98 protein-coding genes, 1 tRNA gene and 1 pseudogene (2 of these 100 running past the window's edge) are annotated in these 113,666 nt (G+C 69.1%); 35 read left to right on the top strand and 65 right to left on the bottom strand.

The genetic code is table 11. The features are described 5' to 3' along the window. The 3 genes from lepB to GV007_RS10850 form a co-directional block, all read right to left on the bottom strand. On the bottom strand, positions 1-79 hold the start of the coding sequence (gene lepB / locus GV007_RS10840) for a signal peptidase I (RefSeq protein ID WP_236558467.1). 800 nt of this gene lie to the left of the window's left edge; only the first 79 of its 879 coding nucleotides appear in the window; it begins with the start codon at positions 77-79; its stop codon lies off the left edge, out of view. Between the two features lie 101 nt (positions 80-180). Continuing rightward, positions 181-531 carry a 50S ribosomal protein L19 gene (rplS, locus tag GV007_RS10845; protein ID WP_068484112.1) on the bottom strand — a complete coding sequence of 117 codons (351 nt, stop codon included), beginning with the start codon at positions 529-531 and terminating at the stop codon, positions 181-183. A gap of 169 nt (positions 532-700) precedes the next feature. Then, complete coding sequence (locus tag GV007_RS10850) at positions 701-1,264, bottom strand: hypothetical protein (protein WP_160072503.1); 564 nt, start codon at positions 1,262-1,264, stop codon at positions 701-703. Positions 1,265-1,339: 75 nt separating this feature from the next. Between GV007_RS10850 and map the strand changes: the two genes are divergently transcribed. Then, on the top strand, positions 1,340-2,107 hold the full coding sequence (map, locus tag GV007_RS10855) for a type I methionyl aminopeptidase (RefSeq protein ID WP_104330925.1): 768 nt from the start codon (positions 1,340-1,342) through the stop codon (positions 2,105-2,107). A 19-nt stretch (positions 2,108-2,126) separates the two neighbouring features. Here map and trmD read toward each other — a convergent pair whose 3' ends face one another. The 5 genes from trmD to GV007_RS10880 all read right to left on the bottom strand — a co-directional run bounded on the left by trmD (position 2,127) and on the right by GV007_RS10880 (position 4,557). Further along, positions 2,127-2,882 carry a tRNA (guanosine(37)-N1)-methyltransferase TrmD gene (gene trmD / locus GV007_RS10860; protein ID WP_160072505.1) on the bottom strand — a complete coding sequence of 252 codons (756 nt, stop codon included), beginning with the start codon at positions 2,880-2,882 and terminating at the stop codon, positions 2,127-2,129. 73 nt (positions 2,883-2,955) lie between these two features. After that, the gene (gene rimM, locus GV007_RS10865; protein WP_416362335.1) at positions 2,956-3,555 is read right to left on the bottom strand and encodes a ribosome maturation factor RimM; all 600 of its coding nucleotides are present in this window, start codon (positions 3,553-3,555) and stop codon (positions 2,956-2,958) included. Position 3,556: 1 nt separating this feature from the next. Next, positions 3,557-3,787 (bottom strand): RNA-binding protein, encoded by a 231-nt coding sequence (locus tag GV007_RS10870; RefSeq protein ID WP_068484100.1) that lies wholly within the window; start codon positions 3,785-3,787, stop codon positions 3,557-3,559. Between the two features lie 2 nt (positions 3,788-3,789). Next, complete coding sequence (gene rpsP, locus GV007_RS10875; protein WP_160072507.1) at positions 3,790-4,203, bottom strand: 30S ribosomal protein S16; 414 nt, start codon at positions 4,201-4,203, stop codon at positions 3,790-3,792. Positions 4,204-4,347: 144 nt separating this feature from the next. After that, positions 4,348-4,557 (bottom strand): LPXTG cell wall anchor domain-containing protein, encoded by a 210-nt coding sequence (locus tag GV007_RS10880; protein ID WP_160072509.1) that lies wholly within the window; start codon positions 4,555-4,557, stop codon positions 4,348-4,350. Between the two features lie 120 nt (positions 4,558-4,677). Here GV007_RS10880 and GV007_RS10885 point away from each other — a divergent pair, with 120 nt between their 5' ends. The 4 genes and pseudogenes from GV007_RS10885 to GV007_RS19215 form a co-directional block, all read left to right on the top strand. Continuing rightward, on the top strand, positions 4,678-5,781 hold the full coding sequence (locus GV007_RS10885) for a glutamate--cysteine ligase (RefSeq protein WP_201297659.1): 1,104 nt from the start codon (positions 4,678-4,680) through the stop codon (positions 5,779-5,781). Between the two features lie 119 nt (positions 5,782-5,900). Continuing rightward, positions 5,901-6,869, top strand: coding sequence for a 5-dehydro-2-deoxygluconokinase (gene iolC, locus GV007_RS10890; RefSeq protein WP_104330922.1), 969 nt, complete (start codon positions 5,901-5,903; stop codon positions 6,867-6,869). Further along, the gene (locus GV007_RS10895; protein WP_160072513.1) at positions 6,862-7,770 is read left to right on the top strand and encodes a Cgl0159 family (beta/alpha)8-fold protein; all 909 of its coding nucleotides are present in this window, start codon (positions 6,862-6,864) and stop codon (positions 7,768-7,770) included. Before iolC ends, GV007_RS10895 begins: the two co-directional genes overlap by 8 nt. A gap of 88 nt (positions 7,771-7,858) precedes the next feature. Next, positions 7,859-8,287: pseudogene (locus GV007_RS19215) on the top strand (aldehyde dehydrogenase family protein); the annotation flags it as partial. A gap of 55 nt (positions 8,288-8,342) precedes the next feature. On the opposite strand, the gene GV007_RS10905 reads toward GV007_RS19215, so the two are convergent. After that, positions 8,343-12,218, bottom strand: a complete 3,876-nt coding sequence (locus GV007_RS10905) for an AAA family ATPase (RefSeq protein WP_160072517.1) — start codon at positions 12,216-12,218, stop codon at positions 8,343-8,345. A 203-nt stretch (positions 12,219-12,421) separates the two neighbouring features. Between GV007_RS10905 and GV007_RS10910 the strand changes: the two genes are divergently transcribed. The 3 genes from GV007_RS10910 to rnhA all read left to right on the top strand — a co-directional run bounded on the left by GV007_RS10910 (position 12,422) and on the right by rnhA (position 14,836). Next, a complete protein-coding gene (locus GV007_RS10910) occupies positions 12,422-13,525 on the top strand; it encodes a GNAT family N-acetyltransferase (protein ID WP_160072519.1) in 1,104 nt (367 codons plus the stop codon). Between the two features lie 115 nt (positions 13,526-13,640). Next, positions 13,641-14,333 (top strand): class I SAM-dependent methyltransferase, encoded by a 693-nt coding sequence (locus tag GV007_RS10915; protein ID WP_160072521.1) that lies wholly within the window; start codon positions 13,641-13,643, stop codon positions 14,331-14,333. A gap of 53 nt (positions 14,334-14,386) precedes the next feature. Then, on the top strand, positions 14,387-14,836 hold the full coding sequence (rnhA, locus tag GV007_RS10920) for a ribonuclease HI (RefSeq protein ID WP_160072523.1): 450 nt from the start codon (positions 14,387-14,389) through the stop codon (positions 14,834-14,836). Between the two features lie 22 nt (positions 14,837-14,858). Here rnhA and GV007_RS19050 read toward each other — a convergent pair whose 3' ends face one another. Beyond that, positions 14,859-16,814, bottom strand: coding sequence for an ankyrin repeat domain-containing protein (locus tag GV007_RS19050; RefSeq protein ID WP_201297661.1), 1,956 nt, complete (start codon positions 16,812-16,814; stop codon positions 14,859-14,861). A gap of 10 nt (positions 16,815-16,824) precedes the next feature. Next, positions 16,825-17,367: a TetR/AcrR family transcriptional regulator gene (locus GV007_RS10930; protein WP_160072525.1), complete on the bottom strand. Its 543-nt coding sequence runs from the start codon at positions 17,365-17,367 to the stop codon at positions 16,825-16,827. Between the two features lie 53 nt (positions 17,368-17,420). On the opposite strand from GV007_RS10930, the gene GV007_RS10935 reads away from it, so the two are divergent. The 3 genes from GV007_RS10935 to GV007_RS10945 are packed head-to-tail and all read left to right on the top strand — an operon-like array spanning position 17,421 to position 19,651. Next, on the top strand, positions 17,421-18,140 hold the full coding sequence (locus GV007_RS10935) for an MBL fold metallo-hydrolase (RefSeq protein ID WP_160072527.1): 720 nt from the start codon (positions 17,421-17,423) through the stop codon (positions 18,138-18,140). Beyond that, positions 18,137-18,958: a helix-turn-helix transcriptional regulator gene (locus tag GV007_RS10940; RefSeq protein WP_160072529.1), complete on the top strand. Its 822-nt coding sequence runs from the start codon at positions 18,137-18,139 to the stop codon at positions 18,956-18,958. The genes GV007_RS10935 and GV007_RS10940 overlap by 4 nt, the downstream gene beginning before the upstream one ends. A gap of 42 nt (positions 18,959-19,000) precedes the next feature. Next, a complete protein-coding gene (locus tag GV007_RS10945) occupies positions 19,001-19,651 on the top strand; it encodes a LysE family translocator (protein WP_160072531.1) in 651 nt (216 codons plus the stop codon). A gap of 4 nt (positions 19,652-19,655) precedes the next feature. Here GV007_RS10945 and mutM read toward each other — a convergent pair whose 3' ends face one another. From mutM to GV007_RS10995, 10 genes are all read right to left on the bottom strand, one after another. Further along, positions 19,656-20,525: a bifunctional DNA-formamidopyrimidine glycosylase/DNA-(apurinic or apyrimidinic site) lyase gene (gene mutM / locus GV007_RS10950; protein WP_160072533.1), complete on the bottom strand. Its 870-nt coding sequence runs from the start codon at positions 20,523-20,525 to the stop codon at positions 19,656-19,658. 2 nt (positions 20,526-20,527) lie between these two features. Next, positions 20,528-21,274: a ribonuclease III gene (gene rnc / locus GV007_RS10955; protein WP_160072535.1), complete on the bottom strand. Its 747-nt coding sequence runs from the start codon at positions 21,272-21,274 to the stop codon at positions 20,528-20,530. 10 nt (positions 21,275-21,284) lie between these two features. Then, complete coding sequence (rpmF, locus tag GV007_RS10960; protein WP_068484295.1) at positions 21,285-21,488, bottom strand: 50S ribosomal protein L32; 204 nt, start codon at positions 21,486-21,488, stop codon at positions 21,285-21,287. Positions 21,489-21,529: 41 nt separating this feature from the next. Beyond that, positions 21,530-22,150 carry a YceD family protein gene (locus GV007_RS10965; protein ID WP_236558468.1) on the bottom strand — a complete coding sequence of 207 codons (621 nt, stop codon included), beginning with the start codon at positions 22,148-22,150 and terminating at the stop codon, positions 21,530-21,532. Between the two features lie 43 nt (positions 22,151-22,193). Continuing rightward, positions 22,194-22,694 (bottom strand): pantetheine-phosphate adenylyltransferase, encoded by a 501-nt coding sequence (gene coaD / locus GV007_RS10970; RefSeq protein ID WP_104240619.1) that lies wholly within the window; start codon positions 22,692-22,694, stop codon positions 22,194-22,196. A gap of 99 nt (positions 22,695-22,793) precedes the next feature. After that, positions 22,794-23,525 carry a copper resistance CopC family protein gene (locus GV007_RS10975; protein ID WP_160072539.1) on the bottom strand — a complete coding sequence of 244 codons (732 nt, stop codon included), beginning with the start codon at positions 23,523-23,525 and terminating at the stop codon, positions 22,794-22,796. A gap of 49 nt (positions 23,526-23,574) precedes the next feature. Next, positions 23,575-25,725 (bottom strand): ATP-dependent DNA helicase RecG, encoded by a 2,151-nt coding sequence (locus GV007_RS10980; protein ID WP_160072541.1) that lies wholly within the window; start codon positions 25,723-25,725, stop codon positions 23,575-23,577. Then, entirely contained in the window at positions 25,725-28,175 is a 2,451-nt protein-coding gene (locus GV007_RS10985; protein WP_160072543.1) for a transglutaminase family protein, read from the bottom strand. The genes GV007_RS10980 and GV007_RS10985 overlap by 1 nt, the downstream gene beginning before the upstream one ends. Continuing rightward, positions 28,172-29,494 carry a DUF58 domain-containing protein gene (locus GV007_RS10990; protein ID WP_160072545.1) on the bottom strand — a complete coding sequence of 441 codons (1,323 nt, stop codon included), beginning with the start codon at positions 29,492-29,494 and terminating at the stop codon, positions 28,172-28,174. Before GV007_RS10990 ends, GV007_RS10985 begins: the two co-directional genes overlap by 4 nt. Before the next feature lie 3 nt (positions 29,495-29,497). After that, positions 29,498-30,541: an AAA family ATPase gene (locus GV007_RS10995; protein ID WP_104240614.1), complete on the bottom strand. Its 1,044-nt coding sequence runs from the start codon at positions 30,539-30,541 to the stop codon at positions 29,498-29,500. Between the two features lie 106 nt (positions 30,542-30,647). Here GV007_RS10995 and rsmD point away from each other — a divergent pair, with 106 nt between their 5' ends. Next, the gene (gene rsmD, locus GV007_RS11000) at positions 30,648-31,259 is read left to right on the top strand and encodes a 16S rRNA (guanine(966)-N(2))-methyltransferase RsmD (protein WP_160072547.1); all 612 of its coding nucleotides are present in this window, start codon (positions 30,648-30,650) and stop codon (positions 31,257-31,259) included. On the opposite strand, the gene thiL is transcribed toward rsmD, so the two are convergent. Then, positions 31,208-32,341 (bottom strand): thiamine-phosphate kinase, encoded by a 1,134-nt coding sequence (gene thiL / locus GV007_RS11005; RefSeq protein WP_236558469.1) that lies wholly within the window; start codon positions 32,339-32,341, stop codon positions 31,208-31,210. The two genes, rsmD and thiL, sit on opposite strands and share 52 nt — an antisense overlap. 24 nt (positions 32,342-32,365) lie before the next feature. On the opposite strand from thiL, the gene GV007_RS11010 reads away from it, so the two are divergent. Continuing rightward, on the top strand, positions 32,366-32,857 hold the full coding sequence (locus GV007_RS11010) for a DUF3515 domain-containing protein (protein WP_160072549.1): 492 nt from the start codon (positions 32,366-32,368) through the stop codon (positions 32,855-32,857). Between the two features lie 48 nt (positions 32,858-32,905). Here the strand turns inward: GV007_RS11010 and GV007_RS11015 are convergent, their stop codons facing one another. The 17 genes from GV007_RS11015 to GV007_RS11095 all read right to left on the bottom strand — a co-directional run bounded on the left by GV007_RS11015 (position 32,906) and on the right by GV007_RS11095 (position 58,081). Continuing rightward, positions 32,906-34,108 carry a D-alanine--D-alanine ligase family protein gene (locus tag GV007_RS11015; protein ID WP_160074224.1) on the bottom strand — a complete coding sequence of 401 codons (1,203 nt, stop codon included), beginning with the start codon at positions 34,106-34,108 and terminating at the stop codon, positions 32,906-32,908. Between the two features lie 71 nt (positions 34,109-34,179). After that, a complete protein-coding gene (locus GV007_RS11020) occupies positions 34,180-35,187 on the bottom strand; it encodes an NAD(P)H-dependent glycerol-3-phosphate dehydrogenase (protein ID WP_160072551.1) in 1,008 nt (335 codons plus the stop codon). Beyond that, positions 35,184-35,972 (bottom strand): lysophospholipid acyltransferase family protein, encoded by a 789-nt coding sequence (locus tag GV007_RS11025; RefSeq protein ID WP_236558471.1) that lies wholly within the window; start codon positions 35,970-35,972, stop codon positions 35,184-35,186. Before GV007_RS11025 ends, GV007_RS11020 begins: the two co-directional genes overlap by 4 nt. A 2-nt stretch (positions 35,973-35,974) precedes the next feature. Then, the gene (gene murA / locus GV007_RS11030; RefSeq protein WP_104240609.1) at positions 35,975-37,345 is read right to left on the bottom strand and encodes a UDP-N-acetylglucosamine 1-carboxyvinyltransferase; all 1,371 of its coding nucleotides are present in this window, start codon (positions 37,343-37,345) and stop codon (positions 35,975-35,977) included. After that, positions 37,342-37,971: a 3-isopropylmalate dehydratase small subunit gene (leuD, locus tag GV007_RS11035; protein WP_160072553.1), complete on the bottom strand. Its 630-nt coding sequence runs from the start codon at positions 37,969-37,971 to the stop codon at positions 37,342-37,344. Before leuD ends, murA begins: the two co-directional genes overlap by 4 nt. Continuing rightward, a complete protein-coding gene (gene leuC, locus GV007_RS11040) occupies positions 37,971-39,467 on the bottom strand; it encodes a 3-isopropylmalate dehydratase large subunit (protein WP_160072555.1) in 1,497 nt (498 codons plus the stop codon). Before leuC ends, leuD begins: the two co-directional genes overlap by 1 nt. A 208-nt stretch (positions 39,468-39,675) precedes the next feature. Next, positions 39,676-40,464 carry an FHA domain-containing protein gene (locus tag GV007_RS11045; RefSeq protein ID WP_160072557.1) on the bottom strand — a complete coding sequence of 263 codons (789 nt, stop codon included), beginning with the start codon at positions 40,462-40,464 and terminating at the stop codon, positions 39,676-39,678. Continuing rightward, a complete protein-coding gene (locus tag GV007_RS11050) occupies positions 40,400-42,697 on the bottom strand; it encodes a transglutaminase domain-containing protein (protein WP_160072559.1) in 2,298 nt (765 codons plus the stop codon). Before GV007_RS11050 ends, GV007_RS11045 begins: the two co-directional genes overlap by 65 nt. A 179-nt stretch (positions 42,698-42,876) precedes the next feature. Further along, positions 42,877-44,106, bottom strand: coding sequence for a DUF58 domain-containing protein (locus GV007_RS11055; protein WP_160072561.1), 1,230 nt, complete (start codon positions 44,104-44,106; stop codon positions 42,877-42,879). Continuing rightward, the gene (locus GV007_RS11060; protein ID WP_201297663.1) at positions 44,106-45,074 is read right to left on the bottom strand and encodes an AAA family ATPase; all 969 of its coding nucleotides are present in this window, start codon (positions 45,072-45,074) and stop codon (positions 44,106-44,108) included. The genes GV007_RS11055 and GV007_RS11060 overlap by 1 nt, the downstream gene beginning before the upstream one ends. 70 nt (positions 45,075-45,144) lie before the next feature. After that, on the bottom strand, positions 45,145-50,490 hold the full coding sequence (locus tag GV007_RS11065; RefSeq protein WP_160072563.1) for an Ig-like domain-containing protein: 5,346 nt from the start codon (positions 50,488-50,490) through the stop codon (positions 45,145-45,147). A 147-nt stretch (positions 50,491-50,637) separates the two neighbouring features. Continuing rightward, positions 50,638-51,429: a hypothetical protein gene (locus tag GV007_RS11070; protein ID WP_228502829.1), complete on the bottom strand. Its 792-nt coding sequence runs from the start codon at positions 51,427-51,429 to the stop codon at positions 50,638-50,640. Positions 51,430-51,455: 26 nt separating this feature from the next. Further along, the gene (locus tag GV007_RS11075) at positions 51,456-53,207 is read right to left on the bottom strand and encodes a serine/threonine-protein kinase (RefSeq protein WP_160072565.1); all 1,752 of its coding nucleotides are present in this window, start codon (positions 53,205-53,207) and stop codon (positions 51,456-51,458) included. Positions 53,208-53,209: 2 nt separating this feature from the next. Further along, positions 53,210-54,925 (bottom strand): FHA domain-containing protein, encoded by a 1,716-nt coding sequence (locus GV007_RS19220; RefSeq protein ID WP_236558473.1) that lies wholly within the window; start codon positions 54,923-54,925, stop codon positions 53,210-53,212. 2 nt (positions 54,926-54,927) lie between these two features. Further along, positions 54,928-55,818, bottom strand: a complete 891-nt coding sequence (locus GV007_RS11085; protein WP_236558475.1) for a PP2C family protein-serine/threonine phosphatase — start codon at positions 55,816-55,818, stop codon at positions 54,928-54,930. 132 nt (positions 55,819-55,950) lie between these two features. Then, positions 55,951-57,711, bottom strand: coding sequence for an ABC-F family ATP-binding cassette domain-containing protein (locus GV007_RS11090; protein ID WP_160072569.1), 1,761 nt, complete (start codon positions 57,709-57,711; stop codon positions 55,951-55,953). 294 nt (positions 57,712-58,005) lie between these two features. Beyond that, positions 58,006-58,081, bottom strand: a tRNA-Glu gene (locus GV007_RS11095). A gap of 265 nt (positions 58,082-58,346) precedes the next feature. Between GV007_RS11095 and GV007_RS11100 the strand changes: the two genes are divergently transcribed. Further along, positions 58,347-59,009, top strand: coding sequence for an MBL fold metallo-hydrolase (locus GV007_RS11100; RefSeq protein ID WP_160072571.1), 663 nt, complete (start codon positions 58,347-58,349; stop codon positions 59,007-59,009). Positions 59,010-59,170: 161 nt separating this feature from the next. Here GV007_RS11100 and GV007_RS11105 read toward each other — a convergent pair whose 3' ends face one another. The 4 genes from GV007_RS11105 to GV007_RS11120 all read right to left on the bottom strand — a co-directional run bounded on the left by GV007_RS11105 (position 59,171) and on the right by GV007_RS11120 (position 62,228). Then, the gene (locus tag GV007_RS11105) at positions 59,171-59,452 is read right to left on the bottom strand and encodes a DUF7218 family protein (protein WP_160072573.1); all 282 of its coding nucleotides are present in this window, start codon (positions 59,450-59,452) and stop codon (positions 59,171-59,173) included. A gap of 68 nt (positions 59,453-59,520) precedes the next feature. Next, entirely contained in the window at positions 59,521-60,402 is an 882-nt protein-coding gene (locus GV007_RS11110) for an SDR family oxidoreductase (protein ID WP_160072575.1), read from the bottom strand. Between the two features lie 174 nt (positions 60,403-60,576). Beyond that, positions 60,577-61,797: an MFS transporter gene (locus tag GV007_RS11115; RefSeq protein ID WP_160072577.1), complete on the bottom strand. Its 1,221-nt coding sequence runs from the start codon at positions 61,795-61,797 to the stop codon at positions 60,577-60,579. Then, positions 61,794-62,228, bottom strand: coding sequence for an Lrp/AsnC family transcriptional regulator (locus GV007_RS11120; protein WP_104330679.1), 435 nt, complete (start codon positions 62,226-62,228; stop codon positions 61,794-61,796). Before GV007_RS11120 ends, GV007_RS11115 begins: the two co-directional genes overlap by 4 nt. Before the next feature lie 79 nt (positions 62,229-62,307). On the opposite strand from GV007_RS11120, the gene GV007_RS11125 reads away from it, so the two are divergent. Beyond that, positions 62,308-63,123, top strand: coding sequence for an AzlC family ABC transporter permease (locus tag GV007_RS11125; RefSeq protein ID WP_160072579.1), 816 nt, complete (start codon positions 62,308-62,310; stop codon positions 63,121-63,123). Further along, complete coding sequence (locus tag GV007_RS11130; protein WP_160072581.1) at positions 63,116-63,439, top strand: branched-chain amino acid transporter permease; 324 nt, start codon at positions 63,116-63,118, stop codon at positions 63,437-63,439. The genes GV007_RS11125 and GV007_RS11130 overlap by 8 nt, the downstream gene beginning before the upstream one ends. A 186-nt stretch (positions 63,440-63,625) precedes the next feature. Here GV007_RS11130 and GV007_RS11135 read toward each other — a convergent pair whose 3' ends face one another. Further along, on the bottom strand, positions 63,626-63,772 hold the full coding sequence (locus GV007_RS11135) for a hypothetical protein (protein WP_160072583.1): 147 nt from the start codon (positions 63,770-63,772) through the stop codon (positions 63,626-63,628). 98 nt (positions 63,773-63,870) lie between these two features. Here GV007_RS11135 and yczR point away from each other — a divergent pair, with 98 nt between their 5' ends. The 3 genes from yczR to GV007_RS11150 all read left to right on the top strand — a co-directional run bounded on the left by yczR (position 63,871) and on the right by GV007_RS11150 (position 66,395). Then, complete coding sequence (yczR, locus tag GV007_RS11140; RefSeq protein WP_160072585.1) at positions 63,871-65,337, top strand: MocR-like transcription factor YczR; 1,467 nt, start codon at positions 63,871-63,873, stop codon at positions 65,335-65,337. A gap of 3 nt (positions 65,338-65,340) precedes the next feature. Further along, on the top strand, positions 65,341-66,150 hold the full coding sequence (locus GV007_RS11145; protein WP_160072587.1) for a Cof-type HAD-IIB family hydrolase: 810 nt from the start codon (positions 65,341-65,343) through the stop codon (positions 66,148-66,150). Between the two features lie 107 nt (positions 66,151-66,257). Next, positions 66,258-66,395, top strand: a complete 138-nt coding sequence (locus GV007_RS11150; protein WP_160072589.1) for a hypothetical protein — start codon at positions 66,258-66,260, stop codon at positions 66,393-66,395. A 228-nt stretch (positions 66,396-66,623) separates the two neighbouring features. Here GV007_RS11150 and GV007_RS11155 read toward each other — a convergent pair whose 3' ends face one another. Continuing rightward, positions 66,624-68,414, bottom strand: a complete 1,791-nt coding sequence (locus tag GV007_RS11155) for an HNH endonuclease signature motif containing protein (RefSeq protein ID WP_160072591.1) — start codon at positions 68,412-68,414, stop codon at positions 66,624-66,626. A 208-nt stretch (positions 68,415-68,622) separates the two neighbouring features. Between GV007_RS11155 and GV007_RS11160 the strand changes: the two genes are divergently transcribed. Continuing rightward, entirely contained in the window at positions 68,623-69,210 is a 588-nt protein-coding gene (locus GV007_RS11160; RefSeq protein WP_160072593.1) for a GNAT family N-acetyltransferase, read from the top strand. Positions 69,211-69,254: 44 nt separating this feature from the next. Here GV007_RS11160 and GV007_RS11165 read toward each other — a convergent pair whose 3' ends face one another. Further along, on the bottom strand, positions 69,255-69,419 hold the full coding sequence (locus tag GV007_RS11165) for a hypothetical protein (RefSeq protein ID WP_160072595.1): 165 nt from the start codon (positions 69,417-69,419) through the stop codon (positions 69,255-69,257). An 899-nt stretch (positions 69,420-70,318) separates the two neighbouring features. Next, a complete protein-coding gene (locus GV007_RS11170) occupies positions 70,319-71,314 on the bottom strand; it encodes a stage II sporulation protein M (RefSeq protein WP_160072597.1) in 996 nt (331 codons plus the stop codon). 16 nt (positions 71,315-71,330) lie between these two features. Here GV007_RS11170 and GV007_RS11175 point away from each other — a divergent pair, with 16 nt between their 5' ends. Beyond that, positions 71,331-72,197 (top strand): RDD family protein, encoded by an 867-nt coding sequence (locus GV007_RS11175; protein WP_160072599.1) that lies wholly within the window; start codon positions 71,331-71,333, stop codon positions 72,195-72,197. Between the two features lie 166 nt (positions 72,198-72,363). Here GV007_RS11175 and ahcY read toward each other — a convergent pair whose 3' ends face one another. The 3 genes from ahcY to GV007_RS11190 are packed head-to-tail and all read right to left on the bottom strand — an operon-like array spanning position 72,364 to position 75,527. After that, positions 72,364-73,836: an adenosylhomocysteinase gene (ahcY, locus tag GV007_RS11180; RefSeq protein ID WP_160072601.1), complete on the bottom strand. Its 1,473-nt coding sequence runs from the start codon at positions 73,834-73,836 to the stop codon at positions 72,364-72,366. A 45-nt stretch (positions 73,837-73,881) separates the two neighbouring features. After that, positions 73,882-75,324, bottom strand: coding sequence for a phosphomannomutase/phosphoglucomutase (locus GV007_RS11185; protein ID WP_160072603.1), 1,443 nt, complete (start codon positions 75,322-75,324; stop codon positions 73,882-73,884). Beyond that, positions 75,321-75,527, bottom strand: a complete 207-nt coding sequence (locus GV007_RS11190) for a DUF3499 family protein (RefSeq protein ID WP_082774968.1) — start codon at positions 75,525-75,527, stop codon at positions 75,321-75,323. Before GV007_RS11190 ends, GV007_RS11185 begins: the two co-directional genes overlap by 4 nt. A 35-nt stretch (positions 75,528-75,562) precedes the next feature. Between GV007_RS11190 and GV007_RS11195 the strand changes: the two genes are divergently transcribed. Next, complete coding sequence (locus GV007_RS11195) at positions 75,563-76,024, top strand: hypothetical protein (protein ID WP_181057986.1); 462 nt, start codon at positions 75,563-75,565, stop codon at positions 76,022-76,024. 22 nt (positions 76,025-76,046) lie between these two features. Here GV007_RS11195 and GV007_RS11200 read toward each other — a convergent pair whose 3' ends face one another. From GV007_RS11200 to manA, 4 genes are all read right to left on the bottom strand, one after another. Next, positions 76,047-77,531, bottom strand: coding sequence for a DUF5719 family protein (locus tag GV007_RS11200; RefSeq protein WP_160072605.1), 1,485 nt, complete (start codon positions 77,529-77,531; stop codon positions 76,047-76,049). Then, entirely contained in the window at positions 77,518-80,496 is a 2,979-nt protein-coding gene (locus GV007_RS11205; RefSeq protein ID WP_160072607.1) for a glycosyltransferase, read from the bottom strand. The genes GV007_RS11200 and GV007_RS11205 overlap by 14 nt, the downstream gene beginning before the upstream one ends. 171 nt (positions 80,497-80,667) lie before the next feature. Continuing rightward, positions 80,668-80,985, bottom strand: a complete 318-nt coding sequence (locus tag GV007_RS11210; RefSeq protein WP_104242955.1) for a WhiB family transcriptional regulator — start codon at positions 80,983-80,985, stop codon at positions 80,668-80,670. Between the two features lie 227 nt (positions 80,986-81,212). Beyond that, a complete protein-coding gene (manA, locus tag GV007_RS11215; protein WP_160072609.1) occupies positions 81,213-82,544 on the bottom strand; it encodes a mannose-6-phosphate isomerase, class I in 1,332 nt (443 codons plus the stop codon). Positions 82,545-82,780: 236 nt separating this feature from the next. Here manA and GV007_RS11220 point away from each other — a divergent pair, with 236 nt between their 5' ends. Next, positions 82,781-83,968, top strand: a complete 1,188-nt coding sequence (locus GV007_RS11220; protein ID WP_160072611.1) for an acyl-CoA dehydrogenase family protein — start codon at positions 82,781-82,783, stop codon at positions 83,966-83,968. Positions 83,969-84,046: 78 nt separating this feature from the next. After that, entirely contained in the window at positions 84,047-85,519 is a 1,473-nt protein-coding gene (locus GV007_RS11225) for an O-antigen ligase family protein (RefSeq protein ID WP_160072613.1), read from the top strand. Positions 85,520-85,524: 5 nt separating this feature from the next. Here GV007_RS11225 and GV007_RS11230 read toward each other — a convergent pair whose 3' ends face one another. Continuing rightward, entirely contained in the window at positions 85,525-86,892 is a 1,368-nt protein-coding gene (locus tag GV007_RS11230) for a hypothetical protein (protein ID WP_160072615.1), read from the bottom strand. A gap of 80 nt (positions 86,893-86,972) precedes the next feature. Here GV007_RS11230 and GV007_RS11235 point away from each other — a divergent pair, with 80 nt between their 5' ends. Next, positions 86,973-87,275 (top strand): iron-sulfur cluster co-chaperone HscB C-terminal domain-containing protein, encoded by a 303-nt coding sequence (locus tag GV007_RS11235; protein ID WP_160072617.1) that lies wholly within the window; start codon positions 86,973-86,975, stop codon positions 87,273-87,275. Then, complete coding sequence (locus GV007_RS11240) at positions 87,272-88,978, top strand: rhamnan synthesis F family protein (protein WP_160072619.1); 1,707 nt, start codon at positions 87,272-87,274, stop codon at positions 88,976-88,978. Before GV007_RS11235 ends, GV007_RS11240 begins: the two co-directional genes overlap by 4 nt. Before the next feature lie 45 nt (positions 88,979-89,023). Here GV007_RS11240 and GV007_RS11245 read toward each other — a convergent pair whose 3' ends face one another. Further along, positions 89,024-90,406, bottom strand: a complete 1,383-nt coding sequence (locus GV007_RS11245) for a hypothetical protein (protein ID WP_160072621.1) — start codon at positions 90,404-90,406, stop codon at positions 89,024-89,026. Between the two features lie 149 nt (positions 90,407-90,555). Here GV007_RS11245 and GV007_RS11250 point away from each other — a divergent pair, with 149 nt between their 5' ends. After that, positions 90,556-91,413: an NAD-dependent epimerase/dehydratase family protein gene (locus tag GV007_RS11250; protein ID WP_160072623.1), complete on the top strand. Its 858-nt coding sequence runs from the start codon at positions 90,556-90,558 to the stop codon at positions 91,411-91,413. A gap of 86 nt (positions 91,414-91,499) precedes the next feature. Here the strand turns inward: GV007_RS11250 and GV007_RS11255 are convergent, their stop codons facing one another. Further along, the gene (locus tag GV007_RS11255) at positions 91,500-92,792 is read right to left on the bottom strand and encodes a glycosyltransferase family 2 protein (RefSeq protein WP_201297668.1); all 1,293 of its coding nucleotides are present in this window, start codon (positions 92,790-92,792) and stop codon (positions 91,500-91,502) included. A 120-nt stretch (positions 92,793-92,912) separates the two neighbouring features. Here GV007_RS11255 and GV007_RS11260 point away from each other — a divergent pair, with 120 nt between their 5' ends. From GV007_RS11260 to GV007_RS11270, 3 genes are all read left to right on the top strand, one after another. Next, positions 92,913-94,754: a rhamnan synthesis F family protein gene (locus GV007_RS11260; protein WP_201297670.1), complete on the top strand. Its 1,842-nt coding sequence runs from the start codon at positions 92,913-92,915 to the stop codon at positions 94,752-94,754. Positions 94,755-94,937: 183 nt separating this feature from the next. After that, positions 94,938-95,747, top strand: coding sequence for an ABC transporter permease (locus GV007_RS11265; RefSeq protein ID WP_181062634.1), 810 nt, complete (start codon positions 94,938-94,940; stop codon positions 95,745-95,747). Beyond that, positions 95,747-96,949, top strand: coding sequence for an ABC transporter ATP-binding protein (locus GV007_RS11270; RefSeq protein ID WP_201297672.1), 1,203 nt, complete (start codon positions 95,747-95,749; stop codon positions 96,947-96,949). The genes GV007_RS11265 and GV007_RS11270 overlap by 1 nt, the downstream gene beginning before the upstream one ends. 152 nt (positions 96,950-97,101) lie before the next feature. Here the strand turns inward: GV007_RS11270 and GV007_RS11275 are convergent, their stop codons facing one another. The 6 genes from GV007_RS11275 to GV007_RS11300 all read right to left on the bottom strand — a co-directional run bounded on the left by GV007_RS11275 (position 97,102) and on the right by GV007_RS11300 (position 106,828). Then, entirely contained in the window at positions 97,102-100,452 is a 3,351-nt protein-coding gene (locus tag GV007_RS11275; protein WP_160072627.1) for a hypothetical protein, read from the bottom strand. Between the two features lie 270 nt (positions 100,453-100,722). Further along, positions 100,723-101,784: an NAD-dependent epimerase/dehydratase family protein gene (locus GV007_RS11280; RefSeq protein ID WP_160072629.1), complete on the bottom strand. Its 1,062-nt coding sequence runs from the start codon at positions 101,782-101,784 to the stop codon at positions 100,723-100,725. A gap of 62 nt (positions 101,785-101,846) precedes the next feature. Continuing rightward, positions 101,847-103,091 carry an alginate O-acetyltransferase AlgX-related protein gene (locus tag GV007_RS11285; RefSeq protein WP_160072631.1) on the bottom strand — a complete coding sequence of 415 codons (1,245 nt, stop codon included), beginning with the start codon at positions 103,089-103,091 and terminating at the stop codon, positions 101,847-101,849. Further along, entirely contained in the window at positions 103,088-104,305 is a 1,218-nt protein-coding gene (locus tag GV007_RS11290; protein ID WP_160072633.1) for an acyltransferase family protein, read from the bottom strand. The genes GV007_RS11285 and GV007_RS11290 overlap by 4 nt, the downstream gene beginning before the upstream one ends. A 107-nt stretch (positions 104,306-104,412) precedes the next feature. After that, positions 104,413-105,045 (bottom strand): hypothetical protein, encoded by a 633-nt coding sequence (locus tag GV007_RS11295; protein ID WP_160072635.1) that lies wholly within the window; start codon positions 105,043-105,045, stop codon positions 104,413-104,415. A gap of 73 nt (positions 105,046-105,118) precedes the next feature. Further along, positions 105,119-106,828: a rhamnan synthesis F family protein gene (locus GV007_RS11300; protein WP_160072637.1), complete on the bottom strand. Its 1,710-nt coding sequence runs from the start codon at positions 106,826-106,828 to the stop codon at positions 105,119-105,121. A 94-nt stretch (positions 106,829-106,922) separates the two neighbouring features. On the opposite strand from GV007_RS11300, the gene GV007_RS11305 reads away from it, so the two are divergent. After that, on the top strand, positions 106,923-107,966 hold the full coding sequence (locus tag GV007_RS11305) for a glycosyltransferase (protein WP_160072639.1): 1,044 nt from the start codon (positions 106,923-106,925) through the stop codon (positions 107,964-107,966). A gap of 89 nt (positions 107,967-108,055) precedes the next feature. Here the strand turns inward: GV007_RS11305 and rfbA are convergent, their stop codons facing one another. Next, a complete protein-coding gene (rfbA, locus tag GV007_RS11310) occupies positions 108,056-108,916 on the bottom strand; it encodes a glucose-1-phosphate thymidylyltransferase RfbA (protein WP_160072641.1) in 861 nt (286 codons plus the stop codon). 2 nt (positions 108,917-108,918) lie between these two features. Continuing rightward, entirely contained in the window at positions 108,919-109,533 is a 615-nt protein-coding gene (locus tag GV007_RS11315) for a dTDP-4-dehydrorhamnose 3,5-epimerase family protein (protein ID WP_068479667.1), read from the bottom strand. Positions 109,534-109,644: 111 nt separating this feature from the next. On the opposite strand from GV007_RS11315, the gene GV007_RS11320 reads away from it, so the two are divergent. The 4 genes from GV007_RS11320 to GV007_RS11335 form a co-directional block, all read left to right on the top strand. Beyond that, positions 109,645-110,586: a glycosyltransferase gene (locus GV007_RS11320; RefSeq protein WP_160072643.1), complete on the top strand. Its 942-nt coding sequence runs from the start codon at positions 109,645-109,647 to the stop codon at positions 110,584-110,586. Positions 110,587-110,709: 123 nt separating this feature from the next. After that, positions 110,710-111,693 (top strand): dTDP-glucose 4,6-dehydratase, encoded by a 984-nt coding sequence (rfbB, locus tag GV007_RS11325; protein WP_068484209.1) that lies wholly within the window; start codon positions 110,710-110,712, stop codon positions 111,691-111,693. Continuing rightward, positions 111,690-112,589 carry a dTDP-4-dehydrorhamnose reductase gene (rfbD, locus tag GV007_RS11330; RefSeq protein WP_268893489.1) on the top strand — a complete coding sequence of 300 codons (900 nt, stop codon included), beginning with the start codon at positions 111,690-111,692 and terminating at the stop codon, positions 112,587-112,589. The genes rfbB and rfbD overlap by 4 nt, the downstream gene beginning before the upstream one ends. Further along, positions 112,589-113,666, top strand: the 5' portion of a protein-coding gene (locus tag GV007_RS11335) for a glycosyltransferase family 4 protein (protein ID WP_160072645.1). 80 nt of this gene lie beyond the right edge of the window; only the first 1,078 of its 1,158 coding nucleotides appear in the window; its start codon is at positions 112,589-112,591; its stop codon lies beyond the right edge, outside the window. Before rfbD ends, GV007_RS11335 begins: the two co-directional genes overlap by 1 nt.

Below are 113,666 nucleotides of genomic sequence, written 5' to 3' on the forward strand. Positions count from 1 at the left end.
GGCCGAGGCGGTGCCTGCCCTCGTGCGGCGCTCGTCCGTGAGACGGAGCGCGGCGATCGCGCGCACTCGCGTCGACCATGGCGCCCCCTCAAGCTCGGTCCGCCGCGGCGGTTGTGATGTTTCGTCCGGATCGACACGAATGGCTCCCGCTATGGGGAGCCATTCGCCTACTGCTGAAGCTTAGTTGTCGCGCTTCTCGCGGATCTTCGCAGCCTTGCCACGACGACCACGGAGGTAGTACAGCTTCGCGCGACGCACGGCGCCGCGGGAGACGATCTCGATCTTCTCGATGACCGGGGTGTGCACGGGGAACGTGCGCTCCACACCCACCTGGAAGCTGACCTTGCGGACCGTGAAGGTCTCGCGGACGCCAGCGCCCTGACGAGCGATGACAACACCCTGGAAGACCTGGACGCGCGAGCGCGTGCCTTCGACGATGTTCACGTGCACCTTGACGGTGTCGCCGGGGCGGAAGTCTGGGACATCGCTGCGCAGCGATGCTGCGTCGATGACGTCGATAACGTTGGTCATGATTTCGCTCTCTGCAGTCGCCACAGGTCGGCTGCGAAGGTCAGTGAAGAGGTTGGCGTGCATCGCGAAGTGCTCTCTTCCCCTGTGGCAGAGTCGAGCCGCGGCACAAGGATCTAGTAAACCACGCCCGACAGACGCCCGCAATGCGAGCGCCGAGCGGAATGCACGCTCAGCTGCGCTCTTCCGGGTCGGGGTCGAGGGTGATGACCTTTCCGGCATCGGGTCCGGATGCTCCCCCACCTCCTGCGGGCGGCCCTCCCCGCCCCGACGTCCCTGGCATTCCCGGGGTCGGCATGCCAGGCATGGCGCCGAACAGGCCGAACGGATTCGCCTGCGGACCGGCGGTCTGCGCGGCCGCCAGTCGCTCCTGGACGACAGCCGTCAGCCGTCTGCGCGCGATGGAGCCCGCGACGACCATGGACAGGAACGCGGCGGCGAGCACCCACAGCCCGGGAGCGTCGGGAACCACGGCCCCGACCGCCCAGAGCAGCCAGGGCACGACGATGAGGGGGACATCGCGCAGCTGCAGGGCCTTGGACTCGCGGATGTCGGGCCTGAGCCAGAAGTTCGCGGAGAGGATGAGGAGCCCGGCGACGGCCGCGAGACCCGCGAATCCGAAGACGAACAATCGCCCGACCGGGGCGCCGAGGATGAGCCACCCCACGAACTGCCAGGCGGCGAGGAAGAGCGCCGCGGGGAGGAGTGCGCGGTAGATGAGTCGGCCGATGCCCATGTGCCAACGCTACGGGAGGTTCCCGAGCGAAGGCAGATCGTTCGCTCACGGCACGAGCGCCGGTACGATTGTCGGATGATCGAGCTGCGCACCCAGAAGGAAATCGAAGAGATGCGACCCGCGGGGCGCTTCGTCGCCGAGGTGCTCAGCGAGCTCTCGCAGAGCGCCGCAGTGGGCACGAACCTCCTGGAGCTCGATGCTCGAGCGCACGAGCTGATCACCAAGCGCGGCGCGAAGAGCTGCTACATCGACTACCACCCCTCCTTCGGCAACTCACCGTTCGGCAAGGTCATCTGCACGTCGGTCAACGATGCCGTCCTGCACGGCCTTCCCCACGACTACTCCCTCAAGGACGGCGACCTGCTGACGCTCGACTTCGCGGTCGCCGTCGACGGCTGGGTCAGCGATTCGGCCATCACCGTCGCGGTCGGCACGCCCCGTGAGGCGGACCTGCGCCTCGTGGCGACGACGGAGGTGGCACTGGATGCGGCCATCGAGGCCGCGCGCCCGGGCAACAAGCTCGGTGACATCTCCCATGCCATCGGCCAGGTCGCGAAGAACGCCGGCTACCCCGTCAACGTCGAGTTCGGCGGCCACGGAGTCGGCCGCACCATGCACCAGGAGCCGAGCGTCCCGAACCGCGGGCGCGCCAACCGGGGCATGCCGCTCAAGCCGGGTCTCGTGCTGGCCATCGAGCCGTGGTTCCTCGAGACGACGGACAAGCTGGTCCAGGACGCGGACGGCTGGACGCTGCGCAGCGCAGACGGCTCGCGAGGCGCGCACAGCGAGCACACCGTCGTGATCACCGACGGCGACCCGATCATCCTGACGGCGCGCAGCTAGCGCGCCGAGCGCCGAGCGGCTAGCGGGCCTCGGGCGGCAGCAGCTCGGGGCGGACGCGTCGCGTGCGTTCGATCTGCTGCTCATGGCGCCAGCTGGCGATCTTCGCGTGGTGCCCGCTCAGGAGCACGTCTGGCACCTCGCGGCCGCGCCACACGGCGGGCTTCGTGTAGCTCGGGTACTCGAGCAGGCCATCCTCGTGCGACTCCTCGACCAGCGACTCGGGGTTGCCGACGACCCCGGGAACCAGGCGACCGAAGGCTTCGATCATGGCCGTGACGGCCACCTCTCCCCCGTTGAGCACGTAGTCGCCGAGACTCACGAGCTCGACTCTGGCGCGCTGCGCGGTGTCGTCGAAGACACGCTGGTCGATGCCCTCGTACCGCCCGCAGCCGAACACGATGTGCTTCTCGAGCGCGTAGCGCCGAGCGGTCGCCTGCGTGAAGACCGTTCCGGCGGGTGATGGGAAGACGACGAGGGGTCTGGTGTCGCCATCGCCCACCTCCTGGGCTGCCGCGTCGGTGCCAGCAGCCGTCTCGGCGTCGACGGCCTCGTCGAGGATCCTGTCGATCGTCTGCCCCCACGGCTCTGGCTTCATGACCATGCCGGCGCCACCGCCGTAGGGAGTGTCGTCCACCGTGCGGTGCCGGTCGGTCGTCGCGTCGCGCAGGTCGTGCACCCGAACGTCGATGATGCCGTCCTGCCGCGCCCTGCCGAGCAGGGAGACATCGAGCACCTGGAAGAACTCGGGAAAGATGGTGACGATGTCGACGCGCATGGGCTCCAGCTTAAGCGAATGCGCGCCCGCGGTTGATCGCGGGCGCGCAGACGTGAGGATGGTGGAGGCTCGGTTACTCGGCCTCGGTCTTGGCAGCGACGGGCTCGGCCGATGCTGCGGCGGGTGACTCCTCGATCTCCTCGAAGAGGCCACCAGGGGGCGTGACGCTGACGATGCCGGCCTCGAGGTCGACGTCGGCGACGATGGCCTTGACGAGCGGGACGAGCACTTCCGCGTCTGCGGTCTTCACGACGAGCAGGTCCTGTGCGGGGAAGTGCTCGACACGGACGACCTGGCCGACGGAGACGCCCTCGCGCTGGACGTCGAGTCCGACGAGCTGGTGGTCGTACCAGGCGTCGTCTTCGAGCTCCTCAGCGTCGTTGGAGTCGACCCAGAGGATCGCCTTGGCGAGGCTCTCGGCCGCTGTGCGGTCGGAGACCCCGACGAAGAAGCCGACCGGGTGGCCGTTGTACCAGCGGAGCTCCTGGAGCTCCAGGCTCTTGCCGTGCCACTCGCTCTCGGCGGGCACCTGCAGGCTGAAGCTGGCGCCCGGCACGAAGCGCCGGGCTGGCTCGTCGGTGAAGAGCTCGAGCTTGACGGCACCCTTGAGCCCGTGGGCCTTGGTGAGCCGCCCCACTCGGAGCTCGGTGATGCCCTTCTTCTTGCCTGCCACCTCAGTCGTCAACTACGTCGACGCGGACTCGGCGGCCATCGGCAAGGGCGGTCACGACGGTACGCAGCGCCTTGGCAGTGCGGCCGGAGCGACCGATGACGCGGCCGAGGTCCTCGGAGTGCACACGCACTTCGAGGACCTCGCCGCGTGCAGCCGTGCTGCGGTCCACGCGGACATCGTCGGGGTGATCGACGATTCCCTTGACGAGATGTTCCAGCGCGGAAGCGAGCATGACTAGGCCTCGACCTCTTCGGTCGCTGCTTCTTCGGTGACCTCGGCGGCCGGAGCTGCCTTCGGCTCAGCCTTCGGGCGGAGGACCGGCTTCTTGCCGGCGTCTGCCACGAACGGAGCCTTGGCCTCGGGTGCCTTGACCTGGTTCTCGGTCGAGCCTTCGCCCGTGAACTTGCCCCAGTCGCCCGTGAGCTTGAGCAGGACGACGACGGCCTCGGAGGCCTGTGCGCCGACGCTCAGCCAGTACTGTGCACGCTCCGAGTTGACCTCGATGAACGAGGGGTTCTCGGTGGGGTGGTACTTGCCGATCTCCTCGATGACGCGACCGTCGCGCTTGGTGCGCGAGTCGGCGACGACGATGCGGTAGTAGGGTGCCCGGATCTTTCCAAGGCGCTTCAGACGAATTTTGACAGCCACGTGTCTCCTGATGGTGTGTGTATCGGCGAACGACAGCCGGAGGGCGTGGGGCACACTCGGCAGAGCTCAATGGTGAACCGTGGGCCGGATTAGAGGGTCGAGCCCACGAGGCTCAACTGCCTAGTTTGGCAGATTCTCGGCCAGTTAGCCAACCGCAGAATCGTCACCGGACCCCGAACGACCCTGTGGGTCGATCGCAGCCTCATTCGCGCGCTCCGCTCGGCGCTGTCTGCGCTGCACGAAGAAGAGGATGATTCCACCCACGAGGACGAGGAGAACGGCGCCGATGACGTATGGCACGAAGTCCTGGGCCCCGGTCGTGGCGAGTTCTGCGAGGGCATCCGAGTAGCGCATGAGGCCTCCGATCTCGGGCGGCGCGTGCCGTCGCCCGACTCCTCCTCCTATATTGCGGCGGATGCGGATCGGGCCGCAATGCAGACACGCCGCGGGCCCTGGTGCGTCTACGCTTCAACCATGCGTTTCGCCTCATCAGAGCGTTCGACACTCGGTGTCGAATGGGAGCTCGGTATCGTCGACGCTGAGTCGCGCGAACTGACCGGCATCGGCCATGAACTGATCTCTCGTCTCGACGATGAGCGGTTCACGAAGGAGTTCCTCACGAACACCGTCGAACTCGTGACGGGCGTGCACCGCTCGGCGGGGTCGGCGGTCGGCGAGCTCCGGGGACTCAGGGACGAGCTGCTGACCGCCGCGGATGCCGCCGGCGCCAGCGTGATCGGCTCTGGCACGCATCCGTTCTCCAAGTGGCGCGAGCAGCAGCGCTCGCCCGGTGAGCGCTACCGCATGGTCGCGGAGCGATCCGGTCGCTGGGGAGGCCAGCTCGCGATCTGGGGCGTGCACACGCACGTCGGGGTCGAGGACTGCCGGAAGGTCCCGGCGATCATGCGAGCCGGATTGGCGAACTACCCGCTCATGCTCGCACTCTCGACATCGAGCCCGTATTGGCAGGGCGAGGACACGACGTTCAGCTCGCACCGCACGATGATCTTCCAGCAGCTCCCGACCGGCGGCCTCCCGCCGGAGATGGAGACGTGGGAGGACTACGAGCGCGTCGCTCACGATGTGCTGCACACGGGGATCGTCGACGAGGTGCAGGAGCTGCGCTGGGATGTGCGCCCGTCAGCACAGTGGGGCACGGTGGAGATCCGCATCTCGGATGGGGCGACCAACCTCCGCGAGCTCGGGGCCATGGTCGCGCTCAACCACGTGATCGTGGAGCACGCGTCTCGCGAGCTCGACGCGGGGCGCGACACGGATCGGCTTCCCTCGTGGTTCGTCCGTGAGAACAAGTGGCGCGCCGCGCGCTACGGGCTCGACGCCACCATCATCGAGGATTCGGAGGGCAACGAGCGTCCCGTGACCGAGGTGCTCGCCGAGCGCATCCAGGGCGACTACCTGCGAGTCGCCGAGGACCTGGGCTGCGCTGACGAGCTCGCAGCGATCGCGGACATCATCGAGAGCGGGTCGTCGAGCGACCGCCAGCGCCGCGTGGCCGAGGAGCACGACGGCGCGCTTGTGCCCGTCGTCGACTCCCTCATCGCCGAGCTCAAGGCCTGACGCGGCCCTTCGCAAGGCCTCGAAGTCGGACCGCCAGACTTTGTTACTTTGTCAGGACATTAGGTGTATGCTGACTCTCGTCCTCGTTCACCATCGGACTGAAAGTTGTACAGAGCCGTATGACCACTACAACAGCTACGTCGCCCCTCGACCTCATCACGCTCGGTCGTGTCGGCGTCGACATCTACCCCCTCCAGACCGGAGTCGGGCTCGAGGACGTCTCGACCTTCGGGAAGTTCCTCGGCGGCAGTGCGACCAACGTCGCCGTCGCCGGAGCCAAGCACGGACTGAGCTCGGCGGTCATCACCCGCACGGGAGACGACCCCTTCGGACGGTACATCGTCCGCGAGCTCGAGCGCCTCGGCGTCAAGAGCGACTTCGTCACCCGCGATGACTCGCTTGCGACCCCGGTCACGTTCTGCGAGATCTTCCCTCCGGACGACTTCCCCCTCTACTTCTACCGCCAGCCGAAGGCTCCGGACCTCAACATCGAGACAGAGACGCTCGACCTCGACGCGATCCGTGACGCCAAGATCTTCTGGGCGACGGTGACCGGCCTCTCCGAGGAGCCGAGCCGCGCGGCCCACCACGCGGCGTTCGCAGCTCGCGCTCGCCGCGACCACACCATCCTCGACCTCGACTACCGTGCCATGTTCTGGCCGGACGCGGCCACCGCGACGGCCGCCATCGAGCCCATCCTCGCGCAGTCGACCATCGCCATCGGCAACAAGGAGGAGTGCGAGGTCGCAGTCGGCGAGACCGAGCCGCAGCGCGCAGCTGATGCGCTCCTCGAGCGAGGCGTCGACATCGCGGTCGTCAAGCAGGGCCCCCGCGGCGTGCTCGCGAAGACCCGAGAGGGCTCCATCGAGGTGCCAACGCACTTCGTCGACGTCGTCAACGGCCTCGGAGCTGGCGACAGCTTCGGAGGGGCCTTCTGCAAGGGACTCATCGCCGGGTGGGACCTCGAGCACATCCTGCGCTTCGCGAACGTCGCGGGAGCCATCGTGGCGTCGCGACTCGAGTGCTCGACCGCGATGCCCTCGACGGCGGAGGTCGACGAGATCCTGAAGGAGAACTCCCTTGCCTGAGCACTACCGGATCCTCGACGACGCGGCCTTCGAGCGGCTGCGTGACGCTCGAGCCGACGGCCCCTCCGCGTTGCGGGCGGCCCTCGCCAATCGTGTTCGACGCTCGTCGCTGCTCCCCGAGGATCGCCGACTGTTCTTCGTCGCCGCCGACCACCCGGCACGTGGCGCCCTCGGCGTCCGCGACGACGCCATGGCGATGGCCGACCGCTACGACCTGCTCGACCGGCTCGCGCTCGCCCTGTCCCGCCCCGGCGTGGACGGCGTGCTCGGCACACCCGACATCATCGACGACCTGGCCCTGCTCGGCGTGCTCGACGACAAGCTCATCGTCGGCTCCATGAACCGCGGCGGGCTCCGCGGCGCGAGCTTCGAGATGGACGACCGCTTCACGGGCTACGACGTCGAGTCGATGGTTCGCGACGGCATCGACTTCGCGAAGACGCTCGTCCGCGTGAATCTCGCGGATGCGGGCACCGTCTCGACGCTGGAGGCCAACGCCCGCGCCGTCGACGACGCAGCGGCGGCGTCCCTCCCGATCATGCTCGAGCCGTTCATGAGCGAGTGGAAGGACGGCCGGATCGTCAACGACCTCTCCCCCGACGCCGTCATCAACTCGATCGCCATCACCTCCGGGCTCGGCAACAGCTCGGGCTCGACCTGGATGAAGCTGCCCGTCGTCCCCGAGATGGAACGCGTCATGGCGGCGACGACACTCCCGACGCTGCTGCTCGGCGGAGAGCCGAACGGCGACCAGGAGGCGGTGTACGCCAAGTGGGCCGACGCCCTCGCCCTCCCCGGTGTTCGCGGGCTCGTCGTCGGCCGCACGCTTCTCTACCCCGCCGATGGCGACGTCGCTGCCGCCGTCGACACGGCCGCGAGCCTCGTGCACACCCCGAGCTGAGCTCGGACCCCCAACACCCTCTCGTCGCGGCAGCTGCCGCATCCACCAGCGCCGCTCCTGGCCGGCGCACCACAGCGAAGGAAGATCAATGACTGACACTGCTCTGCCCACGATCCAGCACTGGATCGACGGCGCCCCCTCGACCTCGACGCCCGCGCGCACCTCGCCCGTCTTCAACCCCGCCCTCGGCACCGCGACGAGCAACGTCGCTCTCGCCGACGACGCAGAGATCAACGCCGCGATCGCCGCCGCGAAGGCCGCGTTCCCCGGCTGGTCGAACACCTCGATCGCGAAGCGCCAGAACATCATCTTCAAGTTCCGTGAGCTGTTGAACGAGCGGAAGCTCGAGCTCGCGCGCATCATCACCTCCGAGCACGGCAAGGTCGTCTCCGACGCCGCTGGCGAGATCCAGCGGGGCCTCGAGGTCGTGGAGCTCGCGACCGGGTTCCCCCACATCATGAAGGGCGACTTCACCGAGAACGCCTCCACCGGCGTCGACGTGTTCTCCATCAAGCAGGCCCGGGCGGCGGGGCGGCAAGGGCGAGGCAAGCAGGCGGGGCCACGGGCGGCGCTCAGGCGGCGGGCTGGTCCTCGGTGCGGTGGATGCGCTGCCCCACGACGGCGGACACGCCGTCCTGCCGCATCGAGACGCCGTAGAGGGCGTCGGCGATCTCCATCGTGCGCTTCTGGTGGGTGATGACGATGAGTTGGCTGGACGCGCGGAGCTCCTCGAAGACCGCGAGGAGCCGACCGAGGTTCGCGTCGTCGAGGGCGGCCTCGACCTCATCCATGATGTAGAACGGGCTGGGTCTGGCCTTGAAGATGGACACGAGGATCGCGACCGCCGCGAGCGAGCGCTCGCCGCCGGAGAGCAGCGAGAGGCGCTCGATCTTCTTGCCGGCCGGCCGCACCGAGACCTCGATGCCGGTCGTGAGCATGTCGTCGGGCGCGGTGAGCGTGATGTCGCCGGAGCCGCCAGGGAAGAGGATCGGGAAGACCGTGTGGAACGCGGCCCGGGTGTCCTCGAAGGCGGCCTCGAAGACGGTGCGCATGCGCTCGTCGATGTCGCCCACGATGCGCAGCAGGTCGGCCTTCGTCGCGGCGAGGTCGTCGAGCTGGTCGGCGAGGAACGCGTGCCGCTGCTCGAGCGCCGCGAACTCCTCGAGTGCCAGCGGGTTGATGCGGCCGAGCGTGGACATCTTGCGCTCTGCCGCGGCGAGGCGCGCCTGCTGCTCCGCGCGAACGAACGGCACGCCCACGAACTCCTCCTCGGCGTCGCCCTCGAGGGTTGCGGCGAGGTCGTCGTCGAGGTGCTCCGCGAGCGCGGGGATGGCCCCGGCCGAGATCGCTGCCGCGGCCTGGGCAGCGGTACTGCTCTCGGCGCTGCCGTCGGTCTGCTCGGCGGTGGTGCCGGAGCGCTCAGCGCTGTCGGTGTCGGCTGCGGTGTCTGAGGTGCTGGCGGCACTGGATGCACTCGCCTGGCCGGCTGCGTCGGTCGCCTCGCCCTCGCCCTCGCCCGCGACCTCGTGCCTGGCCCGCTGCTCGGCAAGTGCGGAGGCGATGCGCTCGGCCTTGGCGCGGAGCGCGTCGTCGTCCGCTGGCACGAGCTGGTCGGGACCGTACTCGGCGACGAGGACCGCCTCGGCGAGGCGCAGCTCGCTCGCTGCCCGCTCGAGGGTGGAGCGCAGGGAGCTCTTCTTCTCGTAGATCTGCAGCTCGATCGAGTGCACGTCCTCGGTGATCTCGCTGAGGCGCGCTCGCAGCTGCTGCTCCGTCTGGCGGAGCTGGCCGAGTTCCTCGTGCTGGGCGGCGCGTTCGCGCTCGGCTTCGGCGAGCTGCTGCTGGGCTTCGGCGAGCGACGCCTGGACGGCGGCGGTGAGGCTCGGTATGGCGGCGAGCACGCGTTCGGTCTGGGCGAGTTCGGCACGGCGCACGACCGTCTCCCTGGCGGCCTTGTCGGCAGCCTGACGGTCGGCTTCGAGCTGACGGACGAGGGATTCGGCGCGGAGCCGCTCGCTTCGAGACCGCTCGCGCAGCGTCTCGAGCTGGAGTCGGGCCTCGACCTCGGCTTCGCGGGCACGCTCGACGGCGGCATTGGCGTCGACGCGCGCTGAGGAGTCGAGCTCGGGGCGCGGCAGGGCCTCGTGCTCGCCGAGCGCCGCCTTCGCCGCGAGCGCCGCCTGCTCTGCGGCTTCGACGCCACTCGAGGCGAGGTCGAAGGCCTTCGCAGCGCGCGCGAGCTCGGCGCTGCCCGCATCCACTCGCGCGCTTGCCCGGTTGAGCTGCTCTCGCTCGGCGGCGAGGGCGCCGTCGAAGGCGCGGAGGGCGTCGAGCGTGCGCTTCGCCTCGGCCTTCGCCGCCTGCGACGCGGCCCGGTGCTCGGCGAGCGCAAGCGCGGCCTGGTCGAGTTCGTCGGTGACGACGGTGAGGCGAGCGGATGCTCGGTCGCGGGCGGCGAGCAGCTCGAGTCGGCTGGTGCCCTCCTCCGCGAACCCGCCGCGGAGCGAGGTGCTCGTGACGACCTCGCCTGCTCTGGTGACGACGGTGAGCGCTGCGCCTGCGGGGGCCGAGGCGTCCGAGGACGACAGCGCGGCCATCGCCGCGCGTGCCTCGTCGAGCGTCTCGCTGACGTGTACGTGGGCGAGCAGGGCGGTGATGGCGGGTGGCCCCTGCACCAGCTCTGCCGCGGGGCGGAGCCCCTCTGGCAGCGTCGGGTTCGCGGAGCCCGACTGGAGGGGCCCGCCCTCGCCGAGCTCGGCGACGATCTCGACGAGCCCGAGCTTCTCCCCCGTGGCGTGCGCGAGCACGCGGAACGCGGCATCGGCGTCGCTCGCGAGCACCGCGTCAGCCGTCGAGCCGAGGGCGGCGGCGATGGCGGCCTCGTAGCCCTCGTCGATGCGGAGGTGCTCGGCGACGGGGCCTTCGACCCCCTCGAGGCGTGCGGCGAGCAGCGCGGCGGTGCCGTCTTTCGCGGCTGTCGCGAGGGTGAGCGCCTGCACGCGCGCCTGGAGGGCGTCGCGCTCTCGCTCGAGCTCGTGGGCGCGGGTGCGTCCGGCGTCGAGTGCCTGCTCCGCTTCACGCTGTGCCGCCTCGGCGCGCTTGTAGGCGGCGTCGAGCTCGCTCGAGTCGGAGGCGCTCTGGACTGCGGTCGCGTCGAGCTGCTCCTTCGCCTTCGTCGCTTGCGCGAGGCGGTCGCTTGCCGCGTCGCGTGCGTTGCGTTGCCTGAGCACCTCACCCCGCACGGATGCCAGCTTCGACGCGGCCGTGTCGGCGGCGCCGCGCAGCTCGCTGCGGCTGAGGTCGTAGGCGGAGATCCGTGTCGCCTGGGCCTGGATCTCCACGTCGATGCGGTCGAGGGCGGCACGCGCATCCTGCGTGGCGAGCTTCGTCGCCTCCCAGAGAGCTTCGGCCTCGGCGGCGCGCCCCGCGAGCGCCTCCGTCTCGCGACGGGCTGCGTCCACCGCCTCGAGGGTCACGCTCGGCACGAACGCGGGCGATTCGAGGCGCGAGACGAGGAGCCCCTTGCGCTGCGAGGCGAGCGCGTTGAGGTTCTGGATGCGTTCGCGCACGCTCTCGAGGTCGAACACGACCCGGCGCGCGCCGTCGGCAGCGTCTCCGCGGTTCTCGGCGGCGAGCAGCTCGGCTCGGTTGAGGGCGGCCGTGAGCTTCTCCTGCAGCACGACCCGCTCCTCGGAGCGCTCCTGCTCGATGCCGGTCGCGAGCCGCAGGGCTGCGCGCAGCTGCACGACGTCGTCGGCGAGCAGGCGTGCCTTCGCGTCGCGGGCGATGGCCTGGATTCCCTGCGCTCGCCTCGCGATGTCGGCCTGCCGGGAGAGGGGCTTCAGCTGTCGGCGCACCTCGTTCGTGAGGTCGCGCAGGCGCGTGAGGTTGGCCTCCATGGCCTCGAGCTTGCGCACCGTCTTCTCCTTGCGGCGGCGATGCTTGAGAATCCCTGCTGCCTCCTCGATGAAGCCTCGGCGCTCCTCCGGCGTCGCGCGGAGCACGGCGTCGAGGCGCCCCTGCCCCACGATGACGTGCATCTCCTTGCCGAGACCGGTGTCGCTCAGCAGCTCCTGCACGTCGAGGAGCCGTACGCCGTCGCCGTTGATGGCGTACTCGGAGCCGCCGTTGCGGAACAGGGTGCGACGGATCGTCACCTCGCTGTACTCGATGGGCAGCATCCCGTCGGCGTTGTCGATCGTGAGCGTCACCTCGGCGCGGCCCAGCGGCCCACGCGTCGCGGTTCCGGCGAAGATGACGTCCTCCATCTTGCCGCCGCGGAGGCTCTTCGCGCCCTGCTCGCCCATCACCCAGGCGAGCGCATCCACGACGTTCGACTTGCCTGAGCCGTTCGGCCCGACGACGCACGTGACCCCGGGTTCGAGCGCAAGCGTCGTCGGCTGCGCGAACGACTTGAAGCCCTTCATCGTGAGGCTCTTCAGGTGCATGCGCGCTCGCTGGCCTCTCGCTGGTGGTCGGACTTCGCTCGTGGGTCGGTCTGGGTTGGTGGTCGGTCTGGGTTGGTGGTCGGGCTCGGTCGGTCGAGCTGGTCGGGCGGGATGGGCTGGTCGCTCACTCCCGCACGGGTGCGCCCTGGATCGGCGCGCTGGCAGGCCTGTCGAGGCCGTGACCTGACAGCTACGGTACCGGAGTGGACTACTTCATTCGGGAGCTCACGCCTCCAGATCCAACGTCGGACCGAGACGCTGAGGCCTGGGGCCTGCTCGAGCGCTTCGCCGGCATCGTCAACCGCGGCTCCGCGGACACCTACGGCGAGGGGCGGCTGCTCGAGACGAGCCAGCGAGTTCTCGCCGACTGGACCATGCCAGGGCAGGTCACCACTCGCCTCTTCCTCGCGTTCCCGCACGGCGCGCGGGACCTCGAGGCTGAGCGTCCCGTCGCCGCCGCGAAGCTCATGGTCTCGCCCCGCGATTCCCCGTCGCTGGCCTACCCTCACGTCGTCGTGGATGCGCCCCACCGGCGGCGCGGCATCGGCACCTTCGTCGCGGCCCACCTCGAGGACCTCGCTCGGGCCGATGGGCGCACGTCCCTGCAGGCCTGGGTGGAGCATCCGACGGGTGGCGGAGAACGGGTGCTCGCGCCGACGGGTCATGGCAGCGTCTCGGCGGCGGACCCGGCGGCGCGCTTCCTCTGGAAGCACGGGTGGGAGCTGGGGCAGGTCGAGCGCATCAGCGAGCTGCGCCTGCCCGTGCCGGCAGGAAGTCTGCGTGCGCACGTCGAAGCTGCGGAGGCACGGGCTGGTGCGGCCTACCGTGTGCTGACCTGGGAGGGCGAGAGCGACCCCGAGTACCTCGACGACCTGGCGCGGCTCAACGGCGACATGTCGATCGACGCGCCGGCGGGCGACCTCGAGGTCGATGAGGAGCAGTGGGACGCCGAACGCGTCTCGCAGATGGAGCGCCGAGCACTCGCCGCCGGCTCCACGTTCCTCAACGCAGCCGTGCTGCATGTCCCGAGCCGCACCCTCGTGGCCCAGTCCATGCTGCAGCTCGACCTCGACGACACCACGCGGCCGGCGCAGCAGGACAACACGCTGGTCACGTCGACGCACCGTGGCAGGCGACTCGGGATGCTCGTGAAGGCCGCGAACCTCGTGCAGCTCGCCGAGCGCTACCCGGAGTGCACCGGAGTGTTCACCTGGAACGCGGAAGAGAACGCCCACATGCTGCGAGTCAACGAGGCGCTCGGCTTCGTTCCCCTCGCGCCGGAAGGCGGCTGGCAGAAGCGGCTGTGAGGCCGCGTGGCTGCGTGGCTGCGTGGAGAAACGAGCCCAAGGAGTCGAACGCCCCGCGTTTGCGGTTCTCGCAAACACGGTTGCGGATCTTTGGTCCGGTGCGCAGGCTGAGCGCATGACCTCGCGCCACCACCACGCCACCGAGAGCTCGACACCCGACGACACGGGCGCCGGAGCGACCGCCCAGGCACCGCTCGACTTCTGGGACGAGCTCTACGCGGCGAAGCCCGCCGTCTGGTCCGGTCGCGTGAACGCGAACCTCGCAAGTGTCGCCGGCGCGCTCACACCAGGCCGCGCACTCGACCTCGGATGCGGCGAGGGCGGCGACGCGATCTGGCTCGCTCAGCAGGGCTGGCGGGTCACCGGCATCGACATCTCGACGGTCGCCATCGAGCGCGCACGCGCCGCAGCCGTCGATGCTGGCGTCGACGCCGCGCTGCTCGACTTCGCGACGGGCGACCTCGAGACCTGGTCCCCGGACGGTGAGCTCGACCTCATCACGGCGAGCTTCTTCCAGTCGCCGGTCCACCTGTCTCGTGCGGAGATCCTCAGGAAGGCCGCTCTCATGCTCGCACCCGGCGGACACCTCCTGACCGTCGCGCACGCCGGAGCGCCGTCGTGGGTGCAGGACTCGGAGCATCCCGCGCACCTCTTCGTGCAGCCGGACCGGGAGATCGCCGAGCTGGCGCGGCCCGCCGGAGCGTGGGAGACGGTGATCGCCGAGTCGCGGACCCGCGACGTCACCTCCCCAGATGGCGCTCCCGGCACGCTCGAGGACAGCGTGGTGCTCCTGCGCCGAATGGGCTGAGTCTCGGCACCCGACTACTCTTGCGTGGTCGGCGACGGAGATGAGGGACGCACGTGAGTGATGTTGTGATGTACACGGATGGCGCCTGCAAGGGCAACCCTGGCCCCGGTGGCTGGGGAGTCTGGCTGCGGTCGGGCGACCACGAGCGGGAGCTGTTCGGCGGCGAGCTGAACACCACCAACAACCGCATGGAGCTCAAGGCCGTCATCGAGGGGCTCAGCGCGCTCAAGAAGCCCTGCAGCGTCGCCCTCTACCTGGACAGCCAGTACGTTCGCAAGGGCATCACGGAGTGGATCACGGGGTGGAAGGCGAAGGGGTGGAAGACCGCCTCGAAGCAGCCCGTCAAGAACGCGGAGCTCTGGAAGGAGCTCGACGCGCTCGTCGAGGACAGCGGACACACCATCGAGTGGCGGTGGGTGAAGGGCCACTCGGGTGATGTCGGCAACGAGCGCGCCGACATGCTCGCGAACAAGGGCGTCGACCAGGCGCTGGGTCGCGGCTAGCAGTACAGCTAGCGACGCTCGGTCAGAGGCGGTAGGCGACGTCGCCGAGCGGGATGAGCTGCGGGTTCTGCGCCACCCAGGTGACGGCCACGGACCGCATCAGCTCGTCCCACGAGGCGTCCTCGAATCCGCGACGTGTGGCGAGATGCTCCTGGATCTCGAGCACGCAGTCCCACCCCGAGCCGCTGATGCCGTTGTCGAGTCCGGTCTCGAGGTAGCCGTGCCAGGCGCGTGCGAGATCGACGTGCGCCTCGGCGAAGTCGAGGCCGTCGTTGCCGCGGATCTCGGTGAGGATGACGTCGACGATGCGGACGACCTCCCCCTGCACGGTCGTTGCTCGACCGACCTCGGGAACCAGCTGGCCACGCAGGTTCGCGAACCGCTCCGCGTCCGTGTCCCCGACCGCGCGGGCCAGGGAGGCGCTCGGCGCGGTGATCCGCTCGGCTGGCTGAGCGCCCGTGAGCTCGGAGAGGCGCGCGAGCGCGGCATCCTGAGTCGCGGCGTCCTGCTCCGAGAGCAGGATGCGCCTCGCCTCGCTCGAACGCGCCACGAGCGTGATGTCGGCGCGCACCTGGTCGGTGACGGGAGAGCCTGCCGCGACGAGGAGCTCGACGAGCTGCGTGAGGGTGAGGAGATCGTCGAGGCCATCGCCGACGACGCCTCGGCTCGCGGCCAGCTCGAGCGCCAGCAGCGGCGTCGGCCCCTGGCTCGTGCCGGTGCCCGCCGAACCGGTGCGGGCACCGGGTAGCACACGTTGCGCGCTGACCTCGGCACCGGCCCGCAGGAGGAGGCGGACGTTCTCGACGTGGAGCCCGTTGGCTGCGTGGTGGAGCGGCCGGTAGCCCTTGCTGTCGGTGCGCTCAGTGTCGGCGCCGAGGCCCAGGATGGCGGCGATCGGGTGACCGACGCGGGCGTGGTTGCCGAGCACCGTGAAGCGGCTGGCCGTCTCGGTCTCCTCGAGGTCGAGGCCCGCCGCGACCAGCTGCAGGATCTCCTGCTGCGTGGTCCTGAGCTTGTCGGCGACCGTTCCCTCTGCGGCGCGCGGCAGCACCACCGGCCTCGCCGAGAGGTGAGGCTGCTCGGCGTAGGTCTCGACCAGGCCTCGCAGCCAGGCGGCGTCGAGACCCGCGTCGTCGAGCCCGCGGTCGAGCACCACCCGACGCACTCCCCCGTGATCGATCTCGTCGGCCACCTGCTGAAGCGTCGCGGTGACGAAGCGCGGCGCTGGTCCGGGCGTGCCGAGCGCGGCTCGCCTGGACGTCGTGAAGGCGAACAGGGTCAGCACTCCGTTGTCCTCGGAGATCGCGAGCCGGGACGTGCTGGGGTCGAGCGGCACCACCCAGGTGCCGCGCGCCATGGCTCGCGCCCAGTAGCCGTGGAAGGCCGCGGAGTCCGCCGGATGCTCGCGGTACTGCTGCGCGAGCAGCGACAGGGCCGCGAGTTCCCGCGGGCTCGGCTGCTCGGCACGCTGCCGGCTGCGCTCGCGCGCGGCGAGTGTCTCCGACATCGGGCGCGACAGGACGAGGTCGCGGAACCGGACGAAGTCCGAGAAGCTGCCGGAGAGGGCCCGCTGGAGCTCGGCGGCGTCGCCGACCCAGGCCGTGTCCTCGAGGTCATCGAGCGCCTCTCGCGGGTGGTTCTCGGCGGGGACGATGTACGTCGGGCTCCCCTGCGGGTTGACGATGAGGAAGCCCGCCGCGACACAGAGCTCGAAGATGAAGCCAAGCTCAGCCGCTGAGAGCGTGGCGTGGAAGATGCCGCCCGCGAGCGGTGCCTCCTGCTCGAGCGGGTCGAGGTAGAGATCGGACCAGTTCCCGTCGAAGGCGAGCCGCTGCCCTCCGGCGTCGAGGAGCGCCCCCGTGCTCTCGTCGGGGACGACGCGCAGTCCCCGGGTGGCCAGGAACGCCGCGAGTTCGCGCCGGTCCGCATCGAGGTGCTCGCCACCCTCGATGCGCATGAAGTTCAGCGAGTAGCCCATGACAACGACCCTAGCCGCGTGCGCCGATGGCGCGAACGATGCCCGCGAGTCCGTAACGCCAGGCCTCGTCGATGTCTCCGCCGAGGTTGAAGCCTCGGTTCAGCTCCATGCTGACGAAGCCGGCTGCCCACGCAGTCAGGGTGCGGGCCGCCTCGAGCGCTCGCTCCTCACCAGCGAGCTCGCCCGCGAGGCGCAGGATGCTCGCGCTCGCGTCTGCACCGAATTCCGGCCGTGCTGCGGGAGTTCCGGCCCCCGGTGTCATCACGAGCTGGAACGCGGCCGGGCGCTCGTGCCCGAACGCCCGGAACGCATCCGCGAGGTGCTCGAGATCGCTCGCGGCGTCCAGCCGCTCTCCGAGCTCGACGAGGGTCGCCTCGGCCACGAGCTGGATGAGCTCCTCACGATTCGCCACCCGCTTGTAAAGCGACGGTGCACGGACTCCCACCCGGACGGCGACCGCCTGCATGCTCAGCCCCGGAAGCCCCTCGCTCTCCAGGAGGTCGCGGGCGGCGAGCACGATCGCGTCGAGGGAGGTCCTGTCCGGAGTAGGCATGCCCCCACTATAGCTATTGACAGTAGCCATGATGGCTACGTACCATAGCCTTCATGAGACTCGACGCTTCCCTCCACCGCATCGGCAACGACATCGTCGCGGCATACCTCGTCACCACCCCGGAGGGCGTGACCGTCATCGATGCCGGCCTCGCGGGCCACTGGCGCGAGCTCATCGCCGAGCTCGCATCCATCGGACGCTCGGTCGACGACATCAAGGGCGTGATCCTCACCCACGGCGACTCCGATCACGTCGGCTTCGCCGAGCGGCTGCGACGCGACCACGGCGTTCCCGTCTACGTGCATGCGGATGACGCCGCCCGCGCGAAGGGCGGGCCGAAGCCCTCGAACGCCAAGCAATCGATGAAGATCGGCCCCCTGCTCGCCTTCGCCGCCTACACGCTGCGCAAGGGCGGAGCGCGAACCACGTGGCTCTCCGAGGTCGTCGAGGTGCAGCACGGAGCGACGCTCGACCTCCCGGGCTCGCCACAGATCATCGGCATGCCCGGCCACTCGCCGGGCAGCATCGCGGTCTTCGTCCCCGCTGTCGACGCCGTCTTCGTCGGGGATGCGCTCACGACCCGCCACGTGCTCACCGGGCAGGTGGGCCCACAAGCGGCCCCGTTCACCGACGAGCCAGCACAGGCCATGACGTCGCTCCGCGCCATCGTCGACACGAAGGCGAAGTGGGTGCTGCCAGGACACGGAGCGCCCTGGAGCTCAGGGGTGGAGGCGGCGGTCGCGGCAGTCACGGACTCCATGCACCGGCGATGACCGAGTTCGGGCACAGCACCTCGATCCCGCACCTCGAGGCACGACGCTCCGCGCAGGAGAACTCCTGCTATCGAGCGCACACCCACGATTCGTTCTCCATCGGACTCATCGACTCCGGGGCGTCGAGATTCGCGGGCCTCCTCTCGGGGCCGGTCCGGCTCGACGCGGGCGACGTCATCCTCATCCCCGCCGGTCGCGTCCACTCCTGCAACCCGCTCGACGGGCGCTGGCAATACCAGATGATCCACGCAGACCAAGCCTGGCTGACCTCGCTCGCGCCGCCCGAGACTGCGGCGTCCCTCTCGGACTCGATCACCATCATCCGCGATCCCCTGCTGCGAGCGGCAGTCGCCGAGGCCTTCAGGGCGATCTTCGCCGACCATCCCGCCCCACGGCTCCGCGCCACCTTCTCCACCCTGCTGCGCCAGCTGGATGGGACCCATGCGGAGCTGGCGATCGCTGGCACCATGGAGCCGCAACTGCTCACCGCCCTGGCCCCTGCCATGGAGCGCCTCCAGGGCGACGCCTCGAACCCGCGACTGGATGAGCTCGCCGAGCTCGTCGGCATGGATCGCTTCCAGTTCATCCGCGAGATGAAGCGGGCAACCGGGCTCTCGCCGCTCGCCTGGCGCCAGAACGCGCGCGTCCTCCAAGCACGGCGGATGCTGCGCGCCGGGGAGAGCATCGCCGACACCGCGCACTCGCTCGGCTTCGTCGACCAGAGCCACTTCCATCGTGTCTTCCGGGCCCACGTCGCCGCCTCGCCCGGCACCTATCGCCATCGGCGCAATTTCATACAAGACCCGCCAACCCCCTGATCCGCACACTGGGCGAGTACTGCTCACTCCCCCAGGAAGCCCATGGATCAATTTCTCGCCGTCGCCGTCGCCCACTTCCTCGCGCTCCTGATCCCGGGGGTCGACTTCTTCCTCATCGTGCGCAGCACCCTCGCCAACGGATGGAAGGTGGCCAGCGGCGTCTGCGTCGGAATCGCTGCCGCCAACAGCACCCTCATCGGGGCGGCCTTCTCGGGCGTTGCGCTCATCTCCCAGCCGGAAGTCCTCTGGACACTGCAGGGGGTCGGCGGCGCGTTCCTCACCTATGTCGGGGGGGTCTTCCTTCGAAGCACGCCCGTCGCGGAGCTCGGTGCGGGCACGCCTCGGAGCCCGAGCGCGAGCCCCGCTAACGCCTCGTGGACACGCAACCTCTGGCTGGGGGCCGCGTCCGGGCTCCTGAACCCGAAGAACGTGCTCTTCTACGTCAGCCTTGCCGCCGCGCTCGCATCCGCACCCCCTGCGACCCTCGTGCTCTACGGGGCGTGGATGGTCCTGGTCGTGCTCGCGTGGGACCTCTTCGTCGCGATCGTGCTCGGCTCCGGACGTGGGCTGGCGAAGCTCTCGAGGTTCATCCCGCTGCTCTCGAAGGCGGCCGGTGTGTTCCTCGCCGTGTTCGGCCTGTCGATGCTCGTGACCTTGGGACTGGAGCTCTCCGGACGGGCCGTCACCGGCTGAGGCGTCACCGCTCGCGCTGGCACTTCTCGCAGAAGTGCGAGCCCCGGTTCTGGAACTTCTCGCGAACGATCGGCCGCCCGCATCTCGGGCACGGCTTCCCCTGGCGCCCGTACACGTTGAGCGAATGCGCGAAGTACCCGGCCTGCCCGTTGACGTTCACGTACTGCGCGTCGAAGGAGGTGCCACCCTCGGCGAGCGCCTTCGCGAACACCTCGCGCACGTGCAGCAGCAGCTCCCTCGCCTTCGACGGCGACAGCCCTGAGGTGACGCGCCCGTAGTGCAGCCTCGCCCGCCACAGCGCTTCGTCGGCGTAGATGTTGCCGATGCCCGAGATGAGCGTCTGGTCGAGGAGCGCCGACTTCACGCCCGTCTTGCGGCGCAGCAGCGCCGCCACCCACGCATCGTCGTCGAAGTTCGGGTCGAGCGGGTCGCGTGCGATGTGCGCCACCTGCGACGGCACCCGCTCACCCTCGACGTCCGCCGTCGGCACGAGGCGGTCGACGGCCAGTGAGCCGAAGACGCGCTGGTCGGCGAAGGCCACGACAAGATCGCCAGCGGGACCGTCGACGCGGATGCGCGCTCGCAGGTGCCGGTCGTCGGGCGCATCCGAGGTGCGGAGCAGCATCTGACCGCTCATGCCGAGGTGCGCCGTCAGCGCCTCCTCGCGGCCCGCGAGCGGCAGCCACAGGAACTTCCCGCGCCGCGACACGCTCGAGATCCTCGCCCCTTCGAGCGCGCCGACGAACTCGGCCGAGTCGCCAGCATGTCGACGCAGCGAGCGCTCGTCGAGCACCTCGACGGCAGACACGACGGCACCCGTGACCGCGGGTTCGAGGCCGAGGCGCACGACCTCGACTTCAGGCAGCTCCGGCACGGCTAGGAGCCCGCGGGGGCGCCGTCGCCGCCATCGTTCAGCTGATGCCACGCGGCAAGCGCGCCAGCGACCTCCGCCTGCTTCTTGCTCGTGCCCACGCCCTGCGCCTGCGCGAGGATGCGCTTCTTCTTCAGCACCGTGACCGTCGCTGTGAAGCTGCGGTCGTGCTCGAGGCCGGACCCCTCCACCTCGTAGCGCGGCGGCTCGGCGCCCTGCGTGTCTGCGAGCTCCTGCAGCGCGGTCTTCGGGTCCTGCTCGGCCCCGAGACGCCACACCACAGCCAGCTTCGGCTCGACGAGGCGCAGGACGAGCTCGGTCGCGACCTCGACCCCAGCCGAGAGGTACGCGGCACCGATGACCGCCTCCACCGTGTCGGCCAGGACCGAATCCTTCTTGTTGCCGCCCGTGAGGTGCTCGCCGCGACCGAGGTGCAGGTAGGCGCCGAGGCCGAGGCCCCGCGCAATCTCCGCCAACGCCACCGTCGAGACCAGGGATGCGCGCAGACGCGACAGCTGCCCCTCCGAGTAGTCGGGGTACGTCCGGTACAGCATGACCGTGACGGCCTGTCCGAGGATCGAGTCGCCGAGGAACTCGAGGCGCTGATTGTCGGGGATGCCGCCGTTCTCGACCGCGTACGACCTGTGGGTCAACGCGAGCTCGAGAAGCGAGGGAACGAAGTCGACCCCGAGGCCGCGTGCCAGCTCAGCTGACGGTGCGGCGTCGGGGTCGATGATCTTCACGTCGTGCATGACGCGAGGATCAGACGTCTGCGACCTTGCGGCCCTTGTACTCGAAGAACAGCGGAGTGCCGGCTGCGTCCTCGACAACCTTCGCGCGGTGCGGGAGGCTGTAGGTGACCTTGCCGTTCTCGACGGTCTTGACGAGGGTCGGCACGGAGGCCTTCCACTGCGAACGGCGCGAACGCGTGTTCGAGCGGCTCATCTTGCGCTTGGGGAGAGCCATCGGCGTCTACCTTTCATCTTTCATCGTGCAGGGAGGCGGGCTCAGTGCTGGCCCGGCTCCCCCTTGTAATCATGGTTGCGCGCATCCTCAGGAGAAACTGTTTCACGAGGACCCGCGGCTTCCTCGGAACCCGTAGCTGGTTCCTCGGGTGCTTCTGTTGAAGCGTCAAACCCTGCCAACGCCGCCCAACGCGGGTCAACCGCTGGTGCCTGCTCTTCGAGCGGCTCCACCAGCTTCTCGCCGGTTTCAGGATCTAGGCCGAGGCAGTCCGGCCGACAAACCGGCTGGAATGGCAGTGCGAGCACTACCGCATCGCGAACGGGCGGTTCAAGGTCGACAATGTCGTCGTGAACCTCGTACTCGAGGGCTTCGTCGCGAGCATACGCGAAAAGCTCTGCGAAATCGACCCGGAGCGGCTCGTCCAGCGGTGTCAGGCACCTGCTGCACTCCCCGGCCATCCTCGATTCGAGGCCGACCGTCGCGAGGATGCCGTCGTGCAACACCTCGAGGCGAACGTCGAGTTCGACCGGCGTGCCCTTCTCGATGTAGCCGAGCCCCTCGCCGATGCGCTCAGGCGCATCGAAGTCGAGTTCGATCTCGCGCATCGTGCCGGGCTTGCCCACGACGGTCGCAATGTTCACGAAGTACGGAGAGGAAGTCACCGGGAGATTGTACGCCCTCGTCGCGGAGTGCATCCCGAGCCACCTACTCGATGGAGGTGTCGGTGTCGCCCTGCAGGTACTCGTAGACGACACGAGGCACATACGGCGAGACGTCTCCGCCGAGCGAGGCGACCTGGCGCACCAGCGAGCTCGAGACGTGCGCGTGGCTCGGGTCGGGCAGCATGAACATCGTCTCGACTCGAGCGAGGTTGCGATTCACGATCGCCATCGGCGTCTCGTAGGTCACATCGGCCTGCGACCGGATACCCTTCACGATGACCTTCGCGCCGACATCGGTGCAGTAGTCGACGAGCAGGCCCACGCTCCACGACGCGACGCGGACGTTGCCGCGGATGCCGGTCGCCGACACTGCCTGCTCGATGAGCTCCACGCGGCGCGAGATGGGCAGGAGCGCGTGCTTGTCGGGATTGTGCACAACGACGACGTGCACTTCCTCGAAGACCGTGGCGGCACGCTGGATGACATCGAGGTGGCCAAGGGTAACCGGATCGAACGAGCCGGGAACGACAGCGATTCTGCTCATGGCGACAAGACTACGGGGCGCTCCCTGCACGTCGCGCGCACGGAGCCCTCATCGCGTGATCAGGACGAGGGGAGCAGGCGTGACAGGGTCGGATACGAGCTAGACGCGGGTGGGCGTGTCGTCGTCTCCATCGGCCAGCGGCTCCTCGGGCTTCGGCGTGCTGCTCGCCTCGAGGTCCGCGGCCTTGCGCCGGAAGAGGATGAACGAGACGAACACCACGGCCACACCGGCGAGCCCCATGAGCACCCAGGCCCACGGCGGGATCCCAGAGGCTGCGGCGGTCGACTGGGACGCCTCGTCCGACGTTCCCGCGTCGCTGTTCGTGATCGCGGCACCCTCCGTGTTCTCGGCGGCACCGAAACCGGCGGAGGCGGATGCTGACGGCGCGGCGTCCTCAGCCGGCGCCACGCCGACGGACACCGTGAACGGGATCGTGCCGGAGATCGGGTGGCCGTCAGAGGAGACGACCTGCCAGTTCAGGGCGTAGTCCCCCGCCGCGAGCTGCGGGAGCGCCTGCGTCACGACCGAGCCGTCGGCCGTGGCCGCCGACTCCAGCTCGAGGGCCGTCTGCTCCACGGCGGTCACCGCGAACAGCTCGACCTGCGGGCCGAGCGTGCCTTCCGACTGCACCTCCGCGGAGAACGTCATGGTGGCGCTCTCCGGAGCCACATCGACCGACTCGTCGGCGGCCGGGCTCGACTCGATCAGCTGGTCGTGCGCGGAAGCGAACTGCGAGCCGAGGCCGAGCGCGAGGGCCAGGAACGCCAGCATGGCGGCCAGCATGAGGCGGGAGGCGATGCGGAGCGCGTGTGCGGAGGAGGAAGAGGTCACCCGCCCATCGTAGGCCAGGGGACGCTCGCCGACCGAGGCGCTGGAGCCGTCAGGACTTGCCGAGGAACTCCCGCTCCTCGAAGCTGTGCCGGCCGATGGCCGCCTTGAGGTCAGGCCACCGCTTGAGGCTCCAGTCGTCGTTGATGAGCAGCGCCGCCTCGTCCCTGGCGGAGCGGATCAGGTCGGTGTCCTCGATGACGCGCAGCAGCTTGAGGGACGTGCGTCCCCCCGACTGCGCCGTGCCGAGCACGTCGCCCTCGCGTCGCAGCTCGAGGTCGCGCTCGGCGAGCTCGAACCCGTCGAGCGTCTCGGCGACCGCGTTGATCCGCTCCCGAGCGGTGGACTCCTCCTCGGTGTTCGAGACGAGCAAGCAGAGGCCTGCGTGCTCTCCTCGTCCGACGCGGCCCCGCAGCTGGTGGAGCTGGGAGACCCCGAATCGGTCGGCATCCATGACGATCATGACCGAGGCGTTCGGCACGTTGACGCCGACCTCGATGACGGTCGTCGCAACAAGCACATCGATCTTGCCGTCGGCGAAGGCACGCATGGCGGCATCCTTCTCGTCGCTCGGCATCGCCCCGTGCACGGCGGCGACGCGCTTGCCCGCGAAGAGGGGATGCACGGCGAGCGTCGGGGCGAGCTCCATCACGGCGGTCACGGGCTGGGCAGCCTCCTCGCCATCGACCGGCTCTGCGGGCTCGGCTGGCTCGATGGCGGGGCACACGACAAACGCCTGCCGCCCGCGGTCGACTTCCTCGGCGACGCGCTGCCAGGCACGCTCCAGCCAGTGCGGATGCTCGCGAGTGGCGACGACGAACGTCTCGATCTTCTGCCGCCCCTTTGGCATGGTCACGATGCTCGAGATATCGAGGTCGCCGAAGACCGTCATGGCGACCGTGCGCGGAATGGGAGTGGCCGTCAGAACCAGCAGGTGCGGAGGCTGGGCGCCCTTCGCGCGCAGCGACTCGCGCTGCTCCACCCCGAAGCGGTGCTGCTCGTCGACGATCACGAGGCCGAGGTCGTCGAACATCACGTCGTCGCTCAGAAGCGCGTGGGTGCCCACCACGATCTTCGCCTCGCCGGCGACGACGCGCAGCGCGGCGCGCTTGCGCTCCGTCTTCGTCATGCTGCCGGTGATGAGGGTCGGCATGAGCTTCGCGGAGAGCTCCGGACCAAGGGAGTCGATGATCGATCGGTGGTGCTGGGAGGCGAGAACCTCGGTCGGCGCGAGCATGGCCGACTGCCCGCCCGCGTCGGCGACCTGCAGCATGGCGCGCAGGGCCACGAGGGTCTTGCCGGAGCCGACCTCGCCCTGGACGAGACGGTGCATGGGCACGCCGCGGGCGAGGTCCTTCGCGATCTGCCGTCCGACCGTCTTCTGGTCGGGCGTGAGCTCGAACGGAACGAGTCGGTCGAAGGCCTCGAGCATCGGCCCGACCGCGTCGGTTCTCGCTCTCGCCGCGACGAGCTCGGAGATCGCCCGGCGCTGGAGCAGCGCCGCCTGGAGGACGTACGCCTCGGTGAAGCGCAGCGATTCCCGCGCCCGCTCGAGCAGCTTGAATGTCTCGGGCTGGTGGATGGCGCGCATCGCCTCGTCGTAGCTGTACATCCCGAACATGGCGCGCGTCTCCACCGGCACGGGGTCGCGGAGGAACGGCACGGCGTCGAGAACCGCCTGGACGGCCGCCGCGACCTTCCAGGTCGGCAGACTGGCGGTGGCCGGGTAGATCGGAATGGGCTCCTTGAGCCACTGGTCGCGTCGTTCCGCGAGGGCCTCGAGGGGCGCATTCTCGAAGAGCTCGTACTCGGGGTGGGCGAGCTGGATGGCTCCCCGGTACGCGGATGCCTTGCCAGAGAAGATGCCGGTCACTCCCGGCTGCAGCTGCTTGGCACGCCAGCTCTGGTTGAAGAACGTCAGCGAGACGATGCCCTTCTCGTCGGTGATCTCGACTTCGACGATCGACCCTCGTCGTGCGCGCATCTGTCGCTCGTTGACGCGCAGCACCCGTGCGACGAGCGTGACGTGCTCACCGAGCGGCAGCGACTCGATGGCGGTCATCTCGCCTCGACGTGCGTAGCGGCGAGGGTAGTGCTCGAGCATGCCCGCGACGGTGGTCACGTCGAGCTGCTTCGCGAGCTGCTGCGCGTCGCGCTTGCCGAGGACGTCCTCGAGCGGCGTATCGAGACCGATGTCGTCCATCAGCGCCTTCCTGACAGGGATGCTGGCGCGAGCACCGCCCGGCGTCGCGCTGCGGACGAGGCGGATGCGCGAAGCGCGGAGCGGACCAGGAGGACGTCGTTCCAGACGCCTTCCCGCTCGTGCTGGCTCAGCGCGTGCGACGCACCGGGGTCCGAGAACGCTGCGTGCTCGTGCTCGATCCGGAGGCGCTCGAGGGCGCTTCGCGCGTCAGCGACGCGTTGGGCGGTGGCGGCGGGGACCGCGGCGCTGGCGCCGTCGCCCGTCGCGCGCTCGGGCGCTTCGAAGCCGGCGGCGATGGCCACGACGACGGCTGCTGGCGTGAGGCCGGTGCCGAGCGGCACCCCGTAGTCGACGGCGCTCTCGGATACCTCCTGCCAGGCGGCGTTGCCGGGACTCGGATGCTGAGGCGGCGAGCCTGCCAGTACCGCGACGCGACGCGCGCGGCGCCTGGCGCCCCGCAGGAAGGCGGGGATGAGCAGGAGCGCGACAAGGGCCAGCACGCCGCCCACGACGGCGAGGGTGACGAAGAGGGCCGTGAGGTCGACGGCTCCGCTCTCGCCATCCTGCTCGCCTGCCCCTTCGGCGCCCTGTGTCGAAGTCGGGGTCGGCGTCTCGGTCTCAGGCGGCACAGTCGGCGCGGCGGTGCTCTCGGTCTCGACGGGCGACGGCGAGGCCGATGGGGCGACCTCTGGCGTCATCGTCGGTGCCGTCGTCTCGCCGGGACCGGGTGCGACGAGGTTGCCGAGCGCGCCGGCCGGCGTCGTCTCGAACATGACCCAGCCGTGGCCGGGCAGGTAGAGCTCGGCCCACGCGTGGAGCTGGTTGCTCGTCACGGTGTAGACGGGCTGGCCCTCCGCGTTGAGCTCTCCGGCGGAGCCGGGCGTGAAGCCGACCCCGATCCGGGACGGGATGCCGATCATGCGCGCCATGACGGCCATCGACGATGCGTAGTGCACGCAGTAGCCGGCGCGCGCTTCCAGGAACTGCGCGATGACGTCGAGGCTCGTGCCGTCGTACCCCTGCTGAACAGGCGCTGTCTCGGAGTAGGCGAACCCGTCGGCGAAGAACGACTGGAGCTGCAGGGCCTGTGTGCCGGCGGGCGCGTCCTCGTCGACGATCTCGCCGACCACGTCGCGGATGCGGTCGGTGCTCGGCCCCTCCGGCACCTGCGTGAGGGCCTCGAGACCCGCCGGCACCTCGGCGTCGAGCTGCGAGATGGCCTCGAAGCTTGGGGTCGGCACCACGGTCTGGATCTCGTAGTTCTGCGCGAGTGCCTCGTCACCGGCGCTGCGGACGTCGCCCGTCTGCTCGTCGAGGAGGAAATCTCCCTGCAGGTCGATGATGTTGGCCGCGAACCCCGGGCGCGGGAGGAAGGAGCTGACGCCGTCGTTGAGGACGATGCGAGTGGTGAACTCGCTCGACTCAGCCCCGGCCGAGACGCCGGCGGGCAGCGGCAGGTCACCGCCGTCGACGCTCAGGTTGCCGTCGAAGTCGCCGGGCATCCAGTCGTCCTCGCCGCTGAGGTCGCTGAGGGTCTGGAGCGTGAGGTACGGGAGCGAGCCCTGGTCGGTGGTCGTGGCGTAGCGCAGCACCTCGACCGGGTTGTTGCGCCGCAGGTCCTCACCCAGGTCGATGATGGGATTCGCGCGGTTGGTGGACAGGCCTGAGGTCGACGTCTGCCGGATGGCATCGATGCCGGTCGGCGCTGGAACGACCGTGGAGGCCACGAGCACGGCGACGAGCGAGACGGCGGTGACCGCAAGGGCCCCGCCGAGGCCGGCCATGCCCCGGCTGTCGACCAGGAACCCCTGGTAGGAGAGCTCCTCGTCGTGCACACGCTGGTGCCAGCTCGAGACGGCGTAGAGGAACACCGCGAGGGCCAGTGCCGCGAAGACGTACGACCAGCCGTTGAAGGCATCGATGCCGAGCGCCATCGGGATCAGGGGGAAAGCAAGCAGGGGCAGCGTCGCGAGCGAGCGGCCCCTGATGCCGAACACGAAGAAGTCGCAGAGCACGACGATCACGGCGACGCCGATGAGCACGAGCATGGTCATCGCCTCGGTCTCGCGGAGCGGGGCGGCGTCCGAGCGCAGCTGCTCGACGAGCTGCTCGGCGAGCACCCCCCAGCCCTCGACCGTGGCACGCGGCGAGCCCCGCCCGGTGAAGCCGACGAGGACAACCGCGCCGCCCACTATCGAGGCGACGAGCGCCCACAGCTGCGAGCCCGTGAAGGTGCGCACGAGGGCGGCGACCCCGAGCATGATCGTGACGAGCACGATCGCCTTCGCCGACCACGTGTTCGTGTCGAAGATCGGCCAGAGGAGGTTCGTCGCACTGAAGATCAGGACCGCGAGGGAGACGGTGACGACCCAGGAGCCGTTGGCTCCGGGAGTCCCCTTCCAGCCCTGCCGACGACGCATCTGCGCGGTCGTGGTCGCTTGCGAGCTCATGCGGTGGCCTCCAGTTCGAGCAGCGGCGTGAAGGGCTTGGCTCTGGCGGGCGAGTAGACGGCGACGTTCCAGCCGGCATCGGTGAACGACGTCAGGGTGGCACGCGGCACCGGCTTCGCGGAGACGATGAGCGCGAGGGCCGGGGCGGCCATGGCCGACAGCGAGCGGATCGCGGTCAGCCCGTCACCGGCCAGGTTCCGGTGCACGTACACGACCGGCGTACGCGCCACGCGGGAGATGTCATCGACGACCTCGGCGCAGGCCTCTCGCCGCTCCCCCGCTGTCGAGTCGGGCTGCGTCAGCATGAGCCTGCGCATGACCGACTCGAGCGCTTCCTCGGAGGGGGTGCGCGTGCTCTCCGTGTCGCCGTCAAGGCCCGCGTGCGTCTCGAACAGCTCGGTCTCATAGCCGAAGCGATGGAAGCGAGCGAGCACGGAGGCGGCAAGCGAGACGGCGAGCTCGAACTCCGCGTCGATGGCATGCGCGGGTGCTGCCTGCTCGTTCATGAGGTCGACGAGGGTCAGCGGTGCCTTCGGCTCCTCAGCGGCGGCCGTCCCGCTCGTGTCGAGGATGACCACCGAGGTGTCTTCTGCGTGGTGCTCTTCCTGTCGCACGCGCAGTTCACCCGCGTGCGCCGTTGCACGCCAGTGGATGCGCCTGAGCGGGTCGCCGCGACGGTAGTCGCGGGTGAGGACGTCGTCGGAGTCTCCGGATTGTGCGACTCCGGCCTCGACTTCGCCCCCGCTCTTGCCGCTTGGCACGGACATGGCGGGCAGCTCTGCCACCCGGGGCCACACCTCGACCTCGGTGGCCTCGCCGATCTTGAGGACTCGCCTCGTCAGACCGAGGCCGTCGGCGTTGTCGAAGAAGAGCGGGCCGACCTCGTGGACGCCGCGGCGCATCGAGTCGACACCGTAGGCGACACGACGTCGGCGCTTGTCCTCGTTGCGGTTGAGTCGCGAGCCGATAGCGGGCAGCACCCCGCCGATGCTGGATGGCTCCGCACCGGGCAGGAGATCGAGGTAGGAGCTGGGCTCGAGCGCGATGAGCGAACGGTTGCGCACCTCGGTCACGACCCGCATCCGGTCGCCAACGGCAAGCGTGGTCGGGTAGATCGTGCGCACAGCCTCGAGCCGAGGTCGCCAGATGAGGCGCAGCACGAAGGCGACGAGCGGCAGGGCGACGAGGAACCCGCCGAGCGCAAGCAGCTCGCCCCGGCCGAACACCACGGCGGCTGCGGCCAGCAGCACGCCGACCACCACCAGGCCGATGGCTCGGCTGGTGGGTCGCAGCCGCCTCTCGATGCGCCTCGTCGCCACGCGCTACGCGGTCGCCGCGCTCGTTGGGACGGCGATCTGCTGGCAGATCTGGTCGATGATGCGGGCGGCAGACGCCGACGCCGCCGTTCCCCGAGAGCCGCGGGCGCTGAGCACGAGCCTGTGCGCGAAGACCGGGCCGACAAGCTTGGAGACGTCGTCCGGCACCACGAAGTCGCGACCGGCGACCGCGGCGGCCGCCCTCGATGCTCGCACGAGGTGCAGGGTCGCGCGCGGGCTCACACCGACACGGACGTCGGCGTGCTCGCGGGTGGCACGGGCGAGATCGACGATGTACTGCTTGATGGCAGGCGCGACGTAGATGCGCGAGGTCTGCTCGATCATGCTGGAGACGTCGCTCGCGGAGAGCGAGGCACGGACGCTCGACAAGGGGTCGCTCGAGTCACGCCGATCGACCATCGCGAGCTCGTCGTCGCGCTCGGGGTACCCCATCGACATGCGCGCCATGAAGCGGTCGCGCTGCGCCTCCGGCAGCGCGTACGTGCCCTCCATCTCGGAGGGGTTCTGGGTCGCGAAGACGGTGAAGGGCACTGGCAGCCGGTGCGTGACGCCATCGACCGTGACCTGCCCCTCCTCCATGCACTCCAGCAGCGCCGACTGCGTCTTCGGAGAGGCGCGGTTGATCTCATCGCCGATGACGACGTTCGCGAACACCGGGCCCTGCTGGAACTCGAAGCGCCGCTCGACCTGGTCGTAGATCGCGACGCCCGTGACATCCGAGGGCAGCAGGTCCGGAGTGAACTGGATGCGGCTCACACTCGAGTCCATGGCCGCCGCCAGCGTCTTGGCGAGGACCGTCTTGCCAACCCCGGGGACGTCCTCCACCAGGAGGTGACCGCCGGCGAGGAGCACGACGACCGCGAGGTGCACCTGCTCGTCTTTTCCTGAGATGACCGATGCGACGCTCTCGCGGATCTGCCGCGCGCCGTCCTGCAGTGCGACCGCCGTGCTCGATGCGCGCTCGCGCCCAGCTGGCTCTGCGGGCAGAGCCCTCGCCGCCGCGGTTTCCGCGCCGTTGCCGTATTCCATGGCCACCTCCGAATTCAAGTGCCCATCATTCCACGCACCCCCGACAAGTTCGGCCAGCTTCTGTGCGCAGTGGATGGGCCGACGCGGTCGCGGCTACGATCGCAACGTGACACGCATCATCGCCGGAGCCGCCAAGGGCCACTCGCTCGCCGTCCCGAAGAGCGGCACACGTCCGACGAGCGACCGAGTCCGCGAGGCCATGTTCTCCTCGCTCGAATCACTGCTCGACCTCGGCGGCGCCGCTGTGCTCGACCTCTACGCGGGCTCGGGTGCGCTCGCGTTCGAGGCGCTCAGTCGGGGCGCATCCAGCGCCGTGCTCGTCGAGCAGTCCAAGTCGGCCGCCAACGTGCTGCGCGCCAACGCTGAGCTTCTGGCGCGCGTGACCCGCGAGCAGGGTCGCCGGGCCGTCGCCTCCCGCGTCGCGCAGAACTCCGTCGACAGCTTCCTGCGGACGACCCCTGGTCAGCTCTTCGAGCTCGCCTTCGTCGACCCGCCATACGAGCTCGGCGAAGCGGAGCTCACCGGGGCGCTCGAGGCCCTGGTGCCGCACCTGGCACCCGAGGCGGTCGTCGTCGTCGAGCGGGGGTCGCGCTCCCCAGCCCCCACGGTGCCCGAGCCCTTCGAGCTGCTGCGCCGGAAGTCCTACGGCGAGACCATCGTCTTCAGCTACGAGGTGAGCCCCGTCGACGAGCCAGGGGCCGAGAAGTCCCAGGCGTAGGGGTCCCAGCCGCGAGCGGGCCGGCCAGCGCCGTCGACGAGCACGGGGGGAACCGGCCCGTCATCGTGCGGATGCACGCGGCCGATGGCCCGGAATCCTTCCGGCAGCGTCGTCCCAGCCGGAAAGGTGGTGAGCAGGCCGTGATCCTCCCCGCCGACCACCACGAGGTCAACGGCTCGTGCGTGCAGCTCGCCGGCCTCGACCCCGGGCAGGGCGGCTCGCAGCGCCGCCTCGACCGCGGCGATGTCGACGGCGAGGGACGATGTCTCGACCTCGACCCGGACGCCGCTGGCCCTCGCCAGGCGCGAGGCGTCGAGGAGCAGGCCGTCGGACACATCCATCATGGCCGTCGCCCCGGCAGCTCTCGCCGCGAGGCCGAGGGAGGCGTCGATCGTCGGCGCGAGGTGCCAGTCGACGACTGAGCGCACGGCGTCGCCGCGCGACCGCAGGGCCTCGATGCCCTCGGCGAGCGCCTCCCCGCGCGCATCCCTCGCGAGGGAGTAGAGCAGCGAGAGGCCAGCACCGCTGCGCCCCGCCGGGCCGCTGAGCGCCAGCACGTCGCCCGGCTGGGCTCCGGATCGCCGCACCGGGTCTCCCCCGCGCAGGTCGCCGAAGGCGGTGATCGCGATCGTCAGCTGCTCGCTCGTCGACAGGTCACCGCCGACCACGCCGCACCCAGGGGCCATGTCGGCAAGCGCGGCCGCGAACCCGTCCGCGAGCTCCTCGACCCAGGAGACCGGAGTCGAAGAGGGCAATGCGAGCGCCACCGTGATCGCCGTCGGGGCGGCGCCCATCGCGGCGACATCCGCGAGGTTGGATGCGCACGCCTTGCGTGCGACGTCGCGAGCCATCGACCAGGCCGAGCGGAAGTCGGGGCCCTCGATCATGAGATCCGTCGTGATGACGAGCCGCCCATCGCCCGCCGTCAGCACCGCGGCGTCATCGCCGGCCCCGAGCACCGCCTCATCGGCGGCTGGGACCCGCGCGAGGATGCGCTGGAGCAGATCGGCCTCGCCGCACGCGCCGACCGTGAGCACGTCAGCGGGGGTTCGGCGGATGGCGTCGTCGGGAAGAGCAGGCACCCGCTCACGATAGCCTGGGAGCAAATGTCTCGAACCTTCCGCTCCGCCTCGCGCATCGGCTCCGCCGTGATCGCGACCGCCGCATCCGTCGTCCTGCTCACCGCCTGCAACAGCGCGAGCGTTCCCATGGAACCGGCTCCTGACGCGGCCGCCCCGGAGTGCGCCGAAGTCTCGGTCCGCCTGCCCTCGACGGTCGACGGGCTCGAGCTTCGCCTCACCAACGCGCAGGCGACGGGGGCCTGGGGCAGCCCGGCCGGTGTGCTGCTCCGCTGCGGGGTGCCGACGCCGGGGCCGACCTCCGAGCAGTGCGTCAGCCTGAGCGGCATCGACTGGATCGTCGACGACAGCCAGGCGCCCACGTACCGCTTCACGAGCTACGGGCGCACGCCAGCTGTGGAGGTCGTCGTCGATTCCGACGTCGCATCAGGCACCACCGTGCTCGTCGACCTCGACGATGCCGTCTCCAAGCTGCCGAAGACCGGTGCCTGCGTCGGCGCCGACGACGTCCTCGGCTAGCGCCACCCCGGAGGGCGCCGCACGGCGAGCTGCCGCACGGCGGGACCCCTAGCGCGTGAGGCGCGCCTCGCGCGCGGCTGCGTGGGCGCTCGCGACCTCGATGAGCTCGGTGATGAGCTGCGGGTAGCTCATGCCGCTCGCCTGCCAGCACTTCGGGAACATCGAGATGGGCGTGAATCCCGGCATGGTGTTGATCTCGTTGACGACGAACCCGTCGTCCGTCAGGAAGAAGTCGACGCGGGCCAGGCCGGAGGCGCCGAGCGCCTCGAAGGCACGTACGCCGAGCTCCGCCATCTCCGCGAGCAGCTCGTCGCTCAGCTCGGCGGGGCACCGCAGCTCGACCCCGGAGTCATCGAGGTACTTCGCCTCGAAGTCGTAGAACTCCGCCTTCGTCATGACGATCTCGCCAGCGACCGAGGCGCGAGCCCGCTCTCCCGGCCGCGACTCGAGCACGGCGATCTCGACCTCACGGCCCACGACCGCTGCCTCGACGAGCACGTGGTCGTCCTCCGCGAGGGCCGTCGTCATGGCGGCTGCGAACTCGTCGAGCACGGCGACCTTGCTGACGCCGACGCTCGAGCCCGCGCGGGCGGGCTTGACGAACACCGGCAGCCCGAGCCGGTCGACGGCCTCTGAGGCCAGCGACGCACCCCGCGTGTCCCACTGGTGCTGCGAGATCGTGACGCCGTCAGCGACCTGCAGGCCCGCGTCCCTGAGCACGATCTTCGTGTAGTGCTTGTCCATGCCGACGCTCGCGGCGAGCACCGACGAGCCGACGAACGGCAGTCCGACGAGCTCGAGCATGCCCTGCACGGTGCCGTCCTCGCCGAAGGGGCCGTGGAGGATCGGGAACACCAGGTCGACCTCGCCGAGGGACGTGCGCTCGGTTCGCTCGGCTCCCGCTTCGGCGCCGTGGGCGTCGCCCTCGACGCGCGAGACCGTCACCTCCCGGTGCTTGGCCGAATCCGGCAGGTGGATGCGTGTGCCGTTGTCGACGACCTCCGGCAGGTTCTCGGGGTCGAGCGCGAACTTGTCTGCGTCGTCGTCCTCGAGCACCCAGGCGCCGTCGCGCGTGATGCCGATGGGCAGCACGCGGTACTTCTCACGGTCGATGGCTCCGAGGACACCGCTCGCCGTCGCGCACGAGATGGCGTGCTCGCTCGAACGGCCGCCGAAGACGACGGCGATGAGCGGCCGCGCATCTTCAGCGGCGGTTGAGCTGGCGGAGGCGTTCAGCTGAGCTGTCGACATGAGGTTTCCTTCCACGAGCGACTCTTCGCTCACCGCACAAGGGTACGGGGTCGCCCGAGCGGCACCGGGCGCTACTCGCCGCTCGGACCCTCGTCGGTCGCGAGGTGGGGGGCGAGGTCCGCGGGGCTCATCCGGCCGTGCAGCACGTCGTCGATCTGCTTCGCGATGGGCATCTCCACGCCGTGGCGCTCGGCCAGCTCGAGGATCGCGCCCACGGAGCGGAGCCCCTCGGCGGTCTGCTGCATCTGGGCGACGACGTCGTCGTAGACGTAGCCCTGCCCGAGGAGGCGCCCTGCCGTGAAGTTGCGCGAGAGGGGCGACTCGCAGGTCGCGATGAGGTCTCCCAGGCCCGCCAACCCGATCATGGTGGACGCCTGCGCACCCATCGCGACGGCGAAGTCGGAGATCTCGGCGAGCCCGCGCGTCATGACGGACGCCTTCGTGTTCTCGCCGTAGCCGACGCCGTCGACGATGCCGACGGCGATGGCGATGAGGTTCTTGAGGACTCCGCCGAACTCGGTGCCGATGACATCCACGTTCACGAACGACCGGAGGTAGTCGTTGCGCGCGAGCTTTGCGACACTGACGGCTGTGGCCTCGCTCGCGGATGCCACGACGATCGCCGTGGGCTGCTCCTTCGCGATCTCGAGCGCGATGTTGGGGCCGCTCGCGACAGCCACCCGCTCGGCCGGGAGCTGCAGGACACCCTCGAGCACCTCGCTCATGCGCAGCCCACTCGCCCGCTCGACGCCCTTCATGAGGCTCACGACGACCGCGTCGCCCTCGATGAGGGGGGCCAGCTGTGCGGAGAGCTCACGGGCGGTCTGCGCCGGCACCGACACGAAGACGAACTGCTGCCCGCGGACCGCCTCGACCAGGTCGGGTGTCGCGTGCAGGTTCCTCGGCAGGTCGATGCCGGGGAGGTAGCCCGTGTTCCGGTGCGACTCGTTGATCTCGTTCGCGACCTCGGGGCGGCGCGCCCAGATGGTCACGTCGTGGCCCGCATCCGCGAGCACCTTCGCGAACGTCGTGCCCCAGCTGCCGCTGCCGAGGACGACGGCACGCTGCGCCGAGCTCACGCTCCCCCCGCCTCTCGGGACGATCCGCCCCGGTCCTGGGGGAACTTGCCGTGCTCGCTCTGGCCGTGCTTGGCGGGGTCGTAGAGCTCGGCCGGAGCCTGCTCACCGCGGATGCCCTCGAGGAGGCGGGTCACGTCGTGCATGACGAGCTCCGTGGCGCCCTTCATGGCGCTTGCGCTGTGCATCCGCCCGGTGAACTCCGTGAGACTCACCGGTTCCCCGACGTGCACCGTGATCTTGGTTCGCCACCCGAGCGTCGGCTTCTTCGAGTACCGGGGCAGGATGTTCTGCGCACCCCAGATCGCGGTCGGGTAGACGGGGATGTCGGCGCTGAGCGCGACCCTCGCCGCGCCGTTCTTGCCGCGCATCGGCCACAGGTTCGGCTCGCGGGTGAGGGTGCCCTCCGGGTAGATGATGACCCCCTGTCCGAGCCTCGCGAGCTGCTGGGCGGACGCGATCGCGGCCTGGTTGGCGCCGCGCGCGTCGCGCGAGACGGGGATCTGCCCGCTCTTGCGGAGGATCCAGCCGAGTCCCTTGACGCGGAAGAGCCGGTCGGCGGCCATGAAGCGCGGCGCGCGGCCGAGCTTCCACACGGCCATCCCCATGATGAGCGGATCGACCTCGCTGGTGTGGTTCGGGGCGACGATGAACGCGCCCCGCTCCGGCAGCGTGCCCTTGATCTCCCAGCGCATGATCGGCCAGCTCAGCGGAAAGGCGATCGCCGCGAGGAACCAGAAGATCGAGGGCTTGCTCTTCTCAGGAGATCCGCGCTTCCCGGCCGACACTCCTACGCCTCAACCGTGAAGTCAGCTCCGAGGGTCTCGAGCTTCGCGATGAAGTTCTCGTAGCCGCGCGCGATGATGCCGACGTTAGAGACCCGCGAGGTGCCCTCCGCCGCGAGCGCCGCGATGAGGTGGCTGAAGCCGCCGCGGAGGTCGGGGACCTCGATGTCGGCGGCCTTGAGCTTCGTCGGGCCGGAGATGACGGCCGAGTGCTGGAAGTTGCGCTGGCCGAAGCGGCACTCCTGGCTGCCGAGGCACTCGCGGTGCAGCTGGATGTCGCTGCCCATCTCGACGAGCGCGTCGACGAAGCCGAAGCGCTGCTCGTACACCGTCTCGTGCACGATTGAGACGCCGTGCGCCTGCGTGAGGGCCACGACGAGCGGCTGCTGCCAGTCGGTCATGAAGCCGGGGTGCACGTCGGTCTCGATGACGACGGGGCGCAGCTCGCCACCAGGGTGGTAGAAGCGGATGCCGTCGTCGTGGATCTCGAACGCTCCGCCTGCCTTGCGGAACACGTTGAGGAACGTGAGCATCTCGGGCTGCTTGGCGCCGCCGACGAAGATGTCGCCGTGCGTGACGAGTGCTGCGGAGGCCCAGCTGGCAGCCTCGTTGCGGTCGAAGAGCGCCTTGTGGCTGTAGCCGCCGAGACGCTCGACACCCTCGATGCGGATGACGCGGTCGGCATCCACCGAGATGATGGCGCCCATCTTCTGCAGGATGTTGATGAGGTCCATGATCTCGGGCTCGATGGCCGCGTTGCGCAGCTCCGTGCGGCCGTCCGCGCGGACGGCGGTGAGCAGGACCTGCTCGGTGGCGCCCACCGACGGGTACGGGAGGGTGACCTTGGCACCGTGGAGGCCCTCGGGGGCGCTCATGCGGATGCCGCTCGGGAGCTTCTCGATGACAGCGCCGAAGTTGCGGAGCACTTCGAGGTGGAAATCGATGGGCCGGTCGCCGATGCGGCAGCCGCCGAGGTCGGGGATGAAGGCCTCGCCGAGGCGGTGCAGCAGCGGGCCGCAGAAGAGGATCGGGATGCGGCTGGAGCCGGCGTGCGCGTTGATCTCGGCCATGTGGGCCGTCTCGACGTTCGTCGGGTCGAGGCGAAGGTCGCCGGAGACCTCGTTGCGGTCGATCTTCACGCCGTGGAGCGTGAGGAGACCGGCGACGACGCGCACGTCGGAGATGTCCGGCACGTCGCGGAGGACGCTGACCTCCTCGCCGAGGAGCGCCGCGACCATGGCCTTGGTGACGAGGTTCTTCGCGCCACGCACCTCGATGCGACCCGAGAGCGGGCGTCCGCCGTTGAAGACGATGGTGTCGCCGGTCAGACCGACTGATGCGCCGGCGCGAGCCGAGTCGTTGGTGATCGTGTTCACTGAGTTGCACTCCCTGCGGTGGTGGACCTGCGGATCGGAAGAGTCCGCGGACGCCACGCCTCTCGGCGTGACTCAAAGGTGGAGATCGCGTGTTCGTCACGCAACGTCAACGAGATGTCGTCGAGCCCCTCGAGCAGACGCCATCTCGTGTAGTCGTCGATCTCGAACGTCGCCGTCATGTCTCCGACAGTAACGGTGTTCGTGGTGAGATCAACGACCGCAGTCGCACCCGGGGCCGCCTCGGCGGCGTCCCAGAGCTGTTCTACGAGGTGCTCGGCGAGCGTGGCGACAAGCAGTCCTTGCTTGCCGGCGTTGCCGAGGAAGATGTCGCCGAAGCGGGATCCGATGACGGCGCGGAAGCCGTAGTCCTTGAGCGCCCACACGGCGTGCTCCCTGGAGGAGCCGGTGCCGAAGTCCGGTCCGACGAGCAGGATGCGTGGGTTGTCCTGGTACTCGGGACGGTTGAGCACGAAGTCCGGGTCCTGCCGCCAGCCGTTGAAGAGCGCGTCCTCGTAGCCCGTCTTCGTGACGCGCTTGAGGTAGACGGCGGGCAGGATCTGGTCGGTGTCGACGTTGGAGCGGCGCAGCGGCACGGCGGCTCCCTCGATGCGGGTGATCTTCTCCATCAGACGGCCACCTCCTGCGGCGTTCGGGTATCGGTGCTCGCGGCGGGCGCGTTGGGCTCGTCGAGATCAGACGGACTGGAGAGCGTACCCCGAACCGCGGTCGCAGCGGCGACGAGGGGCGACACGAGGTGCGTGCGTCCGCCTTTGCCCTGCCTGCCTTCGAAATTGCGGTTGGAGGTGGATGCGCAGCGCTGCCCGGGCTCGAGCTGGTCCGGGTTCATGCCGAGGCACATCGAGCAGCCGGCGAAGCGCCATTCTGCGCCGAATTCGGTGATGATCTTGTCGAGGCCCTCGGCTTCCGCCTCGAGGCGCACGCGTGCAGAGCCGGGCACGACCATGACGCGGACGCCCTCGGCCTTCTGGCGTCCCCGGATGACGGAGGTGAAGGCGCGGAGGTCCTCGATGCGGCTGTTGGTGCAGGAGCCCATGAAGACGACGTCCACGGGGATGCTCTTCATGGCTCGTCCCGCTTCGAGCGCCATGTACTCGAGCGCGCGCTCGGCGGCCTGGCGGTCGTTGGGGTCCGCGAAGTCGGACGGTTCCGGGACGACTCCGCTGAGGGAGATGCCCTGACCCGGGTTGGTTCCCCACGTGACGAACGGCTCGAGGGTGTCGGCGTCGATGAAGACCTCGGCGTCGAAGCTCGCGTCGTCGTCGGTCCTGAGGGTGCGCCAGTAGTCGACGGCCGCGTCCCACTCGTCGCCGACCGGGGCGTGGTCGCGGCCTTCCAGGTAGGCGAAGGTCTTGTCGTCCGGGGCCACCATGCCGGCGCGAGCGCCTGCCTCGATCGACATGTTGCAGACGGTCATCCGGCCCTCCATGGAGAGCGCCTCGATGGCCGAGCCGCGGTACTCGAGCACGTAGCCCGCTCCGCCGCCCGTGCCGATCTTCGCGATGACGGCGAGGATGATGTCCTTCGCCGTGACGCCCTCCTTGAGCGTGCCGTCGACGTTGATGGCCATCGTCTTGAACGGCTTGATGGCAAGCGTCTGCGTGGCCAGCACGTGCTCGACCTCGCTCGTGCCGATGCCGAACGCGATGGCTCCGAAGGCGCCGTGCGTCGATGTGTGGGAGTCGCCGCAGACGACCGTGATGCCCGGCTGCGTGAGCCCGAGCTGCGGCCCGACGACGTGCACGATGCCCTGCTCGGCGTCGCCCAGGGGGTGGAGCCGGATGCCGAACTCCTTGGCGTTGCGGCGCAGCGTCTCGATCTGCGTACGGCTCGTCGTGTCCGCGATGCGGTTGAGGATGTCGACCGTCGGCGTGTTGTGGTCTTCCGTCGCGATGGTGAGGTCGGGGCGCCGCACCGGCCGACCCGCGACTCGGAGACCGTCGAAGGCCTGCGGGCTGGTGACCTCGTGCATGATGTGCAGGTCGATGTAGATGAGGTCGGGCGAGCCGTCTTCACCCTTGGCCACGAGGTGGTCTTCCCACACCTTCTGAGCCAGGGTCCTGGGCTGCGACTGTGCCTCGTGCGTGCTGTTTTCCGTCTTCATGTTGCTTGCGTCTCCTCGCATCTGCTCAGGCGCCATCGACACCGCGACGGGATGCACCTGCGAAGTTAGGCCCCGTCGCGGCAGCAAAGGAGAAGCAGACCGGCAGACATGCGGACCATGCTAACACTGCGCCTTTCTGCGGGTTCTGGGCCATGAGCTGCATCCGTTCGGGCATGCGGCTCCTGACTGGGCGAAGGCGGGGCGGCGCCTAGCTCCGGCGTATCGAGAGCCGGTACTCGCCCAGCTGCACGACGTCGCCTGAGCGGAGTTCCGCTGGGACTCCAGGCTCAACCGCCAGCGCGCCGTGCGCATTCCCGCCGGGGAAGAGGGCGACGCCGTTCGTGGAGTTCAGGTCGTCGACGTAGAGGCGCTCGCCGTCGGCCCAGAAGCGCGCGTGCGTCTTCGACATGGTCTGCGTGATGTCGGGGACCGCGGAGACGGAGGCGTCGGAGAATCGATCCTGCGAGGGGTTTCGACCGATGACGACTGGCCCGTAGATGGGGACGCTGACGCCGTCTGCGAGGACGACCACCCACTCGGGCAGAGGCTGCTCGGCGCTGGCGCCCGGGGAGTCGTGGCCCGGCTGATCGAGCCTCGCCTCGGACGCGTGCGCCGCGCCGGTGAGCCCGGCCGGAGATTCGAGCGAGAGACCAGGCTGCGGGGTGCCGCCGAACGGGGCCGCGCTAGGGGTCGCGGACGGCGCCGCGAGCTGGTCGCTTGTCCACGGCGCTGCTGGCGCGTGCGCCGACGGCGAATGGTCGGGAAGCGAGGGCTGCTGCGGGGAGAGCCTCGGCCGTGGCGCTGGCATCGGGGGAAGCGGGTACTCGTCGTCGAGCTCAGCGCGCAGCCAGTCGTCGGCTGGCGCTTCCTGCGCCCCGCCGTTCGCTGCCGACGGCGGCGACCATTCGGGCCGACCCGACGTGTTCGCTGCCTCAGGCATGATCGCGCCCTGCCCGATCAGCCCGGGCGGCACCCCGATGAACCCAGAATGTTCCACGGGGCCATGATACGGGGCGTGGGGCGCGGCGGAACGTGAAGAGTCCACGCAGGCGGCGCCAGAAGCCGACGGACCCCCTCGCCTCGGCGACGGCGGCGTCCGCGTCAGCCCACAGCGAGGCCAGGTCCTCGTCGCTCACGGGGTCGGCGCCGAACACGGCCCGGTCGCTTCGGTCGGCGAGCGGGACGAGCGAGGGATGCACGGCGCCAGCGGTCTGGATCCGGGTCGCTCGGAGCGGAATCGGGTAGCCGAGCTCGGCAAAGCGGTCGATGCTGTCGCTCCATGCCCCGGCCGCGCGCCGGTCGGGGCTGCCCTCCCGGAGCCGCCGGCTCCGCCGCCTGCGCTTGAGGAGCGCGACGGCGATCAGTGGGACGAGGAACAGCGCGAGGGGGACGGCGAGGGAGATGCCGAGCGTGAGCGCCCAGGCAGGCCACGTCTCCTCGTCATCGGGTTCCTCCTCCTGTCGTCGCTCGTCGGCGCTCGTGAGGAGCTCGTCTGGCTTCTCCTGCGTCTGCGGGGGCTGACGCACCTGCGCCTTCGGCTTGGACTGCGGGTCGGTGGTCGTGTTGACGGGCACGTCGGTCTGCTCCGGCGTCGGGTCGAACGCGACCCAGCCGAAGCCCTCGAACGGCACCTCGACCCAGGCGGTGACATCGGAGCCTCGCACCTCGGTGGTGCCGTCTGCCGAGATCTGCTCCGGCGCGTAGCCCATGACGACCCTGGCGGGGAACCCGAGCTGGCGAGCCATGATCGCCATCGCGGACGCGTACTGCTCCTGGTCGCCGACGAGGTAGCGGAGGTCGAAGAGCTCCTGCATGCGGTCGAGCCCGTGTCCGGCGCGCGATGGCACGGAGTCGCTCGCCGTGCCGTGGCTGAAGAAGCCCTCGGCGATGAGCGCGTTCTCGATGGCCTTGAGCTGCAGGTACGGGGAGGTCTCGCCGGCGACGTAGCTCTGCATCCGCTCGACGAGGGCGGCGGGCGCCGACGGCATCGCGGGATAGTCGAGGTCGAGGACTGCCGCATTGTCGAGCTGCCCCTCGATGGGGAGGTCCTGGACGAGCGCGGAGATCTGGTAGCTGTCGCCATCGCGGAGCCCGGAGGTGATGAGCCCTCCCCCGGTTCTGGCGTTGTAGCGGAAGTCGCCGCTGCGGTCCGGCAGGCTGCCGCCTGCGAGATTCACGTCGGTGGGGATGCCGACGCTCGGCAGCCAGATGTCGGAGTAGTCGCGGATGGTGACGTCGATCGATCGCTCGGAGGATGACGTCAGCGGGGGGTCGCTCGGGACGACTCGACCGGAGAGGTTGTAGCTGCCGGTCGAGGCGAGCGTCGCGGCGGGGTCGGCGATCTGCCAGGACTTGCCCGAGTAGCTCTCCAGCGTCGCGAGGCGCACCCGGTCTCCCCCTTCGAGACCGGTCACGTCGAACAGCGTCGAGTCAGGTCTGAGCTTCGAGTACTCGCGGAATCCGGCGAGTGGGCTCGTGTGCGAGAGCGGGTCGAACGGCGGCGTGACTTGCTCGCGCGCCACCACGCGCTGCTCGGCGACGGTCGCGGAGGCGACGTAGCCGCCCGCGGTCGTGATGACGGCGGCGACGAGGACGATCACGGCGGTGCCGAGCGCACGGGAGCGCGCGAGGGCTCGCCTCGCCTCGGTCGACGCGATGTTGCCGAGGCCGCGGCGCCAGCTGAGCCAGACGAGCGCGATGACGGCGAAGGCACCGCCGCGCAGCACGCCGGCGACGCTGTCCTCGGTGCCGACGAAGATGGCGCTCGCGAGGACCGCCAGGGGGCCGAGGAGCGCGAGGCTCGGTGGCCAGATCGCCCCAGGCCGCTTCGGGGCGACCCACAGCAGCAGGATCATGGCGACGAGGGAGGTGACGGCCGCCGCGAAGTACGGGAGCACCGCGAGGTAGGCGGGGGCGAGGAGCGGGGTGGAGAGCGTCACGGCGTCGCGCCAGGCGAAGACCGGGGCGCGCGCGAGGTCGGCGAGGGTCGAGAAGCTCGGCAGCACTCCCGCGAAGGCAGCCTGCGGCAGCGCGAAGGCGGTGCCGAGCAGGAAGTAGGCGGCGGTGGCGACGAGGAGGGTGTTGAGCCGAGTGAGGTCGAGCCAGCGCGCGAGGATCGCTGATCCGATGCCGACGATCAGGCCGCCCGCGACCGCGAGCAGGAACCAGGCGCCGCCGAAGGCGGGCGCGAAGCCGAGCGAGGCGAGCAGCGTCAGGACCGCGATGACCAAGGCGTCGATGAGGGTGCGCGACTCCAGGCCAGGGCGGAGGTGTCCGCGTGCCGCCTGGCCGCGTCCTGCCCTGCCCGGCCGTGCTCTGCCTGGCCGTGTCCTGCCAGAACCCGTCCTCCCCCGTTCGGCCAGCCGTGGACTGGTCTCCCCGTCGGGGGTCCCGCCCGCCGCGGCCGCCGTCACGCGCGCACCCGCGTCTCGCGGACCAGGCGCGGCAGGTCGTCGAGCTCCGGCACCGTGCAGACGACGGTCTCGCGCAGCCGCGTGCGACTGGCGGGGTGCCCGATGGCGCAGCGGAAGACGACGAGGGTCACATCCGCCGCGTAGACGGACTGCAGCTGCCCGAGCTGGGCATCCGTTGTGGCGCTTCCGCAGACCAGGAACACGATGCTCGCCTGCGGGAGGCGTCTGACGCTGAGCGCGATGAAGTCGCGGAGCGATGGTGAGCTCGCCGTCCGCGCCTCGAGCCTGCTGCTCCCGTCGAGCATCGACGAGACCGCTCGGGTGGGCAGACGACCGTTCTGCGTGAGGGCGCTCACGGCGACGCCCGAGCGTATGAGCTCCTGCGTGAGCGACGCGAGCACCTCGACGGCGAGCTCGAACTCGTCCTCCGAGGCGTAGGCGGCGGCCTCGAGCGTCTGCAGCACGTTGGCCTGCGAGCGCCGCGTCTCCTGGAACTGGCGGACCATGAGGAGACCCGTGCGCGCGCTGGTGCGCCAGTGGATGTTCCTCCGGTCGTCGCCGGACTCGTAGGGCCGCAGCGCGTGGAACGCGAGGTCGTCGTCGGTGATGCGCTCCCCCGTCACGCCCTCGAGGTCGCGGAGCAGCCCGGCGACCTGGGCGGTGAGGCGAACCGTCCGGGGGTGCACGAACAGCTCGAGCACCCCGGTCCACCTGGTCGACCGCTCGAGGAGCCCGAGCGGGTCTCCGCGCAGCGACCTGGCGGGTCCGGCCTCGATGACGGCCCTCCGGCTCGTCGGCACGGCGAAGAGGTCCTCGTGCGTCTCGTCCGGCGCGAGTTGCGGAACGCTGAACTCGGCCGTCGCGTGCCCGACCGGCAACGCGAGGCGGGTGGGCAGCACGCGGCGCTCACCGAGGTTCGTGACCTGCAGCCGACCGAGGGCTCGGTCTCCGACGCGCACTCGCCGGGGCTCGAGCTCGACCTGCACGCCGAAGCTCTCGCGCCCGATCGTGAAGGGCACCGCGGCGGCGAAGACCCCGACGAGGACTCCCCCGATGCCGATGAGCTCAAGCCAGCCGAAGGCGGTTCCGCCGACGAGGAGCACGACACCGGCGACGAGCACGATCCACCCGAGCGGCGTGACGCACCTGATGGCGTCGCCGATCGTGAGGCGGTCGCGCTCGGCGAACTCGACCTCAGCATCGGTGGAGACGTGCCCCTCGGTCATCAGGCGGCTCGGTGCTGGGGAGGTTCGACCTCGATGAGGCAGCGGTCGATGACCTGGTCCGGGGTCGTGCCGGAGAACTCCGCCTCGGGGTCGAGAATCAGCCGGTGCGCGAGCACGGGATGTGCGAGGTTGCGCACGTCGTCGGGCACGACGTAGCGGCGACCGTGCGCGAGCGCCCAGGCCTTGACGGCGCGCGCGAGCGCAAGCGCGCCGCGGACGGAGACGCCGACGAGCACGTCGCGGTCGGCGCGCGTGGCGGTGACGATCTCCGACACGTACGCCATGATCGACTCGTCAACGTGCACCTCGGCGGCGAGCTCCTGCATGACGACGACGTTCTCGGCGTGGAGGATGGCGGGCACGCTGTCGGCGCGCTGCCGGTTGCCCGCGTCCATGAGCAGCCGCACGGTGCTCGCGTGGTCGGGGTAGCCGAGGGACGTCTTCATGAGGAAGCGGTCGAGCTGCGCCTCAGGGAGCTTGTAGGTGCCCGCCTGCTCGACGGGGTTCTGCGTGGCGATGACGAGGAACGGCACGGGAACAGGATGCGGGGTGCCGTCGACCGTGACCCGCCCCTCTTCCATGACCTCGAGGAGGGCCGACTGTGTCTTCGGCGAGGCGCGGTTGATCTCGTCGGCGAGCACGATCGAGGCGAAGATCGGGCCGGGGTGGAACTCGAAGGCGCGCGTGCCCTGATCGAAGATCGTGACGCCCGTGACGTCGGAGGGCAGCAGATCTGGGGTGAACTGCACGCGGCTGTTGCTGCCGTCGATGGTCTTCGCGAGCGCCTTGGCGAGCACCGTCTTGCCGGTGCCAGGCACGTCCTCGAGGAGGAGGTGGCCCTGGCTGAAGAGGGTCGTGAGCGTGAGCTCGACGACGTGTCGCTTGCCGACAACCGCCTGCTCGATGTTGGTCGTCAGGCGCTCGAAGGCGTCCTGGAACCAGGCGGCCTGCTCTTCGGTCACGGTCATGCTGGCTCCTCTTCGCGACGCTCGTGCGCGCCGGCTCTCTCGATTGTCTGCTCGACCACCGACATCGTTGCTACCACGAGTCGAGGGGCTTCTTGCTTCTGGCGACCTCCGCACCGTTCAGGTACACGACCACCGAGTACCCGCCACCGCTGCCCTGGCACTTCTCGAGCACAGTGCCCGACTCGCCGTTGATCGCGGCCCCGCTCACGTTCGTCTGCGTGCCGACGAGCTTGTCCTCCCCGGACTTCGCCTTGCTGTAGCACTCGACGGTGTAGGGCGCGTCGGAGAAGTCCTGGCCCTTGATGACGAAGCTGCGGACCTCGTCGGGCTTGCCAGAGACCTTCTTGCCGCCGATGACCTCGACGCTCATGCGCGCCGTGTAGTTCAGGTTGCCGATAACGGGGTCCGTCGAGGTGGAGACACCGGCCTCGTTCTTCGCGGCGACCGAGACCTTCACGGGCGTGGAGGAGAACTTCGGCACCTGGATGCCCGTGATGGCGAACGAGAGCTGCGTCGCGGGCACGCTCGTGGTGGTCGGCGACTGCGCGCCGACCTGCACGGTCACGTCGTAGCCGCTGAGACCACCACCGCTCGCAGTCGGTTCAGCCCACTCCGCCGTGAGGGTGCCGGTGAGCTCCCCCGGCGGAGTCTGGCCGTCAGCGACCTTCAGATCCTGCGGGGCCCGCGGGAGGTTGATGGGCTTGGCGCTGGTCGAGCTCGCGGGAAGCCCGTAGCCGAGGGAGTTCAGGGCGCGGACCGTCGCCGTGTAGTCATTGCCAAGGACGAGGCCGTCATCTTCCGTGAACGTGACGCCGTAGACGTCGCCGGCCGTCGTCTTGGTGAAGACCGCACCGCCGCCCGTGAGCGTCACCTCGTACCCGGTGATCTCCGGCCCGTTGGAGACGGCGCCAGACCAGTTCACGGCGAGCGTCCCCAGGGCGCCGCCCTTCTTGAGCGACACATCGCTCGGGGCGCCTGGGACGTCCTGGACCTCGACGGTCGCGAGCCCGGTCGTCTCCCGGAGCGGGTCGCCCGTCTGGTCTCCGATGCGGTAGCTGATGGTGATGGTGCCGATGAAGTTCGTCGCCGGCGCCACTCGCAGCTGCCCGTCGACGAGCGAGACGGTCGCTTCGGTGGCGGAGCCCGCGACCTCGCTCGCGGAGATGAGCGTCAGCGGGGACTCGGGGAACGGGTTGAAGTCGTTGGCGGTGACGTCCACCATGACGGGCCCGTTGCGGCGGGCGAGTTGCTCGTCCGGAACGGCGCGCGGCAGCGGCTTGGAGGTGGAGACGACGGTCACCGTGACGGTTCCGGTCTGCACGAAGTCGCGGAACGTGTAGGTGACCGTGTACTTGGCGACGGTACCGACCTTCGCGTCCACCCCAGCGGCGACCTTGACGGTGCTGCCGTCGAGACTCGATTGCAGCTCGCCCGTGCCGCCCGTGAGCTTCGAGAACTCCACCTGGGGAACGACGTCCTTGTTCGGGTGGCCGGTGGCGGTGCGGAGGTCGAAGCTCTGCTCGGTGCCCTGCTCGACGGTGAGCTGGGGTGCGACGAAGGTCGGTGCGACGTCGTAGAAGTCGGGGTCGCCGACCGTGATCGGAACGCGGATGGTCGCGATGCCGGCGTTCTGGTCGTCGGCGCTCTCCGCATCTGAGACTTGGAAGGTGATGGATGCCGGCCCGCGGAAGCCGGGCTTCGGGGTGAACTTCAGCCTGGTGTCGCTCTCCACGAGCGGGCTGCCGTCGGCCTGCTCGGCCCACACCTGCTCGGGGTTGATGAGCGAGACGCGGTTGCCGGACGGGGCACGCACGAGGTCGTTGACGTCCCACGAGATCGACTCGCCGACCTTCGCCTTCTGGGCGGGGAGGTCAGGAATGAGGAACGGCGACTGGCGCTTGGATTCCTCCGTGATGAGGGCTGGCACCATGATGAAGCCCGCCGCGGTGAGCCCCGTATCCTCGGCGGTGAGCCGGTAGACGACGATCTGCCGGACGTCGCTGAGCGAGACCGTGACCCGTCCGTCGTCCTCGACGGTCGCGGCTCCCGCGCCGGCCCCCGCGAGGTCGACCGCGAGCTCGCTGACTCTCCCGCCCGGGTTGGTGGCGCCGTCTCGCACGTCGATGCTGAGCGTCTCGGCGCCAGCGAAGTCGTCGAGGCGCACCACGTGGTCGACCGCCGTCGGAGGAAGCGTGGGCGCATCCGCGTTGATCGTGACGTGGATGAAGGCGGCGTCCTGCCCACCCTGGCCGTTGACGATCGTGTACGGAACGGAGATGGACTCCCCGTCGCTCGGCACCGTGATGATGACGGAGTCGCCGTCGACCTCGGCCTCGAGGCTCGGGTCGACGCCGACGAGCTCGGGCACGAGCTCGAGCGTGTAGCCGTTCGGGTCGGAGTCGTTCTTCAGCACGGGGACCGCGATGCGCAGGCCCGGCTTGGCGCGCACGTTGTCGTCGACCGCGATCGGGGGCGCTGTCGCGGCGGGACGGGCGACGACTCCGACCCTGATCGTGCCCTCGGCGCGCTGGCCGTACCCGTCGACGACCTCGTACCGCAGCACGTCGGTGCCCGTGGCTCCAGGGAACGCCTCGTAGACGAAGGAGGTCTGCGTGACCTCGCTCACTGAGCCCAGCGTCGGAACGTCGACGAGCTGCGTGAGCTCGACCGAGTCGCCGTCTGGGTCGATGCCGTCGAGCGGCACCTCGATGCGCACGCTCGCGCCCTCGAAGACCCTGGCGGTGTCGACGCCGGGTGCCGGCGGCCGGTTGCTCGACTCGTCGGGCGCCGTCACCTGGAAGGACACGGTCGCCCCCGCCTGCTCGCCGTGCTCGTCGACGACGGTGTAGCCGAGCGAGTAGGTGCCGGGCTCGGACGGGGCCTGGAGGCGGACGTCGTCGCCGGATACGAAGGCGTAGCCGTCTCCGACCTGCACGGTGCTGAGGGCGGGCGAGAGGGACATCTGCGCCTCGTCGGGGTGGGAGTCGTTCTCGAGCACGGAGACGCTCGTGTAGTCGCCGGCGCGCACGCGCCTCGTGTCGTCGACGGCGACGGGCGGCTCGTGCGTCACGGCGGGCTCGACCGGGACGACGACGATGTAGCCAACCGACGTCGATGCGCCGTCGGTGATCGTGTACGGGAGCTCGATGGACTGCTGGATCGCGGACTGCGAAGAGAGGCGCACGATCGTGTTGTCGATGAGTTCGACGGCGAGGCCTGCTCTGCGGGCATCGTCGGTGGTCTCCACGCTCTGCACGGACAGCACGCCCGTTCCGGTGGACACGTCGTTGCCGAGCACGTTCACGACGTTCGATTGGCCAGGGCGGAGGTAGGCGAGGTCGCGCACCGCGGTCACCTGCGCCGCGCCCTCGACGGGCTCCTCGACGTCGAAGCGGATGATGCCGACCGACGTGGCCGCCCCCGCCGAGACCGTGTACTGCACGTAGGCGGTCATGGCGCTCGCCGAGGTGAAGGTGACGGTGCCGAGGTCGGGGTTGAAGCTCGCGCCTCCCGTGTTGGTGCCGAGTTCAGCGATCTCGACGAGCTCGAGCGCCTGACCGTTGGGAGAGAGGTCGTTCACGAGCGGCTGCGCCGTGATGGAGTCGCCGATGACTCCGCGCGCGAAGTCCGGCGTGCCGATCGGCCCGAGCGTGCCGGGCGCCTCGACGCGGATGCGCAGCTCGCCGGCCACCTGCGCGGTCCCGTCCGAGACCAGGTACGGCACGACCCGCTCCCCCAGCTCTGCGCTGACGGCGGTGAAGGTGATGCGTCCGTCCGGCGTGAAGCTGACGGCGTCGCCGACGGGAGCGGTGGCGCCCTGGAGGAAGACGGGGTCGCCCTCCGGGTCCGTCCAGTCGGGCATCACGTTGTAGGAGATCTTCTGGCCAGCCTCGACCGCCACGGCGCTCGTGCGGTTCGTCGTCGGGGCCTGGTTCTCCGCATCGGCCGGCTGGATGCGGATCGTGACCCGTGCCTCCGCCACGCCTCCCGGCCTGCCGTCAGAGGCCGTGTACGTGAGCGTCTGCTCGCCCGATGCTCCCTCCGTGGCGCGGAACTGCAGGGCCCGGCCGTCGTCGATGACGCGCAGCTCGCCGAACGATGGCGGCGGGTCTGCGGAGAGACCGGTGATCGTGAGGATGTCGCCGTCGACGTCCGAGTCGTTGTCGAGGACCGTGAGGTAGGCGGTCGAACCGGCACGGACCCCGTAGGAGTCATCGACGAGCTCGGGCGGGGTGTTCTCCTCGCCTCGCTCGGCGAGGGTCGCCTCGAACGATTCCTCGGTGGCCTCGTTCTCGCCCTCCGTGCCGTCGGTGTCCTCGGGCGGGACGAGCTCGTTCCAGTTCTCGACAAGGCGCATGTTCTGCTGCGGCAGCCACACCTGGCCCGTGGCGACGTCGTTGAGCGCGACGACGTTGCGGTTGACGCGGTACAGGAGCTCGCCGAGGGGCGGCGTCGACATGGACTGCACGCTCGGCTGCTCGTCACCGCACGCGATCATCGTGACGGCGGCCTGCGCCCAGGCGGCGTGCGCGCACCCCGCGACCACGGCGGGGCGCGCCGTGCCCTGGGCGCTTGCCAGCGAGCCGTCGATGCCCGCCGGGGCCGCAGCGGCCTCGCCACCGCCGAGCGGCACGCGCAGGATGCCGTCGCCGGTCGCGAGCACCACCTCGGGGGACGCCGCGCTCTGGAGCTGCACGCGCAGCGCGCTCTCCGGCACCTCACGGGCCTGCCCGTCGATGAGGAGCGCATGTGCGGCGGTGTCGAACACCACCGGCTGCTCGCCGACGGCAGTGAGCTCGTAGTCGACGGGGGCTCCCGCGAGCGGCTCCCAGAGCTGCTCGCCGCCGATGCCCTCCATGCGCAGGATCTGCTGCTGCTCCGGTGCGACGGCGAGCACCGTGCCGAGCGAGGTCACGAGGACCTGGGCGTCGGCGCCGAGCTCCGCCACCGGCTCCGCGGTCGCGGCGTCGAACGCGAGCGGCTGCGTGGCGTCGATGAGCCAGAGCCGTCCCGTGGCCGGGTCGAGGAGCGCCAGGACGCCACCCCCGTAGGAGCTGCGACTGCCCGCGGGCGTCAGGATGCTCTCACGCAGGTCGGTGAGCGCCGGGTCGACGCGGCCGAGCGAGCCGCTGGTCTGGTCATGTAGGAAGACGGTGTCGCCGTCCTGCAGGATGCCGACATCCGCCGTCACGAGGCTCACGCTCGCGTCGAGCTCCTGGATCTGCGCGTTGAGCCGGCCTGCTCGGAGGTCCGAGCTGTTCGACACCCAGACGTCGCTGCTCTCCAGCTCGACCTCGGCCGCGGGGAAGCCCTCGTGGAGGAGGGCGAAGAGAAGGGGCGTGCCGATGAGGAGCGCCATGACAAGCGCCATCGCGAGCTGCCGGCGGCTTCGCGGGGTCGGCGCTGTTCGGCGCATGCGTACCCACCCCCAGCAGAGCTCGTCAGTGCCTCACCTCGGAGCGCACGAGACTTCATTGTGCACGAGGACTCGATGCCAGCGCGACAGGGAGTGCTGCCCGTGCCCCGGCGAGAGCGACGGCGTGCGTCTGCCCGCCGAGTGCCGTCAGCGCCGGTCGAGCGTGTCCAGGTCGTCCGGCGTCACCAGGCGAGTCGAGATGGCGTACTCGACGAGACGCGCTCGCCGGTTCGAGGCGAGCTTGCTGCGGCCGCCGCGCAGCCCGGAGACTCCGAACTTGTCGAGCTTGTCGCACACGTTGTCGAGCTTGCGGTTGAACGTCGGGAGCGTCCAGCCCAGGCGAGCCGCCGCGTCTGCCGAGCTCGGGATGACCCCGCGCCCTGGAACGGCATTGCGCAGGACATCTTCTGCGAGGGCGAGGATCAGCTCGCGCTGCGACTCGGTGAGGTGGATGACCGCCTGCGTCGTGTTGCCGGACGGCGACATGTTCACGTGCGAGGTGTTGTAGAAGTCGGACGCGGAGTGGATCGCGAAATCGTAGGTCGTCGATCCCGCCGTGAACATGACCTGCATGTGCTGGAACACGACCGGGAGCTTGGCGCCCGGCGAGAGCCACGACTGCACCTGGCCGGAGTCGTCCGTGACCGTCGCGGAGAGCACGGAGCCCACGTTCGAGAGCCACCACATGCCGAACTCCGCCTGGAGCACCAGGAACTGGCGGTGCAGGTACGGGTTCTCGTCGATCACGAGGTCGGCGTCTCGACCGATCGTGAAGGGGTCCGCGGGGTTCAACTCGTACCACTCGCCGACGAACTCGACGCGAAGCGGCCCGAGCGGGGGCACCTGGCTCACGATTCGCTCATCGGAATCCGGAATCTCGATGGACTCTTCCGGAGCCTCGTTCGCTTCCGCGGCAGAGGTGTACTTGCTCTCACTCATGACACCATCATGGCGGATCGGCGAGGTCATTGCGGATAGCAGACTTCGAGCGGCTCGGAGCTGACCTTCCCGCCGCGGCGGATCTCGACCTCGATGCACGTCACGGCGCCATCCTGCACGTTGGGAACGACGACCGAGGTCTCACTTGTCGTCGCCCCTTCCTTGCTGCCCTCGCCGAGTCTCCAGTAGTAGACGTCACCCGGCTGCGGGTCGGGGTTCGACCAGGAGAAGGTGACGGATCCGTCGGGGCTGCGGACGGCGACGGGGGCGACGAGCACTGGGGGGAAGCCGCCGGACTGGATGGAGACGGGGGTCGTCGTCGCACGGCCGATCTCCTCGTCTGCGGGGGTGAGCATCCAGGAGATCGCCGCGACGATGCCGATCACGAGCACGAGCCCTCCGGCGATGACGCCGACGAGTCCGTTCCTGGAGAGCTTCCTCGAGGAGGCGGCTGCGTTCGCCGCGCGCTCGCGGGCAAGCTCGTCTGCCCTCGACGCGGGCGCGTCGATGGTGCTGCCGGATGAGGCTCCGAACGTCCGAGCAGGGGCGGCGGGCACGGCGTCCGCACGACCGGGGGTCGTGATGGGCCGAGCCGTCGTCGGACCCGAGTCGTCGCTCGGCGCTCCTCCGGTGTGCTCCGTCTCGCGGGGCCGCCTGCCGGTGCGGGGTCCGCTGGCCGTCTCGTACCTCGCGGCGAACCCGCCCCGAGACTGCTGAGCCGCGACCCTGACCACGGCGCGCGCCGAGGTCAGCTCGGCCTTGCTGGCGCGGGCCCCCTCGTGCACCTGGGCATTGATGAGGGAGACGGGCCGCAGGCTCGTCGCGTCCGCATCGCCGCCGCCGGTCGCGGCCGTCGCCGAGATCGTCATGTTGGGCACGTCGATCGCGGTCGGTGCGTAGTTGAGCTCCAGCTCGACGCGCTGCAGCGCGTAGGCGAACTCGACCGCGCTCTGGTACCGGTGGGCAGGGTTGCGGGCCATTGCCTTGTGCAGGACGCTCACGAGCGACCGGGGCACGTCGCCGCGGAGGATCGGCGAGATGGCGCCGCGCTCGATGCGGGAGATGAGGTCGAGCGTCGTGTTCCGCTCGCCGGGGCGCTCGAAGGGAGTGTGGCCGGCGATGAGCGAGTAGATGGTCGCGCCCAGCGAGAACACCTCGCTGCGCACGTCGGGCTTGGGCTCGTCCTCGAACATCTCGGGCGGCGACCAGGGCACGGACAGGCCGCCGCCGCTGGCGGGGGGCGCCTCGACGAGGTCATCGGCCTCGGCGAGCTCGTCGTCGACGGCTGACGAGATGCCGAAGTCGGTGAGAGCGGGCCAGCCGAAGTCGTTCGTGAGGATGTTCGCTGGCTTCACGTCTCGGTGCAGGATGCCGACGGTGTGCGCCGTCGCGACGGCGCTCGAGATGCGCACGCCCGTGCGCAGCGCCTCCTCGACGGGGATCTGCTCGCGCTTGTAGCGTTCCGAGAGGCTGAGCCCGGATGCGAACTCCATGACGAAGTAGGGACGCCCATCGCCCGCCACATCCGCCTGGAAGATCGTGACGATGTACGGGTGCGACGACATCTGCGCCATCAGATTGGCCTCGCCGATGAACGCCTGCCTGCTGGTCTCGCCGAGGTCGTCGCCGCCGAGGAGCACCTTCACGGCGACGAGGCGCCTGGGGAACTGCTGCTCGTAGAGGAAGACGTCGGAGAACCCGCCGGAACCTAAGTGCTTTCGGTAGAGGTAGCCAGGGATCTCGGGCGGCTCGGCTGGGGATCGTCGCTGCCCTGCCACGGCTAGCGCCTCGCTGTCATGGCGAGGTTCCGCACAGTGAGGAAGACCCCGCTCCCGAGGTCGATGACCGTGTCCGGCATGACCGCGGTCGGCTCCCCCGCGCGCAGGCGCTGCGGGCCGCGCCCAGGCATGACGACGTCGGTCCCGTTGCGGGAGTGGAGGTCGGTGACGACGATGACGCCGCCCTCGACGGTGAGGAGCACGTGGTTGCGTGAGATGTCGGTGGCGCCCGTCAGCTTGACGTGGCGAGGGAGGACGCCACCTATCTGCTCCGCCCCCATGCTGGGCGCCCTTCCGAGCACGAGCGGCCCCGAGAGGTCGACGGTGGCTCCCGTGGACAGCTCGACGATGTACGACGCCTCTCCCCCGCCCGCGCGCTGCTCTGGCGGGTTCGGCGCAGCTGACGCCTCGGACGGGACGTCGACGGCGTGCTGCTGCCGCCGCTGGTCGGCGGCGTGGGCGGTGAGGGAGGCGAGGTCCGCCTCCGGGCGCGTCTCGGAGGAGATCGCCTGAACGAGCACGGTGTCGCCGAGGTCCCCACCGCGTGCGGCGGACTCGTGGCGGTGGGCATCGTCGACGCGGAGGTCTCGGAGGGAGCCGCCGACGATCGTGAGGCCGTCGTGCTCCCCGACCTCGTCGAGTGCCTCCGGAGCATGGAGCGCCTCGGTGCCCGCAGGGGCCGCAGGGGCCGCAGGAGCCGCAGGCTGCTCGGCGCCGCCCTCGTGGAACTCCTGGCGGGCGGCGCTGCGCGCTGAGGCCTCCTGTCGGATACGGCTCGCCTCGGCGCTGAGGATCGTGCGGCCATCGTGCTCCCCAACCTGATCCGCAGTGACGTCCGGGTCGAGGATCGGCACGGGGAAGGTCTGGACGTCACGGATCGGTGACTGGTCGAGGTTCGGCAGCTCGTCGCGGTCGAGTCGCGGCGCATCGACGTCGTCGTCGGAGCCGGGTGTCGTCGTGGCCTCGGGCGGCAGATCGAGGATGGTCGCCTCGGAGATGGCGTCGCTGCTGTGCCCGCTGTCGCCGATGTGCCTGCTCTCTTCGCCGTCTGGACCTGAAGCCGGGTCCGCGTCCGGACCGTCGGTGCCGAGCGAGTCGAGGGCCCGCGAGTGCAGGTTCGGCGTGTCGAGATCCGGGTCCGGGGCGACGACCGTCTCCGATCCCACGCCCACGGGAGCACGCGTCTCGGAGATCTCCTCGTCGCAGGCGGCGAAGAGCAGCTGGATCGGGACCTGGTCGAGTCCCCGCCGATCGTTCTCCACCGTGACCTCGACGCCTCGCGCCGACGGCAGGAGCACCTCGACCCACGTCGATGCCTCCCCCGCGCTGATGACGGCCGGTCGGATGCCGACGTGCGGTGCGCTCGGCAGCTCCTCGACGCGCAGGGGGCCTCGCGCGAAGGCACGCAGCCCGTTCCCCTCGCGCGTCAAGTAGACGAACGGGGCGACCTCGCTGAGCGGTCCTGTGCCGATGATGGCGGCGAAGACCTTGTCGAACGAGAGGGCACCGTCGGCGAACGCGAGGCGCGCGGCCCCGATGGTCCCGGTCCCCTCGCAGGCGTCACGAGGCTCGGGGCTCGGGTCCGCGGGGGTCGACTCCGCGGGGCTCGACTCCGCGGGGGTCGACGGGGCGGGCGGCCGCACCAGGAGGAGGGCATGCCGACGCTGGCGGAAGACCACCGGAGCTTCTACCTCGACCTCGTGGGGTGCCTCGGTCATGGTTACCTCGGCGTCGTGTCTTCGAAGGTGTCGTCGGGGGCCGGGGCGGCGATCGGCCCCGTCGTGACGGGCGGGGTCGCCGATGCCTGGTCGGCGTTCGCGTACTCGGAGTCGATGACGACGACGCTCACGTTGTCTCGTCCGCCGACTTCGACGGCCGTCTGCACGAGCGTCTCCGCGAGGGTCAGCTCCGGTTCCGGATCGGAGTGGTACTCGAGCATGACCTGCGAGATCTGCTCGTCGCTGAGCTCCTTCGTGAGTCCGTCCGAGCAGACGAGGAAGACCTGATGGCCGTGCACGGGCATGAGCCAGATGTCGGCCTCGACGTCGCTCTCGGAGCCGACCGCGCGCGTGATGACGTTCCGGTCGGGGTGGATGAGCGCATCCGCTGCCGAGATGAGGCCCATGGCGACCATCTCCTGCACGGCGGAGTGGTCGACGGTCACCTGCACGAGCGCGCGACCGTTCCAGCCGTACACGCGGGAGTCGCCGACGTTGAAGATCATCCAGTGCAGCAGCTCGGCGCCGAGGTCGGCGAGGTCGACGAGGGCGATGCCGGACAGCGTGGTTCCCGCCACGGCGCCTGGCCCGTCGGCTTCGGTCACGAGGTCCTGGACGGCCCGATTGGCGCGGTCGATGGTGCGCAGCACGCGGTCCGGGGTCGCCGGCTCCTCGACCTGGAACTCCTCGTCGAAGGTCGCGACGACGGTCTGGCTCGCGCGGTCGCCGTAGGCGTGACCGCCCATTCCGTCGGCGACGAAGAAGACGGGCATGCGCGCCAGGACGGAGTCCTCGTTCACCTGGCGCACGCTTCCGACGTCGCTGGCGGCGCTCACGCGCAGCGCGACGGCTTCCTCCGCGCGTGCGTACGACGAAGCCAGTTCAGTATTCACAAATAGCACCTCTGGAACTCTGCCCGGGTGGCCTGCCCCGAAGGCACACCTTGTACGCGTAGATCGCGCGTGCGTCCATTGTGGCATTGCGGGGGCGCTGCTGCGAGACCGGCCCGCGACACCGTCGGACTCTCACACCCCGTCCAGGATCGTGCCGAGCCGGTCGAGGCGGATGCGGCGCGTCACGCCGAGCCGTCCCAGGAAGCGCTCATCGTGGCTCACGACGAGCAGCGCGCCACGGTAGTCGCGTAGCGCGTCGACGAGCTGCGCCGTCGACTCCCGGTCGAGGTTGTTGGTGGGTTCGTCGAACAGCAGGAGCTGCGCGGGCGGGGTGGCGAGCAGCAGGCGCACGAGAGAGACCCGGAAGCGCTCGCCGCCTGAGAGCGAGGAGACGGGCCTGTCGACGACGGCGCCTCGCAGCAGGAACCGCGCGAGCTGGGCGCGGAGCTCCTGGGCGGCGGTCTCGGGGGCGGAGCGCTGCACGTTCTCGAGGACGCTCGCGGCGTCGTCCAGCCCGTCGAGGCGCTGGCGCAGGTATCCGACTCGGCCCGTGGACGCCGTGACCCACGCTCCCCCTCGGGTCTCGATGCGCTCGCCGCCGGCACCGGCACCGCCACCGCCACTACCGCCGGCACCGCCGAGCGACCGCGCCGACGCGGCGACCGCGTCGAGGAGCGTCGTCTTTCCGGAGCCGTTCGGACCCGTCAGCGCGATGCGCTCCGGGCCCATGATGACCAGCCGCCCCGCGGCCTCGGGCCGCGCGGGATCGGGCCGCGCAGGATCGGCGTGCGACGGTCCGGGCTCCGTCGGTTCGGCGCGCGCGGGGTCAGCGCGCGCCCCCAGCTCGAGCGTCACGAGGCGGCGGGAGGTCGCGACATCCGGGTCCGGGAGGTGGATGCGGATGCTCGCGTCGTCCCGAACTCGCCCTTCGGCGAGCTCCACGGCCGCCTCGGCCCCCGCGAGGCGCGAGTCGTGCTGGCTCCGGAGCCTCCCGGCCGAGACCTGGGCTCGCGCCTTCTGCCCGTTGAGGAGGATCTTCGGCGCGCGCTTGTTGGCCTGGGCCTTCTTCCCCGCGCGGAGGCTGCTCGCGATCTTCACCTCAGCGTCGCGGCGATCGCGCTGCTCCGATCTCAGGGCGCTCTCCGCGGATCGGAGCGCCTGCGCGGCCGCCGCCTGCTCGCGTTCGAGCTGCAGCAGGTAGGCGCTGTACCCGCCGCCCGTCACCGCCAGCGCACCGCCTCTCAACTCGGCGATCTGGTCGACGTGCTCGAGCAGCTCCTCGTCGTGGCTTGCGATGACCAGCGTGCCTCGCCACGATTCGACGAGCGCCGCGAGGCGATGCCGCGCATCCCGGTCGAGATTGTTGCTCGGCTCGTCCAGCAGCACGATGGGGGACCTGCCGAGGCGGAGCCCGGCGATGGCGACGAGCATCGCCTCGCCGCCGGAGAGGCCGCCGAGGGTGCGGGTGAGCATCTCCTCGTCGAGCCCGATGCCGCGCAGCTCGGCCGCGGCGAGCGTCTCGATGTCCCAGTCGTCACCGAGCACGTCGTAGTCGGCGGGGTCGACAGAGCCGCCCTCGATGGCGCGGAGGGCGGCGATCTTGCGATCGACGCCGAGGAGCGCGGTGACGGGAAGCTCCGTGTCGAGGGTCAGCTGCTGCGGCAGGTAGGCCACGTCCGCATCAGCTCGGACCGCGCCTCCCGTCGGCACCAGTTCTCCCGCGAGCAGGCGCAGCAGCGTCGACTTGCCGCTGCCGTTTCGGCCCACGAGGCCGGTTCGGCCGGGCGGGAAGGCCCCGGTGAGCGCATCGATGGCCGGGGACCCGTCCGGCCAGCTCAGGCTGAGGTGGTCGAACGAGAGTGGGTGGTTGTTCTTCGGTGTCGGCTGAGACACGGTGCTCCCTGAAAGTTCAGTGCGCGCACTGACACCGGGAGCCTCAGGAGGTGGGTTCGACGGGCGTCAGCGCACGGAGTGCGGTGCGGGGGCGTCGAGGATCTTCACCGGCCTGCCAATCTTCGGGGACAAGAACGCAGAGACTTTAGCACCGGACGCCGAAAACCGACTGAAGTACGCAGAGCCCGGTGAAGCACACAGCGCCGGTGAAGCACATAGACCCGGTGAAGCACACAGAGCTCGGCCGGAATGCACGAAGCCCGGTGCGAGATAATTCTCGAACCGGGCTTGTGTTGGTGATCCCAGCGGGATTCGAACCCGCGCTGCCGCCGTGAGAGGGCGGTGTCCTAGGCCGCTAAACGATGGGACCGTTTTGGCAACTCGGATATTCTGGCACACCGGGGAACGGCAAAGCAAATCGGGTTTTCAGAGTCGGCGCGTCGCCCGCCATTCCGGGCCACGACGCCGGCCACGCTCCCTGCCACGCGCCAGCCGCGCGGCGGGCCGCACTGCCGGCCGCACTGCCGGTCGATGCCCCATGGAACGGGCCACCCGTCGAGGAGTCCGTCAGTCACGAGTTGCTAGCGTTGCACTTCGTCTGGGCCTGCACGGGGCCGCTGCCATCAAGGGGGAACATGCGCCTCACCAAGCTCGAGCACTCCGCACTCTCGATCGAGAAGAGCGGCTCGCGTCTCTTCATCGATCCGGGCAAGTTCACGACCCCGATCACGGAGGCAGCCGGGACGGTCGCCATCGTCATCACGCACGAGCACGACGACCACTGGACGCCGGAGCAGCTGACGCGCATCCTGTCTCGGAATCCGCGGACGCCCATCTTCACGACGCCGTCCGCTGCGGAGAAGATCATCGCGGCAGACCTCCCCGACATCGGCGAGGTCATCGATGTCGCTGCCGGGGAATCGGTGCTGGTCGGGGGGTTCGACCTGCAGTTCTTCGGCGGCGAGCATGCCATCATCCACAGCTCGATCCCCCGCATCGAGAACATTGGCGTGCTCGTGGAACGCGGCGCCCTCTACTACGGCGGCGATGCCTACGTCGCGCCGGAGGGAGTCGACATCGATGTGCTCGCGGTCTGCGCGAACGCGCCGTGGATGCGCCTCGCCGAGTCGATGGACTACGTCGAGCGCGTGCGCCCCAAGCGAGTGCTGCCCGTGCACGAGATGCTGCTGGCCAAGGTCGGCAAGACGCTCGCGGTCACGCGTCTGCGCGAATCCGCCGATCGGGTCGGTGCGAACCTCATCGACCTGCAGCCGTTCGAGACACTCGAGCTCGACTGACGCCCGGCCGCGCTGACGCTGACGCTGGCGTGCCAGCTGGCCTGACCGGGCGGCCGAGCCGGGCCACCCGGGCAACCCTGGCCGGGCCACCTGGCGGGCCAACGTCAGCGCTCGCGGAGCAGGTCAGTGCTCGCGGAGCACGTCAGTGATCGCGGAGCAGGTCAATGCTCGCGGAGCAGGTCGATGAGCTCGCTCTTGCGCTTGCCGGAGTACCCGGTCAGCTCGAGCTCCCTGGCCCGCTTCCGCAGCTCGTCGACGGTCCAATCCTCGTAGGAGCCGGCTTCCCCGCCCTTCTTGCCGACCTCGCTTCGCCCCTTCCGGGCGGCTGCGTTCGAGATCCTGGCGGCTTTCTGCTTCGAGTTGCCCTCGTCGCGCAGCTTCTCGTAGAGCTCCTCATCCTTCAAGCTCGGCTGGCTGTCGGCGCCGGATTTCTTCTTGGCCATCGGCTGCTCCTCTCGCTCGTGAGCTGACGCTCGCCCTGTGCTCGTGCCCGCTCGATCGCGGTGCCCGCTCAGAGGTTCTTGCCGCCGGTGACGGCGATGATGGCGCCCGTTGTGTAACTGGCGTCGTCGGACGCGAGGTAGACGTAGGCGCCTGCGAGCTCGGCGGGCTGACCGGCGCGCCCGAGTGGCGTGTCCTGCCCGAAGCTCGCGAGCTTCTCCTCGTCCCACCCGGTAGCCGGGATGAGCGGCGTCCAGACAGGACCGGGGGCGACGGCGTTGACGCGCACGCCCTTCGGCCCGAACTCCTTGGCCATGGACTCGGTGAGCGAGACGAGGGCCGCCTTCGTCATGGCGTAGTCGAAGAGCCCCTCGCTCGGCTCGTACCCCTGCACCGACGAGGAGAAGATGACGGAGGCGCCGGGCGGGAGGTGCGACTCCGCTGCTCGGAGCGTGTAGATGGGCGCCTCGAGGTTCGTCGCGATCACGCGCCTGATCTCGTCGGTCGGGGTGTCGCCGATGCTCGTGCGGTCACGCTGGTAGGCGGCGTTGAGGACCAGCAGGTCAATGCCTCCGAAGGCGGCGACGGTCGCGTGGACGATCTCGGCGCAGTACTGCTCGTTGCGCAGGTCACCCGGCAGGAGGAGGCCGGTCTCCCCCGCCTCGTTGATGAGGCGCGCCGTCTCCTGCGCGTCGGCTTCCTCCTCGGGCAGGTACGAGATCGCGACCTTGGCGCCCTCCCGGGCGTAGGCGATGGCGACGGCGCGGCCGATCCCGGAGTCTCCCCCGGTGATGAGCGCGCGGCGCCCCTTGAGCCTGCCGTGGCCGGTGTAGCTCCGCTCGCCGTGGTCGGGGGCCGGCGTGGTCTCGCCCGTGAGTCCGGGCTGCTGCTGCCCCTGGCCGGGGAATCCGCCTTCGCGGAAGAGGGTGCGGGGGTCGGTGAGTGCGGTCATCGTGCGCCTCCGTGGGGTCGGTTGTGCGTCGTGACTGGCGGGAGGCTCTCATGACGAGGTGCACCCCCGGCCAAGACCGAATCAACGCTATGGACCGAACGTGGGCATTCACTGACCAGCGGGTGCATGCGCTCTCAGCTTCCTCCGCGGCGCATGCCCCAGGTTGCCGCGCGGCTACCGCGTGCGCCGCACCCCGAACGCGACGAGCGCCGCGCATCCGCAAGCCAGGACCGCCACCGCGACGAGGAGCGGGAGCATGCCGAAGGTCGGGGCGAGGGCGGAGAGGATGGCGGGTAGCGCGAAGCCGATGTAGGTGAGCGCGTAGTAGAGGCCGGTGAGTCCCGCGAGGTTGCGGCCGCCGGCCATCGCCTGCACCTCGACGAGCCCCGTGAGCATGCAGACGCCATAGGCACCGCCGAGGAGCACGCCGGCGGCGCAGGCGACGAGCGGCGACTGGACGGCGACGTTGGCGGCGACGAGGAGGGTGCCGATGGCGAGGAGCCCGAGCCCCACCGAACCAGAGGCCCCGCCGACGCGGGCGGCGATTCGGGGCACGCTCGGCTGAATGAGGAAGCCGACGGTGAGCGACACGAGCGTGAGGAGCGCTGCGAAGGCGATCTCGAGGCCCCCGAGCCGCTCGACGACGATCGCGGGCGACACGGCGAAGGCCAGCGCCGGAGCCGCGAACACCCACGGCGCCATGGGCACCACGACGGTGAAGAAGCGCCGACGATGCTCGGGCGCGATGACCACATCCACCAGCGGGCGACGCTCATGCTCCCTTCCCTGCGGGTGAGATCGATCGCCAGCGGTCTCGACGCCGCGAGCCAGCGCGACGGCCGCGACGCTCGTCAGAACGAGCTGCACCACGTAGGGCGTGATCGTGGGCCACGGGGCCCACTGGGCGAGCACTCCGGCGGCGACCGCGCCGAGAAGGAAGCCCGCCGTGATGGTGAGGGATGCGCGTCTGGCGGTGACGGCTGGCGGCACGGTGCCCGTCGAGAGCTCGCGGATCCACGTGGTTCCGACGACCATCGCGACGGCCACGGAGACGCCGGAGAGGAGGCGCCCGATCATCATGGCGGTGGGGCTCGCGCTGCCGAGGGCGAGGACGACCGCGGCGGCCACGCTCAGGGCCACGGAGACCACCATGAGGGGCTTTCTCCCGAAGCGGTCGGAGAGGGAGCCGGCGATGAGGAACCCGGGAATCAGCCCGATGATGTACGCGCCGAAGAACAGGTCGACCTGCAGGGCGGAGTAGCCCTCGACCTTCCGGTAGAGCAGCAGGAGCGGGGTGAACTGGTTGCCACCCCACGCCATCATGAGCACGGCAGGCGCGGCGGCGAGCCACGACCGCCTGTCACGCTCGGCAGGCGCGGCCGTCGGCTCGGTCATCCCTTGAGCACCTTCATCGTGAAGTGCGAGGTCACCCGGTGGACGCCGGGGAGTCGCCACATCTTCTCGCGGAGCAGCTTCTCGAAGCTCTCGAGGTCGGCCACCTCGACGCGGATGGCGTAGTCGGGCGAGCCGAACATGCGGCGAACCTCGGTGACCTCGTCGAGCTCGACGGCCTGCGACTCGAACGCCTCCACCGTGGTGTGCGCCTGGCTCGTGAGGTCGACGTCGATGAGCACCTTGAAGGCGCGTCCGACCCTGTCGGGGTTCACCTCGGCGTGGTAGCCGAGAAGGACCCCATCCTCCTCGAGGCGGCGAACTCGACGCAGGCAGGGCGCCGGGGTGAGCCCCACGCGCTGCGCGAGTTCAGCGTTCGTCAGTCTGGCGTTTCCCTGCAGTTCGCGCACGATTGCGCGATCGATGGTGTCCACACTTGATTATTGCCGAATATGGCACTGGGAGGCACGCATCCGCTCTCGGAATGCGCGGCTTCCGTGCCAAGATCTCCGCATGACCACCGCAGATCCAGAAGCGCGCGGCGCCCGCCCGCCGGGATCCGCAGCGCCCCATGCGGGCACAGCCGCGGACTCAGCCGCGGGAGCGCCCGCCAGAGTCCCGGCGACTCGCGGGGAGCGCATCCGAGCCGGACTGAGCGACTCGCTCGCGGCGGGGCTCGGAGTGGTGCCGCTTGGCGTGGCGTTCGGCGTGCTGGTCCTGCAGGCAGGCCTGCCCTGGTGGGTCGCCCCGTCTCTGTCGGTGTTCGTGTACGCGGGTTCGATCGAGCTGCTGCTCGTCGGGCTCATCGCCGCGGGCACCCCCATCGCGACGATGGCCCTCACCACGTTCTTCGTCAACTTCCGGCACGTGTTCTACGCGTTCTCGTTCCCCCTGCACCTGGTGCGTGGCCGGCTCACGCGCCTCTACTCGATCTGGGCGATGACCGACGAGGCCTACGCGATCGTCACGCCCATCCCCCGCGAGCAGCGATCCGCGACGCGGCTGCTGACCCTGCAGCTCGCCCTGCAGACGTACTGGGTCTTCGGGGGCCTGCTCGGGGTGGCGCTCGCGAGCGTTCTCCCCGGCGAGATCAAGGGCCTCGAGTTCTCGCTGTGCGCGCTCTTCACGGTGCTCGCTCTCGACGCGATCCGTTCCCGTGACGACGTGCCGTCGCTCCTCATCGCCGGCCTGAGCGTCTCCTTCGGGCTGCTCTTCGTGCCAGGGGCACCCCTCTTCGCGGCGCTCATCCTCTTCGCCGTCTCGCTCGCGGTGCGCGCGCTCTTCGCCGCGAGGCGGGACCGCACGGAGGCATCGGTGCGCGATGTTTGACGTCTGGTGGTTCGTGGGCGCACTCGCGGTGTGCGGCGGCATCACGTTCGGGCTCCGCGCCCTACCGTTCGTCGCACTCAAGCCGCTTCGCGACTCCAAGACGGTTCAGCGACTCTCGGTCTGGATGCCCGCGGGAATCCTCGCGATCCTCGCCGCCGTCACCTTCAGCGACTTCGCGAGCGAGCCGCGCACGGCACTGTGGGCCGCGCTCGCGCTCGCCGTGACGGTGGGCGTGCACCTGGGCTTGGGGCGCAGGACGCTCCTCAGCGTCGGGCTCGGCACGGCGACCTTCGTCGTGCTCGTCAACCTCTTCTAGCGTCTTCCAGCTTTGAGCGTCTTCCAGCTTTTCCGGGCCCCGTGCCGTTCCTCCGGGACCCTTCCCGTTTCTCCGAGCCCCTCCTGGCCTCGCCTGGCGCCTTTCTAGCCCTTATGCCCCCTCCTGGCCTCTGGTGACCCCTTCGAGCCGGGCTCGCTCGAGCGAGCACTCCGAGGTCGGCGCTCGCTACCTCGGCTGGCGAGTGTCGTAACTGGACTGGAATGCGCGGTGCCCGTAGCCGTCCTTGAGCATGACGACGAGGGTCGCGGTCACTCCGGCGACGACGATGGTGGCGACGACGATTCCTGTGATGATGAGCGTGATGAGTTCCATGGGGCCACCTCCGTGACGATCGACAAGTGCTGCGGATAAGCACATCCAATCGCCATATTGGCCTGGCCGTCGCGGTCCACTTGGCGCATACTGGACCCATGGAGTCGACATCTGGTTCTCGCATTTCCGCACGCACGCTGCTCTCCTTGGCTGGTGAGCTTCGTGACGACTCGTCCGCCTACGAGGCTCTCGCCGAGCGCATCCGCCTGTTGATCGTCGATGGGCGCATTCCGGTCGGGACGCGCCTGCCCTCGGAGCGCGAGCTGGCTGTGCAGTCCGGGCGCAGTCGCACGACGATCGTGGCCGCCTACCAGTCGCTGCGCGACAGCGGGCATGTGCTGAGCCGGCAGGGTTCGGGGAGCCGGGTGACGCTCCCCCGCCTCGGCAGGCAGGACCACCGCCCGAGTGGCGAGGGGGAGAACTTCGGGGTCGATTTCGCCCGCGCAGTGCCGCCGCCCGTCGAGGGGCTTGCCGAGATCATCGCCGACGCCGCGAGCTCGATGCCGCTTGCGCTCGGCGCCCCCGGGTTCGATCTCCTCGGCACCCTGTCGCTGCGCTCGGCGATCGCCGAGCGCTACACGGCGCGCGGGCTGCCGACGACGCCCGACCAGATCATCGTGACGATGGGCGCCCAGCACGCGATCTCGCTGACGGCCCACACGCTCCTCACGCGCTCGGATCTCGTCCTGGTGGAGTCGCCCACGTATCCGCACGCCTACGAGGCGATGCGCCGCGCGGGTGCTCGACTCATCGCGACTCCGGTGACCACTGGCGGCTGGGAGATCGAGCACCTCATCGAGACGATCGAGCGGATGCGCCCCGCCCTCGCGTACCTCATCCCCGACTTCCACAACCCGACGGGTGCGTCGATGCGGCCGGAAGACCGGGTGCGGGTCACGGAGGCCGCTCGGGCGGCCGGCACGATCCTCGTCGTGGACGAGACGACCGCGGACCTGTCGATCGACCGGCCGTGGGATGACGGCCCGTTCGCTCGTCACGCGCGCGGCGCGTCCCCGTTCTCCGGCTCGGGGGTCGTGACGGTCGGCTCTCTGAGCAAGGCGGCCTGGGCCGGCCTGCGCATCGGCTGGATCCGCGCCGACGCAGCTCTGATCCGTCGCTTCGTGCAGGCGCGTCCGGCTGGTGATCTGGGGACGCCGCAGATCGAGCAGCTCCTCGCGGAGCGTGTCGTGCGGGCACTCCCAGAGCTGCTGCCCCGACGCCGCGAGCAGATGCGCCTGCACCGTGACGCCTTGCACGCCGCGTTGAGCCTCCACCTGCCGGAGTGGCACGTGCCGTGGCCCGACGGTGGGCTGTCGATGTGGGTGCACCTCGCGCAGCCGGCGAGCTCCGCGATGACGTCCCTGTCGGAGGCGCGCGGCCTGGCCCTGGTCGCTGGTCCGAAGTTCTCCATCGATGGGAGCCTCGAGCGGTTCCTTCGGGTGCCGTTCACGGCGCCGGTCGCCGATCTGGAGGCGGGCACGCGGATCCTCGCCGAATCCTGGGCGCAACTCTCGGCGCGCGACGTGCGATCAATGGCGGATACGCGTCTGCCTGAGATGGTGTAGTCCATGGTTCTCTTCCTCAGCGACATCGACGGCACGCTGCTCAGCGCTCAGCGCACGCTCTCCCCACGGACGATCGCGGCGATCGAGGCGGTGCGGGCGGCCGGTCATCACTTCGTGCTGTGCTCGTCCAGGCCCCCGGAGTCGATGCGGGTGCTCGAGCGCCTGTACGGCGGCATCGGCTCGCCGCTTGTGGCCTTCAACGGCGGCTTGGTGCTGTCGGGCGACGGCGAGGTGCGGCATGACGTTCCCATCGCGTCCGCAGATGCGCGCTTCATCGCCGATCACTGCGAGGCGAGCGGCTTGCACGCGAGCTTCTTCGCCGGCGAGCACTGGTACGCGTGGGGTGAGGATGAGTGGACGGACCGGGAGCGCACCCACACGTGGGTGTTCCCGGAGCCCGCGTCGACGTTGGAGTTCGTCGCCTCGGGCGGCGTGGATGTGACGCCGCCGCACAAGGTGATGTGCATGGGTGACCCTGCCCTGGTCGATGCGCTGGAGGCGGCCCTCGCGGACCGTTCGGGCGTCGTGACGTACCGGTCGAAGGACACGTACCTGGAGATCGCGAACGCAGCGTGCTCGAAGGGCACGGGCCTGCTCGCGGTCGCTGACCTGCTGGGGGTGGCGCGGGAGGACCTCTACTACTTCGGCGACAACTTCAACGACCTGCCGGCCTTCGAGGTCGTCGGCCACCCGATCGCCGTTGCGAATGCCCGCCCGGAGGCGCTCGCGGTGGTGGAGTCGATGATTCCGAGCAACACCGATGACGGTGTCGCGGTGTTCCTCGAGGATTGGCTCGCCGGAAGCGCGGGTTGACCTGGCGCGACCAGTCCACTGACCTTCGGGTGGACCGCGACACGCCCGGGCGTCTCCGATTGGATTGCAGTATCCGGCGCCTGCCGGCAGATCACGGAGGTGGACTCATGGAACTTCTTGCTCTTGGTATCGGGGTTGTGGCGGTTGTCGCCTTCGCGGCGGAGACTGTTCGCGCCGTCCGCAAGGATGGGTACGCGCAGCGCCCCACGCGCTTCGGGTACAACACTCGTCAGCCGCAGCTCTAGTCGCAACTCTCATCGCAGCTGTCAGCGCAGCCCTCAATGCAGTGCTGCGCTCTCTCGATTGAGAGGGCTTGGTGAGCAACCGGTGCCGCCCTGGTCTTCGTGACCTCGGCGGCACTTTCGCGTTTGCGCGCCGTAGCGGGGCCCTCTGAGCCGGGTCGCGCCTCTCCGGGCCAGGCGGTGTCTCCCCGACTCAGACTGTGCCTCTCCGCGACAGCCGTCGTGGCGGTCTCAGGGTCTTCGGTTGACCCGTGGACGGGCGGCCTGAGAATCGTCGGCGCGGGAGGTGGCCGCCCGGGAGGTGGCTGCCGGTGGCGGGTATCCGCGGCGGCGTCCGGCTCTGGGAGGGACATGCTGCCCGAGCGCGGGCACGACGTGCCAGCGCCCATTGCTGCTGCGAGTCAGGGTGAGCCTCTCGCGGTGCACTTCGTGGTGGTGGAAGGAGCACAGCAGGATGCCGTCTTTCGCGTCGGTTGGTCCGCCTTCGCTCCAGGGCAGCGCGTGGTGCACTTCGCACCAGCGGACTGGTGCGCTGCATCCGGGTGCGCGGCATTGCCGGTCGCGGGTCGCGATCGCCCGGCGTTGGGCTGTGGTGAAGAGGCGTTGCTTGCGGCCGAGGTCGAGGATCTCGCCGTTGGTGTCGGTGATCGCGATGCGGATGAGTCCGTCGCACATGATCTGCGCGGCGACGCTTGGCGGGATCGGTTCTCCGGTGCGCTCGAGGTGGGGCACGTCTTCGGGGCGCGTTGCTGTGCCGTTGACACCGGCTGTCGTGGCCACGATGACGATCGTGGGTGCCTCGCCGCCGGTGCGGGGCGCGTCCGGTGACTCGGCGTAGGCGCGGACGATCATCGTGAGCGCGTCGATGCGCTGCTGCTCGATCGAGCGCGGGTGGACCAGCGGGAGGTCAACGATCTCGTCCTCACCGACGTCGCCGTCGTTGTGACCGTCATCTTCACGCCCACGAGCACCGGCAGCACCGTCAGCACCGTCGTCGCGGTCGTCAGCACCGTCAGCACCGTCAGCACCGTCGTCAGCACCGTCAGCACCGGCGTCGCGGTCGGCAGCACCGGCAGCACCGTCGTCACCACCGGGAGCACCGTCGTCAGCCCCGCAAGTACCGTCGGTGCGGCCTGCACCGGACGGGAGCTCGTCGGGTCCGAGCGCTGGGGCGAGTGGTTCCCCACACTCGGACGCGGCCGGGAACTCCACAGTTCGACGCGGAGAGAGGAGGGCGTCGAAGACTGAGATCAGCTGCTCGCCCTGCTCGGGCATCGCGACGAATTTGCCGGTGATGGCACCATCGGCGCGACGCGAGATCCAGAGCCCGCGCTCCTCGGCGATCTTGTCGGCGCGCGGCTCGTCGCCGTCGGGGTCGAGGTAGGACACCCAGGTCGCGGCCTGCACCTCGAGCACCTTCGGCACCGCCGGCTGTTCATCTTCTGGATTCAGGCCGCACGCGGACGCCACGAGCTCGATCTCGGCGCGCGCGAGCTCGTCGACATCCACCCGGTTGCCGGTGCGGTCGAGCCCCTTCGTGATTGCCGATGCCTGCGCCAGCGACATGACTCCGGAACCCACCGCCTTCGATACTTCCGCGTATCTCGGCGGGATCGGCTCGCCTGTGGCACTCATCCGCTCTCTCGTCACCCCTGCGAGCTGCACGAGGGTCTTCGCCTCGAAGGGCTTCACAGCGAGCACCTGCTCGACCATCGCCGGGAGGTTCCGGAAACCGAACTTCCGCGCAACCGTCTCCGCTCTCGGCGACTCGTCTTCACGCCGCAGCAGCTCGCCCGCGACCTCCACCAGAGCGGCATCCAGCACTCGTCGGCGAGCCGCGAGCTCACGGAGCACGACGACGATCTCAGCGTCCGGGAGACCCGTCAGCGGGCACCGCGCCTCGAGGAGCGCGTCCACGACAGCCGTCTCGCCTGAGGACTGCCTTGACGACTGCCCTGACGACTCGCCTGGCGACTCGCCTGGCGACTCACGATGCGTCTCCTGCTGAGCCTGCGATGCCACGGTAACCTCCCCCAAGATCACCATCAGACTAGCACTGGACCGAACCAAAATCTATATCAGGACCAGGTTTTCTTCAAGAAAATAGGAACTAGCTTCGAACGTGGGACCTGCTCCGAATTACCCCAGGTGAGCAGAGGAAATCCACCCGCACTTCGCCACGGGCCGCTTCCAAACGAGGAGGAGCACAGCAGCGTCCTACGCTGACGTGATGACCTACCTCCCCCGGGTCGTCGAGCACTCGGCCCTCAAGCCGGCCGAGCTCACGGCCCTTCGTGCACTCTTCGATCGCGAGTACCGCGCAGTGCACGGCGAATGGGATCCCGAGCAGCCCTACGGCTACGCCCCGGCCTCCACGCACGCGATCGTCTTCGACGCAGGAGGTTCCGCCGTGGCGCACGTCGGGTTCCAGCGACGCGAGATCACGGTCGGCCACACCCAGATCGCGGTGGCCGGCACGGGTGGCGTGCTCGTCGATGACCGACTCCGAGGCCAAGGCCTTGGCGAACTCGCGATGTCGCTCGCTCGAGGTGCGATGCGAGCCGCCCCCGACCTCGAGTACGGCTATCTGGGATGCCGGGAAGACGTCGTGCCCTTCTACGAGCGGACCGGGTGGCATCGCATCCACGTCGTCGAGCGAAGCACAGCGCGCTCGCTCCCACCCGAGACGATGGGGCGAGCGGAGACGGGCGTCGAGGCAGTCGTCGAAGCAGGCTCTCCGGTGCTCATCTCGCCGATTCGGCAGGGCGTCGATCCCTGGCCTCCCGGTGTGGTCGACCTCCGGGGCAGACCCTGGTAGGGCGGGGCGCGTAGCCGGCAACGGGCACCCGCCGACCGGCGGCGCTAGGGAGCTGGGGTCGGCCCCTCGCCTGCGCCCCCTGGCCCAGACCGTCCGGTTGCGTCTCGCGCCTCGAGCTCGCGGAGGCGCTTGAGCCGCGCCCATGGGACGAATCCGATCCACATGACGGATGCCACTGCCGCTCCCATGATCATCGACGAGATATCCATGCGATCCACGGTACGAAATCCGCCTGGACCGCGCATCGGCTGCGCGACGGAGATCGCGCACGCCGGCAGCCAGGCCGCTCCCGCGCGTCTTCCCGGCCCGCGGCCCCCTGCCCCAACCCNGCCACCGTTTCCGGAGGTTATCCCAGAGTTATGGGCACGTTGCTCACGTGTTACTCACCCGTTCGCCACTAATCCACCCAGCAAGCTGGGCTTCATCGTTCGACTTGCATGTGTTAAGCACGCCGCCAGCGTTCGTCCTGAGCCAGGATCAAACTCTCCGTAAATGAATAACAACCAAACAAACCCAAAGGCTCGCCGGTAAACATCACGCCACCACACCGAAGTGCAATGACAAGTTTGAAACTGACAAAAAACAAAACAACACCAAACCCGAAAGTTCAGTACTGACTTGTATTGTCCAAATATGTTTCCAAAAGGAATCCTTACCCCCTCCAAAGGAAGAGGCACGGGATCAAATTGGCATTTGACATAGTGCACGCTGTTGAGTTCTCAAGAATCGAGCGCTTCCCTCTTCAAGCCTCACGGCCATCTCTAAGGAGCAATCGCTTGCACTGCAAACCCCGGACAAGAAACACGGACCGTGAGCATGAAGCTCATCCTCCGCACAACCAACTGGAAGAACCAGAGGCCGACGATCTTGCTACCCGGTGAGGCAGGAGTTCCGAGTGTAGATCATGTTGCTCCAACTTGCAAGAACAAGTGGCAGATGCTGATCTTTCTTTCGGACTGTCCGGCCCGTGCGACCCGCTCTCGCGTTTCGCTCCGTTGGCCTGACGAGTGATTACATTACGCAGTGACCCCGCGGCGCACAACTCAGGGCGCATCCCGGGCGTGTCGAGTCAATCGGCACGCCGCCAGAAGCATCACCGGCACTGGCGTCAGCCTGCGTAGACCCGCCGCGCTCCGCCGTCGAACTTCTCGAGTGCGCCGGTCTCGCCGGCCCGGACCGCGCGACCGCCGAGCCACAGCGCGTAGACGAGGTAGAGCGCGAGAGCTGCCGCACCGATCCCGATCTTCACCGGCCACGGCCAGTCCTGCCTCGTCACGAACCCCTCGACCAGGCCGGAGATGAACAGGAAGATCGTCGTGCCGATCGCGACCACGATGAGCGCACGGCCATCGTCGGCCAGCGACTGCATGCGCGTCTTCGCGCCGGGGGCGACCCATGCCCAGAAGATGCGAAGCCCAGCTCCCGCCGCGACGAACACCATCGTGAGTTCGAGCAGTCCGTGAGGCGCGATCCAGAGGAAGAACACGTCAAGGTGCCCGTGCGCGCCGAGCACCGCCGCGCTCTGTCCGAGACCGAGCGCATTCTGCACGAGAACGACAGGCACCCACAGGCCGGTGATGCCGAATGCAATGCACTGCGCGGCGATCCACGCATTGTTCGTGAAGACCCTCGCAGCGAAGCTGGATTCCGAGAACTGCGAGTAATAGCCGACGAAGTCCTCTTCCGCGTACTGCTCCAGCGCGGCCTCGGAACCGAGGAATCCGAGGATCTCCGGGTTGGCCGTGATCCACCAGTAGCTGAGCACCGCCACGAGCAACGTGAACACCGCTGCACCGAGCGTCCACCACCGGACGCGGTAGAGCGCAGCGGGCAGGGCAAGAGTGAAGAACGTTCCGAGGACCAGCAGGATGTTGCGCCCTGCCCCAGTGAACCTGCCCCGCGCCCGCGACAGCTGCACGGACAGGAACTCTCCCTCGCGGGTCTCGCCGTAGCTTGTTCGCAGCGCCGAGAGCTCCGTCGACGAATCCTGGTACCGCGTGATGAGCTCGTCGATCTCGGCGCCGGTCAGATTCCGGTGCCGAGCCAGCGCCCCCAGGCGCCGCCAATCCGCCGAACGGGCGGTTGTGAGAGCTTCAAGATCCATCTGTTTCAATACTGCCATGGCCACTCAGACGAGACCACGGGAACGCCTGAGCGTCAGCGACGAGCAGCTTGTCGCCGGCGAAGGCGTGCATCTGGACGTCCGGCCAGCGGGGTTCGCGCTTCGCGCGGCATCTGCCGCCCTTGATGCGCTGGTCTACCTGCTCGGATACGTCGGCCTCCTCATCCTGACCATGACGGTCCTCTCGAGCGACGACTTCCCGTTCGCCATCGATGAGGCACTCATGAGCGCCATCGCCCTCTCGCTTCTTGTCGTCTGCCTCGTCATCGCTCCGTGTGTCGTCGAGACGCTCTCGCACGGTCGATCGGTCGGAAAGCTCGCCACCGGGCTGCGCATCGTGCGCGACGACGGGGGCGCGTCAGGCTTCCGACAGGCACTTATCCGCTCCCTGCTCGGATTCATCGAGCTGTACGGCACCTTCGGCGGCATCGCCATCATCACTGGCCTCGTCAACGGCAGGGCCAAGAGACTCGGCGACATCCTGGCGGGCACGACCTGCCAGCGCGAACGTGCGCCGAAGCTCAGAAGCCACCTCGGGCCGATGCCCCCGCAGCTCCTCGCCTGGGCCGGGATCGCCGACGCCGGGAGGCTGCCGGACCGAACCGCTCGCCGGATCCTGGACTACCTCGACCAGGCTGCGCATCTCACCCCCGCGCACCGGGACCGAGCCGCTGGAGAGATCGCGCGCGAGACGCTCCCCCACGTGCACCCGATCCCAGACGTCGACGCCGACACCTACCTGCGAGGTCTCGCCGTGCTGCGCCGCGATCGGGAGCTCGCCGCGCTGTCCGCGATCGGCCGGCGGGAGACGGCGCTGGCCCCCACGCTGAACGGCATGCCCCACTCGTTCCCGGACCGAGGCTGAACCGCGAGTCCTGGCTCGGTTCCCGAGGCGGGCCGGGTCCGGATCCGGATCCGGACCCGGATCCGGATCCGACGGCATACTGCAGCGCGAACAGCCGCACCCCGCCAGGGTTCTCCCCTGGCGGGCTGCGGGCTCTCGCGTGCCGGCGACGCTCGGCGGGCGACGCTCAGTACCGGTAGTGGTCGACCTTGTACGGGCCGTCGACGGCGACGCCGATGTAGTCGGCCTGCTCGGGGGTCAGCTCGGTGAGCTTCACGCCGAGGGCGTCCAGGTGAAGACGCGCGACCTGCTCGTCCAGGTGCTTCGGCAGCACGTGGACACCGAGAGGGTAGGCGTCGAGGCGCTGCCAGAGCTCGAGCTGCGCAAGTACCTGGTTCGTGAAGGAACTGCTCATCACGAACGAGGGGTGACCGGTCGCGTTTCCGAGGTTCAGCAGACGCCCCTCGGAGAGCACCAGCAGCGAACGCGAGTTCGGGAGGCGCCACTCGTGCACCTGCGCCTTGATCTCGACGCGAGTCGCACCCGCGAGGCCCTCGAGCCCGGCCATGTCGATCTCGTTGTCGAAGTGCCCGACGTTGCCGACGATCGCCATGTGCTTCATGCCGAGCATGTGCTCGAGGGTCAGCACGCTCTTGTTGCCCGTGCAGGTGATCCAGATGTCCACCTGGTCGAGGACGTCCTCGACCTTGGCGACCTGGAAGCCGTCCATCGCGGCCTGCCAGGCGCAGATCGGGTCGACCTCGCTGACGATCACCCGCGCGCCCTGGCCGCGAAGGGCTTCGGCCGCACCCTTGCCGACGTCCCCATAGCCGACCACGAAGGCGGTCTTGCCGCCGATGAGCACATCGGTCGCGCGGTTCAGCCCATCGGGGAGCGAGTGGCGGATGCCGTACGTGTTGTCGAACTTCGACTTCGTCACCGAGTCGTTGACGTTGATGGCCGTGAACTGCAGCTCACCCCGTTCAGCGAGCTCGTACAGGCGGTGCACGCCAGTCGTCGTCTCTTCCGTGACGCCGCGCACCTCGTCCGCGATGCGGGTGAAGTGGCCATCGTTGACGGCGAGCGAGGCGCGGATGGTGTCGAGGACAACCCGCATCTCGACGCTGTCCGCGTCACTCGCGTCACGGACGGCTCCGGCCATCTCGGCCTCACGACCGAGGTGCACGAGCATCGTCGCATCGCCGCCGTCATCGAGGATGAGGTTGGGGCCGACGGCACCCTCGGCGCTCCAGTCGAAGATGCGCGAGGTGCACCACCAGTAGTCCTCGAGCGTCTCGCCCTTCCAGGCGAACACGGGGATGCCCTTCGGATCCTCGACCGTGCCGTTGGGACCGACGGCGACGGCAGCGGCGGCTTCGTCCTGCGTGGAGAAGATGTTGCAGCTGGCCCAGCGCACCTCGGCGCCGAGGTCGGTGAGGGTCTCGATGAGCACCGCGGTCTGCACCGTCATGTGCAGCGACCCGGCGATGCGTGCGCCAGCGAGCGGGTTCTGTCCCGCGTACTGCGCCCGCAGCGCCATGAGCCCAGGCATCTCGATCTCGGCCAGACGGATCTGGTGGCGCCCCGCCGGCGCGAGGGCCAGATCTGCGACGACGAACGGACGTTCGGTGGAGAGCTCGATACCTGACGTTGGTGCCATGACTGCTGCTTCCTTGCTACGGGTGTGGTGGATGCTGCGGGTCTGCTACTCGGCCCGGATGAGGCCGAGCACCTGGTCGCGCAGCGACTGCAGGCGCGCCTCGTCCTTGGCCTCGGCGTTCAAGCGCAGGAGCGGCTCTGTGTTGGACGCGCGCACGTTGAACCACCAGAACCCGGTCTCGTCGGAGCCGCGGACCGTGAGGCCGTCGAATTCCTCGAACTCCGCGATGCTCGCGAAGGTGTCGACGATACGCGCGAGCGCTGCCGGCACGTCGGCGACCGTCGAGTTGATCTCACCGGACGCGAAATAGGGGTTCTCGAGCCCGCCGATCTCCGAGAGCTGCTTGTCGGAGCCGCCCACGGCTGCGAGCACGTGCATCGCCGCGAGCATGCCGTTGTCGGCACTCCAGAAGTCGCGGAAGTAGTAGTGCGCGGAGTGCTCTCCGCCGAAGACCGCATTCGTGGCGGCCATCTGCGCCTTGATGAGCGAGTGACCGACCTTCGTCTGGACGGCCTTCGCGCCTTCCTGCCTGATGGCCTCCGGAACATGACGCGAGACGATGAGGTTGTGCAGGATGGTCGGCTCGGTCTCGCCGGCTTCACGGACGCGCGCGATCTCGCGGCGCGCGACGATGGCGGTCACGGCGCTCGGCGAGACGGGCTCACCCAGCTCATCGATGAGGAAGCAGCGGTCCGCATCGCCGTCGAAGGCGAGGCCGAGATCGGCGCCATGCTCGATGACGGCGGCCTGCAGGTCGACCAGGTTCTTGGGGTCGAGCGGGTTGGCCTCATGGTTCGGGAACGTGCCGTCGAGCTCGAAGTACATGGGGATGATCTCGAGTGGCAGGGCTCCGAGGCCAGCCGCCTCGCCGAGCACGGCAGGGACCGTGAGGCCACCCATCCCGTTGCCGGCGTCGACGACGATCTTGAGCTGGCGGATGCCCGAGAGGTCGACCAGTTCGCGCAGGTAGGCCGCGTAGTCGGCGAGCACGTCGATGCGCTGCTCCTCGCCCGGCTGCTCTACGGCGGCGATGCCCTCGTCGAGGAAGGCGGCCGCGCGATCGCGGATCGCGGAGAGGCCCGTGTCGAAGCTCAGCGCCTTGGCACCGGCGAGCGACAGCTTGATGCCGTTGTAGGCGGCGGGATTGTGGCTGGCCGTGAACATCGCAGCGGCCGCATCGTATCGGCCCGACGCGAAGTAGTCCTCGTCGGTCGAGCAGAGCCCGATGTGCGTGACGTTCGCGCCCCTCGCGGTCGCACCGCGAGCGAAGGCCGCCGCGAAGCCCGGAGAGGAGTCGCGCATGTCGTGGCCGACGACGACCGTCTGCCCGGAGAGCGCGAATTCGTCGACGAAGCCAGCGCCGAGCGCTGTCACAAGCGACTCGGTGAGCTCGCTGCCGACGAGCCCCCGAACGTCGTAGCTCTTCACGACACCAGAGAGAGAACCCCGCTCGTCAGTCGATGCGGGTGCGATTGCCACAGAAGTCATGAACCCAAAACTACCGGACGCATCATGCTCCAGCCCTGCGGTGGCGTCGAGCGCTCAGCGTGGCGCGCACACAGGTCGTAGCTGTGGGGTTCGGCAGCGATCGCAAGCGGGCCGATGACGGCGAGCTTGTCCTCGTAGTCGAACGTCAGGGTGTACTCCGCCTTGCGGGTGCACGCGACTCGTGAGCATGGTCGATTGGACATCGGCGCAAGTCTACGCCGGGCGTAAACTCGCAGGCATGCCACGTCGCCGCCGGGAGAAGAAGTCCGAGAACGCCAGGAGGCAGGCCCGCCCTGAGCGGGGCCTCGCCCGCGGCAGGCACGGCAGGGGCATCCGCTCGAGTGTCGCCGGACCGTACCTGCCGATGCTCACCGGTCGGGTGGTCAGGTTCGAGAACCACGTGGCCGACGCGATGAACTACCTGCGCGCAGCCAACCCTGAGCGACTCGCGAATGTGCAGGTCGATATCGCGAACGTGCCGAAGACACTGCAGCATGCGGATGGCATGGACCGTTGGCACGTCGAGTCGCCGAACCGCATCATCCTGTACCGGGTCGCGATAGATCGCCTGGCGCGATTGCACTGCGAGGACCCGGTGCACTACCGGATGCTCGTGGAGCGGTGCGTGCTGCAGGCCGTCGCCGAGTTGCTCGGCTCCGACCCGTGGGACATCGCGCCGGAGCGCTTCGGCGACGAGTGAGCTCCCCCGCCGCCTGCGCGTCTCAGCGGTAGACGGTGATGACCTCGGCGAGCGGGTTGCCCGCATAGCTCGGGATCGCGGCGAGCTGGCCGTCGCCCGCGTAGGCGAGCTGGACCGAGACCCGGTCGAGCCCCTCGAGCCGGTACTCGCGCGACGCCTCGACGTCGATGGAGGTCGTGCCGTGCGCCGGAATCGTGACGGCCGTCTCCGTGCCGTCCTCCGCGACCAGCGTGGCGGTCTTCTCGACGCCGTCGGCGTCGGCGAGCTGCAGCTTGGGAGACGGGCCGTTCGGCACGGCGACGACCTGGCTGTCGCTCAGGACTGGGACAGGCAGGTACCAGGCCAGGTCCGATGCTGTGGCGGTCGCCGTGGTCTGCGCGGCGGCGACGACGGGGTTGCTCGCCTCGATCTCGAGCGTGTACTGGCCGATCGGATAGCCCGTGAGCGGGATCTCCGTGGTCCGTCCGCCCTCGATGGTGAGCGAGATCGGCTCCAGGGCGACGCCGGCCGCGTCACGCACGTCGACGGTGAGCTCCGTCTGCTCGTCTCCTGGCGCGAGGACCCGCAGCGTCGCGCCGCGCTCGAGCACCAGCGTGCCCTCGGCTTCCGACGCGGTGCTCGTTGAGGGGACGCCGACGATCGAGAGCGAGGTGCTCGGCGCATCCTGCGCCCCGATGATCTCGATGCCACTCGGCGTCGCGCCTGAGGTGCGGGTCTGGTGCAGCGTCGAGATGATGCTTCCGGAGACGGCTTCCACGTGCACGACCAGATCGCCCCGATCGGGCGCGACCCCCTCGAGGCTCACGACCTCCCGGCTGCTCGCGGGCACGACGATCTCGCGGATCGTCGGGGCCTGCACGACGCCGTCTGCCGTTGAGACCGTGACGCGAACGTCGGCGGCCTGGTCTGCGGAGTTCACCATGACGAGCTGCGTGCTGCTGCCCTCGGCTGTGCTGCCACCCACCAGCCACTGCTCCGCGGACGGCATCCGGCAGGCTGTCGCGGCGAAGCCCCCGGCCGAGGGCTGCGCAAGTTCAAGCGTCTGAGCCGCAGCGAACGCCGTCGGCGACCCGTCCTCGGTCAGTCCCGGCACCGTGAAGCGCACGGGCGCGAGCGCCTGCTGCTCGTCGGCCGCGGGAGTGGAGGCGACGACCGGCTCGACCTCGAGCCCGTCCTCGTCGCCCGCGAGCCGGATGCTCGTGGTGCCCAGCGTCGCGGGGAGCGTCGGGTCGTCGGTGGCGAGCCCGAGCAGCGTGAGGGGACCGGGGCACACCCGATCCTGTGCGCTCGCGACAGGACTCACGAGGACCGAGTTCGCGGAGGCGACGACGACGCCCTCGGGCGCCAGCTGCACGGCGGCGACGACGCCACCGACCGCGACGAGAGCGGCGCCGACGCTCAGGACACGCCACACCGGCCGCCGTCCGTGCCGCTTTCCGGGCGCCTTGCGCGCCGCGTCGTCCGCGGCACGCGCCTCGGCGATCACCTTCGACTCATCGAGCGTCATGGTCGCCTCCCCGTGCACCTGTGCCGAGCACGTCATCGTCGTCTTCGAAGTCGTCGACCGTCAGCGCGGTGACGTCGCGCCGCAGCATCCGCTCGTCGCTGCCGTCCGTCCCGCCGTCGAGGTCATACCACGGGCGCCCGCTGGTCTTCTCCCGGCGCCGAACGTCGGCGGCGCGCGCGCTCAGTCCACCGGTCGGGAGGGCCGCGAGGAGCGTCAGGGCGAGGAGCACACCCTGCACGATGAGCATCGACCGGCCGAGCGTGGTTCCGGTGTTCGCGGTATCGAGAGGACCGGAGACACTCGGGTCGGTCGGCTCGAGGGTCGGACCGACGACCTGCCACAGGGTGCCGAACTCCGTTGCGCCGGCCGGGCGCAGACCGAAGTTCGCGTCAAGGGAGGAGACGAGGCGCCCCTCCATGGTCGCGGCGTCGCTCCCGCCCTCCGGGACAAGCAGGTAGCTGATGCCGAGCGCGTGCAGCTCCTCCGTCGGGCGGTATGAGGAATCCGAGGCGAAGTTCACGGCCAGCTCGGCCAGACGCTGGTCACCTGCGGAGAAACCAACGCTCGTGGTGCGCAGCGTCGACTGCGAGTCCAGGCTGTCGCCGGTGCCACGCTCGAGCCGCACCTCGACGGCGCCGCTCGCGAGCGGCGCGATCACGAGGGTGCCGACCTCGTCAGAGGCACGACCCTGCGCATCGACGATGGCAGGCAGCGATCGGCCGTCGCCGGCACCGACCAGCGCATCGCCGCGCAGCAGTGCCGTCGCGGGAAGAGCAGCCAGGAGCACGATGCCGACCAGCGCGAGACCGGCGAAGACGTGCGAGAGGCGGGGTCGGAGCGCGCCGAGCGTCGCCGCGGCCGAGATCAGGGCACCGAGCCACATGAGCGACTGCGCGCTGCCGGGCCACAGCGAGATGCTCTCGACTCCGACGTGCGAGAAGCCGAATCGGCTCGCCGCCGCCGCGGTCACGAAGCCGAGGAGCAGCAGCTGCAGGCCGAAGAGCGACGCACGCCAGTTTCGGCTGCCAGGGGCGAGCAGCGCCAGGAGGAAGAGCGGAGCCACCAGGGCCGCAGCGACGATGGGGACAGCAGGGGAACCCTCGAGCAGCCCGCCAGCCCAGCTGGGGTCAGCGAGCAAGGACCCGGGGAAGCCGAGGAGCATCTGCCACGCATCAGGAGCGGTGCTCGCGAGCGGGACGCCGGGGTCCGCGAACAGCGCGAGCGGGCGCCCCCGGTTCCACTGCGCGACGGCGAGTGGCGCGAACAGCACCAGAGTCGGGACCGCGGTCAGCAGGCGCTGGACGAAGCCCCGCCCGCCGATGACGAGCCACACGAGCCACACGATAGCGATAGGGAGAGCCAGGATCGGGGCGGATGCGATCGCGATCGCCGCGAGCAGCCCCGTCGCAGCAGCGCGCGACCAGTTCCTCGACGCGCTCAGCGCAGAGAAGATGAGCCAGGGGAGCACGAGGTGCGCGATGACGGCGGCGATGCGCCCTTCCGCGAGCGCGACGACGAGCGGTGGCGCGAGCATCCACGCGAAGGCGGCGAACGCCCGCAGCCCGGCCCGGTTGGTGAGGCGCGCCACGAGGAGCCATGTCCCCATCGCCGCGAGCGGGAGTGCGAACAGCCACAGCAGCACGATGCTGAGGCTCGGGTGCCAGAAGGTGAGGGTGCCGAGCACCGCGAGCACGTAGGTGAAGGGGTCGGCGACGCCGAAGGCGCCGTCCCCCACATCTCGGACCCCGTACCCCGTACGCCCCCAGAGCGTGCCGACGGAATCCGCCAGCGGCAGGAGGCCACCGCCTGAGAGCGTCGACTGGCCGATGAGAGACAGACCGAGGCCGAGTCCCAGGACGGTCGAGATGAGCAGGACCCAGAGTCCTCCGGAGCCGACGAGCGAGTACCTCTCGCGCTCCTCGTGCGTGAGGGCACGCAGTTCCTCGCGCTGCAGACCGAGCGTCTTCTGATTCTCCTCGGCGCTCACGAGCAGCGGCTCGATGACGGTCCATGGCTCGGTTCGCGTCTTCGCGAACTGGGCCCTCGAGCGGGCGGCTCCGGTCTTGCCGAACGTCACCCGCGACGCTGAGCGGAGCTCGGCGAGGATACGGCGCGGGCGCTTGCGCACGAGGTGCCAGATGCCCTTGAGCAGAGCGATCGGGATGAGCAGCAGCCGCAGGGCGCCGAATGCCGCCGCCGGGGTCTTCGTCAGGCTGCGGTGCACCCTGGCGGTGTCCCTTGCCGCTTCCACCGCTGAGGCGCTCATCCCGGGGTTCATCGCGGCTGTCCCTGCCGCTTCGGGATCGCAGGCGACTCGAGCGGAGGGGGTCAGCAGCACGCGGCCGCCGGCAAGCCACACCCGCGTGCAGAAGTCGAGCGCGTCATCGACGGCGGGAAGGCCGGGGTCGAAGCCCTCGAGCGCAAGCCAGGGCTCGCGACGAACCAGCATGCCACCGGCCGCGACGCCGAGGACGTCCGAGTCCTGATCGAACTGCCCCTGGTCCAGCTCGTCTTCGCGAAGGCGCAGACTCTCGCCGTTCTGCAGCATCGACTGGCCGAACTCGACGAGCGTCGCAGCGTCGTCGCTGCGGACGAGCTTTGGCCCGGTCACCTCGAGCGAGGGGTTCCGCTCGGCGGTGGCGAGGAGCTGCTCGAGGGCATCGTGCTCGGGGGCGTTGTCAGCGCTGAGCAGCCAGAGCCAGTCGCCCTCCGACTGCAGCTCCTGCTCCTCGAGGACGGCAACCGCCTCGGCGACGGCAGCACCGAACGTCGTCTCGGTCTCCAACGTAAGCAGGATGTCCGGTTCGGCAGCTCGCATGACCTCGAGCGTCGAGTCCGTCGACGCGAGATTCACCATAACGACGCGATCCGGGATGCGCGACGATCCCTCGAGCGCGGCGATGGTGCGCTCGAGCGAGCGCGACGCATCTCGCGCGACAAGGATTGCGGTGACTCCGGGACGCATTGAACGAATGGTATTCGGCTCCCCCGAGCGATGCCGCATTGCGAGCGGCAAGCCGCGAACACGCGCACCCCGGTATCGCCGAGGGACACACGAAGGGCCCCGTCCGACCGAAGTCGTCACGGGGCCCCATCAGCTTGGCGTGCTCGGTTGCGGAGACCGAGCGCTCAGCGATTATGCGAGCTTGCGCAGCTTGCGTCGCTCGCGCTCGCTCAGCCCACCCCAGATGCCGAAGCGCTCGTCGTTGGACAGCGCGTACTCGAGGCAGTCGCTCCGGACCTCGCAGGAGTCGCAGATCCGCTTCGCGTCACGCGTCGATCCGCCCTTCTCCGGGAAGAAGGCCTCTGGGTCGACCTGCGCGCACAGCGCGTCGGCCTGCCACGCGAGCGGGTTGTCGTCGCCGACATTCCTTCGAACTCCTGGGACGCCGAGGTTGACCGGGTCGACATACCAGTCCTCCGGAACCGAGGGGTTCCTCCCTGGAATTGCCATATCACGTTCTCCCCACGTTACTTGCGGGCACCTGCCCGCGCGTCGGAATCATTACATCGTTGTAATTCACCCCGCGTCAAGTCGAAAGCCCTCAACACTAAGCCCGGTCTTGAGACTTTTCGGAGAAGCCGCGCGCGATTCGCGACGGCGTGTCGCCGAGGATCCCCCGCGAGGTGGGGGCTCGCCGGTCGCGTGGGCTGACAGACCCTCGCGACGAAGATTCTCAGCTAGTCGGCGTGTCGCATCGGCACCGTGTCGCGCCGGTCGAGTCCCGGCCCAGCCGCGAAGAGGTCGACGGAGCCGACGACGCGCACCGGCAGCTCATCGGGCGTCACGAACACGGACTCGCCCGCACTGATGGTGGCCGTCGACTTCGCCCCCTCGAGACGGGCCTCGCCCTCGAGGCAGAGGAGCATCGTCGGACCGTCGAGGTGAATGGTCTTCACCGCTTCGTCCGGGCCAGGAACGACCCGCACAAGGCGGAAGTCGGGAATCTCGGGCCGGTACTCCTCGACACCCTCCTGGATGCGCGTCGCGGCGATATACGGCGGCGGAACCGGGGCGAAGTCGAGCCTCGCGAGCAGCTCGGGGATATCGACGTGCTTCGGTGTGAGGCCGCCACGCAGCACGTTGTCCGACGCGGCCATGATCTCGATTCCGAGGCCCCTGACATAGGCGTGCATGTTGCCCGCGGGAAGGAAGATCGCCTCTCCCCTCCTGATCGTGATGTGGTTGAGCAGCATTGCAAGCGCGATGCCGGGGTCACCCGGATACATGCGAGCCAGCGTCGCGATGATGCCCCGCTCCCGAGCGAAGCGCTCGGGCTGGTCCCCGGACTCGTCACCCGCGAGCGCGACTCCGGACACCGCAGCCACGAGATCACCGACGATGTCACCACCTTCGAGGAGCCAGGTCACGAGGGACCGCAGCTCCTCGCCCGTGGACAGCGACGCGGCCCGAGCCTCGAAGTCCGCGAGCGCGGCGCGTCCTGCCGTCGACTGCTCAGGGGCCGATTCCGCTCGGCGCGCGAAGTCGCCGACGACCGCGGCGACCTCGGCGAAGTCACGGAACCCGGCTAGCGCATCCATCGTCTCGCTGAGTGCGAGGAGCATCTCGGGCTTGTGCAGCGGATCCTTGTAGTTGCGCTCCGGCGCACTGAGGGGAATGCCGGCCTGGTTCTCTCGTTCGAACCCGAGACGCGCGTCAGTGAGCGTCGGATGCACCTGCAGCGAGAGCGGGGCCGCGGCGGAGAGCACCTTCAGGAGGTACGGCAGCCGTGGGCCGTCACCCTCGCGCAAGCCCATGGCGTAGCGGCCGAGCGCGGCCACTGGAGCCTGCTCGATCCAGGCATCGAGGGTGGCGGCGCCGCCCGCGAGCTCGGGGTCGACGATGCGACTCGGGGCACCGGGATGCGCGCCCAGCCACAGCTCGGCCTGGGGCACTCCCTCCCAATCGGCGTCGTCGAGGGTGCAGGCGCCGGTCGTGCCGAGCAGCTGCGAGATCGATCCTGGCGCACCCCAGGCGTAGTCACGGGGGGCATTCTTCAGTGGCAGAAACATCACGCGAAGGCTACCGAATCTCACCGCCTCTGTGGGAGCGGTGCGGCGAACTGCAGGGCAGATACAAGACCCCGGCCCCGAACCGCGACCGTCTTAACGGATTCCGCCAAGACGCTGGCGCGAGCATGGCGACGCTTCGTAGGCTCGCGGAGCGCTCGCTTCGCTGCCGCAGCCGGTGCCGCCGGTCCGACGATCGCGGAGCGCCTTCCACCCGCGCGACTCGGAACAGGACGGTCATGGACGACAACGAACTGCAACTTCTGCCAGGCGACTTCACGGGGCTCGAGGCCGAGCTCTCGGCCGAGGAGAAGGGACTCATCGCCAAGCTGCGCGACTACCTCGAGCGCGACGTGCGACCCGTCATCGACGAGCACTGGGAGGCCGCGACGTTCCCGACCGAGATCGTCAGGGGACTCGCCGATGCAGGCGTGATCGGCCTCGCCTTCGAGGAGACGCGCCCGTTCCCGAACTCCGCCGTCTTCCGCGGGTGGACGGCCCTCGAGCTCGCCAGGGTCGACGCCAGCGTCGCCACCTACGTGGGCGTTCAGAACGGCCTCGCTCTCGGGGCCATCGGCCTGTGCGGCTCCGACGCCCAGCGTGAGCGATGGCTTCCGGCACTCGCCTCGGGCGAGCTCATCGGAGCCTTCGGTCTGACCGAGCCGGGCTCCGGCAGCGACTCGGCCAGAGGCCTCACCACGACGGCAGAGCGAGTCGGCGATGAGTGGGTGCTGAACGGCGCGAAGCGATGGATCGGCAACGCGACGTTCGCCGACATCGTCGTCATCTGGGCCAAGGACGTCGCAGACGGCCAGGTCAAGGGCTTCGTCGTCGACACCTCGCTTCCTGGGTTCACGGCCACCAAGATCGAGCGCAAGGTGTCGCTGCGCATCGTGCAGAACGCCGACATCACACTCGATGGCGTTCGCGTCCCCGCCGACGCGAAGCTGGAGCACGCCAACTCGTTCAAGGACACCGCCACCGTGCTGCGCCAGACGCGGGCCGAGGTCGCCTGGCTCGCGACCGGCATCGCGGTCGGCGCCTACGAGGCCGCGCTCGCGTACGCGAAGGAGCGGATCCAGTTCGGCGCTCCCATCGCCGCAAGGCAGCTCATCCAAGAGCGACTCGTCGACGCGCTCGGCCTCATCACGTCCAGCATCACGCTCTGCGTGCGCATCTCGCAGCTCGGCGATGCCGACGCGCAGAAGGACGAGCACTCCGCACTCGCGAAGGCCGTCGCGACGGGCAACATGCGCAAGGTCGTCGCTCTGGCCCGCGAAGTGTGCGGCGGCAACGGCATCGTCGCCGACTACGGAGTCGGCCGGTTCTTCGCCGACGCCGAGGCCATCTACTCGTATGAGGGGACCAGGGAGATGAACACCCTCATCGTGGGCAGGTCGATCACCGGCCACGCAGCCTTCGTGTGAGCACCCCTCCTGCACGCGTCCGGGGCCCTATGCGGGGCAGAGGACCGCGGGCGTCCGCGAGTGAGCGAGAATAGGCCGGTGAGCTCCACCCGAACCCCCGCAGAATCTGCCGCGACCGAGCGCGCCCCCTGGCGCCGATTCCTCGCGCAGGTCCCAGGCAGCCCCGGGCTCACCGCATTCGCGACCTTCACGTTCTTCACCGCCTTCGCGGGCGACTTCTGGCGGAACCTGATCACCTGGTACGGCTTCGGCGCGGTCGCCGCGATCATCGTCGGCGGCTCCATCTGGCTGCTTGCCAGCAAGAAGCCCCTGCCGAAGATCATGCACCTCCCCTCGGCACTCATCGCGTTCGTCGCCTGGTGCGCGCTCTCCATCATCTGGTCGATCTACCGCCCCGAATCGCTCCTGGGATTCGGCATCCAGCTCGTGACGGCAATTGTCGCCCTCGCGCTCGCCGTGTCCCTGACGAAGCCGCAGTTCCTGCGGGCCTTCAGCGCGGCCATGCGGTGGATCCTCGGCCTCTCCCTGGCCTTCGAGGTCTTCGTCGCCCTCTTCTTCCCCGGCGGGGTGCTCCCCCTCGCGCTGCTCATCCCCGGCGAGCTCGAACGCGTGACCGGCATCCCGGGCGCAACGGCCGAGACCGTCCCCGCCGCGTTCCTCTGGAGCCAGGGCCACATCTTCGCCGGCAGCGCCATCCAGGGCATCCTCGGCAATCGCAACCTGCTCGCCATGGCCGCCCTGCTCTGCGTCATCGCGGTCGCCGTGCAGTGGTACGCGAAGCAGATGAGGCGCTGGCCCGCCGTCACGTGGATCGCCCTCGGCCTCATCGCGATCCTGCTGTGCAAGTCGGCGACCGTCTTCGTCGGCTGCGCGGTCGTGCTGCTCGCCGTCGCACTCGTCTTCATCGCGAGGCCGCTGAGCAACGCGCAGCGCTGGGGCATGTACGGGGCCGTCTTCGCGATCATGCTCATCATCGGCTGGGTCGTGCTGCAGTTCAACACGCAGCTCTTCGGCCTCATCAACCGGTCGAGCGATATGTCGGGACGCGGCGACATCTGGGCGGAGGTCGGACGACTCGGCAGCGAGCACTGGCTGACGGGCATGGGCTGGATCAGCTACTGGGCACCGTGGGTCGAGCCTTTCAAGGGGCTCCTCGTCGTCGACGGAGTCCACTTCCTGCAAGCTCACAACGCCTACCTCGACGTCTGGATGCAGACGGGTCTCATCGGCGCGTTCTTCTTCGTCGGCATCGTGCTCTCGACCCTCATCCGCACGTGGTGGCTCGCCGTCGATCGGCCGCAGACCGACGCGAGCGGCCCGCGGGACTTCCCGCCGACCGCCATGCTCGCGTTCCTCCTCATGGTGGCGCTCACCGTGCAATCGCTGACGGAGTCGAGGCTGCTCGTCGAAGGCAACTGGCTGCTGCTCTGCTACCTGGCTATCTACTCGAAGCTGCGCATCCAGGACCTCCCGGCGCTGCCGAGGCGCACCATCTCCACCAAGACCGGCCCGCTGCCCATCGTGGAGCGCAACAAGCTCGAAGGCCTCTGACGCGCCTACTCGCCCGCGGAGCGCAGCAGGTCCTCGCAGGCCAGCTCGAAGGACTTTCCGGGAGCAACCGCGAACACCTGCTCGCCAGCTGGCTCGGCGGCACACGTCGCGACCGCCTCCCGGTACTGCGCCGACCACGGGGCAACGGCGAGCCGGTCGTTCGGCACGGCGGCCCACTGCAGCACGACCGCGATTCCGACCGCGAGGAGCAGCGCAGACGCTGCCACACGTGAGGCGCGCGGCGCACGAATCCCCCACCGCTCCACGATCGACGAAGCGGCGAACGGGAAGCTCGCGAGTGCGAAGATCGCGGCGGCCGCCCCGTAGCGGATGTCGATCTGCGCGGCCAGCCAGTCGTCGCCGTCGAGACGCGCGAACTGGAAGATCGTCAACGGGTTGACCAGGAGCGTGCCCGCGAACGCGGCCGCCGAGACGAACAGCAGCGCGCCAAGAGCTCCCCGCTCCCGCCACCGCCCGAGCGCCGCCACGATGCCGACCGCGAGCGCGAAGGGGACGAGAGCCAGCAGCAGGATCCCAGTTCCGTGGCTGGCCAGGATCTCGGCATTCAGCTCGGTATCACCGCTCCAGACCGGCAGCAGGGCGGTGGCCCCCCAGCCGACGAGGATGTCAGCGACGGAGATCGCACCGTGCGGCGCGTTGAACTGGGGCCGGGGCACGAGCATCCAGGTGACGAGCTGGGGCAGAGCGCCGAGGAACGCAGCGACCAGCAGCGACCAGACCCACCGGCTCCGATCCCGAAGCAGACGGACGACCAGGATGGGGAGAGCCACGATCGCCTGCACCTCGGTCAGGAAGCAGGCCAGGACGACACCGGCCCAGAGCAGCTTCTCCGTCCGGGACACATCGCTTCGCGCGAGGAAGATCCAGACCACGAGCCACAGGCAGTAGGTGTGCAGGTTCGCGAGGTCGCCCAGCAGCTCGCGGCTGATGAGCGGCACGAGCACGGGAACGAGCGAGACCGCGATCCGCGCGGGCAGCCACGTGACGATGCCCCTCGACAGGCGGAACGTTCCCGCGCAGACGAGGGCTGTCGCGGTGAGACTCAGGAGAGAGACGGCCACCCCGAAGTTATCGAGCGGGAACAGCTCGGCGGAGAGCGCCGTGATCACCCTCGGCAGGAAATGCTGGTACCCCGCATAGGGATGGAAGAGCGTCGCGAAGCTGCCGAGCTCGACCTGCTCGCGCAGGAACGTGTCTCCGTCCTCAGCCCAGAGCACCCCGTGACCCCCAGCCGGGATGCGGAGCCAGGCGAGCGCAAGCGCTGCGACGAGGACACCAACCAGCCAGGCCGACTCACGGTGCCGCGCGAGCCGCCAGGGCTCTGCCCCGGAACCGCCACCGTGCTTGCTCATTCGTCGATGCTAGCGGCCACCGGCGCGGTACCCCGGCGAGGGAGACCGACGCGAGGGCCTCCGGCGATATGCTCGGGGCCATGCCAAGCAGCGCACCCGATACCCGAAGCTCCGCAGAACTCCTGGTCGAGATCGAGGAGCTCCGCGAACGCCTCGACGAACTCGCCCGCGAACGCGCCGAGGAGAAGGCGGAGAACGCCGAGCTCAAGGCCCGCATCCTGGCACTGCAGAACTCCCTGGACGACGCGCACTACCACCTCAACGTGCGGCCCACGACCGCACAGCGCGCTCGCAACCTCGTGCGCCGCCTCCCCTCGATCGTGCGCAGCATCCCGAGACGGATCCTCGCGGTCCCGCGTCGTCTCCTCGGTGGCCTCAAGTGAAGCTGAGCGACCTCAAGGCTCCCAAGCGACTCGGCATCTTCTTCTTCTTCGACGAGCAGGGCGTCGTCGACGACTACGTCACGACCCTCCTCGACGGCATGCAGCCGCACCTCGACCACGTCATCGTCGTCGTCAACGGCGAGCTCGACGACGCCGGGCGGGAGCTGTTCGCGGCCCGACCGGACACCGAGCTCATCGTGCGCCCGAACGAGGGCTTCGACTCCTGGGCCTACAAGACCGCCATCGACTCGATCGGCTGGCAGGGCCTCGCCGAGTACGACGAGTTCGTGATGTTCAACTTCACGATCGTCGGCCCCGTCGCCGACCTGGGTCTCATGTTCGACACGATGGACGCGAAGGACCTCGACTTCTGGGGAGTGAACGTGCACCACGCGGCGCCGTTCGACCCCTTCGGCGTGCTGGAGACCCCGACGCTGCCCGTGCACATCCAGTCGCACTTCATCGCCGTACGGCGCTCCATGTTCCTCTCCGAGCCCTTCCAGGACTACTGGGACGACCTCCCGCCGATCCCCGACTACTCGCACGCCGTCGCGAAGCACGAGGCCAAGTTCACGTGGTTCTTCGACCGACTCGGGTTCACCTGGGAGCCCTACGTCGATACGACGGACCTCGAGCCGTACACGCTCTACCCGCTCAACACGTACCCCGTGCGGCTGATCGAAGAGCGCAACTGCCCCTTCTTCAAGCGCAAGACGCTCTTCGCGGGCATCCCCTCGACGATCGAGGAGATGGCCGGTTTCAACGCGACCGGGCTCTACGAGTTCCTCGAGACCTCCGGCCGCTTCGACATGGCCCAGCTTCGCCCCCATATGCAGCGCAGCATGGACCAGTACGCGCAGTTCTCGACCCTGCATGACTGGGTCATGCTCGAGACCTCGGACGAGCCCGTGCAGGACTTCGCGGTCCTCGTGCCCGTCGGTGCGGGCTTCGAGGAGCGGCTCGAGCAGGCGCGACGAATCGCCGGCCGTTCGGCACTTGTCATCACCGGGACCCGAACGCGTCTCGAGGACGTGGACGGCCTCGTCCGGGAATCCGGCGCGACGCGCATCGAGGTGACCTCGCACTGGTCGGAAGCCGCCGGCAGGATCGACCAGGAGGTCACGATCGTGCTCGGCCCCGACGCGTTCCACCAGAGCGGCCGCCTCGCCGACCTCGTCGACGCGCGAGCCTTCGGATCCGAGACCTTCTCCCTGCCCGACCCATCGTCCGCGATCGCCGAGTTCGAGCGCTCGAGAGAGCTCGGCCTCCTCGTCGCGGCCCCGCTCCTGCACGGAGAGCACTTCGGGGAGCTCGGCCGAGAGTGGGAGGACACGACTCCGGCTTTCGAGGCAATCGCCACGATGCTGGGCATCGCGGTACCGTACTCGCGCAGGACCGCCCCGCTGCAGGGATCAGGCGGCACTGTCGTGCTCCGGACGGCGGCCGTCCGCGCATTGGGGGCTGCGGTCGCGGCTGCCCCGTACGGGAGCCTCGTCCAGCTGAGCACCCGCGATTGGCAGAAGCTCACGGCCCTGGCCGTGCAGACCGCCGGGTTCGTCCCACGCGTCGCCGTCACTCCCAAGCTCGCGAAGTACCTGCTGTCGATGACCTTCGACCTGCTCCGTCGCATCAACCGCGCGGTCGGGCCGAGCGGCGGCGCGCGCGCCTCGACGCTCGTGGCCCGGGTGCAGTCCCTGTCCTGAGAACGCGCAGAGCAGTCCCGCGCCCATGGCCCGGTTGCTCCGAGGTCAGGGGCGCAGGCTCGACCGTTCAAGCACGTCGGCGCAGGACAGGTCGAAGTATCGGATGCCGGGCGCGCTCTCGAACGTGAAGCTCGACCCCGGAGACGCCTCGCAGGCAACGACGGCCGATTCGACCTGAGCGCTCCACGGCTTCGCCATCGTCTTCGCGGAGGCGACCTCCGGCCCCTGGATGGCGATGTAGCCGAGCACGATCGTCGAGAGCACAAGCACCACCGATCGCGCGGCGATCGGGAACCTCGGGCTGAAGCGCATCACCAGCGACGAGGCGGCGAACGGCAGAGCCGCGAGCACGAACAGTGCCGCGGCCGCGCCGTAGCGGAGGTCGATCGGCACGAGGAACCACTCGGGGCCGACGAACCGGGCGTACTGGAACGACTCGTGCGGGTTCACGAGCAGCGAGCCCCCGAACGATGCCGCGGAGATGAACAGCAAGGCGCAGAGCGCGAAGCGCTGGTACGCCTTGTCGAAGATGAGCGCGGCGAGCGCAGCGAGCGCGAACGGCAGCACCGCCAGCGCGAGGATCTTCCACCCGTACTCGGCGAGCAGGATGGAGTTCGTCTCGCGGTGCCCGTTCCAGATCGGCAGCACCGCGTTCACGAGCCAGCCGACGACGACATCCGGGATGCCGATGTCGACGCCCTCCTTGATGGGGCGGGGGGTCGTGAGCCACGAGAACATCTGCGTTCCGACGCCCACGAGCGTGCCCGTCGCGATCGCGATGACGGGCAGGCTGCGGTCCCAGAACAGTCTGGCGATCACGATCGGGACGACGAGCAGCGCCTGTACCTCGGTGAGGCAGGCCACGAGCGCGACCACACCCCAGAGCACGCCCTCGGCCTTGCTTGCGGGCTTCGAGAGCGCGATCCAGGCGGCGAGCCACAGGCAGTAGGTGTGCAGGTCGGCGAAGTTGCCGATGATCTCGAGGCTCAGCAATGGCACCGCGACGGGGATGAGCGACATGAGGACCCGGCCAGGGATCCAGCGGATGATGCCCCGGGTCAGCCGGTAGGTCGCGGCCGCTGTGAGCCCGGCGAACACCACGCAGACGGTGAACACCGCACGGTTGTAGGACTCGAGGGGCACCCACTCGACGACCGCCGCGCTGAAGAGGCGAGGAAGGAAGTGCTGATATCCGGCGTACGGGTGCAGCAGCGTCGCGAGCGTTCCGCGCTCGATCTGCTCCTTGAGGAAGATGACGCCGTCCTCCGCCCAGACGACATCGTGGTCCGGGAGGGGGATCCGAAGCCACGTCCAGACGGTGACCACGACGAAGACCGTGACGACCCAGACCCAGTCTCGTCGCATCCAGTCAGGGAGCCGAGAAGCAGGAGGAGTCGTCTCGACCACGCTGGCTGTCGTTCTCGTCATGCGTCTCCTCTTTTGCGAGCGGCCGCGCGTCCTGCGCCGCCTCGTCCACCGCAGCAAACATCATGGCACGGAACGTGTGCCGCCCTGGCTGGCCTCGGAGTGCGGCTGTCGTGCTCCGTTAGAGTGGGGGCCTTGTCGAAAGGAACGTCATGACAGAACGCCAACGGGTGCTGGTGACCGGCGCTGGGGGATACATCGGGCGCCACGTCGTGAACGCGCTGCTCGCCGAAGATGCCGACGTGGTCGCCGTCGTCCGGCCCGGCGGTGCCGCCAAGGTGAACCCAGATGCGAGCATCGTGGAGCTCGACCTGCTGAGCAGCGACGCCGACTACTCGAGCATCCTCGACCCGGCTCCCGCCGCCGTCATCCACCTGGCGTGGGAGGCGGGCTTCGCCCACAACTCCCCCGTGCACATGCTCAAGCTCTCCGAGCACTTCAGATTCCTGAACGCCGCCGCCGAGGCAGGCGTCAAGCGCCTCGCAGTGCTCGGCACGATGCACGAGGTCGGCAGGCACGAGGGTGCGATCACCGCCGAGACGCCCACGAACCCGCTGTCGCTCTACGGCATCGCGAAGGACGCCCTCCGAAAGTCGTCGTTCCTCGCGTTCGACGAGAAGGTCACGCTGCAGTGGCTGCGCGCCTACTACATCTACGGGGACGACCGGAACAACCAGTCGATCTTCACGAAGCTCCTCGAGGCCGCGGATGCTGGCAAGGCGGAGTTCCCCTTCACCTCGGGCAAGGCGAAGTTCGACTTCATCCACGTCGAGGAGCTCGGCAGGCAGATCGCCGCCGTCGCTCTGCAGGACGAGCTCCGGGGCGTCGTTAACGTCGGATCAGGGGTGCCCGTGTCGCTCGGCGAGCACGTCGAGCGATTCATCGCCGACAACCACCTCGAGATCGCGTTGAAGTACGGCGCCTTCCCCGACCGCCCGTACGACTCGAAAGAGGTCTACGGAGACGCGACCGCGATCCAGTCCTTCATGGCGGCACGCGCAGGCTCGTGATCCCTCGCGGCTGAACGCTCACGCCTGAGGAGAAGGGGCACGGTGTCGATCACTCGACACCGTGCCCCTTCTTCGTGCTCGGAGGCTCAGCGCCCGAGCACCGACTTCGCCGCACGTCGCGCCTTGCGCTCGAGCTTGACCGACGGCATCCGCTCGACCGTCTGCAGCTGCTGACGGACGCCGGTCAGCTCGGCGCCGAGCCTCGCGGCCTGCGCCCGGGCGTCCGCCGCACTGTGCTCGGCGGCCGCGGTGCGGTCCTCGCGGAGCTGGAGCTCGAAGAGCTTCGTCTGCGCCTCGGCCTCGCGCTGTCCGAGCTCGTTGTAGCCGGCTCGCAGGCCGGCCAGGTCGAGCTCGCGCTGGTAGAGCGTCGAGTTGCGCTCGTCGACCTCCTCGCGGAGCAGGCGCACCTCCTCGTGCGCGACATCGTCGTACTTCTGGAACAGCGCAGCGCGTTCGCGGAGGCGCAGCAGCTGCTCATCCGAGTAGACCTCGTCGTGGTCGTCGTCGAGCACCACGGCGAGCTGCGCGGGCACGACAGCGGTGTCGCCGATGGCGCGGAGGGCGTCGATGATCGAGGTGTCCTCCACGTAGCCGCCTCCGGCGAGCTCCGAGGTCGTCGGCATGCGCAGCGCGAAGAAGTCCTCGAGCACGCCTGCCTTGTAGCGACGCCAGTCGCGCATCCCGTGGTGGTTCGCGCTGGGGCGCAGCCCGGGGTTCGCCTCGAAGCCGAGCGCCATCGCCACGGTCTTCCGCTCGAACTGGGACCACGAGCGCCACGGCACGTGCAGCACCTCGAGCTCGAAGCCTCGAGGAACATCGCCCTGCTGCTCGAGCGAGACGAAGTGGTTGCCGTGCGCGACCTCCACGTCCGCCGAGCCGATGTGGATGGCGTTCGGTGTCGGGTGAGCGAACACCCCTGCACGGTTCAGCTCCTCGATGGGGCGCTCGTCTCGGAAGAGGAGACGAGCGAGTCCACTGCCCTCGCGGCCGAACGAACCGACCATGTTGACGACGGGAACTCGGAAGGTCGTGAGCTCGAGGCCGTAGTGCTCGAGCGCCTGCCGGACGGTCAGCGAGCGGTCTCGTGCGAAGACGAACTCGTCGGCGTCGCCGTTGATGATCCAGTCCGCACCGTGCTCGGCGGCAGCTGCGCGCGCCATGCGCGTCACGACCTGGGCCTGCTGCTTCTTGTGCTCGGGGTCGTGCAGGAGCGTCAGGACCCCCTTGGCCTCGTACTCCTCGAGGATCTCGCGAGTTCCATCGACCGACGCGTTGTCGGTGACGATGAGGTGGTCGATGCCCTGAGCGAGCGAGTGCTCCACGACGGCCGCGATGATGTCGGCCTCGTCGCGAACCATCATGGTCATGACGATTTTCATGGGCCAAGGCTACCCCGCTGTAGCATGGGGGATCGGCTGGCGCCCACGGGCGCCCGGCCCCGACAGACTCCAGCCGGGGTCGCGGTGAGCAGAGCAAAGGACGCCCGTCACATGCGTCGAGTGGTATTTTTCCTCGTCTACGACAAGCAGGGTCACGTCGGCGGCTACGTCGAGCACTGCCTCCGCGAGCTGCGTGCCCACGCCGAGCACATCTTCGTCGTCTCGAATTCCCCCCTGACCACCGACTCGCGTCAGCGGCTCGAAGCCGTGGCCGACACCGTGTGGGAGCGCGAGAACGTCGGCTACGACGTCTGGGCGTACCGAGACGCGCTTCGCGAGTTCGGCTCAGACCGGCTGCGCGACTACGACGAGCTCGTGCTCGCCAACTACACCTTCTACGGCCCTATCGGCTCGTTCGCACCGCTGCTCGAGGACGCCGACGCGAAGACCGTCGATTTCTGGGGCATCACCGACCACGCCGCCGTCGTCCCGAACCCCATCACCATGACGGGGGTCATGCACCGCCACATCCAGTCGCACTGGATCGGCGTGCGCCGCAGCATGTTCACGTCAGAGGCGTGGCGCTCGTACTGGGATGACATGCCGCGCATCGACTCCTACGACGACTCCGTCATGCTCCACGAGGCCCGCTTCACGCACTACTTCGAGTCGGCGGGCATGACGTCGTGGGTGGCGTACCCCTCCGCGCGCTACGGCGACCAGCACCCCATCTTCAACCTCGCCGACGTCCTCATCGCCGACGGCTGCCCCATCGTCAAGCGACGCTTCTTCTTCCACGACCCCATCTACCTGGATGAGCTCGCCATCATCGGCAAGCGCGTGCTCGAGCAGCTCGAGGAGAAGAAGTACCCGCTCGACCTGCTCTGGCAGGACATCGGCACGACCGCCAAGCCGCGCATCCTGAACACCAACGCGGCGCTGCTCGAGATCATGCCAGACGTCGACCTCGGTGGCGCCGACCCGAGCGCCCTCAACGTCGTCGTCATCGCCCACGTCTTCTACGAGGAGATGATCGATGAGATCGTCGAGCTCGCCGAGACGATCCCCGGTGGCTACGACCTCGTCGTGACGACGGCGAATTCCGACAAGCAGAAGGCCATTCAGGAGCGACTCGTCGAGCTCGGTCGCCCGAACGACGACGTGCGCATCGTGGGCTCCAACCGCGGCCGCGACATCTCGGCGTTCCTGCTCACCTGCAAGGACGTCCTCGAGTCCGGGCGCTACGACATCGTCGTGAAGCTGCACTCGAAGAAGAGCCCCCAGAACGGCTTCAACTCGGGGCGCCACTTCAAGGAGCACCTGTTCCAGAACCTCCTGAACTCGCCCGGCTACACGACGAACCTGCTGCGTCTGTTCGTCGACCACCCGACGCTCGGCATGGTCTTCCCGCCCATGATCCACATGGGCTTCCCGACGCTCGGGCGCGCCTGGTTCGCGAACCTCGAGCCCGCGAAGGAACTGGCCGCGAAGCTCGGGATGCGCGTGGAGTTCGACGAGACGAGCCCGTTGGCTCCCCTCGGGTCGATGTTCATCGCCCGGCCCGAGTCGCTGCGTCCGCTTGTGCAGGCCGGGTTCACCTGGGAAGACTTCCCCGACGAGGGCCAGTACGCGGATGGGGGCCTCCCCCACGTCCTGGAGCGACTGCTCGGCTACTCCGCGATCAGCGAGGGCTTCCACATCCGCACCGTGCTGACCACCCACAACGCGGCCATCTCGCACACGCTCCTCGAGTACAAGGTGCAGGAGATCACGGCCGGCCTGCCCGGGCTGTTCCGCGAGCAGGTCGAGCTCGTCCGCCGCTACATCGCGTCGCAGGCCGAGTCGCCGCTCGGACGCGCGAAGGGCCTCGTGCTGAGTCGCACCCCCGGAATCGCGAATGCCCTGCGCCCCATGTACAGCCGGTCGCGGGCCGCCTACCGCAACTTCCGAGCCGGACGCTGACCCCCATAGCCCCGCACACGCGGCCCGCCAGAGCCGCGCCGCCAGGCTCCGAGGCGGCCTGGAACCCTGGTGTTAGTCTTGGGCGGCCCCTCCGTGGGGCCAGCGTCACAAGGTGTGCGGAGGACAATGTCTAAGCCTGTTTCCGTGCGGTCCCAGTCTCGGGGTCTCACGTTCAATCTCCTGGTGAATCTCACTCTCCGTGAGATCCGGTCGGAGTACAAGCGCACAGCGCTCGGGCGAATCTGGTCGCTCATCAACCCGCTCGCGCAGATCGCGACGTTCTCGCTCGTCTTCGGGCTGCTCTTCCAGATCTCCGCGCCTCCGGGCGCGAACTCCGGGGTGCACTTCTTCCCCCTGTGGATCGGTATCGGCGTCGTGAGCTGGGGCTTCATCTCCAACTCGGTCAACGGCGGCATGGGCTCGCTCCTGTCGAGCGCCGATCTGCTGCGCAAGGTCTACTTCCCGCGCTGGGTGCTGCCGCTCTCGCGCATCCTCGCGAACGCGTGGACCTACGTCATCGAGATCGCGGTCATCACCCTGATCATGTGCTTCATCGGCGGCCCCATGGTGCTCGCGTACCTGCCGCTCATGATCCCGCTCATCATCCTCATCATCATGTTCGTGCTGGGCCTCGCCCTCATCCTCTCGGTTGTCGTCGTGTACTTCCGCGACATCGAGCACCTGTGGGGCATCCTCACACAGCTGTGGCTCTACGCCTCCGGCGTCATGTTCCCGCTGACGATGGTGCAGCAGGCTCAAGACAAGCTGACTGAGGAGGGCAGCCTGCTCTTCGGCGAGCCGTGGCCGCTCGTCTTCCTCTTCCAGCTCAACCCGACCCAGCGCATGCTCGAGTCGATCAGGAACATCGTCTACGACTACCAGGTGCCCCCGCTCGAGAACTGGCTGTACATCGGCGTCTGGGCCGTCGTGATGCTGGTCATCGGCATCCTCGTGTTCACCAGGTTCTCGAAGAACATCGTGGAGGAGCTCTAATGGCAGGCACAGCAGTCGACGTCTCCGGCGTCTCGAAGACCTTCCGCATCTACCACGACAGGAACCAGTCGCTGAAAGCGACGGTCCTGAAGGGTGGGCGGGCCAAGTACGAGGAGTTCAAGGCGCTCGACGACGTGACCTTCGAGGTGCCGGAAGGCGGCACCTTCGGTCTGCTCGGCCGCAACGGCTCCGGCAAGTCGACGCTGCTCAAGTGCATCGCCGGCATCCTCTCCCCGAACTCGGGCACCATCACGACCCGCGGCCGCATCGCCGCCATGCTCGAGGTGGGCTCCGGCTTCCACCCTGAGCTGACGGGACGCGAGAACGTCTACCTCAACGGCTCGATCCTCGGCATGTCGAAGCAGCAGATCGACAGCCGCTTCGACTCCATCGTCGATTTCTCCGGCATCGAGAAGTTCATCGACCAGCCCGTGAAGAACTATTCGAGCGGCATGTACGTGCGCCTCGGCTTCGCGGTCTCCATCCACACGGAACCCGACGTGCTGCTCGTCGACGAGGTGCTCGCCGTCGGCGACATGGACTTCCAGGCCAAGTGCCGCGCGAAGTTCGCCGACTTCAAGGCGAGCGGACGCACGGTTGTCGTCGTCTCGCACGGCCTCGAGGGCATGCGCGAGTTCTGCGACCGGGCCGCCTGGCTCGAGCAGGGCGTGCTGCAGGAAGTCGGGCCAGCCACGGCGATCATCGACAAGTACCGGGATTCCGGCAACGTCACCGAGATCATCGAGGGCGGCGGCCAGCGCCACGGCAGCGGCGAGCTCTACATCGACTCTATCGAGCTCGTCAACGAGGGCGGCACCGTCGACAACGAAGTACGGACGGGCGAGTCCCCGACCGTGCGCCTCAACTTCGAGGCGAGGCGCCCCGTCGAGCGCCCGAACTTCAAGATCGCGATCGAGACCCTCGAGGGGGTCCGCATCTGGAGCACCTCCTGCAAGCAGCTCGGCTGGCAGCCTGACTCCGTGCAGGTCGGCCAGGGCAGCATGGACTTCCACCTCGACCGTCTCGCGCTCGCTCCTGGTGAGTACGTCGTGAACGCCGAGGTGTGGCGCGACGAGAGCACGACTCCTGTCGACAGCCTCACCGGCTCGTTCCGGTTCGGTGTGCACGCAGGCTCGCCGTTTGCGCTCGAGGGCGTGCTGGCGATGGATGCGCGCATCGTCGCCAAGCTCCCAGGCCAGTGATTCGGGGGCCGGGTCGAGACTCGGCCGGATGATCGACGAAGGAACCCCCGCCAGGTGGCGGGGGTTCCTTCGTCTCTGTGGCTGCAGTCTCGGAGCTGCAGAATGCAGAAGACCCCCGCCGAGGCGAGGGTCTTCTGTCATGCGGTCAGGCGTCAGCCGGCGACCGGCTCTCCGATGCGGAAGGTGGAGAACAGCTCACGCGACAGCTGGAACGTCGTCGGCTCCGAGGTCGCCGTGGGCTCCGCCGTTGGCGTCTCGTCGCCCTGGGCGTCAGCTGCGGCGGTCTCTGCCGGGGTTTCAGTCGGCGTCTCGACTGGCTCCTCGGTGGCAGTTGCCGTCGGGTCGGTCGTCGCGGTCGCCTCGTCCTGGCTGCCGTCGGCTGCCGGGGTCTCCCCCGTGCCGTCGGTCGCCGCTGGGGCGCCGGTCTCGGTCGGCTCTGCCGTCGCAGTCGTCGTCTCGGTCACGACCGGTGTCGCGAGCGACGGGTCGACCGGGTGCAGCACGCCTTCCTTGGCGACGTAGAGGGTCCCGTCCGGGCCGAAGACCCGGTCCGTGATGGGCTCTGCTGTCGCGGACACCGTGAGGCCCGCACCGACCTCGGGCGAGATCAGGGCGAAGTCGAGTCCGAACGCCGCTGCGTACTCGGGTGTCGCGAAGGGCACGAGCTCTCCGTCGACTCCGATGTAGGAGACGCCGCCGACGGTGACCGCCGAGGTGTAGAGCGGTGAGGTGTTCTCACCGAACTCCGCGAAGTTCGCGTCCGGCACGCTGCGTGGGTTCTCGATGGCGAGCCCGAGCTGCGCGGCGACCTCTGGGGAGCCGACCTGCAGGAGCTCGTCTCCGTTCACGATCCAGGTTCCGGTCCCGGCGCGGTTGGTGATGACCTCGCCAGCGGTGAGCTCGACTGCGGGCTCAGGAGCCGCCGTCTCCGTCGGCTCGGGGGTGCCAGGGGCATCCGTCGACGTCGGGGTCGGCTCGAGCGACGGGTTCGTCGGCTCGGGTGTCGCAGTCGCGGTGGGCTCAGCCGTGGCGGATGCCGTGGGCTCCGGCGTCGCCGAAGCAGTCGGCTCAGGCGTGGCCGTGGCCGTGGCCGTTGGCTCAGGTGTAGCCGTCGCGGTCGCGGTCGGAGTTGGCGTCGCGGTCTCGGTCGGCGCTGGCGTCTCGGTGGGCTCGCCCCAGCCTGCGGGGAGCTTCGTGAGCTGCGCGCCCGTGGTGATCTGGTCGGCGAAGCTCGTCGGAACCTTGATCACCTTGCCGACAGCACCGAACTCGACCACGAGCTTCGGCGAGGAGATGTGCTGCTTCTCACCGTCGTGGACGTAGAACATCTTGCCGCTGCCGTCCTCGATGAACTCCGTCATCGCCTTGCCGGCGTTCGGGACGACACCGCAGAGCTGCGCCGAGAGGGTCGGGAAGTCGATGCCGTAGGCGGCCGCGAGCTCTGGCGTGAGCTTGTACGCCTGCTTGTTGGAGGCGACGTAGGCGTCATCCCCGCAGCGGAACTGGTTGGTCGTGATCGCAGCATCCTTGATCGGGATGCGGTCGAACGAGGCCTGGGTGATGACGTACGGGTTGGTGCCGAAGCCGTACGCCTCGGCGAGCTCGCTGCTGGCCACCTTGGTGAGGTGGGCACCGTCGAGCACGTACAGCGTGTCGCTGCTTGGGCTCTTGATGAGGGCGCCGTTGGTGATGCCGTTGCCCGTCTTGATGCCGTCGAGCGTTCCGGCCGGCACCGTGTAGATCGTGCTGGAGATGCCACGCTTCGTGGCCTCTGCCTCGGCGTCGCTCTTCGAGGAGAACTCGACTCGCTCGCCGCCGACGACCAGGTTGATCTTGTCGCTGCCGCTCTCCTGGACGAAGTGGGCGCCGGTGACGGAGCCGTTCGTGCCGAGGACGCTGATGATCCCAGCTGGGATGGACACGAAGTTCGCTGCGCCGTAGGTCGAGGCCGGTACGCGGAGCAGACCGCCGTCGGTGTGGACGTACGTCGCGGTTCCATCGCTCACGAGCGGCTCTGCCGAGAGGGCGTCGCCCTGGCTGAGCTTGGCGTAGGCCGGGCCGAACCTGCCGGTCGCCTTGAACGCGCTGAAGTCGGACAGTGCGGCCGGGACGGCGTGCGCCGTGAGGTCAGCATCAAGGAGGACCTTGCCGGAGCCGTCGAGCTTCTCGACGATCGCGCCGCCGGTCAGGAAGGGCTCGCCGTCGCTCAGGAAGCCGATCTTGTCGTCCTTCAGCTTCGTGATGCCGATGTACATGCCCTGCTCGCCGAGTTCCGCGATATCCGCGACCTCGCGCTTCGTGGTGCCCTCGATGAAGAAGATCTGTCCGCTCGTGTTCTGCACGAACTTCTCGAGTGCGCCGCCGTCGTTGAACCTGTCGAGCTGCTCCTGCGTGATCTTCGCGAGGTCGGAACCCTGCTGGTAGCCGAAGTCCGCGGCCACGGTCCAGTTGCGAACCTTGCGGAACACGCCATCGTCGATGTAATACGGCGCGCCATCCGGGCCGGCGAGGATCTCGCCGACGTCGGCACCCGTCGAGTACTTGTCGAGCGTCGAGGCCGGGACCGTCGAGACGGCGCCGAGTGCGTAGGCGAAGTCGGCGACCTTGGAAGCGGTCACGGGGTAGCGCACGTCTTCAGACAGGAAGTACACCTGCGAGGAGCCCTCGGCCTTGACGAGCCACGGCACGCTCACGGCACCCTTCGGGTCACCGAACCAGTCGGTGTACATGCTCCAGAAGTTGCGGTTGCCGTAGGCAGAGCATCCGTCGCCCTCGCCGTACATGTTGTTCAGCGCTGCCTGGTTGGGCTGGTACGGCGTGTAGTTGTAGAGGCCTGCGGTCGCGTAGTTCGAGATGTAGACCGCGGAGGAGCCGCAGGAGAAGTTGGGGTTGTACAGCACGTTGTTCGACGCGAACGGGATGTGGTTGAAGCTGTACGGGTTTGCCTTGTAGTTCTGGAACTGCCGGGCCGCGTTGTAGACCTGGTAGAAGAAGCCGCCGTAGCTCTGGTCGCAGGGTGCGGTGTCAGGGCATCCGAATCCGGTCGCAGCCGCGAGCCGACCGAGGGTCGGGCTGGACATGGAGACGAGGCTCTGCTCCTTCTCGAGGAGCACGAGCATGGCTTTCTGGCTGAAGTTGCAGGCCTGGCCGACCTTGGCGATGATGTCGGCCGCAGATTCTCCGCCGCCTGCTCCCGAGTAGGCGGAGCAGTACTGTGTGGCCGGCATCGAGGGCGTCGCCTGCGTGTAGTTGCGCAGCGCCGTCGACGACGACGAGGTGTTGCGCGAGACGAGGAACTGCTGCACCTCGGCCGCGGACATCGCGTTGCCGTTGTAGAAGTTCTCATCGCTGATGAGGTTGCCCGGGTCGAACGCGCTGGCGTCGGCCGCCGCGGCGGCCTCGATGCCGCCGGAGGTCGGGCTCGAGGCGATGAGCTGCAGTCCGAGCAGCCCGGAGGCTGCTACCGCTGCGGTAGCGAATATGGCAAGAGTACGGCGAAACATGAGTTCCCAACGCGTCGGTCGACTGGGGCGCGAAGCCTTCACGGAGTACACCGAGACTGCTCAGCAGTTTCCAAGTATGCATACATGTGCCACGGAACTCCACACCCGTCCCAACTTTCACATCAGTCACATAAACAACATGCGTGCCATTCCGGCCCGCGGGAAGCCCGGAAACACGGCGATCGCGGACCGAAGTTCGGTCCGCGATCGCCGCGACACGCCCAGAGGAAGAAATCCGGGAAATCTTCGCCTGGTGCCGTATAAGTCAGCTCAAGCCAGGTTCGCGCGTTCCGCGTCGATCCAGTCGCAAAGTCGCCCGACCCCTTCGGAAACCATGACTCGGGGCTCCCAGCTCAGGGCAGCACTCGCCTCCGACACCTCGCACGACGCGTGCCGGACATCACCGTTGCGGAACTTGCCGTTGATCTGCGGAGCCGGTGCACTGTAGTGCGCCGCGATGAGCTCAGCAAGGCGAAGGATGGAGGTCCCCTCCCCCGAGCCGATGTCGTAGGCATCCGCGTTGGAGTCGGACTCGAGCGCCCCACGCGTGATGGCATCCGCGACGTCGTCGATGAAGACGAAGTCGCGGATGATCTGCCCGTCCTCGTAGACGGGGATGACTCGACCGGCCTTCGCCTCCTGGGCGAAGAAGGACACGATGCCCGTGTAGGGGTTGATCAGGGACTGACCTGGCCCGTAGACGTTCTGCAGGCGGAACAGCACATCGGTGACACCGAGCGAGAGGCACCAGGAGCGCAGGATGTGCTCCTGCGCGAGCTTGGTCGCCCCGTAGACGCTCGTCGGCGACGGCACCACCTTGGAGGAGACGAACGGCAGTGCGGAGAGCCCCGGGAAGTCCCACTCGCCACGCTCGAGCATCGCCGCGGATCGCTGACCCGGATAGCTCACGACCCCCTGAGCATCAGCCCAGGCCCCCTCGCCGTAGACCGCACGGCTCGAGGTGAGCACGATCTTGCTGGGGAGCTTGTCTGCGCGCACGAAGGCATCCAGCATCTCCGTCGTGCCGACGACGTTCACCCGCGCATGCCGCGTCGCCTCCAGCAGCGACTGACCGGTGCCGGTCTCGGCTGCCAGGTGGATGACCACATCTGGAGTGACATCGGCGAGCAGCGAATCCCAGTCGGCGGCGGAGGTGACATCGCCCTTCACGAACTCGACGCGCTCGTCCAGTTCGCGAGGTCGTTCCAGAACGGGGTGGATCTGCGGGTGCAGGTTGTCGAAGGCGACCACCCGGTCGAAGTGCTCGGGCAGGCGATGAGAGAGAGCGGATCCGATGAACCCGGCTCCCCCGGTGATCAGACAGGTCGTCATGGCGTTGCTCCTTAAGGATCGCCCCAAGGCTAGCGAAAGGGTGCGTCAGGCGACGGGGAGACTCACTTGGCCGGAGGAACCGGGATCCAGTTGAGGTAGCGCTCCGTCATCTCGAAGATCACGACGTCGGGCTTGTAGTCGGCAGCTTCGGCGAGCACATCCGGCATCTGCTCCGTGGCGCTCCCGAGGTTGCTCGTCAGCTGCTTCGTCTCGGCGAAGCCCGTCTGCCACGTCGGACCTGCGCTGTTGCCCTGGCTGTCGCGCACGATGAGGGCACGGAGGTCGCTCTGCGCGCCGTCCGTGACCGTCGTCGCGGGGAGCTGGAGCATGTCGAGCCCCTTGGCGGCATCCGCATCCAGCACCGATCCATCGTTGATGGTGGCCTGCATCTTCGGCGGCGCCTGGTCGAGGACCGGGGTACCCCAGCCAGTGTCCGTGGTGGGGAAGCCATATGTGGCGAACTCGCTGATGACCGGCATGTCACCCACGCTGGAGAACTGCAGCGGGGCGAGCGCCTGGTACTTGTCGTCGACCGCGCCGAGGCAGCTCGCGAGCCGCTCCCACCCGATGGCCGCGCCGTACGGCGACCAGTGGCTGTTGCCCGGCGCGTAGACCGCGCCATTCGCGGCGGCGTCACGCAGGTCCTGGCGGGCGTCGACGATCGGCAGATCCGGGTGCGCGTCCAGCAGGTAGTCGAAGGCGGTCGGGCCTCGCAGCTCCTGTGCCCACTCGGGCAGATGCTGCGGATACACCGCCCAGTCGGCGGGCACGATCTGGATCACGAAGTCGATGCCCTGCGCGCTGAGGTCCTCGTCGATGGTGCGGAAGTAGTCGCCCCATTCCTCGCTCTCCTCCTCGCTCAGGAAGCTGCGGCCGAGCGCCTGCGAGAAGTTGTTCGCCTGGGTGTCGCCCCAGAAGACCCAGCCATCCTGGCCGGGCACGTAGAGCTGCGCATCCGGGTTCGACCTGATCTGCTCATTCCAGACGGCCTCGCTGGCGTCGCGTTCGTCGCCGGTCCACGGGGACCCGGACACCGTGTCGACGAGCCCTGGCTGGCACTGAGCGGCGGGAAGCCTCGGCTCCTCCGACGCCGGGGCGACCTCCGGGGGCTCGAACTGCTCCTGGGCGATGGCCTGGCGGGTCTGGTAGCCGGCGAGAGTCGCGATGATGGCGGCGACGATGAGGAGGATGAGCGGGATGAGCCGCACCCGGTGCCAGCGCTGCGCCCAGGTCAGGCGACCGCCCTCGGACTTCGGCTCCTCGAAGCCGCTGTCGGGACGAAGCCCGCTTGGTCCGACCGCGGTCATCGGCGTGCCTCCACGTGACCATCGCGGATTCGCGTCGCGAAGTTCGACGACGAGTAGGCCGGGTTGACGATCCTGCCCTTGACGGCGTCGACGTAGGGCGCGCCTCTCGCGAGGAGCCAGGCAAGCCACTTGGGCGTCCAGTTCTTGAGGCTCATCGCCGGGCTCTCGATCAGGTGCCAGGAGACGTAAGCGCAGATGTGCGCAGCGACGGCGATGACCAGGTGGTACACGAACCAGCCGGCGTTCTGCAGCCCGAAGTACGCCCCGAACTGCATGAGGGGCCAGGCAAAGATGTAGATGCCGTAGGAGAGGTCACCGTGCTTCTCCCAGCGGTTGAGACGCGGGGTGCGGATCGCGAACCACATGAGGAAGTACATGAGGCCGTACTGGCCCCACATGTTCCACCCCCCGAACGCGTAGGCGAAGCCGGCGACGCCGAGCGCGAGGACCGCGAGGCGGTCGTCGATCGGGATCTTGTCCCCGAACAGGGCGAACAGCATGCCGAACGCGAAGGGGGCGAAGAACATCGGGTAGAAGGGGTTGGTGAGCAGCGGGCTGAGCGAGGTCATCTCGACCCAGCCGCTCCAGGTCAGGAAGTTGACGCCGATGATGCCGAAGGCGATGATCCCGCCGACGATGCGGTTCGAGAACACCCCGAAGAGGCCGAGGACGCCCACGAGGATGTACGCGCGGAACTCGTAGAACAGGGTCCAGGCAGAGCCGTTCCAGTCGAAGCCGCCGATGCTCGCGAAGGGGAGCGAGCTGCCCATGCCCGCGATGTTGCGCTGGCCGAGCTCGAGCCACATGTTGTTCAGGAAGTACGTGAACGGCGAATCGGTGTCCGCATCCCAGAAGCCAGCCATCGAGCCCGTCTCCTGGTGCCAGGCGATCGGGGCGAGGATGAACGCCGTCGTGAGCAGCGCGAGCCAGAAGGCAGGGAAGATACGCAGGGCCCGCCGCCAGAAGAAGCGGAAGATCGTCGACTTTCCGCGACGACTCTGCGTGATGAGGTAGCCGGAGAAGAAGAAGAAGCCTGCGACGGCGACGCCGCCGATGGACTGCTCGCTGGAGATCTGCGTGCCGAGGTCGTGCCCGCCGTAGAAGCCGGCGAGGGGTCCTGCGTGCGCGAAGATGACCGCGAAGGCGAGGAGCCATCGGAGGAACCCGATGCTGTTGGCCCGTGGATCAAAGGCCTTGTCGAGCGTCAGCGGCATAGCTTCCTTGGTCGTGGAGTCGAGCGCCCGCAAGCAGGCGGCGCTCCATCCTACACAGGGAGCAGAATCGCATTTCGGGCCGTCACGCCGGAAATCCGGGGTTCAGATCAGCTGACGGTGACCGTCATCGGCTCGCTGACGCCGCTGCCCGCTGGCCCCTCGTACTGCATGACGGCTTCCCAGTCACCGGCTTTGATCGCCGGGTCGCGCAGGTTGACGATGCAGCTAGAGGCGTCGGTGTCAGCCGAGGTCGGTGCCGTCGCCGTCGCCGTCGCGACGAACGTCTCCGGCCCGTTCTTCAGGATGAGCGTGCAGGTGCCGCCCGGGTCGGTCGTCGACACGAGGGCCGCCGCGGAGATGACGCTCTGGTCCGGCACCCAGTAGACGCGGCTGAGCGAGACCTGCACGGCAGATCCCTCTGCCGGCTGGCTGGGCTCCGCCGTCGTGGTCTCGGTCACCGTGACCGTCGGGACGGGAGTCGCGGTGACGATGAGCGTCTCAGGGACGGCGACGTCGGTCGCCTGAGGCAAGGACGTGACGGGCACCGTGTTGTCGGGCGGCGCCTGCTGCCCGAGCGGGTTCATGAGCACGAAGACGATCGCGGCGATCGCCACGGCCGCCGCGATGAGGAGGCCGATGATCAGCCCTCGCCCGGTGCCACGGCGCTCGGCCTGGCTCTCCAGCTCTTCGAGCTCGTCAGGGTCGTACTGCCCGCCGAGCGGCGTCTCGCCGTTGCTCATCTGCCACCTCCAGTCGCAGACACGGTACCCCGACGGAGGTCGGGGCCCGCTGATGCCGCGCCGCTAAGGGCGGTCAGCGGAGGCGCGACAGCAGGCCCTTGGCGTCCGCGGCGAGGCGCCGGAGCGGCTCCTCGAGCGCGGGCACACGCCGGAGCACGGCCGCGGCGACCCGCGCGAAGCCGCTGCCGCCGGGCCGGCGAGCGCGCGCGAGACGGTGCGGTGCTCGCACGTCCGAGCCGAACTCGGCAACAAGATCCTCGTACTTCGCGGCGAGCAGTGCGTAGTCGCTCGCGAGGCCGTCTGCGGTCTCCGCCTCGGAGACGGCGAACCCGGCGTCGAACACGAGCCTGCTCGCGATCAGGTCGAGGAGCGTCGCGAGCTCCCCCTCCGGGAAGCGCGACTCGAGCGGCGCGTAGCCGAGCGAGCCGAGGGCTCCCGCGAGAGGTCGGAGCGCATCCACCCGATACGCCGCGAACCCCGCGTACGGAGCGATCGGCGCGTTCGCGTCGAGCGGCGCATCCGTACCGAGCGTCGCAGCGAGCAGAGCAGCCCTGGTGCGCGTGCCGCGCCAGCCGTCACCGAGCAGCCCCGTCCCGACGGGCGGCGTCACCGGCACCACCATCCCGAGGCGGCCATGGTCGGCGAACTCCCACGCGAGCGGTTCCGCTCGCTCGAAGATGACCCTCCTGCCCCGCTGGCGCGCCAGCATCGACGCGCTTGCCGGAGCCGAGCGCAGCGAGTCCGCTGCCACCGACTCGACGAGCAGCAGGTCCGCTGCCAGCAGCCGCTCGTCGCCGCCAGCCAGCCTGCGCCAGAAGTCGCCGCGGACGATGCGCACGTGCAGCCCCGAGATCGTCGCCGACTCGTCGCCACTCGCCGCATCTCGAAGCCACTCGTGCGTCAGCGCGGTCGATGCGCGCCGCAGCACCCGAGGGCCAGCCCCGACGCCGCCAGCGAGCACTCGACTGGGCGCGAACCGCGCCGTCCCCTCGACGAGCACGTCGACGGGGAAGCCCCGTCGCTCGAGATCGAGGGCGACGTCCCGAGCCGAGACCCCGCGGTGGTCGAGCTCGACGGGGTCGTGGAAGAACACGCGGCGCTTCACGAGGGGCACCCCCGCCTCGAGCAGCAGCAGGGGGGTCTCGAGGCTGGCGTTGGCGACGGGTGTCCCGTCCACCCGGAAGTTGCCCGCCGGGAACTGCGCGCCGACCGAGAAACCGCGCTCCGCGAAGAACGGGGAGAAGCGCGCCTCGTGGTGGCGAACCGAGTCGTCGTACGACCGGATCTCGGGCATGGACGCCCAGTACTCGGCCCACGCGTCACTCATCACGACGTGGCGCCGCACTGCGATCCAATGCGATTGCAGATGCGACGGCAGGGTGCCTCGTCGCGTGTACGGATCCGGGGTGAGCTCGCCGTGCTCCGTGACGCCCCACACGTCGTGCCCCGCGGCATCCGCCCACGCGAACGTCTCGGCGAAGTCGCCGACGGGCCCGAAGAAGGTGTAGTTCGCGAGCACGACCTCGTCGAAGGCCGCGAGCCGCTCCGGACCGATCTCCTCGAGCGCTGCGCGATAGCCGCCCACATCGAAGCCCTCGTTCGGTCGCTCGAAGACCCTGTCGGCGACGGAGGCGAGCGACTCGCGCGAAGCGTCGGTCACCGAGCCGTTCACAACGACGAAGAGCTCGCTGGCGTGCCCCCGCAAGCCCTGCAGCGCCCGGAGCACACCGGCGTCGGCGAAACCCGCCCGGTCGAAGAGCAGGTAGATGACAAGTCGATTCATAGTCGCGGGCGGCCGCTGCGGCCGACTCCTCCCCTGAGCGCGTGCAGACTCGTGCCAAGCTAGCACCACAGCGCACCGAGACAGAGGAGAGCAGATGCCAGCTTCGCGACTCGTCGCCGAACGCCGCCAGGAGGATGCCCGCGAGCAGCGACTCGGAGACGCCCCCGTCACCGCGGTCGTCTGCACCCACAACGGCGAGCAGTTCCTCGAGCAGCAGCTGCTGAGCATCCTCTCGCAGAGCCACCCCGTCGCCGAGGTCATCGTCTCCGACGACGCGTCGCGCGACGGCACGGTCGAGCTCGCGCGACGCGTGCTGGAAGCCTCCGACCGCGCGTTCCGCATCTACACCCGCGACGAGCCGCTGCGGGTGAGCGCGAACTTCGCGTTCGCACTCGGCGAGGCACGCACCGAGTACCTCGCCACCAGCGACCAGGACGACGTGTGGCATCCCAAGAAGGTCGAGCACCTCCTCGCCGCCCTCGTCGGCGACGACCAGGCCCTGCTCGCGCACTCCGACGCGCTCCTCGTCGACGAGGACGGCGAGCCCATTGGCGGCACCCTCCTCGAGTCGCTGGAGATCACCGACGCCGAATGGCGCGACTACGAGAACGGGCGGCAGCTCGAGGCGCTCACCGCCCGCAACTTCGTGACCGGCGCGACCATGATGCTGCGCGCATCCCTCGTCTTCCGGGCCGGCAACGCGCCAGAGCCGTGGATCCACGACGAATGGCTCGCGACGACGGCGGCCCTCGTGAATGGACTCCGCGTCGTGCGCGAACCCCTCATCGACTACCGGCAGCACACCGGCAACCAGATCGGGCAGACCGCACCCACCCTGCGGGTGAAGATCGCGCAGGCAACCAAGGACGGCTCCGCCGACCAGCTCCGCCGCTACCGCCGCGCCGTGGCGCTCCTGCGTCGCGTCAGCGAGCTCGGCGGCACCCCGGAGCAGGAGGCGCACGTGCGGCGCAAGGTCGCGCACGAACGACAGCGACTCGAGCTGCCGGCTTCGCGCATCCGTCGCCTCCCCCGCGTCCTCAAGTGGACTCTGCGGGGCCGCTACGCGAGCTACTCGCGCGGGAGCTACGACATCGCCCGCGACCTCTTCCAGTCGCTGCGGGAGCGCGACGAGCGCTGACCACCCAAGAGCGCTGACGTCGAGCGTCGCGCGGACGACGAAGGCCGTGACCCCGAGGGGCCACGGCCTTCACCGCCAAGCGGGGCTCGCTACGCGAGGAGCCCCTGCATGTAGCGTCCGTATCCGCTCTTCTGCAGCGGCTTCGCGAGCTCCGCGAACTGCGCGTCGTCGATCCACCCGGCGCGCCACGCGATCTCCTCGATGCAGCCGATCTTGAAGCCCTGACGGTCCTCGATCACGCGAACGTACTCGCTCGCCTGCATCATCGACTCGAACGTGCCGGTATCCAGCCACGCCGTGCCACGGTCGAGCACCTGCACCTGCAGCTTGCCCGCATCCAGGTACGCCGAGTTGACGCTCGAGATCTCGAGCTCGCCACGCGCGGAAGGCTCCACGCTCTTCGCGATCTCGACCACGTCGTTGTCGTAGAAGTAGAGGCCGGGCACCGCGTAGTTCGACTTCGGCACCTCCGGCTTCTCCTCGATCGACACGGCTTTGTTGTGCTCATCGAACTCGACGACGCCATACGCGACCGGGTTCGACACGTGGTAGGCGAAGATCAGGCCGCCGTCGAGCACGTTGTTGCCGCGCAGCGACGATCCGAGCCCAGAGCCGTGGAAGATGTTGTCGCCGAGCACCAGCGCGACCGAGTCGTCGCCGATGAACTCCTCGCCGATGATGAACGCCTGCGCGAGCCCATCCGGCGACGGCTGCACGGCGTACTCGATGCGCATCCCGAGCTGCGAGCCGTCACCCAGCAGGGCGCGGAACTGCTCGTTGTACTCGGGAGTCGTGATGATCAGCACCTCGCGGATGTCCGCCATCATGAGCGTCGACAGCGGGTAGTAGATCATCGGCTTGTCGTAGATGGGCATGAGCTGCTTGGAGATGCCCTTGGTGATCGGCCACAGACGCGTGCCGGAGCCGCCTGCCAGGATGATTCCCTTCATGGCTACGCACCCGCCTTCGCGCTGAGCTCCGCGTAGTAGGCGCGGGCCTCTTCCCAGCTGGGGAGGAGACCGGACGCGGCCGCCTCGGCGAGCGAGGGGGCATCCGTGTCCTTCGGGGAGAGCAGCAGCTCGCCGGCCTCCTCAGGGAAGCGCAGGTCGACATCCTTGTCGAGCGGGTTGATGCCGTGCTCGCGCTCCGCGTGGTAGGTGTCGGTGACGAGGTAGCTGACCGTCGCGTCATCCGTCAGTGCCACGAACGCGTGGCCGAGCCCCTCGGACAGGTAGATGGCCTTGCGGTCGACGTCGTCGAGACGGACCGAGTCCCACTCCCCGAACTTCGGCGAACCCGTGCGGATGTCGATGACGAAGTCGAGCACAGCTCCACGCGTGCACGTCACGTACTTGGACTGGCTCGGCGGAATGTCCGCGAAGTGGATGCCACGGACCACACCACGCGTCGACACCGAGGTGTTCGCCTGCTTGAGGTCGATCGAGTGCCCGACAGCTTCTGCGAGCTTGTCGAAGCGGTACCACTCCAGGAACACGCCGCGGTCGTCGCCGAACTGCTTCGGCGTGATCTCGTAGCTGTCTGGGATGCTGAGTTCGCGAATCTCCATGCCGAGGAGTCTAGTGCGGCACGGATTGCGAATGCTCGCCGACCCACTCGGCCATACTTGAACGCTGGCGAACCGCCGAACAAGAACGCGTATAGAGAAGAGGAATACGGGATGCACACCAACGCCGAGCCGCGCACTCCACCGCGCGTCGCCGTCCTCCTCGCGACGCACATGGGGAAGCCCTACCTCGACGAACAGCTCGACTCGATCCTCGCCCAGGCAGGCGCCGACCTCCACGTGTACGTGTCCGACGACGGATCGACCGACGGCACCCTCGAGATCCTCGCCGAGCGAGCAGCCGCCGATGCCCGCATCACGATCCTCTCCCCCGAGACCTTCGGCGCTCCCGCACCCAACTTCTTCCGCCTGCTCACCACGATCCCCATCGAGGATCACGACTACGTCGGCTTCGCGGACCAGGACGACGTGTGGATGCCCGCCAAGCTCGAACGTCACATCCGACTCCTCAGCGAGGGCCACGCCGACGGCATCTCCTCCAACGTCACCGCGTTCACCGAAGACGGCTCGCGCCTGCTCATCAAGAAGGACTACCCGCAGCGCCTCGCAGACCATCTCTTCGAGACGCCGGGCCCCGGATCGACGTTCCTCCTCACCCAGCGATTCGCGCGGCTCGTCGCAGACCAGCTCGACAACGCGGACTCCCCGGCGCGCACGGCCTTCGCCCACGACTGGCTCATCTACGCGCTCGCCCGGTCGGCAGGGCTCCGCTGGATCATCGACGGCGAGTCGACCGTCGACTACCGCCAGCACGTCGCCAACGCGGTCGGCGCCAACACCGGCCTCTCGCAGGCGTGGAAGCGTCTCAGGCTCACCTCGAACCGCTGGCATCGTGGGCAGGTGCAGCTGACCGTCGAGGCGTGCATCCACGTCGCCTCCCCGGACGAGCTGCCGAGACTGCAGTGGCTGCACGAGATCCTCGCCGAGTTCACCTACCGAGACGCGCTCCGGCTCGTGCGACGCTGGCGGCAGCTGCGACGCCGGCCACGGGACCGTGCGGCCCTCGCCACCCTCATCACGACGGGACTGTGGTAGCTCGACGAAGGGCCGCGCTAGAGTAGCTCCGACTGCGCGCGGGTCACACCGCAGCACTCGAACCGCACAACCATCGGCAACTTTCCATCGGCACAGCCCGGCCGACGATTGAACAGGACAGGTATGAAACTTCTCGTGACCGGCGGAGCCGGCTTCATCGGCTCGAACTTCGTGCGCCGCGCGCTCCAGGACCAGTACGAGGGTCTGGAGGGTGTCGAGGTCGTCGTGCTGGACAAGCTGACCTACTCCGGCAACCTCGAGAATCTCGCACCCGTCTCCGACTCCGAGCGGTTCACGTTCGTCGAGGGCGACATCACCGACGACGTCGTGCTCGATGAGTGGATCCCGAAGGTGGATGCGGTTGTGCACTTCGCCGCCGAATCGCACGTCGACCGTTCCGTGCGCGACGCCTCCGTGTTCATCGAGACCAACGTCGTTGGCACGCAGAAGCTGCTCGACGCGGCACTGCGCCACGAGCTGCCCCGCTTCGTGCACGTCTCCACCGACGAGGTCTACGGCTCGATCGAAGAAGGAAGCTGGAGCGAGACGTTCCCGCTCGAGCCCAACTCGCCCTACTCGGCGTCCAAGGCGTCCTCCGACCTCATCGCGCGCTCGTACCACCGCACGCACGGTCTGAACGTGTCGATCACGCGCTGCTCGAACAACTACGGCCCGTACCACTTCCCCGAGAAGGTCATCCCGCTCTTCGTCACGAACCTCATCGACGACAAGCACGTTCCCCTCTACGGCGAGGGCAACAACATCCGCGACTGGCTGCACGTGGACGACCACTGCCGCGGCATCGCCATGGTGCTCGTCGGCGGAAAGGCCGGCGAAATCTACAACATCGGCGGCGGCACCGAGCTCACCAACAAGGAGCTCACGCAGCTCCTCCTCGACGCGACCGGCAAGGACTGGTCCTACGTGGACCGCGTGCAGGACCGCCTCGGCCACGACCTGCGCTACTCGGTCGACATCTCCAAGATCCAGCGAGAGCTGGGATACGAGCCCAAGGTTCCGTTCGAGCAGGGTCTGGCTGACGTGGTGCAGTGGTACCGCGACAACCGCACCTGGTGGGAGCCGCTGAAGGAGCGCGCTGCCCTGTGACCGATTCGACGTCTGTCCCCGCCACGGCGGCCGCACCTGCGGTTGCTGCACGGTTCCTGATCACGGGTGCATCCGGGATGCTCGGCCGTGACCTCCAGCGCGCCCTCGCGGGCCGCGAGGTCACGGCTCTGGATCGCGCCGCGCTCGATATCACCGACCCTGCAGCGGTCGAGGCCGCTGTGGCGGGGCATGACGTCGTCATCAACGCCGCCGCCTACACGAACGTGGACGGCGCGGAGACCGACGAGGCGACCGCCTTCGCGGTCAACGCGACAGGCCCCGGCGTGCTCGCGACCGCCGCTGCGAAGCACGGCGCGCGGCTCGTGCACGTCTCCACCGACTACGTCTTCCGCGGCGACGCCGCGTCCCCGTATGCGGAAGGCGCCGACCACGACCCGATCTCCGCCTACGGTCGCACCAAGGCCGCTGGCGAGAAGGCCGTCCGCGACGCACTGCCGGACGCCTCCTACATCGTGCGCACGGCCTGGCTCTACGGGGCAGACGGCCCGAACTTCGCGAAGACGATGGCCCGCCTCGCGGCGTCCAAGCCCGAGGTCTCCGTCGTGTCCGACCAGCTCGGACAGCCCACGTACTCTGCAGACCTCGCGGCGCAGATCGTCGCGCTCGTCGATTCGGGCGCTCCTGCCGGCACCTACCACGGGACAAACGCCGGTATCGCGTCCTGGTACGACTTCGCCAAGGAGATCTTCCGCCTCGCGGGCTTCGACCCCGAGAACGTCAAGGAGACGGACAGCAGTTCGTTCGTCCGTCCCGCCCCTCGCCCCGCCTACTCCGTCCTCGGCCATGACGCCTGGGCGAACGCGGGAGTTCCACCCATGCGGCCCTGGCTCGACGCGCTCGAGGACGCCGCCGCGCAAGGAGTCCTCAGAGCCTGATGGTTACCCTTCGTGTTCTCCTCGACCGTGCCGCCGATGAGCGTCCAGGCGGCACCCGCCGCTACAGCGAAGAGCTCGGACGCCAGCTCATCACGCGCGCGCCCCGCGGCTGCGACATCGAGGCGATCATCCCCCGGCGCACTCGCGACGAGGTCGCGCTCCTCGAGGAGCGAGTCCCCGGCCTGACGAGCGTCGTTCAGGCCCCTCTGCGGCCGGATCGCCTCGAGTCCTCCTGGTCACGCGGGCTCCTGACGAACGCCGTCGGCGGCGGCTTCATCCACAGTTTCACCCCCCTGGCGCCCATGCGCGACATCTCGCTCAGCCAGGGCATCGACCAGACGGTCGTCACCTGGCACGACATGACCGCCTTCACGCATCCTGAGCTCATCAGCTCGCACACCGTGAAGCACCACAAGGCCCTCCTCCGTCGTGCATTCCGCTACGCCAGCGGCATCGTCGTGCCGACGAACGCCGTCGCCGACCAGGTCATCGAGCACTTCGACTTCGGTGACCGAGTTCGCGTCATGAGCCCGGCCGCAGCTGCGAGCATCCGTCTCCCCGAGTCCGAGGGAGCTGGGGATGCGATCGCCGACACGCTCGGATTGCCGGACGAGTACGTGCTGACGCTCGCATCACTGCACAAGCGCCACGGCCTCGCCCAGCTCATCAAGGCCCTCGACGACAAGGACCTCGCTGGCGTCACACTCGTCGTCGTCGGTCCGACAGAGCGCGGAGAGACCACGCTCGACGGCCTCGTGAGCGACTCCGGCGTCGCCCGCGAACGCGTCGTGTCCGTCGGCGTCATCAGCGACGAGCAACTGGCCGTCGCCCTCCAGCGCGCCAGCGCCCTGGTCGTGCCTAGCCTCAGCGCAGGTTTCGGCCTGCCTATCATCGAGGCCTTCAAGTTCGGCACCCCCGTCATCACCTCCGACGACCCAGCGCTCGTCGAAGTCGGCCTCGACGCCACCCTCGTCGTCGAGCGCGGCGACGGACTCGCCGACAGCGGCTACCCCGGGCGCCTCGCCGGCGCCATCGCCGGAGTGCTCGGCGACAGCGACCTCGAACGGCGACTCCGCC

The organism is Pseudoclavibacter sp. 8L, assembly GCF_902506465.1.
Taxonomy (GTDB): Bacteria; Actinomycetota; Actinomycetes; order Actinomycetales; family Microbacteriaceae; genus Pseudoclavibacter.

What these genes read in the sequence shown, in the direction of transcription:
- rplS (WP_068484112.1), bottom strand. Translation starts at nt 531, where the DNA reads ATGACCAACGTTATCGACGTCATCGACGCAGCATCGCTGCGCAGCGAT.
- GV007_RS10850 (WP_160072503.1), bottom strand. Translation starts at nt 1,264, where the DNA reads ATGGGCATCGGCCGACTCATCTACCGCGCACTCCTCCCCGCGGCGCTC.
- map (WP_104330925.1), top strand. Translation starts at nt 1,340, where the DNA reads ATGATCGAGCTGCGCACCCAGAAGGAAATCGAAGAGATGCGACCCGCG.
- trmD (WP_160072505.1), bottom strand. Translation starts at nt 2,882, where the DNA reads ATGCGCGTCGACATCGTCACCATCTTTCCCGAGTTCTTCCAGGTGCTC.
- GV007_RS10870 (WP_068484100.1), bottom strand. Translation starts at nt 3,787, where the DNA reads ATGCTCGCTTCCGCGCTGGAACATCTCGTCAAGGGAATCGTCGATCAC.
- GV007_RS10880 (WP_160072509.1), bottom strand. Translation starts at nt 4,557, where the DNA reads ATGCGCTACTCGGATGCCCTCGCAGAACTCGCCACGACCGGGGCCCAG.
- GV007_RS10885 (WP_201297659.1), top strand. Translation starts at nt 4,678, where the DNA reads ATGCGTTTCGCCTCATCAGAGCGTTCGACACTCGGTGTCGAATGGGAG.
- iolC (WP_104330922.1), top strand. Translation starts at nt 5,901, where the DNA reads ATGACCACTACAACAGCTACGTCGCCCCTCGACCTCATCACGCTCGGT.
- GV007_RS10905 (WP_160072517.1), bottom strand. Translation starts at nt 12,218, where the DNA reads ATGCACCTGAAGAGCCTCACGATGAAGGGCTTCAAGTCGTTCGCGCAG.
- GV007_RS10915 (WP_160072521.1), top strand. Translation starts at nt 13,641, where the DNA reads ATGACCTCGCGCCACCACCACGCCACCGAGAGCTCGACACCCGACGAC.
- GV007_RS19050 (WP_201297661.1), bottom strand. Translation starts at nt 16,814, where the DNA reads ATGGGCTACTCGCTGAACTTCATGCGCATCGAGGGTGGCGAGCACCTC.
- GV007_RS10930 (WP_160072525.1), bottom strand. Translation starts at nt 17,367, where the DNA reads ATGCCTACTCCGGACAGGACCTCCCTCGACGCGATCGTGCTCGCCGCC.
- GV007_RS10935 (WP_160072527.1), top strand. Translation starts at nt 17,421, where the DNA reads ATGAGACTCGACGCTTCCCTCCACCGCATCGGCAACGACATCGTCGCG.
- GV007_RS10940 (WP_160072529.1), top strand. Translation starts at nt 18,137, where the DNA reads ATGACCGAGTTCGGGCACAGCACCTCGATCCCGCACCTCGAGGCACGA.
- GV007_RS10945 (WP_160072531.1), top strand. Translation starts at nt 19,001, where the DNA reads ATGGATCAATTTCTCGCCGTCGCCGTCGCCCACTTCCTCGCGCTCCTG.
- rnc (WP_160072535.1), bottom strand. Translation starts at nt 21,274, where the DNA reads ATGCACGACGTGAAGATCATCGACCCCGACGCCGCACCGTCAGCTGAG.
- rpmF (WP_068484295.1), bottom strand. Translation starts at nt 21,488, where the DNA reads ATGGCTCTCCCCAAGCGCAAGATGAGCCGCTCGAACACGCGTTCGCGC.
- coaD (WP_104240619.1), bottom strand. Translation starts at nt 22,694, where the DNA reads ATGAGCAGAATCGCTGTCGTTCCCGGCTCGTTCGATCCGGTTACCCTT.
- GV007_RS10980 (WP_160072541.1), bottom strand. Translation starts at nt 25,725, where the DNA reads ATGGACGACATCGGTCTCGATACGCCGCTCGAGGACGTCCTCGGCAAG.
- GV007_RS10985 (WP_160072543.1), bottom strand. Translation starts at nt 28,175, where the DNA reads ATGAGCTCGCAAGCGACCACGACCGCGCAGATGCGTCGTCGGCAGGGC.
- GV007_RS10995 (WP_104240614.1), bottom strand. Translation starts at nt 30,541, where the DNA reads ATGGAATACGGCAACGGCGCGGAAACCGCGGCGGCGAGGGCTCTGCCC.
- GV007_RS11010 (WP_160072549.1), top strand. Translation starts at nt 32,366, where the DNA reads ATGTCTCGAACCTTCCGCTCCGCCTCGCGCATCGGCTCCGCCGTGATC.
- GV007_RS11015 (WP_160074224.1), bottom strand. Translation starts at nt 34,108, where the DNA reads ATGTCGACAGCTCAGCTGAACGCCTCCGCCAGCTCAACCGCCGCTGAA.
- leuD (WP_160072553.1), bottom strand. Translation starts at nt 37,971, where the DNA reads ATGGAGAAGATCACCCGCATCGAGGGAGCCGCCGTGCCGCTGCGCCGC.
- leuC (WP_160072555.1), bottom strand. Translation starts at nt 39,467, where the DNA reads ATGAAGACGGAAAACAGCACGCACGAGGCACAGTCGCAGCCCAGGACC.
- GV007_RS11055 (WP_160072561.1), bottom strand. Translation starts at nt 44,106, where the DNA reads ATGACCGAGGGGCACGTCTCCACCGATGCTGAGGTCGAGTTCGCCGAG.
- GV007_RS11060 (WP_201297663.1), bottom strand. Translation starts at nt 45,074, where the DNA reads ATGACCGTGACCGAAGAGCAGGCCGCCTGGTTCCAGGACGCCTTCGAG.
- GV007_RS11065 (WP_160072563.1), bottom strand. Translation starts at nt 50,490, where the DNA reads ATGCGCCGAACAGCGCCGACCCCGCGAAGCCGCCGGCAGCTCGCGATG.
- GV007_RS11070 (WP_228502829.1), bottom strand. Translation starts at nt 51,429, where the DNA reads ATGAGTGAGAGCAAGTACACCTCTGCCGCGGAAGCGAACGAGGCTCCG.
- GV007_RS19220 (WP_236558473.1), bottom strand. Translation starts at nt 54,925, where the DNA reads ATGACCGAGGCACCCCACGAGGTCGAGGTAGAAGCTCCGGTGGTCTTC.
- GV007_RS11100 (WP_160072571.1), top strand. Translation starts at nt 58,347, where the DNA reads ATGCGCCTCACCAAGCTCGAGCACTCCGCACTCTCGATCGAGAAGAGC.
- GV007_RS11105 (WP_160072573.1), bottom strand. Translation starts at nt 59,452, where the DNA reads ATGGCCAAGAAGAAATCCGGCGCCGACAGCCAGCCGAGCTTGAAGGAT.
- GV007_RS11110 (WP_160072575.1), bottom strand. Translation starts at nt 60,402, where the DNA reads ATGACCGCACTCACCGACCCCCGCACCCTCTTCCGCGAAGGCGGATTC.
- GV007_RS11115 (WP_160072577.1), bottom strand. Translation starts at nt 61,797, where the DNA reads ATGACCGAGCCGACGGCCGCGCCTGCCGAGCGTGACAGGCGGTCGTGG.
- GV007_RS11125 (WP_160072579.1), top strand. Translation starts at nt 62,308, where the DNA reads ATGACCACCGCAGATCCAGAAGCGCGCGGCGCCCGCCCGCCGGGATCC.
- GV007_RS11130 (WP_160072581.1), top strand. Translation starts at nt 63,116, where the DNA reads ATGTTTGACGTCTGGTGGTTCGTGGGCGCACTCGCGGTGTGCGGCGGC.
- GV007_RS11135 (WP_160072583.1), bottom strand. Translation starts at nt 63,772, where the DNA reads ATGGAACTCATCACGCTCATCATCACAGGAATCGTCGTCGCCACCATC.
- yczR (WP_160072585.1), top strand. Translation starts at nt 63,871, where the DNA reads ATGGAGTCGACATCTGGTTCTCGCATTTCCGCACGCACGCTGCTCTCC.
- GV007_RS11145 (WP_160072587.1), top strand. Translation starts at nt 65,341, where the DNA reads ATGGTTCTCTTCCTCAGCGACATCGACGGCACGCTGCTCAGCGCTCAG.
- GV007_RS11150 (WP_160072589.1), top strand. Translation starts at nt 66,258, where the DNA reads ATGGAACTTCTTGCTCTTGGTATCGGGGTTGTGGCGGTTGTCGCCTTC.
- GV007_RS11160 (WP_160072593.1), top strand. Translation starts at nt 68,623, where the DNA reads ATGACCTACCTCCCCCGGGTCGTCGAGCACTCGGCCCTCAAGCCGGCC.
- GV007_RS11165 (WP_160072595.1), bottom strand. Translation starts at nt 69,419, where the DNA reads ATGGATATCTCGTCGATGATCATGGGAGCGGCAGTGGCATCCGTCATG.
- GV007_RS11170 (WP_160072597.1), bottom strand. Translation starts at nt 71,314, where the DNA reads ATGGATCTTGAAGCTCTCACAACCGCCCGTTCGGCGGATTGGCGGCGC.
- GV007_RS11175 (WP_160072599.1), top strand. Translation starts at nt 71,331, where the DNA reads ATGGCCACTCAGACGAGACCACGGGAACGCCTGAGCGTCAGCGACGAG.
- ahcY (WP_160072601.1), bottom strand. Translation starts at nt 73,836, where the DNA reads ATGGCACCAACGTCAGGTATCGAGCTCTCCACCGAACGTCCGTTCGTC.
- GV007_RS11185 (WP_160072603.1), bottom strand. Translation starts at nt 75,324, where the DNA reads ATGACTTCTGTGGCAATCGCACCCGCATCGACTGACGAGCGGGGTTCT.
- GV007_RS11190 (WP_082774968.1), bottom strand. Translation starts at nt 75,527, where the DNA reads ATGTCCAATCGACCATGCTCACGAGTCGCGTGCACCCGCAAGGCGGAG.
- GV007_RS11195 (WP_181057986.1), top strand. Translation starts at nt 75,563, where the DNA reads ATGCCACGTCGCCGCCGGGAGAAGAAGTCCGAGAACGCCAGGAGGCAG.
- GV007_RS11200 (WP_160072605.1), bottom strand. Translation starts at nt 77,531, where the DNA reads ATGACGCTCGATGAGTCGAAGGTGATCGCCGAGGCGCGTGCCGCGGAC.
- GV007_RS11205 (WP_160072607.1), bottom strand. Translation starts at nt 80,496, where the DNA reads ATGCGTCCCGGAGTCACCGCAATCCTTGTCGCGCGAGATGCGTCGCGC.
- GV007_RS11210 (WP_104242955.1), bottom strand. Translation starts at nt 80,985, where the DNA reads ATGGCAATTCCAGGGAGGAACCCCTCGGTTCCGGAGGACTGGTATGTC.
- manA (WP_160072609.1), bottom strand. Translation starts at nt 82,544, where the DNA reads ATGTTTCTGCCACTGAAGAATGCCCCCCGTGACTACGCCTGGGGTGCG.
- GV007_RS11220 (WP_160072611.1), top strand. Translation starts at nt 82,781, where the DNA reads ATGGACGACAACGAACTGCAACTTCTGCCAGGCGACTTCACGGGGCTC.
- GV007_RS11230 (WP_160072615.1), bottom strand. Translation starts at nt 86,892, where the DNA reads ATGAGCAAGCACGGTGGCGGTTCCGGGGCAGAGCCCTGGCGGCTCGCG.
- GV007_RS11235 (WP_160072617.1), top strand. Translation starts at nt 86,973, where the DNA reads ATGCCAAGCAGCGCACCCGATACCCGAAGCTCCGCAGAACTCCTGGTC.
- GV007_RS11245 (WP_160072621.1), bottom strand. Translation starts at nt 90,406, where the DNA reads ATGACGAGAACGACAGCCAGCGTGGTCGAGACGACTCCTCCTGCTTCT.
- GV007_RS11250 (WP_160072623.1), top strand. Translation starts at nt 90,556, where the DNA reads ATGACAGAACGCCAACGGGTGCTGGTGACCGGCGCTGGGGGATACATC.
- GV007_RS11255 (WP_201297668.1), bottom strand. Translation starts at nt 92,792, where the DNA reads ATGAAAATCGTCATGACCATGATGGTTCGCGACGAGGCCGACATCATC.
- GV007_RS11270 (WP_201297672.1), top strand. Translation starts at nt 95,747, where the DNA reads ATGGCAGGCACAGCAGTCGACGTCTCCGGCGTCTCGAAGACCTTCCGC.
- GV007_RS11275 (WP_160072627.1), bottom strand. Translation starts at nt 100,452, where the DNA reads ATGTTTCGCCGTACTCTTGCCATATTCGCTACCGCAGCGGTAGCAGCC.
- GV007_RS11280 (WP_160072629.1), bottom strand. Translation starts at nt 101,784, where the DNA reads ATGACGACCTGTCTGATCACCGGGGGAGCCGGGTTCATCGGATCCGCT.
- GV007_RS11285 (WP_160072631.1), bottom strand. Translation starts at nt 103,091, where the DNA reads ATGACCGCGGTCGGACCAAGCGGGCTTCGTCCCGACAGCGGCTTCGAG.
- GV007_RS11290 (WP_160072633.1), bottom strand. Translation starts at nt 104,305, where the DNA reads ATGCCGCTGACGCTCGACAAGGCCTTTGATCCACGGGCCAACAGCATC.
- GV007_RS11295 (WP_160072635.1), bottom strand. Translation starts at nt 105,045, where the DNA reads ATGAGCAACGGCGAGACGCCGCTCGGCGGGCAGTACGACCCTGACGAG.
- GV007_RS11300 (WP_160072637.1), bottom strand. Translation starts at nt 106,828, where the DNA reads ATGAATCGACTTGTCATCTACCTGCTCTTCGACCGGGCGGGTTTCGCC.
- GV007_RS11305 (WP_160072639.1), top strand. Translation starts at nt 106,923, where the DNA reads ATGCCAGCTTCGCGACTCGTCGCCGAACGCCGCCAGGAGGATGCCCGC.
- rfbA (WP_160072641.1), bottom strand. Translation starts at nt 108,916, where the DNA reads ATGAAGGGAATCATCCTGGCAGGCGGCTCCGGCACGCGTCTGTGGCCG.
- GV007_RS11315 (WP_068479667.1), bottom strand. Translation starts at nt 109,533, where the DNA reads ATGGAGATTCGCGAACTCAGCATCCCAGACAGCTACGAGATCACGCCG.
- GV007_RS11320 (WP_160072643.1), top strand. Translation starts at nt 109,645, where the DNA reads ATGCACACCAACGCCGAGCCGCGCACTCCACCGCGCGTCGCCGTCCTC.
- rfbB (WP_068484209.1), top strand. Translation starts at nt 110,710, where the DNA reads ATGAAACTTCTCGTGACCGGCGGAGCCGGCTTCATCGGCTCGAACTTC.